The sequence below is a fragment of the Leeuwenhoekiella parthenopeia genome (assembly GCF_020782115.1).
GTDB classification, from domain to species: domain Bacteria; phylum Bacteroidota; class Bacteroidia; order Flavobacteriales; family Flavobacteriaceae; genus Leeuwenhoekiella; species Leeuwenhoekiella parthenopeia.
In genome coordinates, this window is the sequence record NZ_JAJGMW010000012.1 from 1 (window position 1) to 115,343 (window position 115,343).

At 42.6% G+C, this 115,343-nt stretch carries 90 protein-coding genes and 1 riboswitch (1 of these 91 running past the window's edge); of the genes, 44 read left to right on the forward strand and 46 right to left on the reverse strand.

The genetic code is table 11. From position 1 onward, the window contains the following. Positions 1 to 175 precede the first annotated feature (175 nt). The 12 genes from LLW17_RS10250 to LLW17_RS10305 all read right to left on the reverse strand — a co-directional run bounded on the left by LLW17_RS10250 (position 176) and on the right by LLW17_RS10305 (position 8,453). Complete coding sequence (locus tag LLW17_RS10250) at positions 176 to 712, reverse strand: hypothetical protein (RefSeq protein WP_228230168.1); 537 nt, start codon at positions 710 to 712, stop codon at positions 176 to 178. Positions 713 to 846: 134 nt separating this feature from the next. Beyond that, positions 847 to 1,155 (reverse strand): hypothetical protein, encoded by a 309-nt coding sequence (locus tag LLW17_RS10255; RefSeq protein WP_228230169.1) that lies wholly within the window; start codon positions 1,153 to 1,155, stop codon positions 847 to 849. Beyond that, positions 1,145 to 1,525, reverse strand: coding sequence for a DUF8617 domain-containing protein (locus tag LLW17_RS10260; RefSeq protein ID WP_228230170.1), 381 nt, complete (start codon positions 1,523 to 1,525; stop codon positions 1,145 to 1,147). The genes LLW17_RS10255 and LLW17_RS10260 overlap by 11 nt, the downstream gene beginning before the upstream one ends. Positions 1,526 to 1,699: 174 nt before the next feature. Continuing rightward, positions 1,700 to 2,341, reverse strand: a complete 642-nt coding sequence (locus LLW17_RS10265; RefSeq protein WP_228230171.1) for a hypothetical protein — start codon at positions 2,339 to 2,341, stop codon at positions 1,700 to 1,702. Between the two features lie 155 nt (positions 2,342 to 2,496). Then, entirely contained in the window at positions 2,497 to 2,991 is a 495-nt protein-coding gene (locus LLW17_RS10270) for an acyl-CoA thioesterase (protein WP_228230266.1), read from the reverse strand. 118 nt (positions 2,992 to 3,109) lie between these two features. After that, entirely contained in the window at positions 3,110 to 3,478 is a 369-nt protein-coding gene (locus LLW17_RS10275; RefSeq protein WP_228230172.1) for a 6-phosphogluconate dehydrogenase, read from the reverse strand. Between the two features lie 49 nt (positions 3,479 to 3,527). Then, positions 3,528 to 3,830 carry a type II toxin-antitoxin system RelE/ParE family toxin gene (locus LLW17_RS10280; protein WP_228230173.1) on the reverse strand — a complete coding sequence of 101 codons (303 nt, stop codon included), beginning with the start codon at positions 3,828 to 3,830 and terminating at the stop codon, positions 3,528 to 3,530. Continuing rightward, complete coding sequence (locus LLW17_RS10285; RefSeq protein ID WP_228230174.1) at positions 3,823 to 4,074, reverse strand: type II toxin-antitoxin system ParD family antitoxin; 252 nt, start codon at positions 4,072 to 4,074, stop codon at positions 3,823 to 3,825. The genes LLW17_RS10280 and LLW17_RS10285 overlap by 8 nt, the downstream gene beginning before the upstream one ends. 54 nt (positions 4,075 to 4,128) lie before the next feature. After that, positions 4,129 to 5,454: a DNA recombination protein RmuC gene (locus tag LLW17_RS10290; RefSeq protein WP_228230175.1), complete on the reverse strand. Its 1,326-nt coding sequence runs from the start codon at positions 5,452 to 5,454 to the stop codon at positions 4,129 to 4,131. A gap of 40 nt (positions 5,455 to 5,494) precedes the next feature. After that, positions 5,495 to 6,283 (reverse strand): ABC transporter ATP-binding protein, encoded by a 789-nt coding sequence (locus LLW17_RS10295; RefSeq protein WP_228230176.1) that lies wholly within the window; start codon positions 6,281 to 6,283, stop codon positions 5,495 to 5,497. A 3-nt stretch (positions 6,284 to 6,286) separates the two neighbouring features. Continuing rightward, the gene (locus tag LLW17_RS10300) at positions 6,287 to 7,315 is read right to left on the reverse strand and encodes an iron ABC transporter permease (RefSeq protein ID WP_228230177.1); all 1,029 of its coding nucleotides are present in this window, start codon (positions 7,313 to 7,315) and stop codon (positions 6,287 to 6,289) included. Continuing rightward, a complete protein-coding gene (locus LLW17_RS10305; protein WP_228230178.1) occupies positions 7,305 to 8,453 on the reverse strand; it encodes an ABC transporter substrate-binding protein in 1,149 nt (382 codons plus the stop codon). Before LLW17_RS10305 ends, LLW17_RS10300 begins: the two co-directional genes overlap by 11 nt. A gap of 85 nt (positions 8,454 to 8,538) precedes the next feature. Further along, positions 8,539 to 8,787: riboswitch (cobalamin riboswitch) on the forward strand. Positions 8,788 to 8,852: 65 nt separating this feature from the next. Here LLW17_RS10305 and LLW17_RS10310 point away from each other — a divergent pair. Beyond that, positions 8,853 to 10,721 (forward strand): TonB-dependent receptor plug domain-containing protein, encoded by a 1,869-nt coding sequence (locus LLW17_RS10310; RefSeq protein ID WP_228230179.1) that lies wholly within the window; start codon positions 8,853 to 8,855, stop codon positions 10,719 to 10,721. Between the two features lie 72 nt (positions 10,722 to 10,793). Here the strand turns inward: LLW17_RS10310 and LLW17_RS10315 are convergent, their stop codons facing one another. Continuing rightward, positions 10,794 to 12,302: a GFO_1087 family putative carboxy terminal peptidase gene (locus LLW17_RS10315; RefSeq protein ID WP_228230180.1), complete on the reverse strand. Its 1,509-nt coding sequence runs from the start codon at positions 12,300 to 12,302 to the stop codon at positions 10,794 to 10,796. A gap of 20 nt (positions 12,303 to 12,322) precedes the next feature. Then, entirely contained in the window at positions 12,323 to 13,810 is a 1,488-nt protein-coding gene (locus LLW17_RS10320) for a GFO_1087 family putative carboxy terminal peptidase (protein ID WP_228230181.1), read from the reverse strand. Positions 13,811 to 13,922: 112 nt separating this feature from the next. Here LLW17_RS10320 and LLW17_RS10325 point away from each other — a divergent pair, with 112 nt between their 5' ends. The 6 genes from LLW17_RS10325 to LLW17_RS10350 all read left to right on the forward strand — a co-directional run bounded on the left by LLW17_RS10325 (position 13,923) and on the right by LLW17_RS10350 (position 19,399). Continuing rightward, positions 13,923 to 14,432 (forward strand): GFO_1088 family ECF-type sigma factor, encoded by a 510-nt coding sequence (locus tag LLW17_RS10325; RefSeq protein WP_228230182.1) that lies wholly within the window; start codon positions 13,923 to 13,925, stop codon positions 14,430 to 14,432. Further along, entirely contained in the window at positions 14,419 to 14,856 is a 438-nt protein-coding gene (locus LLW17_RS10330; protein ID WP_228230183.1) for a PG0215 family putative anti-sigma factor, read from the forward strand. Before LLW17_RS10325 ends, LLW17_RS10330 begins: the two co-directional genes overlap by 14 nt. A 16-nt stretch (positions 14,857 to 14,872) precedes the next feature. Beyond that, positions 14,873 to 15,391 carry a GFO_1090 family protein gene (locus LLW17_RS10335; protein WP_228230184.1) on the forward strand — a complete coding sequence of 173 codons (519 nt, stop codon included), beginning with the start codon at positions 14,873 to 14,875 and terminating at the stop codon, positions 15,389 to 15,391. A gap of 1 nt (position 15,392) precedes the next feature. Beyond that, entirely contained in the window at positions 15,393 to 15,929 is a 537-nt protein-coding gene (locus LLW17_RS10340) for a GFO_1091 family lipoprotein (protein WP_228230185.1), read from the forward strand. A gap of 124 nt (positions 15,930 to 16,053) precedes the next feature. Further along, positions 16,054 to 18,147, forward strand: a complete 2,094-nt coding sequence (gene pta, locus LLW17_RS10345; protein WP_228230186.1) for a phosphate acetyltransferase — start codon at positions 16,054 to 16,056, stop codon at positions 18,145 to 18,147. A gap of 64 nt (positions 18,148 to 18,211) precedes the next feature. Further along, positions 18,212 to 19,399 (forward strand): acetate/propionate family kinase, encoded by a 1,188-nt coding sequence (locus tag LLW17_RS10350; RefSeq protein ID WP_228230187.1) that lies wholly within the window; start codon positions 18,212 to 18,214, stop codon positions 19,397 to 19,399. A 1-nt stretch (position 19,400) separates the two neighbouring features. Here LLW17_RS10350 and LLW17_RS10355 read toward each other — a convergent pair whose 3' ends face one another. The 3 genes from LLW17_RS10355 to LLW17_RS10365 all read right to left on the reverse strand — a co-directional run bounded on the left by LLW17_RS10355 (position 19,401) and on the right by LLW17_RS10365 (position 21,544). Next, positions 19,401 to 19,577, reverse strand: a complete 177-nt coding sequence (locus tag LLW17_RS10355; RefSeq protein WP_228230188.1) for a hypothetical protein — start codon at positions 19,575 to 19,577, stop codon at positions 19,401 to 19,403. Continuing rightward, entirely contained in the window at positions 19,577 to 20,920 is a 1,344-nt protein-coding gene (gene purB / locus LLW17_RS10360; protein ID WP_228230189.1) for an adenylosuccinate lyase, read from the reverse strand. The genes LLW17_RS10355 and purB overlap by 1 nt, the downstream gene beginning before the upstream one ends. 72 nt (positions 20,921 to 20,992) lie before the next feature. Beyond that, the gene (locus LLW17_RS10365) at positions 20,993 to 21,544 is read right to left on the reverse strand and encodes a hypothetical protein (protein ID WP_228230190.1); all 552 of its coding nucleotides are present in this window, start codon (positions 21,542 to 21,544) and stop codon (positions 20,993 to 20,995) included. 39 nt (positions 21,545 to 21,583) lie between these two features. Between LLW17_RS10365 and LLW17_RS10370 the strand changes: the two genes are divergently transcribed. After that, the gene (locus LLW17_RS10370; protein ID WP_228230191.1) at positions 21,584 to 22,057 is read left to right on the forward strand and encodes a heme-binding domain-containing protein; all 474 of its coding nucleotides are present in this window, start codon (positions 21,584 to 21,586) and stop codon (positions 22,055 to 22,057) included. Here LLW17_RS10370 and LLW17_RS10375 read toward each other — a convergent pair. Continuing rightward, complete coding sequence (locus LLW17_RS10375) at positions 22,026 to 22,706, reverse strand: SIR2 family NAD-dependent protein deacylase (RefSeq protein WP_228230192.1); 681 nt, start codon at positions 22,704 to 22,706, stop codon at positions 22,026 to 22,028. The genes LLW17_RS10370 and LLW17_RS10375 overlap by 32 nt on opposite strands. 108 nt (positions 22,707 to 22,814) lie before the next feature. Between LLW17_RS10375 and LLW17_RS10380 the strand changes: the two genes are divergently transcribed. From LLW17_RS10380 to LLW17_RS10395, 4 genes are all read left to right on the forward strand, one after another. Beyond that, positions 22,815 to 25,511, forward strand: coding sequence for a CHRD domain-containing protein (locus LLW17_RS10380; RefSeq protein ID WP_228230193.1), 2,697 nt, complete (start codon positions 22,815 to 22,817; stop codon positions 25,509 to 25,511). Positions 25,512 to 25,860: 349 nt separating this feature from the next. Further along, a complete protein-coding gene (locus LLW17_RS10385; protein WP_228230194.1) occupies positions 25,861 to 27,843 on the forward strand; it encodes a CHRD domain-containing protein in 1,983 nt (660 codons plus the stop codon). A gap of 65 nt (positions 27,844 to 27,908) precedes the next feature. Then, on the forward strand, positions 27,909 to 28,565 hold the full coding sequence (locus LLW17_RS10390) for a TrmH family RNA methyltransferase (RefSeq protein WP_434084777.1): 657 nt from the start codon (positions 27,909 to 27,911) through the stop codon (positions 28,563 to 28,565). Further along, entirely contained in the window at positions 28,562 to 28,819 is a 258-nt protein-coding gene (locus tag LLW17_RS10395) for a CBU_0592 family membrane protein (RefSeq protein WP_228230196.1), read from the forward strand. Before LLW17_RS10390 ends, LLW17_RS10395 begins: the two co-directional genes overlap by 4 nt. A 45-nt stretch (positions 28,820 to 28,864) precedes the next feature. On the opposite strand, the gene LLW17_RS10400 is transcribed toward LLW17_RS10395, so the two are convergent. The 3 genes from LLW17_RS10400 to LLW17_RS10410 form a co-directional block, all read right to left on the reverse strand. After that, positions 28,865 to 29,656 carry a carboxypeptidase-like regulatory domain-containing protein gene (locus LLW17_RS10400; RefSeq protein WP_228230197.1) on the reverse strand — a complete coding sequence of 264 codons (792 nt, stop codon included), beginning with the start codon at positions 29,654 to 29,656 and terminating at the stop codon, positions 28,865 to 28,867. A gap of 74 nt (positions 29,657 to 29,730) precedes the next feature. After that, a complete protein-coding gene (locus LLW17_RS10405) occupies positions 29,731 to 31,551 on the reverse strand; it encodes a DEAD/DEAH box helicase (RefSeq protein ID WP_228230198.1) in 1,821 nt (606 codons plus the stop codon). Between the two features lie 225 nt (positions 31,552 to 31,776). After that, on the reverse strand, positions 31,777 to 32,355 hold the full coding sequence (locus LLW17_RS10410) for a non-canonical purine NTP diphosphatase (protein WP_228230199.1): 579 nt from the start codon (positions 32,353 to 32,355) through the stop codon (positions 31,777 to 31,779). Between the two features lie 124 nt (positions 32,356 to 32,479). Here LLW17_RS10410 and LLW17_RS10415 point away from each other — a divergent pair, with 124 nt between their 5' ends. From LLW17_RS10415 to rpiA, 4 genes are all read left to right on the forward strand, one after another. Beyond that, a complete protein-coding gene (locus LLW17_RS10415; RefSeq protein WP_228230200.1) occupies positions 32,480 to 33,169 on the forward strand; it encodes a VIT1/CCC1 transporter family protein in 690 nt (229 codons plus the stop codon). Between the two features lie 89 nt (positions 33,170 to 33,258). Next, entirely contained in the window at positions 33,259 to 34,287 is a 1,029-nt protein-coding gene (locus tag LLW17_RS10420) for an XdhC family protein (protein ID WP_228230201.1), read from the forward strand. Continuing rightward, positions 34,287 to 34,868, forward strand: coding sequence for a nucleotidyltransferase family protein (locus LLW17_RS10425; RefSeq protein ID WP_228230202.1), 582 nt, complete (start codon positions 34,287 to 34,289; stop codon positions 34,866 to 34,868). The genes LLW17_RS10420 and LLW17_RS10425 overlap by 1 nt, the downstream gene beginning before the upstream one ends. Before the next feature lie 37 nt (positions 34,869 to 34,905). Continuing rightward, positions 34,906 to 35,583, forward strand: a complete 678-nt coding sequence (rpiA, locus tag LLW17_RS10430) for a ribose-5-phosphate isomerase RpiA (RefSeq protein ID WP_228230203.1) — start codon at positions 34,906 to 34,908, stop codon at positions 35,581 to 35,583. Between the two features lie 115 nt (positions 35,584 to 35,698). On the opposite strand, the gene LLW17_RS10435 is transcribed toward rpiA, so the two are convergent. Next, positions 35,699 to 36,586 carry an SDR family oxidoreductase gene (locus LLW17_RS10435; RefSeq protein ID WP_228230204.1) on the reverse strand — a complete coding sequence of 296 codons (888 nt, stop codon included), beginning with the start codon at positions 36,584 to 36,586 and terminating at the stop codon, positions 35,699 to 35,701. A 132-nt stretch (positions 36,587 to 36,718) separates the two neighbouring features. Between LLW17_RS10435 and LLW17_RS10440 the strand changes: the two genes are divergently transcribed. After that, on the forward strand, positions 36,719 to 37,084 hold the full coding sequence (locus tag LLW17_RS10440) for a winged helix-turn-helix transcriptional regulator (RefSeq protein ID WP_228230205.1): 366 nt from the start codon (positions 36,719 to 36,721) through the stop codon (positions 37,082 to 37,084). Between the two features lie 50 nt (positions 37,085 to 37,134). Here LLW17_RS10440 and LLW17_RS10445 read toward each other — a convergent pair whose 3' ends face one another. The 3 genes from LLW17_RS10445 to LLW17_RS10455 form a co-directional block, all read right to left on the reverse strand. Further along, complete coding sequence (locus tag LLW17_RS10445; RefSeq protein WP_228230206.1) at positions 37,135 to 37,527, reverse strand: rhodanese-like domain-containing protein; 393 nt, start codon at positions 37,525 to 37,527, stop codon at positions 37,135 to 37,137. Between the two features lie 5 nt (positions 37,528 to 37,532). Then, positions 37,533 to 38,951, reverse strand: coding sequence for an MBL fold metallo-hydrolase (locus tag LLW17_RS10450; RefSeq protein WP_228230207.1), 1,419 nt, complete (start codon positions 38,949 to 38,951; stop codon positions 37,533 to 37,535). A gap of 80 nt (positions 38,952 to 39,031) precedes the next feature. After that, positions 39,032 to 42,700, reverse strand: coding sequence for a metallophosphoesterase (locus tag LLW17_RS10455; RefSeq protein WP_228230208.1), 3,669 nt, complete (start codon positions 42,698 to 42,700; stop codon positions 39,032 to 39,034). 192 nt (positions 42,701 to 42,892) lie between these two features. Between LLW17_RS10455 and LLW17_RS10460 the strand changes: the two genes are divergently transcribed. From LLW17_RS10460 to LLW17_RS10475, 4 genes are all read left to right on the forward strand, one after another. Then, positions 42,893 to 43,075: a hypothetical protein gene (locus LLW17_RS10460; RefSeq protein ID WP_228230209.1), complete on the forward strand. Its 183-nt coding sequence runs from the start codon at positions 42,893 to 42,895 to the stop codon at positions 43,073 to 43,075. Beyond that, positions 43,072 to 44,412 (forward strand): histidine kinase, encoded by a 1,341-nt coding sequence (locus LLW17_RS10465; RefSeq protein WP_228230210.1) that lies wholly within the window; start codon positions 43,072 to 43,074, stop codon positions 44,410 to 44,412. Before LLW17_RS10460 ends, LLW17_RS10465 begins: the two co-directional genes overlap by 4 nt. Before the next feature lie 94 nt (positions 44,413 to 44,506). Further along, positions 44,507 to 44,821 carry a 2TM domain-containing protein gene (locus tag LLW17_RS10470; RefSeq protein ID WP_228230211.1) on the forward strand — a complete coding sequence of 105 codons (315 nt, stop codon included), beginning with the start codon at positions 44,507 to 44,509 and terminating at the stop codon, positions 44,819 to 44,821. Positions 44,822 to 44,857: 36 nt separating this feature from the next. Then, positions 44,858 to 45,616, forward strand: coding sequence for a LytR/AlgR family response regulator transcription factor (locus tag LLW17_RS10475; RefSeq protein WP_228230212.1), 759 nt, complete (start codon positions 44,858 to 44,860; stop codon positions 45,614 to 45,616). Here the strand turns inward: LLW17_RS10475 and LLW17_RS10480 are convergent. From LLW17_RS10480 to LLW17_RS10505, 6 genes are all read right to left on the reverse strand, one after another. Then, entirely contained in the window at positions 45,613 to 46,941 is a 1,329-nt protein-coding gene (locus tag LLW17_RS10480) for a DUF2254 domain-containing protein (RefSeq protein ID WP_228230213.1), read from the reverse strand. The two genes, LLW17_RS10475 and LLW17_RS10480, sit on opposite strands and share 4 nt — an antisense overlap. A gap of 84 nt (positions 46,942 to 47,025) precedes the next feature. Further along, positions 47,026 to 48,228, reverse strand: coding sequence for an LETM1-related biofilm-associated protein (locus LLW17_RS10485; protein WP_228230214.1), 1,203 nt, complete (start codon positions 48,226 to 48,228; stop codon positions 47,026 to 47,028). Positions 48,229 to 48,586: 358 nt separating this feature from the next. Next, the gene (locus LLW17_RS10490) at positions 48,587 to 49,396 is read right to left on the reverse strand and encodes an anti-sigma factor (RefSeq protein WP_228230215.1); all 810 of its coding nucleotides are present in this window, start codon (positions 49,394 to 49,396) and stop codon (positions 48,587 to 48,589) included. A gap of 3 nt (positions 49,397 to 49,399) precedes the next feature. After that, on the reverse strand, positions 49,400 to 49,930 hold the full coding sequence (locus LLW17_RS10495) for an RNA polymerase sigma factor (RefSeq protein WP_228230216.1): 531 nt from the start codon (positions 49,928 to 49,930) through the stop codon (positions 49,400 to 49,402). 86 nt (positions 49,931 to 50,016) lie between these two features. Further along, entirely contained in the window at positions 50,017 to 50,604 is a 588-nt protein-coding gene (locus LLW17_RS10500) for a superoxide dismutase family protein (RefSeq protein WP_228230217.1), read from the reverse strand. Positions 50,605 to 50,689: 85 nt separating this feature from the next. Then, a complete protein-coding gene (locus LLW17_RS10505; RefSeq protein WP_228230218.1) occupies positions 50,690 to 51,580 on the reverse strand; it encodes a diacylglycerol/lipid kinase family protein in 891 nt (296 codons plus the stop codon). Positions 51,581 to 51,645: 65 nt separating this feature from the next. Between LLW17_RS10505 and LLW17_RS10510 the strand changes: the two genes are divergently transcribed. After that, positions 51,646 to 52,626, forward strand: a complete 981-nt coding sequence (locus tag LLW17_RS10510; RefSeq protein ID WP_228230219.1) for an App1 family protein phosphatidate phosphatase — start codon at positions 51,646 to 51,648, stop codon at positions 52,624 to 52,626. A 154-nt stretch (positions 52,627 to 52,780) separates the two neighbouring features. On the opposite strand, the gene LLW17_RS10515 is transcribed toward LLW17_RS10510, so the two are convergent. Further along, positions 52,781 to 55,999: a VPS10 domain-containing protein gene (locus LLW17_RS10515; RefSeq protein ID WP_228230220.1), complete on the reverse strand. Its 3,219-nt coding sequence runs from the start codon at positions 55,997 to 55,999 to the stop codon at positions 52,781 to 52,783. Between the two features lie 171 nt (positions 56,000 to 56,170). On the opposite strand from LLW17_RS10515, the gene LLW17_RS10520 reads away from it, so the two are divergent. From LLW17_RS10520 to LLW17_RS10535, 4 genes are all read left to right on the forward strand, one after another. After that, positions 56,171 to 56,761 carry a fasciclin domain-containing protein gene (locus LLW17_RS10520; RefSeq protein ID WP_228230221.1) on the forward strand — a complete coding sequence of 197 codons (591 nt, stop codon included), beginning with the start codon at positions 56,171 to 56,173 and terminating at the stop codon, positions 56,759 to 56,761. A gap of 170 nt (positions 56,762 to 56,931) precedes the next feature. Then, positions 56,932 to 58,053 carry a vWA domain-containing protein gene (locus LLW17_RS10525; RefSeq protein WP_228230222.1) on the forward strand — a complete coding sequence of 374 codons (1,122 nt, stop codon included), beginning with the start codon at positions 56,932 to 56,934 and terminating at the stop codon, positions 58,051 to 58,053. Continuing rightward, the gene (locus LLW17_RS10530; protein ID WP_228230223.1) at positions 58,053 to 58,880 is read left to right on the forward strand and encodes a sulfurtransferase; all 828 of its coding nucleotides are present in this window, start codon (positions 58,053 to 58,055) and stop codon (positions 58,878 to 58,880) included. The genes LLW17_RS10525 and LLW17_RS10530 overlap by 1 nt, the downstream gene beginning before the upstream one ends. A 15-nt stretch (positions 58,881 to 58,895) precedes the next feature. Then, a complete protein-coding gene (locus LLW17_RS10535; protein WP_228230224.1) occupies positions 58,896 to 60,359 on the forward strand; it encodes a magnesium chelatase in 1,464 nt (487 codons plus the stop codon). Positions 60,360 to 60,435: 76 nt separating this feature from the next. On the opposite strand, the gene LLW17_RS10540 is transcribed toward LLW17_RS10535, so the two are convergent. From LLW17_RS10540 to LLW17_RS10555, 4 genes are all read right to left on the reverse strand, one after another. Next, positions 60,436 to 62,316 (reverse strand): OmpA family protein, encoded by a 1,881-nt coding sequence (locus LLW17_RS10540; RefSeq protein ID WP_228230225.1) that lies wholly within the window; start codon positions 62,314 to 62,316, stop codon positions 60,436 to 60,438. Positions 62,317 to 62,333: 17 nt separating this feature from the next. After that, positions 62,334 to 63,278, reverse strand: coding sequence for a PorP/SprF family type IX secretion system membrane protein (locus tag LLW17_RS10545; RefSeq protein ID WP_228230226.1), 945 nt, complete (start codon positions 63,276 to 63,278; stop codon positions 62,334 to 62,336). A 15-nt stretch (positions 63,279 to 63,293) separates the two neighbouring features. Next, a complete protein-coding gene (locus LLW17_RS10550) occupies positions 63,294 to 67,991 on the reverse strand; it encodes a T9SS type B sorting domain-containing protein (RefSeq protein WP_228230227.1) in 4,698 nt (1,565 codons plus the stop codon). A gap of 108 nt (positions 67,992 to 68,099) precedes the next feature. Beyond that, complete coding sequence (locus tag LLW17_RS10555) at positions 68,100 to 69,110, reverse strand: pirin family protein (protein WP_228230228.1); 1,011 nt, start codon at positions 69,108 to 69,110, stop codon at positions 68,100 to 68,102. Positions 69,111 to 69,245: 135 nt separating this feature from the next. On the opposite strand from LLW17_RS10555, the gene LLW17_RS10560 reads away from it, so the two are divergent. Beyond that, positions 69,246 to 69,668, forward strand: a complete 423-nt coding sequence (locus LLW17_RS10560; RefSeq protein ID WP_228230229.1) for a secondary thiamine-phosphate synthase enzyme YjbQ — start codon at positions 69,246 to 69,248, stop codon at positions 69,666 to 69,668. Here the strand turns inward: LLW17_RS10560 and LLW17_RS10565 are convergent. The 4 genes from LLW17_RS10565 to gnd form a co-directional block, all read right to left on the reverse strand. After that, a complete protein-coding gene (locus LLW17_RS10565; RefSeq protein ID WP_228230230.1) occupies positions 69,654 to 70,475 on the reverse strand; it encodes an HAD family hydrolase in 822 nt (273 codons plus the stop codon). The genes LLW17_RS10560 and LLW17_RS10565 overlap by 15 nt on opposite strands. A gap of 70 nt (positions 70,476 to 70,545) precedes the next feature. After that, complete coding sequence (locus tag LLW17_RS10570) at positions 70,546 to 72,033, reverse strand: S10 family peptidase (protein ID WP_228230231.1); 1,488 nt, start codon at positions 72,031 to 72,033, stop codon at positions 70,546 to 70,548. Positions 72,034 to 72,122: 89 nt separating this feature from the next. Then, positions 72,123 to 73,529, reverse strand: a complete 1,407-nt coding sequence (locus tag LLW17_RS10575) for an amidohydrolase family protein (RefSeq protein WP_228230232.1) — start codon at positions 73,527 to 73,529, stop codon at positions 72,123 to 72,125. 138 nt (positions 73,530 to 73,667) lie between these two features. Next, on the reverse strand, positions 73,668 to 75,080 hold the full coding sequence (gnd, locus tag LLW17_RS10580) for an NADP-dependent phosphogluconate dehydrogenase (RefSeq protein WP_228230233.1): 1,413 nt from the start codon (positions 75,078 to 75,080) through the stop codon (positions 73,668 to 73,670). A 200-nt stretch (positions 75,081 to 75,280) separates the two neighbouring features. Between gnd and zwf the strand changes: the two genes are divergently transcribed. Continuing rightward, positions 75,281 to 76,819: a glucose-6-phosphate dehydrogenase gene (gene zwf, locus LLW17_RS10585; protein WP_228230234.1), complete on the forward strand. Its 1,539-nt coding sequence runs from the start codon at positions 75,281 to 75,283 to the stop codon at positions 76,817 to 76,819. A gap of 171 nt (positions 76,820 to 76,990) precedes the next feature. After that, positions 76,991 to 77,704 carry a 6-phosphogluconolactonase gene (gene pgl / locus LLW17_RS10590; RefSeq protein ID WP_228230235.1) on the forward strand — a complete coding sequence of 238 codons (714 nt, stop codon included), beginning with the start codon at positions 76,991 to 76,993 and terminating at the stop codon, positions 77,702 to 77,704. 111 nt (positions 77,705 to 77,815) lie between these two features. Here the strand turns inward: pgl and LLW17_RS10595 are convergent, their stop codons facing one another. The 5 genes from LLW17_RS10595 to LLW17_RS10615 all read right to left on the reverse strand — a co-directional run bounded on the left by LLW17_RS10595 (position 77,816) and on the right by LLW17_RS10615 (position 82,392). Next, positions 77,816 to 78,886 (reverse strand): SDR family oxidoreductase, encoded by a 1,071-nt coding sequence (locus tag LLW17_RS10595; protein WP_228230236.1) that lies wholly within the window; start codon positions 78,884 to 78,886, stop codon positions 77,816 to 77,818. 100 nt (positions 78,887 to 78,986) lie between these two features. Further along, complete coding sequence (locus tag LLW17_RS10600) at positions 78,987 to 79,583, reverse strand: Crp/Fnr family transcriptional regulator (protein ID WP_228230237.1); 597 nt, start codon at positions 79,581 to 79,583, stop codon at positions 78,987 to 78,989. A 49-nt stretch (positions 79,584 to 79,632) separates the two neighbouring features. After that, complete coding sequence (locus LLW17_RS10605; RefSeq protein WP_228230238.1) at positions 79,633 to 80,517, reverse strand: alpha/beta hydrolase; 885 nt, start codon at positions 80,515 to 80,517, stop codon at positions 79,633 to 79,635. A gap of 260 nt (positions 80,518 to 80,777) precedes the next feature. Continuing rightward, positions 80,778 to 81,257: a glycosyl-4,4'-diaponeurosporenoate acyltransferase CrtO family protein gene (locus LLW17_RS10610; protein ID WP_228230239.1), complete on the reverse strand. Its 480-nt coding sequence runs from the start codon at positions 81,255 to 81,257 to the stop codon at positions 80,778 to 80,780. Positions 81,258 to 81,282: 25 nt separating this feature from the next. Next, a complete protein-coding gene (locus LLW17_RS10615; RefSeq protein WP_228230240.1) occupies positions 81,283 to 82,392 on the reverse strand; it encodes a mechanosensitive ion channel family protein in 1,110 nt (369 codons plus the stop codon). Positions 82,393 to 82,633: 241 nt separating this feature from the next. Here LLW17_RS10615 and LLW17_RS10620 point away from each other — a divergent pair, with 241 nt between their 5' ends. Next, positions 82,634 to 84,820 carry a glycoside hydrolase family 43 protein gene (locus LLW17_RS10620; RefSeq protein WP_228230241.1) on the forward strand — a complete coding sequence of 729 codons (2,187 nt, stop codon included), beginning with the start codon at positions 82,634 to 82,636 and terminating at the stop codon, positions 84,818 to 84,820. Positions 84,821 to 84,912: 92 nt separating this feature from the next. Here LLW17_RS10620 and LLW17_RS10625 read toward each other — a convergent pair whose 3' ends face one another. After that, a complete protein-coding gene (locus LLW17_RS10625; RefSeq protein ID WP_228230242.1) occupies positions 84,913 to 89,013 on the reverse strand; it encodes a hybrid sensor histidine kinase/response regulator transcription factor in 4,101 nt (1,366 codons plus the stop codon). 228 nt (positions 89,014 to 89,241) lie between these two features. Here LLW17_RS10625 and LLW17_RS10630 point away from each other — a divergent pair, with 228 nt between their 5' ends. From LLW17_RS10630 to lacZ, 14 genes are all read left to right on the forward strand, one after another. After that, a complete protein-coding gene (locus LLW17_RS10630) occupies positions 89,242 to 90,405 on the forward strand; it encodes a glycoside hydrolase family 43 protein (RefSeq protein ID WP_228230243.1) in 1,164 nt (387 codons plus the stop codon). A gap of 158 nt (positions 90,406 to 90,563) precedes the next feature. Continuing rightward, a complete protein-coding gene (locus LLW17_RS10635) occupies positions 90,564 to 93,776 on the forward strand; it encodes a SusC/RagA family TonB-linked outer membrane protein (protein WP_228230244.1) in 3,213 nt (1,070 codons plus the stop codon). Positions 93,777 to 93,788: 12 nt separating this feature from the next. Then, positions 93,789 to 95,756, forward strand: coding sequence for a RagB/SusD family nutrient uptake outer membrane protein (locus LLW17_RS10640; protein ID WP_228230245.1), 1,968 nt, complete (start codon positions 93,789 to 93,791; stop codon positions 95,754 to 95,756). Between the two features lie 16 nt (positions 95,757 to 95,772). Then, positions 95,773 to 96,990, forward strand: coding sequence for a DUF5000 domain-containing lipoprotein (locus tag LLW17_RS10645; protein ID WP_228230246.1), 1,218 nt, complete (start codon positions 95,773 to 95,775; stop codon positions 96,988 to 96,990). Positions 96,991 to 97,009: 19 nt separating this feature from the next. Further along, complete coding sequence (locus tag LLW17_RS10650) at positions 97,010 to 98,224, forward strand: DUF4998 domain-containing protein (protein WP_228230247.1); 1,215 nt, start codon at positions 97,010 to 97,012, stop codon at positions 98,222 to 98,224. A gap of 127 nt (positions 98,225 to 98,351) precedes the next feature. Next, positions 98,352 to 99,557 carry a hypothetical protein gene (locus LLW17_RS10655; protein WP_228230248.1) on the forward strand — a complete coding sequence of 402 codons (1,206 nt, stop codon included), beginning with the start codon at positions 98,352 to 98,354 and terminating at the stop codon, positions 99,555 to 99,557. A gap of 261 nt (positions 99,558 to 99,818) precedes the next feature. Continuing rightward, positions 99,819 to 101,135 carry a BNR repeat-containing protein gene (locus tag LLW17_RS10660; RefSeq protein WP_228230249.1) on the forward strand — a complete coding sequence of 439 codons (1,317 nt, stop codon included), beginning with the start codon at positions 99,819 to 99,821 and terminating at the stop codon, positions 101,133 to 101,135. 6 nt (positions 101,136 to 101,141) lie between these two features. Further along, positions 101,142 to 104,267 (forward strand): glycoside hydrolase family 2 TIM barrel-domain containing protein, encoded by a 3,126-nt coding sequence (locus LLW17_RS10665; RefSeq protein WP_228230250.1) that lies wholly within the window; start codon positions 101,142 to 101,144, stop codon positions 104,265 to 104,267. 8 nt (positions 104,268 to 104,275) lie between these two features. After that, positions 104,276 to 106,234: a glycoside hydrolase family 97 protein gene (locus tag LLW17_RS10670; RefSeq protein WP_228230251.1), complete on the forward strand. Its 1,959-nt coding sequence runs from the start codon at positions 104,276 to 104,278 to the stop codon at positions 106,232 to 106,234. 54 nt (positions 106,235 to 106,288) lie between these two features. Then, complete coding sequence (locus LLW17_RS10675; RefSeq protein WP_228230252.1) at positions 106,289 to 109,681, forward strand: VCBS repeat-containing protein; 3,393 nt, start codon at positions 106,289 to 106,291, stop codon at positions 109,679 to 109,681. A gap of 9 nt (positions 109,682 to 109,690) precedes the next feature. Further along, complete coding sequence (locus LLW17_RS10680; RefSeq protein WP_228230253.1) at positions 109,691 to 110,566, forward strand: glycoside hydrolase family 16 protein; 876 nt, start codon at positions 109,691 to 109,693, stop codon at positions 110,564 to 110,566. Then, a complete protein-coding gene (locus LLW17_RS10685) occupies positions 110,563 to 111,744 on the forward strand; it encodes a glycoside hydrolase family 88/105 protein (RefSeq protein WP_228230254.1) in 1,182 nt (393 codons plus the stop codon). The genes LLW17_RS10680 and LLW17_RS10685 overlap by 4 nt, the downstream gene beginning before the upstream one ends. Before the next feature lie 14 nt (positions 111,745 to 111,758). After that, positions 111,759 to 113,789 (forward strand): DUF2264 domain-containing protein, encoded by a 2,031-nt coding sequence (locus LLW17_RS10690; protein WP_228230255.1) that lies wholly within the window; start codon positions 111,759 to 111,761, stop codon positions 113,787 to 113,789. A 63-nt stretch (positions 113,790 to 113,852) separates the two neighbouring features. Next, positions 113,853 to 115,343, forward strand: the 5' portion of a protein-coding gene (gene lacZ, locus LLW17_RS10695) for a beta-galactosidase, LacZ type (RefSeq protein ID WP_228230256.1). Its footprint extends 1,638 nt past the window's final position; 1,491 of the gene's 3,129 nt are visible here — the first part of the coding sequence; it begins with the start codon at positions 113,853 to 113,855; its stop codon lies off the right edge, out of view.

Consider the following 115,343-nt stretch of genomic DNA (forward strand, 5'->3'; position numbering starts at 1 on the left):
ATCTATACCAACAATTAAAAACGTATTTTAGTTATTACAATACAAAAAGAAGGCATCAGGGAATAGAAAACGAAATACCGCTGGTAAAGTATTTAAACAAACAACAAAAAGCAGCTTAGTCAATATAGCCGGAACTTAATTTAAGCTGAAAACTGCCCTACAAATGGGGGGATGCTCAATCTTCATTATAACTTAAAATGGAATTTATTTCGGGTTTAGTTTTTATCCAATTTTCGACTCTTTCTTTTAAATGAGTAAAGTCAAATTCACTGAAGTTTATTTGGTCGTTTTTAAATTTCACGAATAATGCTTTATCGCTTTCAATCTCTGATAACAAATCAAATATTTTATCAATAAATTGTATAGCAAAATCGTCTTTTTGACTGCTACCTAATCTATAAATCTCTCCGATTACCTTATTACCTCGAAGATCAATAGTTAAATCAGGAGTTTTTTCTTGGTCTCCTCTTTTGTAGCTTTTCTCGTATTCGATCACAAAATTTAAATCATCAAAAAGATGTATGAACTTAAGTTCTGAAAGAGTGGAAATGAAGTTATTTCTGTCTCTTTCTCTATTAAATCTTTTTAAAATTTTCCGAGACAGATTCTTGTCAATTGGTTTTAATTTTTCAATTATGTAATCTGGATCTTTACCAAACGCAATACATTTTTCCCTGTTTAAGTTCATTTTTTGCTTAAAATTTGCTTGCATACAACTGTCTCGGCTAGGACTAGTTGCGTGTTTTAGCAACCAATTTAGCAAATACGGTCCAAATACAAAATCCGCAGGGATTTTCAGAAGTAGGCAAGAACAAGTAATTACTTAGCCATTGTTCTAGTGCGTTTTTATTCAGTTATAATTCTTTTGTTACCACAAGCAGCACATAATTTTGCTTTTGGTGTTCTGTATGGTTTTCCACAATTTTCGCAGTCAGATCCAAACATTCCTATGGCGTGATGCATAATTGCATTAGGTTCAGTTTCTCCAAATCCTGTCAAATCATTATAGTAATCTAATAATTCTTTGAAACGTTCTTGTGTGTCTTTTTTTAAAACTTTAAATCCTTTTGCATAAAGTTTAGATGCAATTGCGTGTTCTTCTTTATCAAGTAAAGGAACTTCCATTTTACATCTCCAACAATATTTAATTTCCATTTAAGATTCCTTTATTATGATCAGATTCTGGGCGAAAGAATTTAAATTTATTTGTCTTTCCGATTTCGATTGCAATTCTTCCACAATTTTCACACTCAAAAATGTCTTGAGTTTTATCTGACAATTTGATTAAATCGTGAATCATTGAGGATTCTTTTAAATCAGTTGGGTAAGGAGGAACGTTAAAATGCTTTTTAATCCATTCACTTTTCTTTCCACTTTTCAGAGCCTCAATTAAAGAATCAATATTGTCGGTCAATTTTAGAGAAACTTCATTAACAAAAACGTCAGGAAGAATGTAACCTTTGTATTCCAAATTGTCAGTTTGGTCAACTATTATGTACCCACATTTACATTTCAATTTCCCCATTCGTTTTTTTTTCAAATACACTACAACTTGTTATATCAACCCAATAATAACCGTTTATAAAAGGATTTATGGGATATTGATACTTTTTCCAGCTGGTTTAGCACTCTGATGAATACTCCAACAGCACCTAATGCGAATTTTTAAGAACCTTAAATTTTCGTTGTCGATCCCTGTTTATTTAAAATCAAATTCTTCCTGAAGTCCGTTTTTGGCAGTTTCTGTATTTTCAACAAGCATTTTTGCAAGTGAAATGATGCGATCTAGCCGATTCTGTATGATTTTTATTTTTTCCTTTGGCTCATTAGAATCGGGTTTATAAAAATAATCCATCCCTTTTTCGTAATCGGCTGTAACGTAGTTTTCATATTTCGTATTGAAGCCCTCAATTTCATGCAGAAACATTTGATGAGAAGTATTGAAATTGGCCAATCCTTTAAATAACTCCGCATTTATATTTGCTAACTTATCGCTGTTCGATAAGGAATTGATGATCTCGAGATGCCAATAATCACCGTAAAGAAACTTGTTAGCGGGTATCTTTTTTATAGAAATAAGGCTGTCTAAATCCTTTTTATAATTCTGAAATAAATTAATAAAGCCTCTTTCATTTTCTTCCCGGCCTGACACATAGAAGGCATTCAAATCTTCGTAAACGGCACGATAAATCTGAACCTCTTCTTCTTTCTTATCCTGGGTTTCTTTTCGGGCATTTAACCAAAACGCTAAGAAGACGCCAATAAACACCACAAAAAAGTCGAAAAAGTATTTTGTGGTTTTTGGAATCAATAACCTGATTTTTTTTAAAAATTTCTTCATTTGGTTTTTTAGATTAAATGAGAGCCACTAAAGTGCTGGTACAACCGGTTGAATCACTTGAATTTAACTTGGTGTAAATATAGACTTACACCTCACAAATATTTTACTGAATCCCGTAAAAACATTAAAAAAGGGGACAATTGCCCCCTTTTTGATTAATATTTCAACTGCACCTTATGCGAATTTTTAAGAATCTCGAGATCTTCGTTGTTGATCTCGTGTTTGGCTGAGGATTCTTTTCGGTGTTTTTTCTTGAGTTCCTGGCGGTTCAGGCTTTTTAAGAAGCGGCGCATCTGCTTTTCGTTTTGCAAAATAAGCCCGGGCACGGGTACCGAGTCGCCGTTTTTATCTTTGGCCACCATCGTAAAATAGCTGGAGTTGCAGTGTTTGATTGTGCCGCTGTGAATGTCTTCCGCCTCTACACGTATGCCTACCACCATCGAGGTGCGGCCCACAAAATTGACCGAGGCTTTCATCACCACGAGTTCGCCCACCTCAATAGGTCTTAAAAAATCTACGGTGTCTACACTGGCGGTTACGCAATAATTGCCGCTGTGTTTAGACGCACAGGCAAAGGCGATCTGGTCCATCAGCGAGAGGATGTAGCCGCCGTGTATTTTTCCGCTAAAATTGGTATGTGAAGGCAGCATCAGTTCGCTGATGGTTACCTGTGATTGTTCTATGGTTTTAAATGAATCCAAAGTTTTTGGTTTTAAGGATTAGGCGATGGTTGGCATAACAAAGCTGAGAAGTTCTTAATGTATCGCGTTACTCACGGTTAAAATGCGGGGATTGTTCTCTACTGATGTCGGTGATAAAATACTTGGTGTCGCCCCAAAAGAAAAAGGTGGCATAGCGCTCCTCGTAAGTGAGTTTTACATAACTGCCCTGATATTCCTTGAGCTTATCAATCACGTCCTGCTTGCTGCCCATTACCGAAAAGTCAAAGATCTGCGCACCGCTAATGCCCTGACTGATCTGGCCTTCCCAGGTTTTAACCAGCACGCCCTTTTTACTGAATTTAATGAGTTCGCCGGCTCGTGTACCTTCACTGTAAGGCACAAAATAGACGAAAGCATAGAAGAGCACCGCAAAGGCGATTATTCCGGTTAAGACAAGGGCTAAGAGTTTTTTCATGGGTTTTCGGTTTATGCGAAATCTAATTCGTAGTCTAGTTAAGGTGTGATTATTTTTCAAAGATTTGTTTTGTCAAATCCATTCGTCCGTGTAAAATTCGAGTAATCTCAATGGGTTTGTTAATTCGATTTCGGTAAAAGATAATGTGTCGGCCGGTTTTTAGTCCGAACAATTCATGGATTATTCCTTTATAATTTTTGCCCAATTTAGGGTTATTGGCAATTTCCTGACAGCTTTGAATGAGCAAATTATAATATTGGTCAGCCGGTTTTTCAGACCATTTTTCAACCGTGTATTCCCAAATTTCAGTCAAATCCTGAACGGCCTTATTGGTCAATTCATAACTAGCCATTTACTTTAGGTCTTGCTTTAAGCGCTTGCAGGTGTTTTTCAGGATCAAAATCTGAAGCAATACCGCTATCTATTCCTTCCTGAATCGCTTTTCGTAAAGCCAGGGTTTTAGTTTCCTCATCTTCCAAAAGCCGAAGTCCGGCCCTGATCACTTCACTAACGTTTCTATACCGCCCTGCCGAAATCTGATTGTTTACAAAATCGTCAAAATAGGTTCCTAATGAAACCGATGTGTTTTTACTCATGACTTTAAAATTTGCTTAAAAATACCAAAAATTGGTATGATTCGGAATAACTTTTTAGTTTTCTAACGTATCATCACTGGCGCTGTTAAGCAACTTTTGATCGAGTTGTTTCCCGGTTTTGGCACCCAGTTTGCGTAGTTTTTCAACCCGGCTTACAAGGTTGCCCTTGCCGGTGAGTTTGGTCATCGTACGCTCCCAGGTGTTTTGTACCGTTCCTAGCTGACTGCCTATTTTCGCCAGTTCTTCGGTAAGCAGGGTAAACGAGTCGTACAACCTGCCGGCCTGGGTAGCGATCTCTATGGCGTTGCGTTTTTGCCGGTCATTTTGCCAGAGGTTTTCGACCAACTTAAGTGCCGCTAGCAGGGTAGAAGGGGTAACGATGATAACATTTTTAGAAAAAGCCTCTTCGTACAATCGCGGTTCGTGTGCCGAAGCCAGTGCAAATGCAGGCTCAATGGGTACAAATAGAAAAACCGTATCAGGGCTTTGGGCAACCAACTGCTCGTATTTTTTGGAAGCCAAATTGTTGATGTGATTCTTTACCGACTGGATATGTTGCTTTAAATACGTAGCTCGCAGCGCCTCATCGGTTTCTGAAACGTAACGTTCAAAAGCCACCAGCGAGACCTTGCTGTCAATGATCATCTTTTTGCCGTCGGGCAAATGAATGAGCACATCGGTGACGAGTCGTTTGCCGTTTTCATCGGTATGCGCGTCCTGTAAGGTGTACTCGCGGCCGTTCTCGAGACCCGATTTTTCCAGAATTCGGGTTAGGATGAGTTCGCCCCAATTCCCCTGCATCTTGGCATCGCCCTTCAGCGCTTTGGTAAGGTTGTCTGCATCCTTACTCATTTGCAGGTTTAAAGCCGCCAGACCTTTAATTTGCTCGCGCAGTTCGCTGTGGCGCCCCAGACTTTCCTTATTGGTTTCTTCGACTTTTTTCTCAAAACTGTTGATCTTTTCCTGCAGGGGTTTTAAGATGGTATCCAGATTCTCTTTGTTTTGCAGGGTAAACTTGCTCGATTTTTCGTCCAGCAATTTGTTGGCAACCAGTTCAAAGTCTTTTGTAAACTTTTCCTGAAGCTGCTCCAGCTCGCCGGTTTTTTCGCGGATGCGTTCTTCTAAATGTTCAAAGGCGGTATTGCGGGCGGTGAGTTCGTTTTGATAAAACTCCTTGTCTTCCTGCAATTGCTCGATTTTTTGCTGCAACACAGCCTCCTGTTTTAGCAATTGCCCGCGTTGTATTTCGGCATTGCTCAGGCGTTCAGAAACCTGTGCGTAACGTGCATTTTTACGCAGGGAAGTAATCAGATAGGCGATCACGGCACCTGTTAAAAGGCCGGCAAGCAGAGCAAGAATGAGCAACAGCGTTTGATCCATTTGGGGGAGAATTTTCTCAAAGATAGCTAACGCCGGGGTCTTAACAAATTAAAAAGCGGCGGGAGGTTTTGTCAAAATACACATTGGTCCCGGGGAAGAGGTTTTCAAAAATCCCCTGTTCAATCAGGGCTTCGGGCGTGTTTTGAATAGCGGTGTTGTTGTGCAGTACGATGAGTTCATCGCAAAGCGAAAGCACCAATTCAATATCGTGTGTGGTACACAAAATGGTTTTTTGCTGCTGCCGCGCGATCTTTTTAAGCAGGGAGAAGATCGAAGCTTTATGGTGTAAATCGAGATGGGTGGTGGGCTCGTCGAGCAGAATGACTTCGGTGTTTTGTGCCAAAGCCCGTGCGATCAGCGCCCGCTGCAACTGCCCGTCACTCAGGGCATAGCAGGCTTTGTGTTTGAGGTTTTCGAGCTCGGTCGCTGCAAGGGCAGCCTGTATTTCGGCTTTATCTTCTTCGGTGAGTTTGCCCAGCCAGTTGGTATAGGGCTGGCGTCCCAAAGAAACGAGTTCGAGTACGGTAAGGTTTTTTGAAATCACCTGACTCGTAAGCACCACGCTGATATTTAGGGATTTGGTTGCGGCATCCAGTTTATTCAGGGGTTTTCCTTCCAGAAAAATTTCCCCTTCAAGCGGTTCCTGTAAGCCTGCGAGGGTACGCAACAGGGTAGATTTACCCGAACCGTTGATGCCCACCATGGTCACAAAGCTTCCGGCCTTTAACTCGAGGTTGATGGTATTCACCACAGTTTCCTTTTCGGCTTTGCCGTAACCTACTGCGAGATTTTTGGTAGCTAAAACGCTATGTTTTTGAGTAGAGGACATCGCTTAAAACAGGAGTTTTTTCTTTCGTATTAATAACCAAATCACAATGGGCGCGCCTATAAGCGAAGTGATCGCGTTGATGGGCAGGGTGATGGGCAAGCCCGGTAATTGGGCCAGAATATCGCAGAGCAGCATCAGCACCGCACCGCCCAAAATACAGGCGGGGATTAGCGTCCAATGATTAGAGGCGGTAAACCATTGCCTGATGAGGTGCGGTACAGCAAGGCCAACAAAAGCGATAGGGCCTACAAAAGCGGTAAGGCTGCCGGCCAGAATACTGGTTGAAATCAGAATTACAAAACGGCTGCGCTGCAGGGAAACTCCCAGTGTTTGCGCGTAGTGATCGCCCAAAAGCAAACTGTTGAGGTTTTTGGTAATGCTAAAGGCTAAACCGATTCCAATACAATAGCAAAGCGAAAGGATTCCCAGCGCGGCCCACGAAATATCGCCCAGACTACCGAAAGACCAGAACATATAGCGCTGCAGTTCTTCCGCCGGACTGAAATAGGCGAGAATACTCACCACCGCCGAAGTGAGGCTGCCAAACATTAAGCCAATGATAAGCAGGGCCATCGCATCCCGCACCCGTGAAGCAACGGCAATCACCACACTAAGCACCGTAAAACTGCCCAGACTGGCGGCGATGATGGTGCCCCAACCGTGTACCTGAAGTATTGCGGTAAGGCCCAGAGCGCTTCCGCCCAAAATAAAGAAAGCCACGCCCAGACTGGCGCCACTGCTTATTCCCAAAACAAAAGGCCCCGCCAGCGGATTCTTAAAAAGCGTTTGCATCATAAGCCCCGCGACGGCTAGTCCGCTACCGGTCATCACAGCCGCCAGCGCTTTGGGAATGCGGTAATCGAGTATAATATACGTCCAGGCTTCCCGAATGCTGTCGTCGCCTGCAATCACTTTAAAAATTGCAGACAACGGGATGTACACCGATCCCAATGCGATATTGAGCAGCAACAGGAGCAGTACGCCTACGCCCAGCAGTGTAAATTTGGTGCTATGACCTGATCTAGTCTTCAAGGCGGGAGTAAAAATGAAATTGATGATCGGTTAGGAGTTGCGGGTGTAAAATCGCTACAAGATCTTCCAGCACCCAATCGGGTCGTGACGAGGCGAGTTCATAATACAACATCCCGCCGGTTTCGCCTTTTGCGGCGGCAAAACTGTAGATGTTTTGTTCGTTGAAAGCTTTAAAACGGGTATAGGCTTCGTTGGCCTCTGCCAGATCGCTGAAGCGTTCAAAGGCATTGGGTGCGATCCAGAAATCGGCATTCTGGGCGGTGTTGAGCACCTCTTCGATACTCAGGGCGGCGCTGCCGGTTCCTTCGGTGTCTTTGTACAGGTAATCTCCGTGTGCGTCTGCAACTAAAGTTGCGGCCCAGCTGTCGCCTTTAGGCAAATACCAAACGTCTTTAAACATCGCACCGCTGATTACCGTGGGTTCTTGCGGAGCGGTCGCAGCTTTTTGTTTGAGATCGAGATAGCGTTTTTCGATACCGTTAAATATCGAGTCGGCCATATCCTGCTTGTCATATAGCGCTGCAAAGAATTTGATCCATTCGGCCTGGCCTAAGGGTGTGGTTTCGGTCCAGTCGCCATTATACAAAACCGGAATCCCGGCCCGTTGCAGGGAATTGATGGTTTTGTTTTCACCTTCCACACCAAAGGTTATGACCGCATCCGGGTTGAGGTTGATGGCGCTTTCGGTGTTGATCGATTCGTTTTGACCCAATTCCTGTACTTCGCCGTTTTTGATGCGGGCGCGGGTTTTAGGAGACGAAATGTAATCGAGATTCGGGAAACCTTTCAGGCTGGCTTCCACACGCAACAATTCCAAAGCGGGAATGTGTGTGGTAGAGGTGACCACAATGCTTTGTACCGGAATGTTGATCACGGCATCGGTCTTTACACTGTCCGGAAGTTTTTGACCTTGTTTGAGTAAGGCATAACGAAAGGTTTTATCGCTTCCGGGCCAGGCCTGAGTGACTGTGAGCAGCGTATACGCTTCATAATCCAGAATGTTGAAGCCTTTAGCATACTTCATCTTTTGCTCCTGTGATGCTTTCGCGGAAGCGGGATCGTTTGCTTTTTCATTTTTACAGCCGCTAAAAACGAGCAGGAACAGGACTAAAAGGGAGGCTAAGTTTTTTGCTTTCAAAATAATACGGGATTTGGAATTCTTAAACACCGCCTCAAAAGTAAGATTAATTAAAAAAAGGCGTGCAGGCTTATGGATTTGATTAACTTCGTGCCCGAATTTTGGTGGCAATTTTCAGTCTGAAAAATGCCTTAAAAGGGAATCAGGTGACCAAAATTCAGAATTCATAATTCAGAATTCTGAATTGACGAAGTCCTGAGCTGTTCCCGCAACTGTAAGCTTGTTCCGCATCAGCGGAAGGTAAAGATTGCTCTTTAATACCACTGCCTGTATTAGGCGGGAAGGTTGATCTTTATACGCGAGCCAGGAGACCTGCCTTTATTCACTTTTGTCAAACCTTCGGGATAAAGGTTTGTATGAAGGTGACTTCATACCTTTTCTCGTACAATTTTATTTTAAATGATTACCAAAAAGTATGTTTTGGGCGGCGCATTATTGGCGTCCCTGTCGGTTTTTGCTCAACAGGAAGAACCACAAAAACTGGAAGAGGTCGTGGTGACCGACTCCAAATTTGAATTGAAACGCGAAAACAGCGGTAAAGTAGTGACCCGCATCACCCGCGACGAACTCGAAAAACAGGAAGGGAAATCGGTTGCCGAGATCCTGAGTACCGTAAGCGGCATCAGCATTAACGGTGCACAGAGCAATGCGGGGCAAAACATCAGTATTTTTGCACGCGGGGGTAACAACCGGCAGGTGCTCGTACTTATTGACGGGGTGCAGCTTAATGATCCTTCAAACATCGCTTCCGATTACGATTTGCGTTTACTTGATGTAAATAGCATTGAGCGTATTGAGATTATCAAAGGCGCGGCCAGTACCCTTTACGGAAGCGGCGCGGCTACAGCGGTGATCAACATCATTACGCGCAAGGCTTCCAAAGACAAAATCGCTTTTGAAGCCACTTCTGTTGCCGGGACCAATGAGTCTCAAAATGACCGGGATTTTAGTTTTAATGATTTCCAAAACCGGGTTTCGGTAAACGGTACACTCGATAAATTTACCTATCTGGTAGGTTTTGCACAGCAGTATACAGACGGACTTTCGGCTGTGATTGACGCAGACAGCAACGAGAAAGACCCGTTTTCGCGCTACAGCACGCAGGTGAAGTTTGGGTATGACTTTGGTGAACGTTTCAGTCTTACCGCTTATGGAAACTACGATAAGATGGATGTGGATTACGACAATTCGTTCCCTCTGGAAGATGCAGCTTACCGCTCGTTCAGCAAGCAGTATCGTGGTGGGGTCAATTCCGAATTCAACTATAATAAGGGAAGCATTACCTTAAATGCTGCCTATAACAGCATTGAGCGCGAGTTTCAATCGGCTTTTCCCAATGCGTATGATTCAGACAGCTATATTTTGGATGTCTTTAACCGCTATACGTTTAATGAGAAATTTTATACGGTTTTGGGACTGAACCACATCAACAGCCGCACCTATTTTGGGGAGCAGGAAACCTCTCAAATCACCGATCCGTATGCCAATGTGGTGTATGTGTCTGATTTTGGACTGAATGTAAACGCCGGTGCACGTCTTAATAATCACAGCGAGTACGGAAGCCACCTGACCTATAGTCTCAACCCCTCGTTTTCTTTAGAGCAGCAGGAAGGCTATTTGAAGTTTTTTGGAAGCTATGCAACTTCATTTATCGCGCCTTCGCTTTCGCAATTGTATGGAGATTTTGGCGCCAACCCCGATTTGCAGCCTGAAGAAGACCGAACTCTGGAAGGCGGGATAGAGTGGAAGGCAGGTACTTTTCGCGTAAGCGGAACCTATTTTAACCGTCTGGAGGAAAACTTTATTGATTATGTGACCATAGATCCGGTAACTTTTGAAGGGGAATACCAGAATGTGAATGAAGATTTTACGGTACAGGGTGCTGAATTTGAACTGGAAGGTAAACTTTTTAAACTTATTGATTTGCGTGCCAATTATACGTTTACCGAGCCAAAAGACCGACAATTGCTGCGTTTACCAAAGCATACGGCTTTTGGTCAGCTGGGTCTCAATCTGAATAGCGGAACCTTTTTCTCGGCCAGTTATCAATACCGGGGCGAGCGAAGTGACAGTGATTTTACTACCGGAGAGCAGGTAAGTCTTGATGCTTATGGGTTGTTTGACCTGTATTTGAGCCAAAAGATTCTGAAGAATCAGGTCAATCTTTTTGTGGGCCTCAACAATGTATTCAATACCGATTACGTAGAGTTGGTAGGCTATACCACGCGTGGAAGAAACATTCGATTTGGATTGAATCTTTCGCTGTAACTTAACCAAAGCACATAAAAAAACCCGGCTTTTGAATCTTCAAAAGCCGGGTTTTTAGTTTATCACAACATCTTACTTTTTGATAAGAGGTAAATTATCAATATACATTTTTTGGTAAATAGGTGATTGATCTTTCAAACCTTGTATTTCAAGTAGGTTACTTTTCTGACTAGAACTTTTTCCACTATAAGATCGTCCTATAATTTGATCTAAAGCTATTTTCAATAAAGGTTCTTCCGGATCTCCTAAAATCCCCAGATTGTCAAGCGATTCAGTCGCATTAAAATCAGGTGTCAGTCCGGAGGGAGGTCCAACAACATCATTTGCGTTTGCATAGGTAAATATCAGAGGCTGTACTGCATAGGTATGATTGGGATTCGCATTTTCTCTTCCAAAATTTTGGCTATCATATAGGGTTGCAGAGGCTTCAAATTTACCAACAGTACCATTCCCAATAAGCTGCACATCGATGTAAGGCTCAAGACCTATAGCCGTAAGTTCGCTTGCTGAGGCTGTATAGGATTTCAAACCAATAACATAAATGCGTGAAAGGTTTAAACTGTTTATAGGTTCTTGTTGGGGTGTACCTGTAAAAATTGTAGCGTTAAATCTGTTTAATAGACTTTCCGGACCCTGAGATTCAAAGAATGCCTGATATTCATCGTTCCAGCGTTGTTTGATGAGGATTTCGCCATTAAACTGACCGGTAATCATAGAACATAAATCGATTGCTGAAGCAACTGAGCCTCCACCATTATATCTGAGATCAAGTACAAGTTCTTGTATTCCATCTGCTTCAAAATCTGCGAAAGCAGCATTTAATTCATCATCAAATTGAGAGACAAATGAGTTATACATTAAATACCCAATTTTAGTACCATTTACATCAAGGGTTTTGCTAACTAAAATAGGGTTTTCAGTAAGCTGTATTTTTGAAATACTTACATCTGAAGTTGCAATTGATAAGGTTTGAGAATTCTCAAATCCTGGAGAAATACCTAATGTATAATTATCTAAGTTTAACAGGTCGATTGCCTGAGAGCTAAGAGAACTACCTGCAATAGTAAGTCTATTACCGTTTATGGTTATAAGAGCCTGACCTCTAGATAAGCCCGCGTTTGCACCCGGAGAGTTAGGAACTACATAGCGAATTATCCCTGCAGCGTATCGTACACCATCAAGTGTGTAGGCTACAAATGAAAGCTCTAAACCATCAGACTTTGAAATGCCTGAAAAGGCATTTTCCAATGCGACATAATTTTCTGTTGCAAAGCTGAAACGGTCTATGTCTGCTTCAAGTTTTTCGAAAAAATCGAGAGGGTCATCTTCACTTGCTAAAAAATCAACGTATGCTGCTTCAGAATTAAATCTATTATTTGCAAGAACGGGAACTCTTGATTTGTATAAATAAACTTCATTCATCGCCTGGTACATAAAATCCTGAACCGGGAAATCGGCACGAGTAAGTGCCGGGGTTTCTTCTTCGGGGGTTTCTTCTACAACAGGTGGCGTGTCATCATCCTTAGAACAGCCTGAGAATACAAGCAATCCCAGTAGCAGTATTAAAAAATTCTTTTTCATAGTCATCTTTAAGGGGTTATTTATCTTTTGTTGTGCAAGGCTTCCGGCAGGTTGTCAATATACATACGCTGAAAGTCAGGGCTTTGGTTTTCAACCGCTGTGAAATGTTCAAATTTCATACCACTTCTGGACTTTCCGGAAGGGCTTCTTCCCAGGATCTGATCTAAAGCCAGGCTGAGCAGGGGTTCGTTTTCATCGCCCAGCACACCAAGATTGGTCAAATTTTCCCGAAGTTCAAAATCCGGGATAATTCCGGTAGGTGGACCTACCGTGCCTGCTGAATTTTCATAGGTGTAAACCAAAGGCTGAATGGCATAAAAATGCCGTGGATTTAAGCTGTCGTCGTTTCTGCTAAAATTATCCGAATCGTATAGGGTAATAGAGGCCTCAAATTTACCAACCGTAGTGGTGCCTATTGTTTTAACCTCAATGTAGGGCTTAAGACCGATAATGGTGAGTTCACTCGCCGAGGCGGTGCTGCCGGTAGTTATTACAAAAAGGCGGGTCAGATTGAGGCTATTTATTGCATCTTTGTTTGAAATACTATTGTCAAAACGGTCGAGCAGATTTTCGGGATTCCCAGCTTCAAAAACTGCCTGTACCTCCGGGTTCCAACGTTGTTTGGTAATTACCTGACCGTTAAATTGCCCGGTGATCATCGAAGTTAGGTCAATAGCTGTTTCTACAGAGCCACCACCGTTATAACGCAGGTCAAGCACGAGGTCTTCGATGCCATCTGCCTTAAACTGCGCAAAAGCATTATTGAGTTGCACGTCAAAATTCCGCCGGTAGGCGTTATACATCAAATAGCCTATTTTCCGGTTATTGATGGTGAGTGTTTTGGCGATATAAACCGGGTTCTCGGTATATTCTACCTGAGTGAGGTCAATGCTTGCTCCCGTGGGTTGTAAATCGTCATTGGTATCAAATTCGGCCAGGTCAATACTAAACACATCCAGATTGAGCAATTCACGGGAACCTGCGCTAAGCGAATAGGTGCCATCAGCATTAGCCGTGGTGGTCAATCGCTCTCCATTAACGCTGTTGAATAACATTCCGCGTTCAACACCGGCTGCAGATGCAGGCGTGTCGGGCAACACATAGCGCACCCAGGCAAAAGCAAAATTGGGATCGTTACGGTCCAGCGATAAACCGTATTCAATCCCAGAAGTTTTTGAAATCCCGGCAAAACTGCGCTCAAGTTCACGATAATCGTCTGTTATAAAGCTAAAACGGTCTCCGGGAGTCACTAAACCATTGTAAAAGAAATTTTCCGGAGTGTCAAAGCTGTTTAAAAAGTCATTGCGATCTTCACGCGATTCAAAAAAGTCATTGGCGAGTTCCGGTACTTCGGGCTTGTACAGGTAGTAAAGCTGCATCCCGTCGTAAATAAAATTTTTAATTTCGAGAAACGAAACCGGGCCTAGTTCGTCATCCCTATCGGTACTGCAAGAGAGACTAAAAAGCGCAAAAAACAGGATGAGAAGACTTGAGGCTATCTTTTTCATTAACAACGTATTTTTTTTGAACGTTAAATTTAAAGGTTTATTACCTTAAAAAAGGTTTGCTGTAACAAAATTTATACTGAGTCGTCATCCTGATAACTAACCACAAGAAGAAATGAACCAAAAGGAATTTTTAGCTCACGTGACTCCCGTACAGGACCGGCTGTACCGCCTTGCAAAGCGGTTGCTGGTTTCTGAAGACGAGGCTCAGGACGCTACACAAGAGGTTCTTATAAAATTATGGTCGTATCGCAAAAAGTTTAAAAAGCTCAAAAGTGTGGAAGCCTTTGCAGTAACCATAACCAAGAATCATTGTTACGATAAGCTGAAGCTGAAAAGCAGCAGCAATTTGCAACTGGTACACACCAATTATGAAGATGAGCATTATAATACGGTAAAACATACCGAAAATCAGGACAGCGTAAATTGGGTATTAAAATTGATGAATGACCTACCCGAACAGCAACGAGTGGTTTTGCATATGCGTGACATAGAGCAGTACAGTAACAGTGAGATTGCCGAAGAATTAAATTTAAATGAAACAGCGGTGCGTGTGACGCTTTCGAGAGCCCGAAAAACCATACGCGAACAATTGCTAAAAAAACACAACTATGGAATTAGATAAAATCGAAAACCTGCTCCAGCTTTATTTTGAAGGGGAGACTTCTTTGGAGCAGGAAGCCCAGTTGCAGAACTACTTTACTAGTGACAAGGTAGCCGCGCATCTGGAAGAATACAAGCCTTTGTTTGCAGCCTTTGCCGTTGCCCGGGAAGGTAGTTTTAACCGAACCTTAGAACTGCCCGAGGATAAACCCAGACGCTATTGGATACCCATTGCAGCGAGTATTTTGCTTTGTGTAGGCCTGTTTTTGACCTTCAATAAGCAATCTGCATCAGAGCAGGATCTGGGTACTTATAAAGACCCGGAGGTAGCAGCTTTAAAAACCAAGCAGGCCCTGTTTATGATGGGCAACTTTGTAAACAAAAGTACCGGTAACCTCAATAAGCTTGATGCTTTTGAAGAAACCACCAATCAAATTTTAAAATAATCAAAATCAAAAAACGATGAGAAAATTAGTAATTACAATCCTTTTGGTAAGCGTGAGTCTTACCGGTTTTTCACAAAGCTTCGAGAAGTTTGAAGATATGAAAGATGTAACCGCAATGGTTATGAATCAAAAAATGTTCAAGCTCCTCGGCAAGATGGATCTCGACTCTAAAGATCCGGAGATGAAAAATTACATCAATATGGTTAACAGCCTTAAGGAAATTCAGGTATATGCAACAAAGAATCCCTCTGCCGCGGGTATGATGAAGAGTGAGTTTAATGCGTACAGGTCATCCCAAAAGTTAGAGCAGTTGATGCGCGTTAAGGACGATGGTAAAAACGTGAATTTTTACTACAAGCCCGGTAAAAGCGAAGATTTCGTAAGCGAGTTTCTGATGTTTTTAAACGGCACAGGTGATGAAGATACCGTTATCATCAAAATAACCGGAGACATTGACCTTAAAGAAATAGGTAAGATCGCGAGCAGCATCAATTTTGAAGGCAGCGAAGAACTTAAGAACGTAAAAGTAAACTAAGATGAACTTTCTAAAATCAGGCGTACTTGCTCTGGCTATTTTCAGCCTAATAGGCTGTAATAATGAGCAATCGCTACAGGAATACTATATCGACAGCAAGGAGAATGATGCGTTTATCTCGCTCGATGTGCCCACAAGCCTTCTTGCCCCGGCAAGCGAAAAGCTTTCGGCAGATCAACAAAAAGTGGTGAATTCAGTTAAAAAAATCAATCTGCTGGCTTATTCTCTGAAGGATACGGGTTTTTACAATACCGAAACGACTAAGCTTAAAGACATCCTTAAAAACGATGATTACGATGAGTTGATGAAAGTAGGCAATAGCGGGCAACGTATGCGTATTTTTATCAAAGGCGATGAAGATGCCATTGATGAGGTGGTGCTCTTTGCTCAGGACGAAAATAAAGGCTTTCTGGTAGCTCGTGTTCTGGGTGAGGATATGAACGTTGCCGATATGGTGCGCTTCGCCGAAACGATGGATACCAGCAGCGCTACACTCAATACCGGTGGCTTTGAAGGGATTATGGATGTCTTCAAATAATAGGGAATCCTAAAAATTAAAGAGAGCTTCGGCTCTCTTTTTTGTTTTAAAAGGCTTCATACCGGTTGCGCGAAAGCTCGGGTTTCAGGTCTTAATGTCGTATTTTTGCACCAAACAATTGGTTATGAATAAAGGCATATATATTGCGACTTTAGAGCCTAACAGTGGTAAGTCTATCGTATCCCTTGGGCTTATGCGAACGCTGCTGGGAAAAACGGCAAAAGTGGGTTATTTCAGGCCCGTGATAGACGATAGTAAAGGGGATACTAAAGACAACCACATCAGCACCGTGCTGTCTTTCTTCGACATACCGCTCGACTATGAGGACGCCTATGCTTTTACAACCAGCCAACTCATTAAAAAACGCAACAAAGGGAAGTCCGGCGAAATTCTGGATACCATCATAACCAAATATAAAAATCTGGAAGATCAGTTTGATTTTGTACTGGTTGAAGGCTCCGATTTTACGGGCGAGGGCAGTGTGTTTGAATTTGATACCAATGTGCTTATTGCTAAAAACCTGGGGCTTCCGGTTATTTTGGTTGGCAGCGGAGTAGGGAAGACCGAAGACGAACTGCTGGGAAGTTTGCAAATTGCCTATACCTCCTTTACCGAACGCGATGTTTCGGTGATGGGTGTGGTGGCCAACAAGGTGCAGCCCGAAAATTTACAGATAGCCAAGAAGGGACTTAGGAATTTCCTCCCTGATCATGTCGAGGTTTTTGCGATCCCCTTTACCGAAAAACTCGCGCATCCTACCATTAAAGAAATCGTACAGGAACTGGACGGGAAAGTGCTTTTCGGAAACGAATTTTTAGACAACCAGACCGGTAATTTTGGCGTGGGTGCGATGCAGTTGCGCAACTACCTCACCCATTTAAAGCAGGACAGCCTGGTGATCACGCCCGGTGACCGTGCAGATATTATTCTGGGTGCTTTGCAGGCCAATATTTCGACTAATTACCCACGTATTTCGGGTATAATTTTAACCGGCGGACTGGTTCCGGAAGAACCCATTTTAAAATTGATAGAAGGTTTGTCACAGATCGTTCCTATTGTTTCGGTTGACGACGGTACGTTTTCGGTAACTAACCGTGTAGGAAATATCAAGTCTAAAATATACGCCACCAGTAAGTCGAAGATTGAAACTTCGCTGACCGTTTTTGAGAAGGAAGTTTCTTTCGATCAGCTTATTGAGCGCCTCATCAATCTGGAACCCAAAGGCATTACCCCGCGCATGTTTCAGTATGGTTTGATGAAGCGTGCCGCAACGGCTAAGAAGCACATCGTACTGCCCGAAGGTACAGATCCGCGGATTCTAAACGCTGCCGTACAGCTGGTGGAACTCGATATTGTACAGATAAGTCTTTTAGGCGAGCTGGATAAAATTAAAGAAGTAGCGGTACAGCACAGTATTCCGCTGAATCTCGAAAAAGTTCGGGTGATCAATCCCATAACTTCAGAGCATTTTGAAGATTACGTCAACACCTTTTACGAGTTGCGTAAACACAAAAATGTGAATATGGACATCGCCCGCGACTGGATGGCCGATGTTTCCTATTACGGGACGATGATGATCTACAAAGGTCATGCAGATGGGATGGTAAGCGGTGCTGCGCATACCACCGCGCATACCATAAAACCGGCGCTTCAGTTTATCAAGACCAAACCGGGTGTTTCGGTGGTTTCTTCCGTATTTTTTATGTGTCTGGAAGACCGGGTCTCGGTTTTTGGAGATTGTGCCATTAACCCGAATCCTTCGGCAGGCGAACTGGCAGAAATCGCTATTTCTTCCGCAGAAAGCAGTCTGGCATTTGGTATTGAACCTAAAATAGCCATGCTCTCCTATTCCTCAGGGACCAGCGGTAAAGGAGAAGATGTAGACAGAGTACGTGAGGCTACCGAAATAGTGAAATCTAAACGCCCCGATCTCAAGATTGAAGGTCCTATACAATACGATGCTGCTGTTGATGCAGCCATTGGGAAAAGCAAATTGCCAGACTCAGAGGTTGCCGGTCAGGCCAGTGTTTTGATTTTTCCAGATTTAAATACCGGGAATAATACCTATAAGGCCGTACAGCGGGAGACCGGAGCATTGGCAATAGGCCCGATGCTACAGGGGCTGAACAAGCCGGTTAATGATTTAAGCCGCGGTTGCACGGTAGAAGATATTTTTAATACCGTAATTATCACGGCTATTCAGGCGCAGGGTATTTAATACGCAAAGCGAAAAGTCAAAAGATGCATTCAAAAATTTAGTCAACCTAATACGATTTAGACAGATGAACATACTTGTGATCAACAGCGGAAGCTCTTCGATAAAGTTTCAATTGATAGAAATGCCCATAGCCCGGGTTTTAGCCTCCGGAATGGTTGAGCGTATCGGTATTGAGGGCGGAGGCATTCAGTATAAATCAGAACGCGGTACCCTTAAGCTTGAGGAAGATTTTGAAAATCACAATGCCGGTCTTAAAAAAATCGCAACGGTGCTGATGAATCCCAACTCAGGAGTGATTGACAGTGCAGACGAGGTGGCGGCCGTAGGGCATCGCGTGGTACACGGCGGACAGAAGTTTACCGAGACCATTCGCGTAAATGAGGAAGTAAAAGCAAATATTAAACGGCTGTTTTCGCTTGCACCATTGCATAATCCTGCAAATTTAACCGGGATTGAGGTTGCGGAGGAGCTTTTTCCGAATGCTGAACAGGTGTGTGTTTTTGATACGGCGTTTTTTAGCAGCATCCCACAAAAGGCTTTTCAGTATGCCATACCCAAAAAGTTTTTAGATCAGGATCATATTCGATTATACGGTTTTCATGGAACCAGTCACAAATACGTGAGTGCAAAAGCTAATGAATATTTAAATACCGAAAACCTAAAATTGATCACCATTCACCTGGGAAATGGCTGTAGTATAACCGCTCTTAAAAATGGAAAACCCATTGATACCTCACTGGGATTTGGTCCCGCTAACGGACTCATAATGGGCACCCGGGCAGGGGATATTGATCAGAGCGTTGTGTTTTATCTTCAGGAAAAACTGGGTTATACGGTTGAAGAAGTCAATACCTTATTAAACAAAGAAAGCGGAATGCTGGGGCTAACAGGTCACAGCGATCTGCGCGATATTGAAGCAAAAGCGGAAGCCGGCGATCCCGTTTGCAAGCTCGCTTTAGAAATGAATGCATATCGCATACGTAAATACATCGGCGCTTATGCCGCAGCCCTAAACGGAGTGGATGCCATCGTTTTTACAGCCGGGATAGGCGAAAACAGCAGCACTATCAGAGAATTGGTTTGTGAGGATATGGACTTTTTGGGAATCAGGATCGACAGGGATGAAAATCTGCAACGCAAAAAGGGCATTCGTGAAATTCAGTCGCCTGATGCAGCAGTAAAAATTCTGGTCATTCCTACCAACGAGGAGTTAGAAATTGCAAATCAGGTCTATAATCTGGTTGAAGACTAAATTAGTTGATCGACCGTTGTCTTTGCCCACGAATCAAATTGACTAGTAAAAGTGTAAAAATAAGCGCTAAACCTGTTAATACTTCGGCACGTGCCAAAATATTAAGTAGTCCGCAAACCAGTATGCTACTGTAAAGCAGGATTACCAGAAACAGATTTAGCGAAACTTTGGTATTCATTAGATTCCGGTATAGTTAGCCGGAGTTACCGCTTTTAACTCGGTTTTTATTGCACTGCTTACGTCGAGGGTGTCTATAAAACTATGCATCGACTTTTCGGTAATGGCTTCATTGGTTCGGGTAAGACCTTTAAGTGCTTCGTATGGGTTTGCGTAGCCTTCACGTCTTAAGATGGTCTGAATAGCTTCGGCCACAACCGCCCAGTTATTCTCGAGATCCTGATTGAATTTACCTTCGTTAAGCAATAATTTATTTAAACCTTTCTGAGTGCTTTGCAAGCCGATAAGCGTATGGCCAAAAGGTACGCCTATGTTACGCAGTACGGTACTGTCAGTAAGATCCCGCTGCAGTCTGGAAACCGGTAATTTTGCCGAAAGATGTTCAAAAAGCGCATTGGCAATACCCAGATTTCCTTCACTGTTTTCAAAATCAATTGGGTTCACTTTATGCGGCATAGCCGATGAGCCCACTTCACCTTCCTTGATTTTTTGCTTGAAATAATCCATAGAGATATAGCTCCAGAAATCACGGTTTAAATCCAGCAAAATGGTATTGATACGCTTCATATTGTCAAAAAGCGCGGCCATATGATCGTAATGCTCAATTTGTGTGGTAGGGAAGGAATGGTGTAATTTTAAAGTACCGGTTACAAAAGACTTCCCAAACTTTTTCCAGTCGATATTAGGGTATGCAACGTGGTGCGCGTTAAAATTTCCGGTTGCGCCACCAAATTTTGCAGCGTTTGGTATGGCCTTAAGGAGTTTTATCTGCTCCTCAATACGCACAACAAATACTTCAATTTCTTTGCCTAAACGGGTAGGAGAAGCCGGTTGTCCGTGGGTGCGGGCAAGCATAGAAACACTTTCCCACTCATCAGCCAATTGTTTAAGATGATCTACAACCTCTAAAAGTTCGGTGAGATATACCTGGTTTACAGCATCTTTTAGACTTAAAGGAATTGCGGTGTTATTAATGTCCTGAGAAGTCAGACCAAAATGGATGAACTCTTTGGACTGCTTGAGGTTGAGGGCGTCAAATTTTTCTTTGATAAAATATTCAACCGCCTTAACATCGTGATTGGTAACTTTTTCAATTTCTTTTACTTTTTTTGCGTCTTCGAGGGAAAAGTCCTCGTAAATGGCGCGAAGCTTAGAGTATTTTTCTTTAGGAAAGTCTGTTAATTGAGGTAACGGGATTTCACAAAGCGCGATAAAATATTCTATTTCTACTTTAACACGGTATTTTATAAGTGCTTTTTCAGAAAAAAATGCAGCGAGTGCTGCGGTTTTAGCTGCGTAGCGGCCATCAATAGGGGAAACAGCTTCTAATGAAGTTAAAGACATAATTGCTTTTGGTTTAAAGCTGCAAAGATACACAGCCAGAAGCGGGTAACAAGCATTAACCCGATATAAAACTCAGTTTTTTAGCTTTTTCAAAATGTGACGTGCCCGTGATTGAAAAGCCGGCCCGGCTTCGGAAAAGTGCTGTTCCAGTTGAGCGGTCAGCTCGGGTATGATCCAGTTTTGGGCATTCCTAAGGTTGTAGAGGCATTGCATCGCAAAAACTTTTACCGCTACTTTTTCAGGTGCAATAAGCCAGTCAAAACAGGTCGACACCATTAGTTCCTGTTCCGGTTTGTGTAGGGGAAAGGAGCCTTTTAGAAAAGAAAAAGAGATAAGCTCTAAAGTTTTGGCGAAGATTCGTTTTACGGGGTCTGTTTCAATTACACAAAGCGCTTTAAAGAAACGTGTCTTATGAGGTTTGAGGATGTCAAGATCACTGCGAACAGCCTGATCAAGCGCAAATGCAGATTTAGTTACCCGTTCTTTATTTGTAGCCTCAAAAATAAAATGAAGGCAATAGATCACCCCATCCGGAAATTTGAGCAGTTCGTATCCCATTGCCCTGCGATCTGCGAGACTGGAGGAAATCTTCAAAATTTTGGCAGTCCAGACCGCTTCAGTCATTTGTATTTAGTATTTTTCGCCCATTAAAATTAGAAAATTATGGTTTGGGTAAAGCGTATTTTAATGTTGGCATTGGTTGCTCTTATAGTTATTCAATTTATTCCTGTTGAGAAAAATGAGGGAGGCTATGCATCTTTAGACAATTTTTTACAGGAAACCAGGCCTTCTGAAGAAGTGGCCGGCATTTTAAAATCTTCCTGCTACGATTGCCACAGTAACCAAACCCAATATCCCTGGTATTCCAATTTGGCGCCGGCAAGTTTTTTTCTGGCAGATCATATAGAAGAGGGGAAGGAGCATCTTAATTTCGCCAATTGGGAAAGTTATTCCGCAAAGCGAAAGGATCACAAACTTGACGAACTTATCGAAGAAGTAGAGCACGGCGAAATGCCTTTGGAGTCTTACACCTTGATCCACGCAGACGCAGAGCTTTCCGCAGAGCAAACCGAGGCCTTAATCAACTGGGCAAAAGCGGCTCGGCTTATTTACTCAGAAGATCTTCAACCACAATAGGGATACCTTTAGAAGCCTTTTCGGAAATTACTTTCAGATTCTTTTGGGAAGTAATATTTGGGTGGGGATCTATAAAATAAATTGCTGCTTCCGGTTTTGCATAATTAATAAGACCGGCTGCAGGGTACACCTGCATAGAAGTTCCTACTATTATAATGTAATCAGCTTTTGCTGTAAGCTCGATAGCCGGTTCTAATAGTGGAACCAGCTCGCCAAACCACACGATATGCGGTCTCAACTGGCTGCCTTTAGCACACAAATCTCCCTCGCAAATATCTTCGTGCCAATCAAGCACTAACTCCTCGTCTGAAGTACTACGTGCTTTTAAGAGTTCGCCGTGAAGATGCAAAACTTTTGTGCTGCCTGCCCGTTCGTGTAAATCGTCAACATTTTGCGTAATAATATGGACGTCAAATTGTTTTTCAAGATCTACAAGGGCTTGATGAGCTGCATTGGGTTTTACGGTTTTTAATTGGCGTCGCCGCTGATTGTAAAAATCGAGGACTAGCGCCCTGTTTTTAAACCAACCTTCGGGGCTTGCGACCTCCATAACATCGTGTCCTTCCCAAAGTCCATTAGAATCTCTAAAGGTTTTTAAACCACTTTCAGCGCTTATTCCTGCACCTGATAAGACTATTATTTTTTTCATTAACATTTATTTAACTATCTATGCAAAACCAAGGCGGTAAATTACGCGTAATTATAAACAAAAGAATATCCCTATAGTTCGTAATTAAACTCAAACAAACAAATTATTATGAAAAAAATCTATTTTTTAGCATTGTCCTTATTTATGCTTTTTTCGTGTAGTGAAGATGATTCACCATCTGAGGTTGTTAATGAATTAGGACTAAGAACTTCATTTGATTTAAATGCAGTTAACGCATCTACTAGTGGGATGGTGCAATTTACTGAAAATGCTGATGGCTCAGTGAATATAGCTTTAGTGCTTGATAGTCCGCTTGCAGGAGTAAATCCTGCGCACATTCACTATAATTCAGCTGCTGAAGGAGGTGAAATAGCTCTTACACTTGAATCTATAGGCGATGGGGAAAAGCTAAGTGTTACGAGAAATGTGACAGCCCTTGATGATGGCACTCCAATTTCTTATGAAGAATTAATTGCATTTGACGGTTATATTAATATTCATCAAAGTGCAGATGATTTGGGTACTTTGTTATTGCAGGGTGATATAGGGCCAAATGTTCTTACGTCTAATAGCAAGACTTATAATTTAGTGACAAAAGATGTTGAGGGGATAAGTGGTACAGCTACTTTTACTGAACGTGAAAGTGGAGATGTTCTTTTAGAGGTTATTCTCGAGGGAACACCAAATGGTGGTGTACACCCCGGTCATATTCATAATAATTCTGCTGCTGAAACAGGAGGTATAGCACTTACCCTGACCCCATTAGATGGAACGACTGGAATAAGTAGAACTAATATTACTGCATTAGATGACAATACTCCAATTGATTTTGAAGGTCTACTTAATTTTGATGGTTACATTAACTTCCATTTAAGCGCAGACCAATTAGGAACATTGGTTGCTCAAGGAGATATAGGCGAGAACGAACTAACAGGAGAGACGAAAGAATATGATCTGGTAACCAAGGATGTCGAAGGCATAAGTGGAACCGCAACTTTTGCAAAACGTAAGAGCGGCGCTGCGCTTGTTACCGTAATGTTAGAGGGTACTCCAGAAGGTGGAATGCATCCTGGTCACATTCATAACAACTCTGCTGCTGAAACCGGAGGAATTGCCAAGACTCTTACTACTTTGAACGGAACAACCGGTATGAGTGTTACTCATATTGAAGCTTTAGATGACGATACAGCCATAGGTTATGATGCTTTATTAAACTTTGACGGTTATATCAATTTTCATTTGAGTGCAGAAGAGTTGGGAACTTTAGTTGCCCAGGGAGATATTGGAGAAAATGAACTTACTGGAGAGACAAAAGTCTATGATTTGGATACTAAAGATGTTGCCGGTATTAGTGGAACAGCAACTTTTGCAAAACGTAAGAGTGGCGCTGCACTTGTTACTGTAATGTTAGAAGGTACACCTGACGGTGGAATGCATCCGGGTCATATTCACAATAATTCTGCAGCTGAAACCGGAGGAATTGCCAAGACTCTTACTACTTTAAACGGAACAACCGGAATGAGTGTTACTCACATTGAATCTTTAAATGACGACACTGAAATAGGTTATGATGATCTACTTGATTTTGATGGATACATAAATTTCCATTTAAGTGCATCTGATTTAGCTACACTTGTAGCTCAGGGTGATATAGGTGAAAATGAACTTACTGGCGAGACCAAGGTTTATGATTTGGATACTAAAGATGTTCCTGGTATTAGTGGTACTGCTACTTTTGCTGAACGTAAGAGTGGTGCTGCATTGGTAACCGTAATGTTAGAAGGTACCCCTGCCGGCGGAATGCATCCCGGTCACATACACAATAATTCTGCTGTCGAAACCGGAGGAATTGCCAAGACTCTTACTACTTTGAACGGAACAACCGGAATGAGTGTTACTCATATTGAAGCTTTAAATGATGGTACCGAAATAGGTTATGCTGGCCTTTTAAATTTTGATGGCTATATCAATTTTCATTTAAGCGCTTCAGACTTAGGAACCCTGGTAGCACAAGGAGATATAGGTGCAAATGAGTTAACCGGTAATACCAAAACCTATCTTTTAGGTAGTAAAGACGTTGCTTCAATTAGCGGTTCAGCGCTGTTTTCAGAGCGTAAGGACGGCACCACATTAATTGAATTGAATATTAATGGAACACCAGCAGGCGGAATGCATCCAGCACATATTCATAATAATACTGCTGTTGAGGGAGGTTCAATTGCCATTACTCTTGGAACTGTAAACGGAACAACCGGAATGAGTGCTGTACAGGTTGAAACTTTAGATGATGGCGAAACTGCTGTTTCGTACTCTGATTTACTAGACTTTGATGGTTATATAAATGTACATTTAAGTGCCGCAAATTTAGGTACTATCGTAGCTCAGGGGGATATAGGTCAAAATGAATTGACCGGAGCCAGTAAAACCTATGCTCTCAATACTAAAGACGTAGCAGGTATAAATGGTACTGCGAAGTTTGAGAAACGTAAGAACAACGAGACCTTGGTGACACTTGATATTCAGGGTACGCCTGCAGGAGGTGAGCACCCTGCACACATTCACGCAGGTTCTGTTGCTGAAGCCCCGGGTGATATCTTGATTACGTTGATGTCTGTTGATGGTGATACTGGAATGAGCCAGACCAATGTGACGGCTTACAATGCTGAAGACGGTACTGCTAATGGCGGTGCAGCAATCACTTACGATCAGATGGTTGCAATAGATGGTTATATTAATGTGCATCTAAGCGCAACTCAACTGGGTACTATTGTTGCTCAGGGGAATGTAGGTGCAAATGCAAACTAATTAAACAGTATTTGAATATTCAGAAAACCCGGCCAGTTGGCCGGGTTTTTTAATTTCAAAAATGATATTTACTTAATGATTTTTCAAATGATCCGTTAGTAAAAAGATTTATCGGGATTTAGTGGATCCTTATAATCGAATGGGTTAGGATTTTAACGATTAAATACGTTTAGGTTTTTATATATTTTCATTAATTATATCCTCTAGCGCTGACTTTCAGTTTTTTAGCCTAAACTTTTAGTTGAACAAGTCCGGTATTTTTCAAAATTTTAGGTTAATTGCAATAAAATCCTTTAAAAGCCCTATTTAATTTTATATTATTGCGATAATTCTAATCAAAATTAAATTTATGAAAAAGATTTATTTCTTTGCATTATCATTATTGGTACTGATTTTTGCAGGATGCTCTAATGATGATGACGGAGTAGCGATCATTCCAGGTGAGGCTACCGGAAACATTACAACTTACGATTTAAGCTCAGTTTCTGACCCTGATATTAGCGGTACAGTAACTTTTACAGAAAAAACAGATGGTTCTACAGACATCAGCATTTTGATGGACGGAACAACCGGTGGTTCTCATCCGGCCCACATCCACGCAGGGACTGCTCTTGAAGGAGGTGATATTGTTATCGATCTTACTCCTGTTGATGGTGCTACCCGAAGAAGTCTTACCAATGTTACAGCTACAAATGATGGTACTGACGTTAGTTATGAAGATTTAATCAATTTTGACGGTTACATCAATGTTCACGCTAGTGCCAGTGATTTAGGAACATTATTAGCGCAGGGAGATATAGGAGAAAATGCACTTACAGGAGAGTCTAAAGAATACACGCTATTTACTAAAGATGTAGAAGGTATTGAAGGTACTGCTTTATTTGAAGAGCGTGTTAGCGGCGAGACTTTGATAACTCTTGACATACAAGGTACACCCGAAGGTGGAATGCACCCTGCACATATTCACGCAGGTACTACTCTTGATAATGGAGCTATTGTCGTAAGTCTTACAACCGTTGATGGTGATACCGGTATGAGTATGACTGATGTATCTGCGCTTAACGACGGTTCACCAGTGACTTATGAAGAACTTTTAGAATTTGACGGTTATATTAATGTTCACGCTAGTGCCAATGATTTAGGAACTATTGTTGCTCAGGGAGATATAGGTCAAAATGAGATATTAGACTCTAAGGAGTATGAATTAATGGCTAAAACGGATGCTAATGTGATGGGTACTGCTACAATCGCTATGCGTGCAGACAGTACTTCAGTTGTAACCTTAAACGTTGAGAATACAATTGCAGGTACAATGCATCCTGCACATATTCACGAAAATAGTGCTGTAGAAACCGGAGCTATTGTTGTAGATCTTATGGCGGTTAATGGTGATACAGGAATTAGTATGACTAATGTTTCTGCTTTAAACGACGATACCGAAGTTAGCTATGAAGATCTTTTAGAATTTGACGGGTATATCAATATTCATCTTAATGGAACTGACTTAACCGTAGTTTCTCAAACAGACATAGGAGCTAATGAGTTAACCGGAAATACGAAATCCTATGTTCTTGCAACAAAAGATGTAGCCGGAATTAATGGTACTGCATTGTTTTCTGAGCGTATGGACGGGACGACATTAGTTGAATTGACGCTAAACGGAACACCGGCAGGTGGAATGCATCCAGCACATATTCACGCAAACACAGCCGTTGAAGGTGGAGATATCGAAATCACTTTAGGAACTGTTAATGGAACTACCGGAATGAGTGCTGTACAGGTTGAAGCTCTTAACGGTGAAGATGGAACTCCTAATGCCGGAGAAGCTATTACCTACGCAGAATTACTAGACTTTGATGGATACATCAATGTACATTTAAGCGCGACTGAACTGGGTACTATTGTAGCTCAGGGCGATATAGGTCAAAATGAATTAACCGGAACTTCTAAAACCTACGTTTTAAATACTAAAGACGTACCTGGAATCAATGGTACGGCTAAATTTGAAGAGCGTGTTAACGGAGAGACTTTGGTTACTTTAGATCTTGACGGTACTCCTGCAGGAGGTGAGCACCCTGCACACATTCACGCAGGTTCTGTTGCTGAAGCTCCGGGAGATATCTTGATTACGTTGATGTCTGTTGATGGTGATACCGGAATGAGCCAGACCAATGTGACGGCTTACAACGCTGAAGATGGTACTGCTAATGGTGGTGCAGCAATCACTTACGATGATATGGTTGCGATAGATGGTTATATTAATGTGCATCTAAGCGCAACTCAACTGGGTACTATCGTTGCTCAGGGGAATGTAGGTGCAAATGCAAACTAATTAATTAGCATTTTAATATTCAGAAAACCCGGCCAATTGGCCGGGTTTTTTTATTTTCGATGCCTATGAATTCAGAATTGATTAATTACCTCGAGGGTTTTCTCACCCCGCGCAGACAGGAACTTTTTAAACAGGTGATTGCACAGCGCACACGCTTTCTAACGGTCGCTATTGAAGATGTGGGACACTTACACAACACGAGCGCAGTAATGCGCAGCTGCGATGCCTTTGGCGTTCAGGACGTGCATGTGATTGAAGAACTCAAGGGAAAACGTATAGACCGGGAGATTGCTATGGGGGCTCAAAAGTGGACTTCGGTACACCGCTATGACTCCACTAAAAATGCACTGGCCGGTTTGAAGGCTAAGGGCTATCAAATTGTTGCCACAACGCCCCATCATACCGCTCATAAACTCGAAAATTTTAAACTGGACAGACCAACTGCTTTGTTCTTTGGTAGCGAAAAGGATGGATTAACAGACACTGTTATTGAGGCCGCTGACTCGTACATCTATATTCCAACCTATGGTTTTACTCTAAGTCTTAATATTTCGGTCTGTGCGGCGATTTTGCTTCAGGAACTTACTCAGGGTTTACGCAATTCACAATTAGACTGGAAGCTCAAACCTGAAGATATTTTAGAAATTAAAACGCTTTGGTTAAAACGCAACCTGAAGGATTATGATGCTTTGGTTAATACCTTTAATACTTCAGCTCAATGAATTTAACAGACTGGATAGGAGCGCTGGGTACTTTTCAAATTTTGTTAGCCTACATCCTGCAGGTTACTAATGTGCTTAAGAAGAACAGCCTTATTTTTATCTTATTGAATACCATTGGCGCCGGTATGGCGTGCACGGCGAGTGTACTTCTCAATTATGTGCCTTTTATTGTCCTCGAAGCGGTTTGGACTCTGGTTTCACTCGGAGCTCTGGTGGTTTACTTTCGCGACAGGAAAACAAAGCAGGAGCAATAAAAAAAGCTTCCGGTTTGGGAAGCTTTTTCTAATGTTTTTTATTTTCTAACGATCCCGGTTCAAAACCCGGTATTCTTCGTAACAACTGCTCAGGGCATCTAGTATTTGAAGATCATTGGCAGTTTTTACAAAACTTTCCGAATAATCACAGCGACTTAAAATGGCTTCGATATCTTCTTTGGGTACCTGAAGCAAAGCTGTAAGAGTTTCTCTGTCAAATTTAGTAATCAACAGGTTTCTGATGTTATCGTCTTCTTTCATCTTGCGAAGCTTTCGCATTTGCGAACTCTTATTAGAAAAGACTTTGTTGAGAAAATCTGCTGGATTAAAAATAGCACTCAATACCTTATCTATGGCACCGGGTTGTGAATGACCTGCCTCGTAAGCAGAGCTTAGGCCCGAAATACTATAACGTACGTTTTTATAAACCGGAACATTCTTCGCATCAATCTCCAGATAGCCGGTAAGCTCGACATCTTTAACCACCACTTCTTCAAGTGCGATACCGCTTTCGGTCATTTTTACCTTTACGTCACCAAAACGTTTCCAGTCATTGGTCACACGTACCTGAAGGCTTTTAAACCCAAGAAAAGAGAAAAATAAGGTATCGTTTACCTGAGCTCTAAGGCGGAATGTACCTTCAGCATTGGTAGTGGTACCCCGTACCGAATTCAGGTTGATGATATTTACACCTTCTAAAGGTTCGTCTGTAGAGGAATTGAGTACCGTACCTATTATAAAATCCTCGCTTTCCTGATCGGTTTCAGAAAGAACAGTATCCTGAGCCGAAAGCATAAACGGGGCAATAAAAAGTACCAGTAGTAAGAGCTTTTTCATAGTGGAAGCCAATTTATAGAAAGAGACGGAAAAATCATACCAAAAGTGACAATTCCGTCTCATTAAATAAAAATTTATCGGTCCCGGCGTCTGCGTTTACCTGAAAACGGACTCTTATTTTCTTTTGGTCCGTCTGGTTTGCGCTTTCCTTTGCGTTCACCACCGCCACTTCGGCGTTCTTTACCTCCGGCGGATGCGCCTTTTTTGCGGAAACCTCCGTCTCCAAAGTCGTCACGGCGTTTTCCGCCACCACCGCCTTTGCGATCATTGCGTTTGCGTTTTCCGCCACCGCCACCACCGCCACCGCGGGTGTCTTTGGTAACTTCAACGTGTACCTGTCTTCCCTGAAGTTTAAAGTCTTCAAAAAGAGCCAGAATGGTGTCTTTGTTTTCGGTGTCGGTATTGAAAAATGAGAACGAATCTTTACAATCTACCTTGTAAATACCTTCACCTAATCCCGTAGCATCCTTTAAAAAGTCTTTCAGACTCATCCAGTCAAAACCGTCTTTTGAACCAATATTGATGAAATAACGGGTAGATTCACCAGACTCCTCCTTCATATCGGCTTTTACAGCGACATTGAGATCTTTGGTTTTTTGATAATAATTGAAGAAACGCGTAAACTCAACCGAAAATACTTTTTTGATCAAATCTTCACGGCTAATACCTTCGAGCACTTCATTGATGCTGAATAAATACGGATTGATTTCCTCATTTATCTTAGTTCCCTGAATGTCGTTAGCCAGGTGCATCAACTGTACCTCGCAGATTTCCATTCCGGTAGGAATATCTTTTTGTACAAATTGCTTATTGATGATTTTTTCGAGGGTGCGTATTTTGCGCAGTTCACTCTTCGAAACGATCACCATCGAAATACCGGTTTTACCGGCACGTCCTGTACGTCCGCTTCGGTGGGTGTAGGTTTCAATTTCATCAGGTAACTGGTAGTTGATCACGTGTGTGATATCATCTACATCAATACCCCGTGCAGCCACATCAGTTGCTACAAGCATCTGAATTTGTCGCGCCCGGAAGCTTTTCATCACCAGATCACGTTGATTTTGACTCAAATCCCCGTGTAAAGCCGATGCATTGTAACCATCTTCAATCAATTGCTCAGCCACTTTTTGCGTATCGCGTTTGGTACGGCAAAAAACCACAGAGAAAATCTCAGGATTGGCATCTGCAAGACGCTTAAGTGCCTGATAGCGGTCGCGGGCGTTCACCATATAGTATTCGTGTGAAACGCTGTCTGCACCTTCGTTTTTAGTCCCTACCGTAATCTCGATCGGGCTGTTCATAAACTGCTTGGCAATACGGGCAACCTCTTTCGGCATAGTCGCCGAAAATAACCAGGTCTGTTTACCTTTTGGGGTGTCAGCAAGAATGGTGGTGATGTCTTCATAAAAGCCCATGTTGAGCATTTCATCGGCTTCATCAAGCACACAAAAATCAATTCCTGAAATGTCAACCAGATTACGGCGCATCATATCCTGCATACGTCCCGGAGTGGCAACAATAATCTGAGCCCCACGGGAAATCTGGCGTGCCTGCTCCTGGATGTTTGCACCTCCATAAACAGCCACTGTGTTTAAACCTTTAACGTATTTTGAGTAATTCTTAAGTTCATTAGTAATCTGCAAACACAATTCGCGGGTAGGGGATATGATTAGACCCTGAGTCTTGCGATTGTTAGCATCAACTTTTTGAATAAGCGGAAAACCAAATGCTGCTGTTTTACCTGTACCCGTCTGTGCGAGCGCAACTACGTCTGTTGCCTCTTTTAGTAGGACCGGGATGGCTTTCTCCTGTACTTCTGAAGGTTCTGTAAATCCCATGTCGGATACAGCCTGCAAAATAGCCTCATTAAGTCCTAACGCTTTAAATGTATTCATATAAAATAATTATCTTAAATCAACGTCGATTTAAGAGGGCGCAAAGATACAGTTAATTAGCTTAGCAATTCACTTGTTTGGGCAAGCATTTAAATTCCTTTAAATGAGAGTTTTAAATGCGGAAATGCGCGCTTTTATAAATACATCGTTATAGAAGCCCGAATAAGACGTCTTTTTCCAAACATATTCGGCATGTACTTTTAGGATTTGGATAACCGAAGCAAATCAGGTCAGTTCCTGCAGGTATTCCAGTAATTTTTGAGTTGCGCGCCCGCGGTGACTGATTTTATTTTTTTCAGACAATGGCATTTCGGCAAAGGTAAGTGCATGACCTTCAGGCATAAAAACAGGATCGTAACCAAAGCCGCCATCTCCCGAAACTGAAGTTGTAATCACGCCCTTGCAGATTCCTTCAAAAACCAATTCTTTTTCACCCAAACACAGTGCGATTACGGTTTTGAAACGCGCGTTACGGTTATCTTTTTCCTTTAAATTGTTCAGCAATTTAGCGGTATTATCTGCCGCATTCTTGTGTTCACCGGCATAGCGCGCGCTGTAGACTCCCGGCTCGCCATTTAGCGCTTCCACCTCAAGCCCGGTGTCATCACCAAAGCAATCATAGCCGTATTTTTGCTTTACATATCGGGCTTTAATGAGCGCATTGCCTTCAATCGTGTCTGCATCTTCCACAATTTCTTCGGTACACCCAATATCGGTGAGGCTTTTCAGCTGAATGTGTTTCGGCATCAAAGCCTGAATTTCTTTGAGTTTATTGGCGTTATGGGTTGCAAAAACCAGCGTCATAGGAACGATTTAAGGAGGCAAGTTATTAATTATTACAGAATGGCTAAAATACGTATTCATTAAAAGTAACCTAAATAACCGGGCAAGTCTTGAATGCAAAACTTTTTAAGGGTACTTTAGACCTATGCAAGACGAAAAACATTACGCACAGCGCAGTGGCTGGCTTCGGGCCGCTGTTTTAGGGGCAAACGACGGGATTCTTTCAACTGCGAGCCTCGTAATCGGGGTGGCAGCTGCCAGTTCAACCCGCGAACCCATTATCCTTGCCGGAGTGGCCGGTATTGTTGCCGGGGCTTTATCTATGGCCGCAGGCGAATACGTGTCGGTGAGTTCGCAGAGCGATATCGAAAAAGCCGATCTCAAACGCGAAGAAGAAGAACTCGCCAACATGCCCGAATCGGAATTGCACGAACTCAAGGATATCTACATCAAACGGGGCCTCAGAGCAGATACGGCTCTTGAAGTGGCCAAACAGCTCACGGCTCATAACGCGCTGGAGGCTCACGTCCGTGACGAACTCGGGATGCACGAGATTACGCAGGCCATACCCTTGCAGGCTGCATTAAGCAGTGGGGCTGCATTTACGGTGGGCGGCGCTTTGCCGGTTTTGGTTGCATTTTTAGCGCCTGTGAACTCAATGGAGTACGTGCAATATGCGGCGGCCATTCTGTTTTTGATTGTTTTGGGGGCTACTGCGGCACGTACCGGAGGTTCAAAAATGAGCACCGCAGTAATGCGTATCACCATTTGGGGTACACTCGCCATGGTTGCCAGCGCGCTAATAGGTCATCTTTTTGGAGTGAATGTGGCCTAAAAGCTGGCCAGCTTTCGATTTCTGGTTTTAAAACCCGAAAGCTTTAACTGCAAAGTTTTATCTTTAATGCTTCCGCAAGCAAAATTCACATGACACACGAATTTTTAGAAATTTTAAATCAGGCGAAAGTCTACAAATCACAGGGCGTTTCCTGTGTTTTAGCAACCGTGGTCGCGCTTGATGGTTCGTCTTATCGAAAACCCGGTGTACGTATGTTAATCGCCGAAAACGGCGCGATGACCGGGGCTGTAAGTGGCGGCTGTGTAGAGAAAGAAGTGGTGCGCCGCGCGGAATCGGTTTTTAAGACCGGCGTATCTAAAATCATGACCTATGATGGGCGTTACCGCCTGGGTTGTGAGGGCGTTCTCTATATTTTGCTGGAACGTTTTGAAGCTTCAGACCAACTGGTACATACTTTTGAAAATCTGCTTTCGCAGCGCGAAAGCTTTGAGATTATGAGTTTTTATAAAAAGGAAGATGAGGCTACCGGGAATTTTGGTTCTTTTTTGCGTGTGGGCGAAAAGAATCCAGTCTACTTTCAAAATACAAGCACGCTTGAAGCTCCCTCCGAAGCGCTTCGGTTTAAACAAAGCCTAAATCCAAGATTTAAGTTACTTCTGGTTGGCGGTGAACACGATACTGTAAAACTGTGTACGATGGCTGCGATGCTGGGATGGGAGGTAGATGTAATCACCTCGCTGAAAGATCCCAAAGAGTTAAAGGATTTTCCGGGAGCGGCCCGGGTAATTGGTGGCAACGCCGATACCTTCGACGCTGCCACTCTCGATGCACAGACGGCCGTTGTGCTGATGACGCACAATTACGCGCAGGATTTGCAGTACTTGGTAAAACTCAAAGACTTGAAACTTCCCTATCTGGGAATCCTGGGATCGGTGAAGCGCCGCGAGAAAATACAACACGAACTTCTGGACTATGCACCTGATGTGGATCTTGATTTTTTGGAACAAATCTACAGTCCCGCAGGTTTAAATATTGGGTCTATTACACCTGAGGAAATTGCGCTTTCTATTTTAGCTGAAATTCTTGCAGTGACCCGTAATCGCAATTCGCTTTCACTTAAAACACTTACCGGTAAAATTAATTCGGCTATCAGCTAATGGATAAAATTGCAATTCTCATTCTGGCCGCCGGAAGCGCCTCACGAATGGGCAAAGTAAAACAGCTGCTCTCCTACAAACATACCACCTTACTGGGTTACACGATTGAGCAGGCCTTAAAAACTCCGGCTGACGCGATTTATTGCGTCCTGGGTGCGGGCGCAGCGAACATCAAAAACGAGATTCGGCAACCGGTAAAGACGATCTTTAACCCAAACTGGGAGCAGGGGATGGGCAGCAGCATCTCGGTAGGTATCCAGGAGATTGAAAAAGCAGGCTTTGATTATGCCTTAATCATGCTCGCCGATCAACCCCGTATTGATGCCGTATTTCTGACCCAACTTATGGGAATGGCCGCTGTACATAAAAATACCCTCATCGCTTCCGATTACGGTTCAAAAAACGGAGTACCGGCGTTATTTCCGAAATCTTTTTTTGACCAGTTAAAGACTCTTGACGGTGATCAGGGTGCCCGGCAATTGCTGAATTCGGGAAATCCAAAACCACTAACACTTATAGCAGAAGACCGCGTTCAGGACATAGATACGCCTGACGATTATAGTCGTTTGCTTAAAAATTGAATTAATTTAGCATTCTAACCAGCATAAACCATTCTTCATGACTGCAGATCAGGAAAAGAAGCAAGCCGCATTGGAAGCGGTTAAATACATTAAAAACAATATGGTTGTAGGTCTGGGCACCGGCTCAACCGCAAAACATATGATCGAAGCTGTGGGGCAGATGGTAGCAGAGGGGATGAACCTTACCTGCGTACCTTCATCTGATGCAACCGAAAAGCTCGCTAAAGAATTGGGCATTAAAATCGTGGAGCTTCACGAGGTAGACCATATCGATGTCACCATTGACGGCGCCGATGAGTTTGACGGCGATTTCCAATTGATCAAAGGCGGTGGCGGTGCTTTGCTACGCGAAAAGATTCTGGCGTGGAATACCAAATTCAACATCATAATTGCCGATAGCAGCAAGGATGTTAAGAAACTGGGCGCTTTTAAACTTCCTGTGGAAGTGATTCCGTTTGCGACCAAACAAATCAAGACCTATCTCGAAGCTGAAGGTTTAAAGCCTGTACAGCGAATGAAGGAAGGAAACGAATACCGTACCGACGAAAATAACAACATTCTGGATATTGATATATTTGAAGTAGAAGACCTTCAGGAACTTGAGATCAAATTGCTTAAAATTCCCGGGGTTGTTGAAACCGGACTTTTCCTTGATAGCACCAGCCTTATCATTGTTGGGAAAGAAGGCGGACCGGAGGTTAAGGAGCGCTCTTAGAGAATACAAAAATTGTCTGTCTGAGCCTGTCGAAGACTATTTGAAAATCAATAGTTCAAAACTTTGACAAGCTCAGTTTGACAATAAGACTAATTTTTCAAGCAGTCTCGTTTTACTATCCATAAATCTGTTCCAGCAAAGTTGCCACAGCTTTAGGCTTTCTGCCTAATAGATTCTCCAGATCTTTAGATTCAGAATTGAATTCGCCCTGCGCAATCCCCAGAGAGAATCCCAGCATCATATTTACGGCATCTTCCGGTACGCCATAGGAAGCCATAGTCGATTTAAACGTTTCTACATCGGGAGATACATAGTTGATTTCTTCTTCCGTGATATCGCTCAGGATTTCAGCTACCGCTTTAAAATCAATCGCTTTTGGTCCGTCTAACGTATAGATTTTGTTTTGGTGCTGTGCTGCATTTTTCAAAATAAGCGCTCCGGCTTCAGCTAAATCGTCGCGTAAAGCAAAAGCGGTCTTGCCATCACCCGTAGGTAGAAAGACGGTTTTTGATTGAAGCAAGGCTTCTTTTTCGCCTAAAAAGAGCGCAATCACTTCCGCATACAGATTATGTCTCAAAATGGTATATGCCATTCCCGATTCTTTAAGCCAGTTTTCGGTTTTGATGTGGGCGTCCATTACAACAGCGACCGGAGAGTTTTCGCTTTCGTCTTTTCTCCCGGCACTGGTGTACACGACGTGTTGTATTCCCGCCTGAGTTGCTGCATCCACCACATTTTTATGCTGTACGCTTCTTGAACCAATATCACTCCCGGAAACAAAATAGAGAATTTCAATATTCTTAAAGGCTTCCGTGAGTTTTTCTGTGTTATCGTAATCGGCAATGCGTAGTTCAAAACCTTTGCTTTTGTATACTTTAGCCTGATCGCTTGCTGCATCGCGCACTAATACTGCGATTTCAGATGGATTTATAGTAGTAGAAAGGTGTTCAACCACGCTGCTACCTAAACCTCCGGTTGCTCCTGTAATTAAATAAGTACTCATGTTTTTTATTTTAAGTTATTAACTTACTTTTGGTAAGTCAAAGATAAGAAGTAATTGACTCCTGTGGAAGAACTTACGAGGCTGTAGGTCACTTTCCCGGAAGTTAGTTTTGTTGAAATTCAATGCGTTATAATGGAAAATTCTGAAAAAAAATTTGCAGATTCTGAAAATTGCCCGGTGCGTAATGTCTTGGATCGCTTTGGAGACAAATGGTCTACGCTGGTTTTACTCGTGCTTGACGATACCAAAGTCCTGCGTTTTAACGAGATTCATAAAATGATTGATACCATTTCTCAAAAAATGCTTGCCGTTACGTTGAAATCTTTGGAAGCAGACGGTCTGGTTCTGCGAACCCAATATCCCGAGATACCGCCACGGGTAGAATATACTTTAAGTGAACGCGGAGCATCGCTGATTCCACATATAAAAAGTCTGGTTCAATGGGCCAACGCCAATTTTGAAGTGATTACCCAATCGCGGGCGGCGTATAAAAAGTAAAAAGGCTGCTTAAAATTTTAAACAGCCTTTTTCGATTAATGGAATAGCGTCTACTCGTTTTTAGTTGCTGTGCTTTCTTCTTCAGTCCAACCCAGATACCCGCCTTTGAGATCATATAGGGTTTGAAAACCCATTTCCTGCATAATTACCGCTGCTTTGCCGCTTCGGTTACCCGATCTGCAATAGAGATAGACCGGAGTTGCAGGGTCTAGCTGTTCAACCTGAGCTCTGAAGCTCAGCGAATCGAGCACATTAAAATTGAGTGCCTGCTCGATATGACCGGCTTCAAACTCTTCCGCTCTGCGCACATCAAGAAGCAATACCTTTTTAGCATTGATGCTGTCACGAAAAGCATTTTTGTCTAAAATGAGGTGATTGCTTTCCTGAGCTTTTGCACCAAAAGTGAACAGACTTAAAAGCAGTAAACTAAATATGGCTTTCATCTTTCCTATTTTTTTAAGGTGGAAGGGCAGACGTAATTGGTGGTTTTTAGATCCGTTTCCTTTAAAGCGGCATAACCTCCCTGTACGTCGATGAGGTTGTGAATGCCCCGGCTTTTTAAGATGCTGGCGGCAATCATACTGCGGTAACCCCCGGCACAGTGAATGAAAAATTCTTTAGTATCGGGAAACGCACTCAAATGCTTGTTGATGTAATCGAGCGGCGTACTTTCGGCCACTTCCAGATGCTCTGCTTCAAATTCTCCGGGTTTGCGTACATCAAAAACCGGCGTATTGGCATCGGCTTTTACCGCAGTTTCCACTTCGCTTGCAGGTACTGAATTCACCGAGTCGGTTTCTTTACCGGCTGCTTCCCAGGCTTTAAATCCGCCTTTGAGATAGCCTATCGTACCGTCAAAGCCCACCCGTGAAAGTCGGGTAATGGTTTCTTCTTCGCGACCTTCATCGGCGACTAATAAAATAGCCTGCTCGGTGTCGGCAATAAGAGCGCCCACCCAGGGAGCAAAACCGCCGTCAATACCAATAAATATAGATCTTGGGATGTGACCTTTAGCAAAATCATTTTGGTGTCTTACATCAAGGATCACCGCTCCGGTTTCGTTAGCCGCGGTTTCAAAGGCATCGGGCGAAAGCGCACGTGTTCCGCGTTCTAAAACCTCGTCAATGTCGTCGTAACCTTCCTTGTTCATTTTCACATTCAACGGAAAATAGGAGGGAGGAGGCAAGAGACCATCAGTCACTTCCTGAATAAATTCTTCTTTGGTCATATCTGCCCGCAAGGCATAGTTGGTCTTTTTCTGGTTGCCCAGGGTATCAACCGTTTCCTTGCTCATATTTTTTCCACAGGCCGAACCTGCACCGTGTGCCGGATATACGATAACGTCATCAGCCAATGGCATAATTTTTTCGCGTAAGCTGTCAAATAAATAGCCTGCGAGATCTTCCTGAGTAAGTTCTTTGGCTTTTTGTGCCAAATCGGGTCTTCCCACATCGCCCAGAAATAAGGTGTCTCCGCTAAAAATCGCGTGATTTTTTCCGTGCTCATCAATCAGGAGGTAAGTCGTACTTTCCATCGTATGGCCGGGCGTATGCAACACCCTGATGGTAATTTTGCCTATTTTAAATTCCTGTTGGTCTTTTGCGATAATGGCCTCAAATGAAGGATTGGCTTTAGGACCGTAAACGATTTCCGCCCCGGTTTCTTTAGCCAGGGTAACGTGACCGCTCACAAAGTCGGCGTGAAAATGGGTTTCAAAAATATATTTGATTTTGGCGTTATCTGCTTCTGCACGCTCTATATAAGGCTTTACCTCACGCAAAGGATCGATTACGGCGGCCTCGCCGTTACTTTCAATATAATAGGCTCCCTGAGCCAAACAACCGGTGTAAATCTGTTCTATAGTCATGATGATACTGTATTTATAGGGCAAAGATAAGGCACCTTTACGGGTGTCGCGGTAACACGGGTTACATTCGTCAAAGCTAATTACAGACCGAAGTTAAATCCAAAGCTTAACCGACCGCCTTCATCACCGGTAAAATAAGCGAGATTTCCGCTGATAAAACCGCCCATTGCAAAATGAATACCACCACCATAACTGTCATGCCAGCGTTCTGAGTTTTCGCCATCGTACCAAACCCTACCTAAATCGTAGCCGCCAAAGATGTGTGTGCGTACCGGGAATAAAGCTGTTTTTAAAGGCGTAAATTGATACAAAACATCGGCAGAACCACGCAGGGCTTTGTCTCCTGCAAAACGGTCCAAGCGATAACTGCGCAGACCCGAAGAAGCGCCCAATCGTGCCGATTGAAAAAATACCGCAGGATCGCCAAATCGCAACTGACCTGCTACTTCGGTTTTAAGAACCAGATCGCGGGAACTGTCTATCGCATTCCAAAATGTAATTGAGGGGTCTGCAGCATAAACGGTTGTGGCGTCATTCAGATTGTCATAGATTGAACCGGCTGCTTTAAAATGCATACCTCGTGTGGGGTAAGCCGCGTCATCAACACTGCGGTAGTTGTATTCGGTTTTTAGGGTAGCGTATTTGTTTTGAGATGTTGCATTACCAGGTTCACGCAAAGCGGAAGGGTCAAATGCATAGTGTTGATAAGCCAAAGCAGCTTTAAACGAACTGCCGTATTCCCCGTTGTAATAAACCCCGGCAGCGTACTCAAATTGCTGATTCAGCAGGCGGTTTGCATCAAAGTTTGAGGCGTTGTTAACCGATTCATTACCAAAGCCAAAGAAGTTTTCGGTGTAATTATTGGTCGTAACCCGGGTGCTAATGAGAAAATTCCATTCCGAGAAAATATTGCTGAAATGCAACTCGCCTTCAAAAGCGGCAGCCTGAGTTAATGAAAAATACTGCGCGTCTACAACAAACTGGGAGGTAAAGGGATTTCTCTCGAAGCCCATTTTCTGCCGTGCGATCCTGATATGTGGAGCCACGCCCCAATCTGGATTGTACGGTAATTTAAGCGCAACTTTCTTGGCTTCATCCGGTCTGCGCTCTGAGTCGTAGATGTGATTTTCATAAATACTGTTGAAGCGCAGTCGAGCCCCTTTATTTTCCTTAACGATGTTGCCTTCAGGCTGGTCGTAAACGGTGAGATTGCTTCCGTTTTCGATCTCATAGGTATCATCGTCCTGGCCTCCTGCTATGACCATTTTAATTTTAGAGCCTTTTTTTCCCGTAACGGTAAAGACATCTTCATCATCCAGACCATAAACCCAGATTTCCTGAGTTTCTTTGGGGGCAAAAACGCGGTCAAAAAGCAAGCTTCCGTCTTCACCGTCTTTGATGCGGTAGGCACTAATGCGCGTTGTTCCGTCGTCGTTTCGGTCGATGTAAAAATGATCGTCTTTATCGGTTCCTTTTAAGGTTTGAAAGTCGATGTAGTAATCATAATAGCGTTCAACTATACTTATCAGGTTTTCTTTTCGCGCCAGCACATCACTTTGCAGTTGCTTCCAATTTTCATCCTGAATTTCTTTGGGCATTTCGCTAAAGGCTTTTGCAACCACTTCGGGAGTAATATTTTTCTGTATGAAATCTACAGCATCCAGCCAGTCCTTTTTATTGGTATGCTGAAGCAGGGCACGGTCCAGATTTATAGCACTTTCGCTAAAGTGTTTTACATATTCAATATCGGGCCCATAATTGCCCAACTCGCGGGTTCCGGCCATAAATTTCTGGAGTTTTTTGATGATTTTCCCATCAAATTTTGAAAACACCTGATCGCGGTCACGTGGGATTGCGATATAGGAATAGGTGCTGTCGTCATTTTTACGCTCAGCCCAGCGCCACTGGTCTTCGTGGCGGTCCCAGTCACCAACCAGCATATCAAAAACGCGGGCTTTGATATAGGCCTGCTCATCTACCTGGTTTTTTTCATCTTCACGAATGGCTTCAAACAAATCTGCCGTGCTTTCTACATCTTCATTAAAACCAAACATATGACTGCCGTTAAAATCATCATCGGGTTTTTCGACAATCATATACAGGCGGTCGCCGTGCGTATCATTAAAATCTCCCAGAGCTTCCTGCTTTGGAACATAATAGACTTTAGGGTGCGTGTGATTGAGATCTGCGGCCCCTGCAAGGCGTGGGATCGCAAAAGCACCGTAGGGATGCGAGGCGGTATAGAAATCTTCGATTAACCTTGCCGGAAGCGTACCTTTAAAATACTGCTGAGCGTCAAGATCGTTATAACCCTTAGCCTGTAAAAACGCAAACGGATCTTTAGCCAAAGCCCTCATATTATACTCGCGGTCATCTGCATCGACCAGTCTTAAAGACTGGGTTTGATGCCCGCCTCCTGCACGCTCCACTTTAAGACCCCCGTAAAGCGTGTCCAGAATGGCTACCGGAGCTTCAATTTCCAAGCCATAAAGGTCGCGGTAATGCTTGCCCCATTTCTCTTCATAGGCTTCAGATACTTCCACAAGATCTTTTGGGTAGATGCTGGCGGTTTCTGTTTTGGGAAAAGTATTGGGAAGCGAATTTACCGGATACGGTTCAGGCGCTGCAAAACTTTCTTTTGAAAAGCGCTCCACAAGCTTACTGGTTTGATTCAGTTCATAAAAATGAACGCTTGAAGCACCGTCTTTATACAATCTCAGTTCGGCAAGTCCCGGTTGCACGGAAGCGAAAATCCCGTCTTTACCCAATCGTGCATACTCGCTTTTTGCGGCTGTGCCGGAGATGATTTGCCTGATGTCTTCGTTTTCGATGTACTGTAAAGACTGCTCGTGAGCCGAAAGAACGAACAGCCGTGGCAGGCCTATAGACATTTGTTTGATCTCCTGCATCAAGTCATTCATAAGCGGGTTGAACTGATCCTGCTTGGAGATACCGCCCTGTGTACGTGCAAAAGCCCATAAAAAGCCCACTCCCGGAATAAAAGCATTCTCAGCCGACGGTCTGTAGAGTGCGCGGGTGCTCATTTCACCGCCGTAAATTCCGTTAGAATATAACGGATGATGCATCACCAAAATCACATTTTTATGACGGGCTTTACGCGCTTCGTCTTTGAGTAGTGTTAGAAATTGCACGCGGGTTTTAATGGCACATTTATCGTTAAATCCGGGATGTTTACTCCAGTCCTCTATGTACCACTGGGAATCTGCAATGATGATTTCGGTCTCGTCGTCAACATCAATAACCTCGATAGGGCAACCGTTTTCGGGTTGAAAGTGATTGTCTTTGCCCATCTTTTCTTCAATAAGGTCTTCTATATTTTCGAGACCATTTACTCCGCGGTCGTTCCACTCGTGCTCGCCGGGAATAATCAGGGTTTTACCTTTAAACTCTCTGATAAGTTTTACCAGCGGATCTAATTGCTCTTTAGTATCCTCCTTTTTGCCTACGTCAGGGTAGATGTTATCTCCGGCAAGAACCAGGTAGTCACTTTGGGAGGCATTGCTGTTTTGCAGTTCATAAAATGCTTTCAGGAGTTCATTGTTTGGTCCTTTTTTATGAGCTCCCAGATTGCCTAAAACAAAAAAGCTACGGTAAGCAGAAGTGTCTGCCGTTGTCTTTAAAATCTTTTGGTCCCGGTCTCTAAACTGGGTTAGCTCGCTGGCGCATGAAACGAATAAGCCTGTTACGATGAGAACGATTAGGCTTTTATAGGGTAGGTGTGATCGCATTAATAATTAGGTTGTTATCGCAAAATTAGTAAACGATTTGAGGGCTAAAAGTTTTTATGTGATTGTTAACGTTCTTGAGTTTAAGACGAGACTTTACAATTCAACCCTCTTATTTTACAACTGGGTATTTTAAATCTTTAAAGCCGCAACGTCTTTAGCATCTTTGACCTGTAATCAAAAAACGAGCACGTTATGGTCAAATTAATTCTCTATCTGCTTCAAGCCACACTTACTGTTTCAGGAATGAATCCTGAAGCGGTACGTTTTAAAACTGCTGAAGCTTTACTCATACAGGAAATGAGTTCTAAAGAATATAATACCTTTAAATGCGCGATTGAAAATCACACTTCAGAGTGTAAAGCCATTTTATTATGAATCTGATTTTTAAAGAATTTGCCAATGCCTGTATTGTAGGAGTTTCCATTTACGTGGTTTTCCTGTTGATTCACGTACTTGGAGGAAATACGCTCATTTTTAACAGCGACCTCGCCGAGGATTTTGCAACCAGTATGCTGTACTCCATTGTACTGTATATGTTTAATATGGGGGTGTTTCGGTATTATCATCAAACCTATAAGGCAGAGCTTTTCACTTTTAAACGTACCATTCCTGCTATTTTAAGCGGAATGCTGGCATCTGTACTAGGTGTTTTTTTAATACGCCTGTTTATCAAATGTTTTTTGAGGGGAAATTCGTTGGTTGAGTTTTTTGAGACCGAAGATTACCACGATTATTGGGTGCCCTTATTTGTGGCGATGGTAGTAAATACGATTTTCTATTCGTTTTATTATTACAGGCAGCAGAAAGAATACCAGTTAAAGGAGCAGAAAATCATTGCCGGAACGGCTTCGGCACAGTTTGATGCGCTTAAAAATCAGCTTGATCCCCATTTTTTATTCAATAGTCTGAATGTGCTTACCAGTCTTATTGATGAAAACCCCGATCAGGCCCAAAAGTTTACCACTTCCCTCTCTAAGGTTTACCGTTATGTTTTAGAACAGAAGAATAAAGAGCTGGTCACACTTGAAGAAGAACTGGCTTTTGCCAAAACCTATATGACGCTTTTAAAGATGCGTTACGAGGACAGTATCATTTTTACCATGCCCGATCAACTCGTAAATCCCGAAGCCAAAATGGTACCTCTGGCGCTTCAGCTGGTGCTTGAAAATGCAGTAAAGCACAATGTGGTGAGCAGCAATCGTCGGTTAGCAATACGCATCGATGAAGAGCCCGGTTATCTGGTGGTGCGCAATACACTTCAGCCTAAAAAAGTAATGGAGAAGGGCAGCGGGGTAGGGCTTTTCAACATCCGACAACGCTATGCACTGCTTACATCTCGCAGGGTTTTCGTAGAGAAAACCGAAAATGAATTCATCATCAAATTACCCACATTAACCCGTCAATTAAAAACGAATCTTATGAAAACCGAAAATTATCTGCTTGAAAAAAAATACGATCGTGCCAAAGAACACGTGGCTAAACTCAAAGGCTTTTACATAAATCTCACCTTGTATTGCCTTGCCATACCGGCGATGGTTATTCTCAATATCTGGTCCTCCGATTTTCCTTGGGCTATTTTCCCGGCTTTGGGCTGGGGACTTGGAGTCTTCTTTCACGGAGCTGAAGTGTTTGAGTGGAATCCAATCTTAGGTAAGGGATGGGAACAGCGCAAGATTCAGGAACTTATAGAAAAAGATAAACGCAACCCATAACAATTGATCCAGCCTATTTGACAGCTGGGTATGATTAAATGGGAAAGCATCACGTATATCTTCAACTTTACACAAGAACTAAAAATCAGTAATTATGGAAAATTTTGAACAACAAAACCGGTATTTAAAGGCTAAAGAACAGGTTGCCGAGATTAAGAAATTTTATGGAAGTCTGGTGAGTTACATTCTCGTGATCAGTGCTCTGGGAATATTTAATTATTATGTAGATGGCCTCGCACATCCCTGGTTTTTATGGGCTGCCGCCGGTTGGGGTATTGGCCTTATCTTTCAGGCAGGGAAAGCCTTTAACTGGAATCCTTTGGTAAGTAAAGAATGGGAAGAACGCAAGATTAAAGAATACATGGAGCGCGAGGAGCGTTCTCAGTCTGGTATGGGACGCTGGGAATAGTCAAAATCTGCAACTTAAACCTTTTAAAAACGACTTATGAACGTACTGGTCATAGAAGATGAAAAACCTGCGGCACGCCGCCTAACCCGCATGCTTGAAGTCATGGAGTTGACTGTAGTGGCGCAGTTGCACTCGGTAGAAGAGGCAGTAGCCTGGTTTGAAACTGAAGAGCATCCCGATCTGATTTTTTTAGATATACAACTTAGTGATGGTTTATCTTTTGAGATTTTTGATGCGGTGACCGTAAAAAGTGCCATCATATTTACAACTGCTTACGATGAGTACGCCCTACAGGCGTTTAAACTAAATAGTATTGATTACCTGTTGAAGCCCATAGATGAAGAGGAACTGGAAGCTGCGGTGGTCAAATTCAAAAAGCAACGGCCGGGCCTTAAGAATACCACCTTCAATTTTGAAGATATCCGCAAGCTGCTGGGGGTAAATCCGGTAGACCGGGAGTATAAAAAGCGATTTACCGTTAAAATAGGTCAGCATCTGAAGATGATCACAATCGATGAGGTTATGTGCGTGTACAGTGAGAATAAAGGAACCTATGTGCGTACGCGCGACAAGCGGGACTATTTGCTCGAAACCACCCTTGAAAACCTCGAGGAAGAGCTGGCTCCCGACAGGTTTTTTAGGGTTTCGCGCAAATATTATGTGAATATAGAAGCAATACAGGACATTATAAGCTATACCAACTCCCGCCTGCAGCTTAAACTCAAAGCCTGTGAAGATCACGAGATCATCGTAAGCCGGGAGCGGGTTAAGGATTTTAAACTATGGCTTTCCTAACCGAGATCAACAAGCGTCTTTCCGGTACGATTATGTGCTGCTATTTTTTTACTGATGGCAAAAATTCCTTCTAAATCTCTGGGGTTTGTAATGTTTTCTTTGGCATCTTCAAGAATAAGATTAATCTCATCAATAATTATTTCTTCAGAATCTTTGATTACACTCTCTACCTGGAGGAGGAAGTAGAGGGCTGTAAGCATTTTGTGCAACATGATCACATCGTGTTTACAGTAACTGCGCAGGGATACAAAAACAAAATAGATGAGTTCTCTAAAATCTATGGTGCGTAAACAAATTACGGCATCATCGTCTTCATTGTGTATGTAGCTGTAATCTTCTTTCTTCAGTCGAAGCGCAAAAAGCTCGGTAAGGTAATCAATACAGGTAATGGCTGTTCCGGGATCATTTATACCCGGGCTCATTGCCTTGAGTGCGATTTCGGTAAGCTGTTTGAATCCCAGGATATAATTGTGGGTGACAATTTCGCTACGCGAAAAAGCAAAACAGGAGAGCACATTTGTTGTGGTTTGCTCATCGAGTTCTTTGGAGCAGCGGGCGATAGGTATATTTTTGAGGATAAACGATCCCTTGGGCTGCATGATGCGCACCTTAAAATTATTTTCCTTGCAAATATTCATCAGCGTATCTATCGCTATTGTTTGCAAATAACCCGTCTCGTCAATGCGTATCTCATACCAGTCTTCCCCGTCAGGAAATTGCGTGCTGCGATCGTGATCTCCGGTGTTTTCGATAAGACGGTCAAGACGCGTTTTGGCTTTTGAAAAAATATTCTCTACAATGCGGTTGATTTGTATGGCTTCAGAAATGGAGTGAATGAAGTAGATAAACAAAGCCAGGACCAGCATACTCATCACAATCCCTACAATTACCGAAAATCCGGGTAACTGATATTTATTATCGGTGGGTTCTACGCTCAATAAAATAAGAATACAGTAAATAAGTACTGCGATGTAATAGCCTAAAACGTATTGATGTTTTTTATTGGAAATCAGTCCGGGTAGGATGCGTGGCGAGTAATTGCTGGATGCCTGATTGAGCAGGAGCATTACCATCGAAAAACTGAAAACCATCAGCGAAATGATCCCGCCTATAAAGGTGCTCAGCAACGTACGGGCTGTGTCTGCATCGTTAATGACCAGCTGTGGCACGTGCTCGATCAAAAAGCTCGAAATACCCCTACTTTCCGCATAAAGCATAGCAAAACCCATAAACAATCCGCCAAAGGCAAAAAGGGTAGGGTAAAACCCGATGTTTGCGGTAAGGTTGACCAGAATAAGCTTGAACTTGGTAAATAATTGTCGCATAAACGAATTTCAATAATAAATTTTACAACCGGGCTTAAATTGGTATTCTCTTAACAGCTTTTGGCGGGTTTAAGCGCAGCATGTTTAAATATCCTCTTCTTCGGTACGATTTTCATTAAAAGCGCTGGGTAATAATTCCGGTATGAATTTTATGAGCAGGGGCAGGAGTACCCCTCCTCCCGGAAGCATAAAAATTGCCAGCGACGGCACGCTTTTACAAATATCGAGCAACTGGGTTTTAACGCGTTTCTTTTCGGCTTTGCTCAAATCCCTCACGGTAGAATAACCCAGTAAAATTACCAGATCCTTGCTGCCGGAAAGCTCAAGCAGCAGGCGTTTTTTATTGCGTATAATGAGTGTGCGTACCGTTTTTGAAGTCTGATTGTAAAAGTGTTTTACGGGATTGCTGTAATTGAGATAGGAGATTTCATTGCGATTGCTCACAATAAACTCCTGTACGCAGCTGATGGCATTTTGAGTTACCTGAGTTTCAAAGTTAAGTTTACTACCCAGCTCCTCTAAGAACTCCAGTTCGTTCGAATCCATTTTTAGATCATCCCACACAGCCAGAGCAGCGAGATCTAAGATATATCGACGGGCAAATAAAGTGGTATAGGGGGTAAGTTCTAACTTATCAAGATCTGTAATGGTTTTATCCAGATTGCTGTTGTAACGCAGCGATTTTTCAAAAAGCTTAAGCAAAAGCTTATCGTAATTGTCCTTTTGCTGTTTTTGATTAAGAGCCATCCAGATGAGCTGCATCAGCAAAGCTTCAAATTGAGCCGCATAGGCTTTTACATCTTCGGTTTTATGGTCTAAATACCACTCAAACACCACCACATCTAGGAATAGCAGGGCATTGGTGATGAGGTTGCTAAAGTTACGCTGCAAAAGGGCTTCATTAGTTTGCAACCTGTTCTGTATGATTTTTTCGAGATCGGCTGCTGTTTGTTTAGCCTTTATAAAACCGGAGAAATAGGATTTTTCCTGACTGTTAAGTAAGGTGTAGAAGGTGTTTACTTCCTTAAAAAACAGGTTAGTGTTGTTATACTTGGAATGATAGGTGAAAAAGAGCGCGTCAAAGAGATTGATTTTTGCGCGTTCGGTTTCATCCCATTTTAAAGGTTCGTGATTCTTATAGACGCAGGTACTTACCGAAACACCATAAATAAAGCCGGTTTTGACGAGCTGGGTATAGAAGTCGTCAGCACCGGGCTGGTTTGCAAGCAGCCATTTGGTAATAAGAGGTTTATGTTTTAAAATCCATCCGGGAGCTGAAGGATTCATAAGGAATAATTTAAGTGAAGGTTGAATATTAAATATTTAAAAATCAATTAATTATAAATTTTAACAAATAAAACCGCATTTTTTAAAACCGCACTAATCTTTACTGCGTAAATATAGGCAGAAAGTTAAGTTGGGCATTTAACTTTTGAGAATTCAAAAATCCAAACCTTATTTTGGAGAATATGAAAAGGAGATTTATCAATTGGTTAGTTGATTAGTTTTTTTTGGATTTTTTGTTAGTTGGGAACCACCATGCTTTGGAGAGAGCGGGTGGTTCTTTTTTTTGCCCCGTACTAAAATGCATAAAAAAATCCCCTGACGATTGATTAGGGGATTTTTTAGATTCAAAAAGTTTCTTCTAGGCATTGCCTTGTACTACACCCAGCGTATAGAGTTGCTCCATCGTTGGGGTTTCGCTTCCGCCAGCAGGCTCAAGCGTGATACCAAATGCCTGTGAGTCGTTAGGATTATCCAGTTCAAAGACCTTGTTTTCATCCTGACTAAAGTTTTCAAGCAGACCCATGCTGGTAGGAGTAAGCGGGTCTAGTTTTAAGGACCAAACCTGATATACAAATCCTTCCGGAGGCTCGGGGAGACCTAAAGCATCAATATATGCTTTGTTTGAAGCTTTATCCCAAAATACATTTACATAAGCTTCCGGCGCAACCTGCTGTCCTGCAAGTGGTATTTTGGTCACCTGCGGATCGCGAATCACCGCCAGAATTTCTTTGGTTTCCTGAAGGGCCTCTTCAGAATAATTCAATTTGCTTTCGAGCTGTGTTTTTTCAACCTCCACGGTCTGAAGCTCTTCACGCAGTGTATTTGTTCGGTTTAGTAGAGCAAAAATACCTATGAGGAACAGGATCGAAGCGGCCATGCTTATGTACGAAAGCACACGCGCTCGTTTTTGAGAGACAGTAGGCTGAAGCTGAATCACGCCGTCTGCATTTCGCAATTTTGACTTGATTGCAGCCAGAAGGACTTCGGGATTGTACGGTGCCGCAGCCGATGACAGGTTTTGAAGCGCTGTTTCAATTTGCTCTACTTCCTGCTGTACCTCGGGGTATTGTGCGAGGATCGCAGAAACCTCTTCGCTTTCTTTCGGCGTAAGCGCACCGTAAACGTAGAGCTCGAGGATGCCAGATTCTATGTATTCTTGAATATCCATAATTTAATTTACCAAGATTTCGCGCAGCTTGTTAATGCAAAGTCGGTTACGGGTCTTTACGGTTCCCAGAGGCATATTGAGCTCCTCAGAAGTTTCTTTTTGAGTATATCCTTTAAAAAATAACAGGTCGATGACTTTCTTACATTCTTCACCCAGCGTTTTGATATACTTCTTAATTCCTATAGCGTCAACTTTACTTGTAAAACTGCTTTTGTGTTCGAGTATATCTACGAAATATTCCTGAGTTAGGTTTTTCTTTTGGTTTTTAAAAGCCTTAGACCGCGTCTTATCTATAGCGGCGTTGCGTGCGATATTGAGAAGCCAGGTAAAAAAACGTCCTTTTTCGGAAGTATAGGATTCTGAATTGTCCCACACCTTAACAAAAACGTCTTGCAGTACTTCTTCGGAAGCTTCGGTATCGTGAAGTACGCTGTTGATTACGCCAAAAATACTTTCAGAATAAAGGGAGTAAATCCGCTCAAATGCCTTTTCATCTTTTTGTTGTAATCGTAAAATCAGTTCGTCGGGTTGCATAGCGATTTTTTGGTTTGCTAAATGTATCAAATTCCATAAAAAAAAGCAGCCCTAAAGCTGCTTATATTCATTAATTTATTATAGTCTTATTCAATAATGCCACCACAACTTACGCGGGCACCGGCATCACCACTTGGCTGACTGGTAAAATCATCGGCTCCTGCGTGAACGATAAGGCCTTTACCTAAGATGTCTTTCATAGGATCTTCACAACCTATGCACCATTCATCGGTAGCGATTGTGATGGTACCATTACCGTTAGCATCGGCTTCAAAGTTGCCTATATCTCCTTTGTGATAACCTGCGGCATCGCCCCACTTACCATGTTGCTCTTTAGTAGGATTCCAGTGACCACCGGCAGAAGTACCATCATCTGCAGAGCAATCTGCATTTTCGTGAATGTGTATCGCGTGCATACCCGGCTCGAGACCTTCAAAAACGGCAGTCATAGTTACTGTGCCATCTTCTTCTTTAAATACTGCGCTTCCCTGTGCAGTACTTCCACTTTTTGATTCCAGTTTAACGGTTACTTTTTTTGGCTCTGCCATTTCTTCTTCCATCGCAGGAGCTTCAGTTACCGTATTTTCTTCGGCGTCTTTATCTTTCTTGTCATTCTTGCAGGAGGTAAAACCCAGTGCAAGGGCAAGTGTAAAAAACAATGCATAATTTTTCATAATAGTAGCGTATTAGTTAATTGTAGAACTAAATTAAGGGTTAGGCATTGGCTACACAAAGAATTAAGCATAGCTTAACATTGTACTAGAGCTTGTAGTCGGCCGGTACGGCAACGGCAATTTTATGAGGGTTCATGCTGGCTTTAACTGTGGTTTCTTCACCCAGATACTCCCCGTCAACCTGCAGGGCAATGGGCTTGCCGGTCTTGAGTTCGACTTCGGTACAGCAGATCACTTCTACAAAATCGGGATCAAGATTGGTACTGCCGTAGAAGGTTTTCAGGATTTCGGTAATGCTGAAATTTTTAAAGATTAGAACTTCAAATTTTCCGTCATTCATCTTCCCCTGTGGATTAATATTAGCACCGGTGCCAAATTTATTGGCATTGGCGATTGCCACCAGAATACCTTCTTTCTCCATGGTCTCACCGTTTACGGTTAAACTAACTTCAAACGGAAATTTACTGCTTACCAGAGTCGGAAATGCCTGAAGCAGATAGCCAAATTTCCCCCTGATTTCAGACTGCTCGTAATTTTTAATGAGTTGTGCATTCACACCGATATCTGCAATGTGCAGACAGGAAAGCCCGTTTACGTCTATGGTGTCAAGCTCCATAAAATGATCTGCAAGGCCAATGTTGAGTTGTTCATCAAGTTCTTCGGGTAAATTGAGATTTTCTGCCAGACCATTTGCAGATCCCGATGGGAGTAAGGCAATTTTGATATCCTTTTCTTTTAAAACATCGGCCACCTCACGTATGGTACCATCACCGCCCGAGATGAAAACACGATCGGGATTGATGCGGTCAACCAAATCTTTAATAGCTTTTTGATCCCCCTCTCCTGTGGTCTCGTACACTTCTGCGACGTAATTTTTTTCTGTAACAAAAGTTTTAAACCTATTTATAATGGGTTTCTTATCGGTCCCTCCCGCAATGGGATTGATCACCAGTAAAATGGTCTTTTGTGTTTTCATTAAGTAGTTTTCGTCATAAAATTAGGTATTTTGAGCACCACTCAACGTTAAGAGAATACCAATACGTGAAACTCGATTTACAATTATACAGGGGTTATGCCAATGATGAGGAGCTGGTTGTTTTTGGCCATGCTTTTAAGTCGTGGGCGCCCGATAAGTATCAGATAGACCGCAAGGGTTTTAAGCACGCTTTTGCGGTTTTGCATATGTTTCGCATTTCACCTTTAAAAAATGTGGAGGTCTTTCTGCACTTTAAAGATCTTAAAATACGTACCCGCACGATGGATGACGGGTATTTTAGATTCAACATTCCCCACAACCTGAATCTGGACAGCGGCTGGCATACCTATGAGGTGAGTTGTAAGCTGGGCGAAAAGGACTATGGTATTGTTGAAAAGGGCGAATTGCTGAAACCCTTTGAAAGCAATCTCAGCATCATTTCAGACATTGATGATACTTTTTTGATTTCGCATAGCGGAAATATTTTTAAAAAGCTTTTTGTGATGCTGGCGCGAAATGTCAACCGCCGCAAGACTTTTAAAGATGTGGTAAGGCATTATCAGGCGCTGAGTAGCAGCGGTCACGCAGGCAATGGTACCCGCAATTCCTTTTTTTACGTTTCAAGCAGTGAGTACAATCTTTACGATTTTATCATTCAGTTTTCGAAATTGCAGAAGTTGCCTAAAGCCGTATTGAAATTAAAAGACATCAAAACCGGAATTACCGATTTTCTGGGTACCGGAGGAGGCAACCATGATCATAAGTTTGTAAAAATCAAAGATCTCATCGCTTTTTACCCGAAGCAGCAATATGTATTGCTGGGTGACGACTCTCAAAAGGACGCTTATATTTATGAGCGCATCTGTAAAATGTTTCCGCTTAATGTAAAAGCGGTGTATTTACGGCAAACGGGGAGTTCCAAAAAATCAAAAATTGACCGGACTCTTACTAATATAGAGCGGCTGGATGTCGCGACCTGTTATTTTGAACAAAGTAGTGAGGCGATTAATCATTCCCGGAAAATAGGGATTATAGCCTCTGAATAAAAAAAGAAACTGTCTAAAAAGTCTTAAGCTGTCGAACTGAGCTTGTCGAAGTTATTTAGTTATTGATAACCAAATGGTCTTCGACAAGCTCAGACTGACAAGCCTGTATAAAATAACTTTTTAGACAGCCACTTGATATAAAATTTGTGATTGCTTAATCAATCTTAAAAACCTGAGTTTCCTTAAAGGGATCGAGTTCTACCTGTTGCATTTCGGTTTTGTAGGCAGGCCATTCTTGGGCATAGAACGTATTCACTTCTTCTAAAGCTTCACTCAATTCATCTTTAGCCTGCGAAATCAACGTACGCTCTGTACCGGTAAGTCCGCCGGGTCTGCTGCTTACATAACCATTGGCTAAATAAACGCGGTTAAGAACGGTAACCTCCGGGTTGCGGGTGATGCCCTGGCGATCATCTTCGGTTCCTAAAAACAACGCGATTTTAGCGTCAATTTTCTTGATAATCGCAGCCGAACTGTCAATCTGCGCTTTGTACTGTTCTTTGTCAGCGTCTTTTAAACGTTTCTGAAAATCCTCAGCCGTATTTTTACTTTCAACCAATTGTTTAACCGCATCTGCTGAAACCTGAATCATAGACTCTAAATTTTTCTGAGCCGTATAAATCTCATTGATCGCTGCCTGCGAAATGTCTAAACGCGGGTCACTTTCAACCTTGATAGTAGTTTGGTCTTCCAGATCGCCATAGCTCATAACAGCCTTATAAGTGCCTGGTTTTACGGTAACGCCACCCGGCTCGTAGTTGCGTTCGCGCAAGGAGCGTGAAGGTTTGTCGCTGCCTTTTTCATCCATATACCAGCGCATCGTAAATAGACCGGTGGTATCAGGGGTTTTGGTTTTCAAGGTGCGAATGAGGCGCTCGCCATCGTAAATTTTTAAAAACACCGTGTCCCAGGTTATAGCTGCCTCCGCCTTTTCCGAATCAGCCTCTTTGCTTTCTTCTGTTTTCTCTTCTTTTTCAGCCTTTTTCGGTTTGATGAAGTAATTAAAGGCAGCGCCACTGCTTCGGTTTTCCCCACTGTAGGTTGCATCGGCTCCAAAACGACTTCCGGTAGGTTGCTGAGATGCGTTCTGATAAGCCGTGGCAGGAGGAAATACCTCAAGTACCGTTGAGTTTTCGGCTGAAATAGTATTTAGTGTGGTCTTATTGGCGGCCAGTTCGCGCAGGGGTTTGATGTCATCGAGTACCCAGATCGAACGCCCAAAAGTACCAATTACCAAATCGTCTTCCCGTGGGTGAATGATCAGATCCTTCACGGGAACGGTAGGGAAGCCATTGGTCCACTTTTGCCAGTTTTTACCGGCATCTATAGAAACGTAGAGACCGTCATCGGTGCCTAAAAACATCAGGTTGGACTCTTCTTTGTCCTCAATGATAGAGAGCGAATAACTTTCTACATCGTCTTCATCAACCAGACTTTGCCAGGTTTTACCGTAATCTTTGGTGCGGAAAACATAAGGTTTGTAGTCAAATCTTCGGTAGTTGTTTGCTACCAGCAGTGCCTCACCCTTATTATTTGCCGAAGCTTTAATCTGGGCGACCCAGCTTCCTTCCGGCAGGCCTTTGATATTTTCAGAAACGTCATTCCAGTTCTTACCGCCATCGGTGGTATAAAAAACCTTTCCGTCATCAGAGCCGGTCCACATCATTCCGCGTTCTACGGGGGAGGGCTCGATTACCAAAATAGTGGTATGGTTTTCTGCCCCTGTAGCATCCATCGTAAGGCCGCCGCTTTCGCTTTGCTTTTGCTTTTCGGGATCGTTAGTGGTTAAATCGGGTGAAATGACTTCCCAGGTAAGACCCTTGTCGGTAGATTTATGTACGTACTGACTTCCAAAATACAGCGTGCTGCTGTCAAACGGATCAATGTTGATCGCGGCATTCCAGTTAAAGCGCAGCTCAACATCGGGGTCTGGATGTGTGGGTCTTACGGTATAGTTGTTACCGGTAATGTGATCGTACCGGCTCACATAACCCTGCTGACTCATCGACCAGCCAAACTGGGAATCATCAGGATCTGGCACCACATCAAAACCATCGCCAAAGGAGATTTCCTGCCAGTACGAGTTGCGTATTCCCTGAGCTTTCCATACGTAAGCAGGACCGCGCCAGCTTCCGTTATCCTGCATCCCTCCATACACATTATAAGGATACTCGTTATCTACAGCCACGTGATAAAACTGTCCCACCGGAATATTCTCAACAAACCTCCAGGTTTTGCCACCATCGCGGGTGATATTGAGTCCGCCGTCGTTTCCGTCAATCATAAAATCTGCATTCTCCGGGTGAATGTACCAGGCATGGTGGTCGGGATGCACACCGTTATCTGCGCCATACGCAGGCATGAGTTCGGTAAAACTTTTTCCGCCATCATCAGAAACATTTACGTAGGTAAAAATGCTGTAGACTCTATTTTCATTATTGGGAGCCACATAGATTTCGGCATAGTAAAACGGGCGGTTGCCTATTTCACTCATATCATCATTCACTTTTTTCCAGTTTTCACCCCCGTCATCAGAGCGGTATAGTGCATTCTTTTTGGCCTCTACATAGGCATAAACCACATTGGGTTTACCCGGAGCGATGGCCAGCCCCATTCGGCCTAAATCTCTGGGCAAGCCATTGTCTGAAGTAATTTCTTTCCAGGTGTCTCCACCATCGTAGGTAATGTATAAACCCGAGCCCGGTCCGCCACTGTTAAAAAACCAGGGATCGCGTTTGTGCTGCCACATCGCGGCAATGAGTTTATTGGGGTTGGTGGGGTCCATTACCAGTTCGCCGGCGCCGGTTTTTTGATCTACATAAAGGATTTTTTCCCAGGTTTTTCCGCCGTTTGTGGTGCGGTAAACGCCACGCTCTTCGTGCTCACCCCAGGGCGAACCGATAGCTGCGGCATAAACGATATCAGGATTTGACGGGTTGATGCGCACTCTATATATATGACGCGTTTTTTCGAGCCCCATGCATTTCCAGGTTTTTCCACCATCTAAAGATTTGTAAATCCCAAAACCCCCGTTAAGACTGTTGCGCGGGTTTCCTTCTCCGGTACCTACCCAAACTACTGAAGGATTAGATTGCTGAATGGCGACCGAACCTATTGATGCTGTAGCTTCGTGTTCAAATACCGGTTGCCAGGTAACGCCTCCTGAAGTTGATTTCCAGAGTCCGCCCGAAGCTGAACCTGCATAGATGATATCAGGATCGTCTGTTACCGCATCAATGGCCGTAATACGACCGCTCATACCTGCAGGACCTATATTTCGGGGCGTTTTGTTTTTAAGCAGCTGCAAATCAATTTTTTGACCATAGCTGAGACTGCCTATTAGGATTAAAAAAAGAAGAAAATGGTTTTTCATAAAGGGATAGATTAGTGTCTCAAGATTTTTAAAAATACTAAAAACTCCTTTCTTGAGCTTCTTTTAAATTCTTTAACATAATAAAACCTTAATTAACAAAAGCTTACGTCTAAATATTGTGCTGTTTGACTCCTTCACTATACATTTGGACAAAACTAAAAATCAAGTATTATGAAAAAGATTGTATTAAGTATGGCAGTGCTTGCCACTATAGCTTTTACTTCATGTAAAAACAGCGAAAAAGCAGAAACAGAAGAAACTACTGAAGAAGTAGCAATGGAAGGTGCAGAGACTGAAGAAGAAGCTCCAGCTCAACAAAACATCGCCGAAATTGCAATGGGAAATGATAATTTTTCAACTTTAGTAACTGCTGTTCAGGCTGCCGGTCTTGCTGAAACTTTAAGTAGTGAAGGCCCGTTCACCGTGTTTGCTCCTACAAATGATGCATTTGCAAAATTACCTGAAGGAACTGTAGCAACACTTGTTGAGCCTGCAAACAAAGAAAAATTAACCGGTATTTTAACGTATCACGTTGTTTCCGGAGAATATATGGCAGAGGATGTAATTAAAGCTATTAATGACAATGGTGGTAGTTTTACCATTCCTACTGTACAAGGAGGAACTTTAACTGCAACTTTGGTAGACGGTAGCGTAGTGCTTACCGATGCTAACGGTGCAAAATCAACAGTTGTAATGGCTGACGTAAATGCTTCAAACGGAGTAATCCACGCGATTGATGCAGTTGTTATGCCAAAAGGCTAATATTCTGAATTACATAAATTACGAAAACCCTTCAAATCGAAGGGTTTTTTTATGGAATTCAATTTCCTAAGCTTAAAATAAGGAAGCATTGGCCAAAGTGGTTTTCCTTAATTGGTTTTTAAGAAAAGTATTCAGGAAAAGCGCGTAAAATGCTTTAATTTTAAATTACTATGAAAAAGAAAATACAAGGTCGGGGATTTGTATTCAAAAGCTATGATGCACCCCGACAATCGCTTTTTGAACAATTGCTTGAAACTTTTAAAGAACTCATTACGCATACTTCGGGTGATTTTGATGAAGCGATGGACTGGCTTAAGGAACTTGATAAAGAGTATAATCTCACTAATGAAGATTATACCCTGGACGATTTTGTTCAGGAGCTTAAAGACAAAGGTTATATCAGAGAAGAGATTGAACCTGATGGAACGGGTGGTATTTCTATTACCGCAAAAACCGAGCAGGCCATTCGCAAACGGGCTTTAGAACAAATTTTTGGCAAGATGAAACGCAGCGGTGCCGGAAATCACCGCACCAATCACATTGGCCGGGGTGACGAGCATACCGGTGAGTACCGTGAGTACCGTTTTGGTGATGCGCTCGAACGTGTTTCTATGACCGAAAGTCTTAAAAATGCTCAGATAAACAATGGGTTAGGGGCTTTTGATTTAACCGAACGGGATTTGATCGTCGAAGAAACCCAGCACAAGGCTCAAATGAGTACCGTGTTGATGATAGACATCAGTCACAGTATGATTTTGTATGGCGAAGACCGTATAACGCCTGCTAAAAAAGTGGCGATGGCCCTTGCCGAACTCATTACCACCCGATATCCAAAAGATACTTTAGATATCATTGTATTTGGTAATGATTCGTGGCCGATCAAGATTAAAGATTTGCCTTATTTACAGGTAGGCCCGTATCATACCAATACGGTAGCGGGCTTGCAGTTGGCGATGGATATTTTGCGCCGCAAGCGTAACACCAACAAGCAGATTTTTATGATCACAGACGGTAAGCCAAGCTGCGTGCGGGAGCCAGACGGATTTTATTATAAAAACAGTGTGGGGCTTGACGAATACATTGTAAACAAGTGCTATAGTATGGCCAGCCAGGCTCGCAAGCTCAAAATCCCCATTACCACCTTTATGATTGCTCAGGATCCGTATTTGATGCGTTTTGTGCGTGAATTTACGCAGGCTAATCAGGGTAAGGCATTTTATACCGGCTTGCAGGGACTGGGCGAAATGATTTTTGAAGATTACGAGACTAACAGAAAAAAGCGAATACGTTAATGCAGCGTTTCACTCTAATCGAGGTTAAAGAGCTTTCCGCAATGCTTGATGATCCTGATCTGGTATTGCTTGATTGCAGTCTGAAAAAGACCGCATCCGGGAAGGAGTTTGATCTAAATGGTAAAACCATTCCCGGAGCGCGTTTTTTTGATCTTGAGAATACGTTTAGCGATGCTGAAAGTGACTTTCCCAACACCCTGCCTCAGACTCAGGATTTTGAGCGAAAGGCAAGAGCCTTAGGGATTAATACCGATTCAAAACTTGTTGTTTTTGATGCGGGAGGGATTTACTCGAGTCCAAGAGTCTGGTGGATTTTTCAGGTGATGGGGCACAAGCACGTTAGAGTATTGAATGGTGGTTTGCGGGCCTGGAACGAGGCAGGTTTCCCGCTTGCGGAAGGTTTTAAAAGTGATTTTAAAGCAGGAAATTTTAAAGCAGCATTTGATGCCGGCAGCGTCAAATCTTTTGAGGATATTGAGCTGAATACCGATGCTCCAAAGTTTACACTTGTAGACGCGCGTTCTTCCGGAAGGTTTCAGGGTATTGACCCGGAGCCCCGGCCGCATTTGCAGAGTGGGAGTATTCCACAATCGGTAAATCTTCCTTTTCAGGATGTTTTAGAAGGTGGAAAATTTAAACCCAAAACCGAATTGTATAAGCTGTTTGAAGAGCGTTCCCTGTTAACTGATAAACTGGTTTACAGTTGCGGATCGGGTCTTACAGCCTGTATCATTATGCTGGCAGGCGAAATTGCCGCTCAAAAAGGAATACAGCTGTACGACGGCTCGTGGACCGAATGGGCCGAATTAAAAAAATTGAAAAAGTAAAATAAAAATTGAAAAATGAGTAAACCGAACATTGCAACACTGGGCGAACTAAAAAAATCGGGCTATACCAGCCGAAGTATTAAAGATGAGTTACGCACCAATTTGCTGAAGAATATAAAGAACGGAGTTCGTTCATTTGAAGGGATTCACGGGTATGAGTACACCGTCATTCCCGAATTGGAACGCGCCATTCTCTCTAAACACAACATCAACTTACTGGGACTGCGCGGTCAGGCCAAGACCCGTCTTGCGCGTTTGATGGTACAGTTGCTTGATGAGTGGGTGCCGGTGGTCGAAGGCTCTGAATTAAATGACGATCCTTTAAAACCACTTTCGCGCTATGCGAAAGAGCTTATTGCCGAAAAAGGCGATGATACCCCCATTACCTGGCTGCATCGGGACGATCGTTTTGCCGAAAAACTGGCCACTCCAGATGTTACCGTAGCCGATTTAATAGGGGATGTAGATCCCATTAAAGCTGCAAATTTAAAACTGAGTTATGCTGACGATCGCGTAATTCATTTTGGGATGATCCCACGGGCCAACCGCTGCATTTTTGTAATTAATGAATTGCCCGATTTACAGGCGCGTATTCAGGTTGCCCTGTTTAATATTTTGCAGGAAGGAGATATTCAGATACGTGGATTTAAATTGAGACTTCCTTTGGATCTTCAGTTTGTATTTACTGCAAATCCGGAAGATTATACCAATCGTGGAAGTATTGTAACTCCACTAAAAGACCGTATCGGGTCGCAGATTCTTACACATTATCCCGAAAATATAGAAATTGCCCGAACGATCACCCAGCAGGAGGCTAAACGCGATGAGCGTTCAGAAGACAGCATTTATGTTCCTTCCTTAGCTAAGGATTTGCTGGAGCAAATAAGTTTTGAAGCGCGTAACAGCGAGTATATTGATGCTAAAAGCGGTGTTAGTGCCCGTATGAGTATAACCGCTTATGAAAATCTGTTGAGCACGGCAGAGCGCAGAGCTCTTATTGCCGGTGATGAACAGACGATGGTGCGTTTAGGAGACTTTATGGGAATGATACCTGCTATAACGGGTAAAGTAGAGCTGGTTTATGAAGGAGAGCAGGAGGGAGCCGCTAATGTCGCGCAAACCCTAATTGGTGATGCGATCAAGACCCTCTTTATTACCTATTTCCCTGAAATTAAGAAACTGGAGAAGCAAAGCGAAAAAAGTCCGTATGATGATATAGTTTCCTGGTTTTTTGATGAGACCGATTTTAGGTTACTCGATGATTTGAGCGAAACGGAGTACAAAAAGACTTTAGATTCAATCACTCCGCTGGAAGAATTGATCAATACTCAATTACCCGATCTGAATTTGAAAGACAAATACTTTATGAAGGAATTTGTGCTCTGGGCTTTGGTAGAATATAAGAAGCTGAGTAAGTACCGTCTTTCTGATGGTATTCGATTTAATGATGTTTACGGCAGCTACATCAAAGGATTGTAGCAGCTACAGATTTTAAATACAATAAAAAAATCCCGACAGTACAGACTGTCGGGATTTTTTATTGGAGTACTTTTTTTTAATTGATGATGGTAAACTCACTGCGACGGTTTTCGTCCTGTTGTGCATCGGTACAGTCCATTTCAGTACAGTTGTTGATGGGGTCAGACTCGCCGTAACCCTTTGCCGTAAGACGATCTGCATCTATACCCTTAGAAATAACATAATCCCGGGTAGACTGCGCACGACGCTCAGACAATTGCTGATTATAGGTATCTGAACCGCGCATATCGGTATGCGACGCGATTTCTACTTTCATTTCCGGATATTTAGTGAGTATAGCAACTAATTTGTCTAAAGTTGTCGCTGCATCGGGACGTATGTTTGATTTATCAAAGTCAAAGTAGATTTTCTCAAGATTGATCTGCGTAAGCTGGTTACGATCATTAACCACCACGATTTCTTCGGTATCTGCATAGGCTTCCATATATAACCTTAAAGCGGTCTTGGTATTGCGGGAATATTCGATACGCACATCTTTTTCAATAGGTACATAGAGTTCTTTGGAAGCCTTCACCTTATAAAAACTATTGGGACGTACATCAAACTTAAAGCTGCCTTCTTCATCTGTAACCTCGGTAATAAGTGTTCCGGTTTCCGGTCTGAAGAGGGTTACTTTAGCTCCGGGTATAGGCTCCAACGTTTTTTTGTTATCTACGTTACCAATGATCTGATAGTTAATATTTGGCAATGTTTCAAAACGGTATAATTTATCTTTTTCGGTTCGGTTTGATGAAAAATACCCGGTACCCTCATTTTCTTTCATAATCAATGCAAAATCATCTGCATTGGAGTTTATAGATGAACCTAAATTGTAAGCATCCGCAAAAGTTTCGCCCGAAACCTTACTGCGATACAGGTCAAGACCTCCAAGCCCTTCGGCACGATTAGAAGCAAAGTACAGATTGCCGGCATCAGAAATAAACGGAAACTGCTCTAGTTTATCGCTGTTGATACGATTGCCCAGGTTTACAGGAGTAGCGAAGGAGCCGTCCTCGTTCAGGTTTACTTTATAAATATCAAAGCTTCCAAAACCACCGGGCATATCACTGCTGAAGTACAGGGATTTCCCATCGGGGCTTAAAGCAGGATGCGCGACAGAGTATTGTTTAGAATTGATGGGAAGCAGGGTTATGTTGCCCCACTGACCGTTTACCAGCTCTGCACTGTAGATTTGCAATACGGCAATTTTAGCATCGTTAATACGGGTAAAGTCATCGCTGGTACGGGTAAAGTACATCTTCCTGCCGTCTGCACTAAATACCGCGTTGCTCTCGTGCGTATCGGTATTGATCATTCCGGGGAAAAGGCCGTCATCTGTAATTGCGCTTCCGTTTACATTGGCATAATAGAGATCAAGATAGGGTCTTCCTGTCCACGGATAGACAGGTCTTGCCGCGTTTCGGTCTGAAGCAAAAATGATTTGACGGTCGTAATAGGCAGCGCCAAAATCATTGTAAGCAGAAGCAGCATCCAGAATTTCCGGAAAGAAAAACTGCTCAACTTCTTCATCCAGATCTTCAATTCCCTGAAGGATATTTACTTCTTCACCGGTATAGCTGGTAAGCAATTCATTTGCCTTGGCATAATCTTTACTGCGCTTGGCAGCATCTGCATATCTAAAGATCACAGCCTTATCCTGATCGGGTTTAAGTTCCCATAACCGGGCATAGGTCTCTACAGCTTTGGCAGCATTTTGAGTATAGTAATACGACTCTGCCAGATTTTTTGTGGCCAGCGTGTCTAGCGGTGTTTGTTCGGCTTCTGCCGTATATGCCTCAATAGCTTCGGTATAGGCTTTATTTGCATAAAGCTTATGAGCCATTTTAAGGTCTTTACTTTGAGAATATCCTAACCGGCAGGCAGCTAGCAGAATAACGAAGAGGGTAATATTTTTCATAGTCCTAGTGCTGTAGTTTAAAAGAAACGGGGAGATTTGCGATAAGACGGGATGTCGCTGAAGATATCAAAATCAAAGAGCACCATCACTTCATGGCTTCCGTTGTTGTACTGTCCCAGATTAGAGGTGGTGTAGTCGTAAGCATAGCCCACGCGTATTCCGGGAGTGACTTCAAAGTTTACCATTCCGGTAACTGCATCATCAATGCGATAACCTATACCTGCCTCAAAACGCTGATAAAAGCGAACGTTAGTATTTACATCAATGCTAACCGGAGCTCCATTTACCCAGCGAGCCATAAATGACGGCTTGATCTGGAAATCTGCCGAAGGTTCAAAAACGTAACCTCCGGTAAGAAAGTAATGGGTGTTTTCGCTTCCCAGACGTTGCACGCCATCCTGATCTTCTATGTGTTTTGAAGCAACCAGGTTGGGAGCAGAGAGCCCTACATAGTATTTTTCAGAAAAATAATAGGCACCTATACCGATGGTAGGATAGGTCTGATTGATATTCTGCTGAAACGAAGGGTCTGTTGCCGGTCCGCCGGTTCCCAGCTGAATGTTGCTAAAATCGGTACTAAAAAACGATGCACCTGCCTTAAGACCTAAAGAGAGGGTTGCGTTTTCCTGTACTCTGAGCTTATAGGCAAAATCCGCATTAAGGTTGGTTTCCTGCACCACATTGCCTATTTCATCGTGAACCAGGTTAAGTCCCAGTTCGACGTTATCAGACATCGGTAAATGACCGAAAAAGCTGGCTGTTGTGGGAGCGCCATCTATTCCTACCCATTGTGAGCGGTAGAGCGCACCTACTTTGGCTTGGTTTACTGAGGCGTAAGCAGGGTTGATTACGCTCATATTGTACATATACTGTGTGTACTCAGGATCTTGCTGTCCATACATGCTACCGCAAAAAAGGACAAGACCTGCAAATACTGTAAATATTGAAGTTGAAATTTTCATCGAATTAATCCTTTTTTATCGGTTAAGATATACGTTACCTTGTTTTGGAGCGGTCTGGCCGTCGTTGAAGTTTATGATGTAGAAATAAACACCGTTGGGAAGGGTATTGCCTCCCAGGTTATTGGTATTGGCCTGGCCATTCCAAAAGCCTGTTGCTGTGTTGCCTTTAAACACGACACTACCATTACGGTTAAATATTTCAATGCTGTAATCGGGATAGATGATGTCTATATTTTTCATTTCAAAAACATCATTGATGCCATCTCCGTTAGGTGAGAATCCGTTAGGGATAAATACCGAATCACAACCACTTAGGTCAACCGTAATGGCAAGACGCTGCGAACTCTCGCAACCACTGGCGGAATTAACGATACCCAGGTAATACGTAGCATTGTCTGCAAGAGCCGTGTTTGCACTAAGAGCAGCACCACCGGTAGCCGCATTATACGTAACCACGGTAAGCGAACTGTTAACACGCGCTTCAAGATCAGCGATAGTAGGTGAGTCATTAATACAGAATACTTCAGCATTTGCAGCCAGAGTAGGAGCAGCAGGATCTTCTGCAACAAACGAGGCAGCAGGAGCACCTACATTTACAGAACTACAGGTTGTTGTGAAATTTTGTACATCAACAATCGTAAGGGTTGTACTGCCACTGTTAACAATTAATGCCGCATCCAGATCTATGGTAGCCGCTCCTGCGCTAAATGAGAGGGTCTCCGTGATTTCTCCGCTTGTGTTGGCTCCGCTTAATACGTAGGTTACAAAATAATCAGCATCAGCTAAAAGCGTTGCTCCAGATAAGCTTACGCTAACAGGCTCACCAAAACAAACATCTGCTATTGAAACCGAGAGTCCGGCAGCATCAGGTAATGTAAGCACCTCAAAATCATCAGAAACTACTAATGGGTCAGAATCACAACCAGCTGAACTGCTCACCAAAGTAAGGGTGAAGGTTGTAATGCCGGTTTCGGTAAGTGAAGTAGCCGGGATTTCGAAGCTTCCGGCACCAGAGGCAATACTTAAAGTTGCTATCACATCGGTTGCTTCATTAGCTCCGGAAAGATCGTAGGTTATAGTATAATCGCCATCGGCCAGGCCGGTAGCGTTTGTAAAGCTTACAAATCCGTTTTCGTTTAGGCAGATATCTGAAGCCTCCAGTTGTCCATCAGCCACATCAGGAATAGGATTTACAACAAATTCTACGCTTGCCGTAGTTGTACTTACACACGACGTAACAGGATTGATTACCTGAGTAATACTAAAAGAAGTTGTACCGGCATTCGCAAGAGTTGCAGCAGCTAAATCAATTGTAGCAGCCCCATCAGTGAACGTCAGGGTTTCGGTAGCCGAAGCAGTGTTGGCTCCGCTAAGCGAATAGGTCACTTCGTAATCGCCGTCAACCAGATCTGTACCGGTGATTTCAACACGGGTTCCTTCTTCCAGACAAATATCGGCTACTGCGAGGTCTTCGCTTTCGATTACAGGCAGCGGATTGATAACAAAATCAGTTGAAATATCCAGACTTTCTGTAAAGCAGCTGCTGTCGTCATTTGTAACGCTTGTAATACTTAAGGTCACCGCACCTGTGTTTGCCAGAAGTGCTGCATCAATTGCAAATACAGCCTCACCACCAACTACAGGAATATTAGCCGCAATGGCACTACTTGTTGATGCGCCACTGGCGTTGTAATTAAATGTATAACTTCCATCACTTAGGTTAGGTGCGTTTAATGTGGCATTAACAGGTGAATCATTTAAACAAACATCATCAACACTTAAAGTAGCGCCGGTTAAATCTGGAGGAGAAACAATGGTGAAATCTTCACTTACGGCGGTATTAGTACTTTCACAAAGAGTGGAAGTATTTACAAACGAAGTTAGATTTACCGTGGTGGTACCTGCATTTGAAATTAAAGCAGAGTCGATAACCAGAGTACCGGTTCCTGAAGCAATAGTTACCGTAGCAGTCTGAGTCGTTTGCGTGTTAGCACCACTAAGATCGTAAGTTACGGTATACGTGCCATCAGCTAGAGTACCGGTAGTATCTGATAAAACCAGTGATGCATCGTCTCCCTGACAGGTGCCGGTAATCTGATTGATGCTAAGGTTTGAAAAGTCAGGGTTTGGATTTATGATGAAATCAATACTCAGTCCGGTTACAGCGGCTTCACATTCATTAGCTGTATTGAGGTCTGTAATTTGAGTAATACTAAGTGTATTGTTGCCTGTGTTAACTAAATCTGCTGCTGCGATTGTAAAATCACTTTCGCCTGAAGCAAAAACCAGAGTGGCGGTTTGATCAGTTAGCGTGTTAGCGCCCGTAAGCTGATACACGATTTCATAGGTTCCGTCTACGACATTAGGGTTAGAAAGGCTAAAACTAACAGCATCACCTTCGCAGGATGCGTCAGTCGTTAAAACCGTATCAACCAAACCTGGAAGCGGATTTACCATAAGGTCAACTGAAGCCGGTATTCCTGCACTGGGGCAATCCTGATTTTCGGTTGTAACTGCTGTAATAGTGATGGTTGTAGTACCCGGATTTGCAACCGTAGCTGTATCAAGGCTAAAACTTGTCTCACCGTTAGTAAAGGTTACCGGGATTGTAGTTTCAGCAGCGGTATTGTCACCTGTTAGGGTATAGGTGAGGTTGTAGACACCATCTGCAACCAGTGCAGGATTGGCGCTTATCGCTACACTTGCGTTTTCTCCCTCGCAAATCGCTTCTGCGGTAATCAAGCTCTCCGCAAGGTTTGGAGTAGCAACGATGGTAAAGCTTGCGGTGGGATTGGTGAGGTTAGTAGCCGTACACGTAGTTGTAGTATTAACTACAGAGGTCAGGGTAAGCGTAGTTTCCCCGTTTTGCAATAAAGTTGAAGGAATACTGAATGTCCCTGTTCCATTGGTAATCGCAACGTTGGTAGCAGTCTCACCGGTCGCATTGATCGCACCACTGAGGTCATAGGTAAAATCATAGGAGCCATCTGCCAGGTTGGCCGGATTGGAAGTGTCTGTGATCGTAACGCGTACTTCTTCACTTTCGCAGGCGCTTGCAACACTTACACTAAGGGTTTGAGCATCCGGAAGCGGATCTATAGTAAATGTGCTAGAAATAGCTGTAGCCGTAACACAAGCAGCTTCATTGGCAACCGAATCTAAAGTAGCCGTGTAATCACCTGCTGCCGGCAATGCACTTGCCATTAAAGTTATAGATGCAGCGCCATTGGTTACGTTAGCGGTCTGGGTATATTGCTGAGAAGTAGTGCCGGTGGTCAGGGTGTACGTAAAGTTATAATCTCCGTTAATTAATTCAATAGCCGGAGTAGTACCGCTGTCTGCTATAGAAAGCGTAGCATTTTCACCAAAACAAAGGGGTTGGTTTACACTGATTTGAGTATCTGAAGCGTCAGGTAAAGCGACGATTGTAAGTGTATCAACGAGTTCGGCAATTAGCGCCTCACAGTTACCGTTTGTATTGGGATCTAGTATTTGTGTGATGCGCAATTCAGCCATGCCGGCAGCGGTAAAAAAGGCAGAGTTTACGGGAAAGCTACCTTCACCGTTAGTTATAGTAACGGTAAGGGTTTCGGTGCCGGTATTTGGTGCAGGACTTACGCTATACGTGACTTCGTAATCGCCGTCTGCAATGACAGCCGGGTCACCGGTTATGGTAGCAACAGGATTTACAGGTAATTCATTTTCACATATAATGTCTTCATCATCGGTTGGAAACGTAAGTTCCAGAGAAGCATTGGTGAAATCTGCAACATCCTCAATTACGATGGTGACGTTAATACGACTTTCATCACATATTTGGTTTATAGGCTCTACGATATAGGTAAAGATATATGTGCCGCCACCCAGGGTATTGCGTATACGCTCAATGTTAATAAAGCTGTCATTTACGCCACTTATTTCATTGGTTGTAATTTCTTCCCAATAGCCTCCGTCGTCTTCATTGATTATGGCGTCGCGTAAATTGTAATTGGTTTGACCCGATAGATCTTCAGTTTCACAAAAGGTGGTTTGTGCTGCAGGATTGGGATCTCCAGATTCCGGAGCAGGGGTCACTTCTAAAACGACGGTACTGCTCAGCTGGTCAGAGTTAGGAGGAAAGCAATCCAAAGCTACCTGATCGGTGATGGTATACGTAAAGGTGTAAGTACCGGTACCGGCCTGAGCAGCATTAAATCTACTTCTTTCAAGAGCTCCGCTTAGCGATGCAACACTATCTCCATTATCATTATCTACTGCGGTAAGAGACCAGTTTCCGGGTACAGTTGCAGAGGGGTTTCCTCCTGTAAATTGAAAAAGGTTTACACTTGGATTGTCATCGCAAGCCACCGCATTCATGTTGTCACCTCCGGGATAACCCGCCAGATTGAGCGTAATGGTAGCACTTTCTCCACAACTTGAATTGGTATAGGTATAAGTGAAAACACCACCGGTACTTATAACGTAGGTGTCTAAAATACCGGTATTGACATCAAGCCCGCCGGATAAATCGTTATCCGTCCAGGTTCCTCCGGGTTGTGGAGTTCCGTTAAGACGGGAAAACAGATCAATCTCTTGTTGCGAGCTTTTGTCACATAAATCGATTGTGTTGTCTTCCCCGGCACATTGCGCAAAGGTTTTAGTAGAAAAACCAACAGAAAAAAATAGGAAAAGCACGAAAATTGCTCTTCCAAGAAGCGTAGAGTTCCTAATCATAAGAGTTGGGTTAGTAAAGTTTTATGCAAGTCAAATCGATAAATTACACATATTGACGATCAAATGTAAAATAATAAATTGAATTTTTAGATTTTTTATCATTTACAATCATAAATTTTCCACTTTACCGTCCGGATATTTAGCGAAACGCTTCTTTTCGGGTTCATGGGTGTGTTCGTTTGAGGGCCAGGGCCATCCGCCGAAGGAATCCTGCTGGAAGCGCATAAAGGCATCTTCTATGTCTTTACGGGAATTGCCTACAAAGGGTCCGTGCTTAACCACCGGCTCCCCGATGGGTTTTCCCTGAAGGAGTAGTAGATGTGCTTTTGTTGAGCCGTTGTTAAGCGTAAGTTGCTCTGTAGCTTCTGCGCGAATGTGGTGCATAACGGGGATTTCAAAACCTTCGGCCTCCAGTTGCTCCCCTTCATAAAAGTAGAGGGAACGGTTAGAATCTTCGGCACCTTCAGGAAGAGTAAAACTTGCATTCGGGTCCAGGCTAATCAACCAGATTTGAATATCGTTTTCAGGATTTGCCGCCCAGGAATCCGGTGCTGGGTTTAAAGCAGACTGGTTTTTAAAGCTTCCGGCGATGAGTTTTATTTTTATGGAATTGCCCTCTGCATCGGTTTGTTCTATCACAGGGATTTTTGAATTCCACATCATTCCAAAATAGGGTTCTACTTTTTTGCTTTTCGCAGGAAGATTCAGCCATATTTGAAACAGTAAAAGCGGGTTCTCAGCTTCTTCATTCAATAAGGGAAACATTTCGCTGTGCTGAACTCCCTTTCCGGCAGTCATCCACTGCACATCACCATTGCCAAAACGTCCTGCAGCTCCCAACGAATCGGAGTGATCAACAAAGCCTTTTTCACAAACGGTAACCGTCTCAAAACCCACGTGCGGATGCGCAGGAAAACCGGGCACTTTAGAACCATGGTACATCGCCCAGCCGTCTTTTTGTACAAAATCCTGACCTATATAGCGACCGGCTAAAGAAGCATCGGGCCCCAGTTTGCCATTCCCCTTTGGGTAGTTGTCGTTGTGAAATGCACAAAATAGAAAGGGATCCTGAGTATCCCAGGGCATTTGAAGCCGGGTAATTTTTTGAATAGCTGCCATATCGTAGATTTTTTGGTTCTAACGAATATAGGCACCGGCCTTCAATTTCTAAAGGGGAGTTATAAACACTTATTCACAGACTGTTTACGCGGTGTAGTCTGCATTTTGTAATTTTCACTTCCAAAAAAAATATCGATGAAGTTTTTTCAAAAAGAAATAAGCCTGCAGTCCCGTCGTCGCGGGTTTCACCTGATTACATCAGAAATCACGGGTCAGTTAAACGAGTTGAGCCAGATTAGCACCGGTCAATTGCAGGTGTTTATCAAGCACACTTCGGCATCGCTTACCATAAATGAAAATGCAGATCCAACGGTACGGGAAGATTTTGAAAGCCATATCAATAAAATGGTGCCCGAAAATGCACCCTATTACAAACATACCTTTGAAGGTCCTGACGATATGCCTGCCCACATTAAAGCCAGTCTGATGGGAACTTCGGTAAACATACCGGTCACCAACGGCCGATTGAATCTGGGCACCTGGCAGGGGATTTACCTCTGTGAGCACCGCAATCACGGCGGCAGTCGCAAGGTGGTTCTTACCTTATTTGGTGTGTAACTGGTTTTTTATAGCGACCAGTTGCTCCAAAATGTGTTCTACACCATTTTCAATATTGCTTTTGGTGGAGTAATTAGCAGCTTTCGCAACATTGGGATGTGCGTTTTGCATAGCAAAGCTGAATGCTGCCTGCTCAATCATTTCCAGATCGTTGTTGTAATCGCCAAAAGCCATCGTTTGGTCTTTAGAAATATTCAGTTTTTGCTGAAGCAATTTTAAGGCGCGACCTTTGTCGGTATCCAGATGGCTGATATCCAGCCAGTTTTCGCCGCTTACCTTGACTTTTACTTCGTCTTCAATATCTCTTACCCGGGGATACGTGGTTTCCTCAGAACCGCCAAAGCTGTACACAGCAATTTTGAAGAAGGAGTCTTCGGTAATCGCGGTAAGGTCTTCGACGTTTTTGTATTTGGTATAATACTCTTTAAATATTTCGAGAAATTCATCGTGGTTAGACTCCACATAGGCCTGCTCTCTTCCGCAGAGCACAATATGCGCATCTTCAATGTCGCGCATACGCCTGATGAGTTTGTGAACGGTTTCGGTATCTATGGTGCAGGTGTCCAAAACTTCTTCACCTTTTACGGTAATCCCTCCATTTTCGGCAATGACAAAAATATCATCTTTTATAGGGGCGAGTTTTGAAACAATGCTGTAATACTGTCTGCCGCTGGCTGCCACAAACGGAATGTCGTGTGCCTGCAACTCTTTAAACAGTTCAAAAAAACGATCGCTTACCTGGTCTTTGTGATTAAGGAGCGTACCGTCCATATCTGAAATGACCAATTTTACCTGTGATAAATCCATAGCCGCAAAGATACTTTAAAGCTTCAGCCTTAAAACCGATTTTATATTAATTCAATCTTAAATCCCAGGTCTAGTATTTTGCGCCCTGATCAATTCCCTGTGAAGCTTTTTCGATAAACAAACGCAGATCTTCATTGGCGGCTTTGAGATCCTCGGCACGCAAATACATCATATGCCCGCTGCGATAGCCTTTAAAATCCATACGATTGTCAAACTTCCCATTGATATTGATCTGCCCCATGATGTATTTGGCATTAAAATAGGTGCAGGCGCCGTCGTAGTAACCCGATTGTACCAAAAGGTGCAGATTGGGATTGATCGCCATAGCTTCTCGCAGATCTGCACCGGCGTGGTTGTTGGAGCGGTCCCAGGGATGCACATCGCCAAAGAGATCGTAAGTAAGATCGGTCTTAAAGCCCAGTTCTTCACGCATATAATAATTGATCGCCGGGGTAAAGCTGTGCAGCCACGAGGTGAGTTCGCTGTTGTAATCGGGCGAAGTACCTGCATCGGCAATATCAAGCCCGCGATAGCGGCTGTCCAGGCGACCTACGGTAAAACCTTTGGAATCGCGAAGCAGATCTTTCCAGAAATAGTTGAAGGGTACGGCAAGGTTGTTTTGTTTTACAGTCCTGACGGAAAGCCCCGAGTAATACGCTATTTTTTCGGCTACGGCTTCTTTTTCGGCTGCGGAAGCATAACCCCCTTTAGCCAAAACCGGAAGCAGTTCGTTTACAGCATAGGCTTCAACTTCCGGAAGCATTTCAGTAAGGTCTTTATTCTGAAGGGCAGGAGGCAAGGCCTTGTGATACCAGGCAGTGGCAGCGAAATAAGGCAGGCGGTTTGCAATCTCAACCGGACCTTCAAACTCAAAACCAATTTCGGTAGGAGAGACCAGAATCACCCCGTTGAGATACATCCAGCGTTTTTGTTGCAAGGCATTGGCAAGCCCCGAAACCCGCGTGGTACCGTAACTTTCACCGATGAGAAATTTGGGAGAACGCCAGCGGTTATGCCGGGTAACGAAGGTATTTACCCAGTCTGCCAGATACGAAATGTCTGCATTAACACCGAAAAACTGTTCGCGTTCGGGCATTTTGCCTTCTGCATTAGGTATCATACGGCTGTAGCCTGTGTTTACCGGATTGACGAAAACCACATCGGCCACATCCAGTACCGAATTGGGATTGTCTTTAATGCCGTAGGGCTGTACCGGATAGCCTTCGTCTGTAATTTTAAGAATACGCGGCCCGGTGTAGGCAATGTGCATCCACACCGAAGCAGAGCCGGGGCCACCGTTAAAACTGATGAGCAAAGGCCGGGTCTGGTTATCTGCAACATCTGAGCGCGAGTAATAGGTGTAGTTGAGAGTGGCAACGGGATTTCCGCTTTTATCCCAAACCGGCTGAAAACCCAATTCTGCAGTATACGGAATCGTTTTTCCTTTTATACTTACCGAATGTTTAGAAATCATTGTCGTATCAACAGGAACCTGTACCTTCTGGGCGAAAGCAGTGGTTAAAAGCAAAGCGAAAAGAACGAATACTGAATATCTCATAGGAAGTTTTTAAATGTGGTTTTAAAAATACGATTTATAGGGAATTCGGTTTAAGACCTTAGCGAAACCAATTTCCAAAAGTGCAACATTTATTGATTGCTGCCTTTTTTGAGTAAATCCTCCAGATCTTGTTTGGAATATAAGTTGCCGCGTTTGATTACGGCAAACAAATCATTAGTATTCTCTATGTTTTCAAGCGGATTTGCATTGAGTAGCACCAAATCGGCTACGGCATCTGCCTGAATTACCGGTTTGTCTTTTTTGAGGAAATCTGCGCCGTTTAAAGCTGAAGTTTGAAGAGCTTCTAAGGGAGTTAATCCGGCATCCACGAGAGCCTGCAATTCCTGATGTAAGGACTTGCCGGGATAGACATAGGAGTTGAAGGCGCCACAGTCTGAACCCGCCAGTAATTTTACTCCGTTACGGTGCAGGTCACCCGCCAGTTTTACAAAGGCCGAATCCAGATTTTTACGCATCACGACAAACTCAGGTGAGGCGTTTTTAGCGCTGTTGATTCGCCCGGCATAGGTTTTTTGAATTCCGGGACCCATATACTTTAAATAGGAATCGTCAGTGTGATTCTCTTCATCCAGATAGCTTAAGGTATGACCTATATGCAACGTGGGCACTACAAAAACATCCTGATCCCTCAGCATTTTAAAGGTGTTTTGAGCGGTAGTGTCTGAGTAGGTTTGCATCACGCGATCTAAAGACGACCAGAAACCGGCTTCACCGGTTTTCACCGCTTCAGTGATAGACTTTTCTTCGGCTGAGCAGCCTTTTAACACGTAGTACAAATGCTCCATCGCATCGATACCGGATTTTACCGCATCCTCAACCGTGACGCTGTAGGGCATATGACCGCTGGTGATCATCCCGCGGGCTTCGGACTTAGCGATAGCCTCCAGGTAGTTTTCCGCAGAAATCGTGCTGTCGTAAATCTTTACAAAGTCTACATTGAGTTGTTGCAGCGAGTCGAGAGCGGCTTCTATTTCGGCTTCGCCGGAAACTTCAAGCGAACCCGTCCAGGTAGCGCCCGGACCATCAATCTTGGGTCCGGAGGTGTAGATTTCGGGGCCGGTAAGAGCACCGCTTTCAATTTGGTTTTGCCAATCCTGAACAGAATTTGTCAAATCACCGCCGGCGTCGCGAACGGTGGTGATTCCGTTTGCGATATACAGATTGAGCAGATTTTTATTTTCGGTAATCAAACTATCACCGCCCCTAAAATGCACATGATTGTCCCAAAGACCGGTCATCAGGTATTTTCCGGTGGCATCCAGGGTTTCTTTGGCGTCGAGTTGAGCAGCTTCAGCACTGTCTAACACCAAGGTAATGCGGTCTCCTGTGATGTAGATAAATTGATTGGGATAAACACTCCCGCTCTCGATATCAATTCGGTTTACGTGGGCGATCACCAGATCTGCTTCCGGTTCCCGGGTTTTACAGGAAATAAGGAGCAGCACACCCAAAACAGCGGAAAGTATGAATTTCATAGCTTGATTGATTAAGTCTTCAATTTAGCTGATAATCTTCAGGTTTTAAAACCTTCTTTAGGTATTCCATTTTTCGGCTTTGCCCAAAACAAAAAAAGAGCCTCGTTAAAGGCTCTTTTGTAAATGGATATCAAGAAATTACTTTCCCCATTCGGTATGGAAAACACCTTCGCGGTCTAGACGCTCGTAGGTGTGCGAACCGAAGTTGTCGCGCTGCGCCTGAATAAGGTTTAGCGGCAGATGACTTGAGGTATAGGCCTCAAAATAATTCAATGAGTTTGAAAGTCCGGGAACCGGGATTCCGCTGGTAGCCGCATAAGCAACCAGTTCTCTAACTGAAGCCATCGTTTCCTGAACTTTAGGCACAAACGAAGGCGCTAATAATAAGTTAGGTAAGTTTTTGTCTGCTAGATATGCTTCCGAAATGTTGTCTAACAAGCCTGAACGTATGATACAACCGGCTCTCCAGATTTTGGCAATTACAGACATATCGAGATCGTACTCGTATTCTTTAGAAGCTTCGGCAAGCTGGTGCAGGCCTTGCGCATAGGCGATGATAAACGAGAAGTATAAAGCTTCTTCGGCCATTGCGATGATTTTGTCTTTATCAATGGCTTTAGGCTCAGGACGGTCGTATAGTTTATCGGCAACGATGCGCTCGTCTTTTAAGGCTGAAATCTCGCGCATACTTACCGCGATATCTATAGTAGGAACCGGAATCCCAAGGTCCATCGCGTTTTGTGAGGTCCATTTACCGGTACCTTTTTGCTTGGCTTTATCGAGTATTTTATCGATCAATCTTCCGTCACCCAGGTCATCTTCCTGCTTGAATATTTCGGCAGTAATCTCCACTAAAAACGACTGCAGACGACCTTTATTCCACAGGTCATAAACCTGATGCAATTCGTCGTTGCTCAACGCAACCGACTTTCGCAGTAAATCGTAAATCTCAGAAGTAAGCTGCATCATGCCGTACTCGATGCCGTTGTGCACCATTTTCACGTAGTTTCCGGCAGACTTGGGCCCCAAATGCGCTACGCAGGGCTCGCCTTTAAAGTCGGCAGCTACAGCTTCAAAAATAGGTTTGATGTGTTCGTAGGCATCGGCGTCACCACCGGGCATAATGCTTGGGCCTTTACGGGCACCTTCGGCACCACCGCTAACACCGGCGCCAAAGAAATTGATTCCTTTTTCCTTTAAATAGGCTTCGCGTCGGTCTGTATCGGTAAAAAAGGAGTTTCCACCATCAATAATAATATCGCCCTTGTCGAGGTGAGGTAGCAGGCTTTCAATAACCTGATCTACAATTTTCCCGGCAGGAACCAGGAGCATGATTTTTCGCGGAGCGGCAAGCGCCTGTGTAAAGGTTTTGATATCTGTAGACGCGTCTACTTTATTGAGATCACCGCCTTCTTCTTTAAGGGCATCCACTTTTTCTGAGTCGAGGTCGTAGCCAAAGGCTTTAAAGTTGTTGTCTGCGACGTTTAAAATAAAATTGCGTCCCATTACTCCAAGACCAACCAGGCCAAAATCATAATTTTTATGCTCCATAATAATTTGTTATTGTTCTTTTAAATTTGCACGCTAATGTTTTTATAAAGCCTCTGCTTTACGGGCAGGATGCCTTATTTTTGTACGCGCGTAAGCCAAAATTAAACGATAATAGTGACATGGGGTAGTTATAAATTATAAACTCATGTTATTTTGATGCCTGAGCTTATCGCTAAAACTAAAAAAACCAAACTAGTTCTATGAATTCTACATCAAATCAGCTTCTGGTCATTTTTGGAGCTTCCGGAGATCTTACAGCGCGTAAACTAATTCCTGCGCTTTATAACTTATATTCAGACGGTCATTTTCCCGAAAACTTTGTGGTTTTGGGCGCCAGTCGAAGCAACCTGAGTGATGAAGATTTTAGAAAGCGCGTGGTGTATGAAAGCGAATTCTTAAAAGAAGAGGTTAAATCTAAAGACAAGGAGTTTATTAAGAAGTTCGCAGATACGATGTTCTACACCGATCTGGGAGACGATTACGACTCCGAATACAGCGGTCTTGCCAAGCGTATCAAAGAATTGAATACCGAATATAAGACAGATGACAACTTTACGTTTTACCTGTCTACACCGCCCAGTCTGTATGAGCCCATTGCCAAAAACCTTTACGATCAGGGTTTGACCAAGGGGAGTGGAGGTGCAAAAGGTTTTAGACGCATTGTGGTCGAAAAGCCTTTTGGTTACAGCCTGGAAACGGCTAAAGAGCTTAATGCCGGACTACAGAAATACTTCAAAGAGCGTCAGATTTACCGAATAGATCATTATTTAGGAAAAGAAACCGTGCAAAACCTGATGGTTACGCGTTTTTCAAACTCCATTTTTGAGCCGCTTTGGAACCGAAATTATATACATCACGTAGAAATCACCAATGCCGAAACGGTAGGGGTAGAAAAGCGCGGTGGCTATTATGATAAATCAGGAGCCTTGCGTGATATGTTTCAAAGTCACCTTTTGCAGATTGTATCGCTTATCGTGATGGAGCCACCCATTAATGCAACAGCCGAAGAGATTCACAACGAGAAGGTAAAAGCTCTTAAATCTTTGCGGATTATGCGCGAGGAGCAGGAACTTTTTGATCATACGATGAAAGGGCAGTATATCGCTTCAAGTATTAATGGCAAACGTGTAAAAGGTTACAGGGAAGAAGAAGGTGTTGATCCCGAATCTAAAACCGAAACCTATGCTGCGGTTAAGTTTTTTGTAGATAACTGGCGCTGGAAAGATGTTCCGTTTTACGTGCGCACCGCCAAGCGTATGCCAACCAAGGTAACCGAAGTGGTAATTCACTTCAAGACGCCACATCATCAGGTATTTAAAAATCAGGACATCAACAATAAAGACAATAAACTCATCATCCGTATTCAGCCCGATGAGGGTATTTTGATCAAGTTTGGGGTAAAAGTGCCGGGGCAGGGCTTTAAAGTGGAGCGCGCCAACCTGGACTTTTACTACAGCAGCCTGAGCGATAACAATATTATGGATGCCTACGAGCGTCTGTTGCTCGATGCGATGCAGGGTGACACCACGCTTTACGCACGTGCCGATGAGGTCGAGGCGGCCTGGGCATTTGTAGATCCTATTTTAGAATACTGGGCCAAAGATGTCAATGTAAACACCTACGGATATCCCGCAGGAACCTGGGGACCTAAAAACTCAGACGACCTTATTGAAGATGCCAACGGCTGGCGCAATCCCGGTGAGTTGTTAACTGATGAAACGGGATACTGCATCATTTAGATGTTAAGTGTTATTTGTTAATGGTGGTTTGTAGCGGGTAAAAAGTAAGTGGTTAGAGGTAAAAGGTGAAGAGTAAGGAGTAAGAAGTTTTATTAGGTTATTGAGTTATTTTAAAACCGAAAACTGAAAACCAACCTAAAACATTGAATTTTAAACTTTGAATTGAAAGAAATGGAATTACGTATAAAGGAAACAAAGGAGCAGGTAGCTGAGGATTTTTCAGCGTTTTTTAAGGAGTGTTGTGCTTCGGGAGAGCCGGTACATATCGCGCTTTCGGGAGGCAGTACGCCTAAAATTGTGTTTGATCAGCTTGCATCAGAATTTGGTAAGGATATAGACTGGTCTCAGGTGTATTTATACTGGGGGGATGAGCGTTGCGTACCGCCTGCTGATGCCGAGAGCAACTATAAAATGACCGTAGATCATTTGTTATCTAAAATCGAAATACCGAAGACCAATATTTACCGGGTGAAAGGTGAAAATGATCCTGAAGAAGAGGCTAAGCGTTATAGCGAGGTGTTGCAGGAAAACATCCCTGCTGCAAACGGAATCCCATGTTTTGATTTGGTTATTCTGGGAATGGGTGATGATGGCCATACGGCTTCAATCTTCCCGCACCAGATCGCCTTGTGGGATATGCCCGAAAACTGCCGGGTAGCCACCCATCCCGATAGCGGACAAAAGCGCGTGACCATCACCGGAAAAGTGATTAATAATGCTAAAACCGTAGCGTTTTTGGTTACCGGTGCTGGCAAAGCCGAAAAAGTAACCGCAATTATCAATAAGACCGAAGGTTATAAGCAATACCCGGCTAGCTTGGTGGCGCCAAAAAGCGACGAATTGATCTGGTTTTTAGATCAGGATGCCGCCGCGGGATTGGAGTAAGCATAGAAAACATGTACTAAAATTTAAAAAGGATGTCAGTTTTTAAACTGACATCCTTTTTTTATACATTTCTTTAGTGTTTACTAAATTAATAGGTTTTTATTCCTCCCATTAAGCCGGAATGATTTTTTGCTCCTTTAATTTGTCAAATAAATCGAAAAATGATTCTCTGGTATCCTGATATTCATTAAATCCCAGCTTACGGCTTTTCGCCATATTTGTCATGACTTCAATAGGCCTCCTTAGATCGAGGTCTGTATGCCAGGGTGAAGCCAACCGGTCTAATTGGGTTTCAGCCAATTGATGTTTATCTGCAATTTGTAGCCAAATAGCCTCATCATCGCTCATAAGCTCTTCTAAACTCCTGTTATTTTCAACGTAGCCCTGATAGTTTATACCAAAGTATTCTGCAATTTGTTGCCATAACCAACTCCAGCGAAATACGTCTCCATTTACAATGTTGAAAGCTTCGTTTCCGGCTTCGGGAGTAGTGGCTGCCCAAACGAATTGTTTGGCTAAAATTTTAGCATCTGTTACGTCTGATATTCCGTTCCATTGAGCTTCTGATCCGGGCCAAATAAAAGGCGTGCCTTTTTCTTTACAAATACTGGCGTAAACAGCTAAAGTTGTTCCCATATTCATAAGGTTACCCACGGCCTGCCCAATCATAGTATGAGCCCGGTGAATGCTCCAGGTAAAGCCATCCCGTTTTGCTGCTTCAAAAATCTCATCTTCCTGAGCGTAATAAAAATTGTTCAATTCGAGTCTTGGATGCTCTGTTCTTACTGGTGTTTCAGGTGTAAAACCCTCACTGGCATATTTTTCAAAAGGGCCTAAATAGTGTTTTAATCCGGTAACCAGAGCAACATGCTTAACCGATTTTTTGGGGGCTAGAACGTCCAGCAAATTGCTCACCATTTTACTGTTCACTTCAATATTTTCGGCTTCTGTAGCTTTACGCATCCAGGCAGTAAAAAACACGTGGGTAGGTTTTAGGTCAACCAGCGCTTTTTCTAAGGATTCTAGATCCAGTAAATCTGCTTTAATATTTTTGAGTCCGTCGAGTTTGACTTCAGAATTTCGGGTAATGCCATAGGTTGTCCAGCCATTTTTAAGTAATTCCTGGGCCAGGTTGTTACCTGAAATACCACTTGCGCCAACTATCAATGCTATGTTATCCATAATAATCTGTATTTGTTTTTAACTATAAAACAAAATTACAGGGAGCTTACCAGCTGTGCATTGATCTGAATCAAGAAAAAAGCCGCACTGTAAACAGGTGTTATTCTACCAGGTTTTTCTTTATTCGGCTAATGGTTTCGGGGGTAAGACCCAGGTATGAGGCAATTAGATTTTGTGGAATGCGCTGGGATATAAAGGGGTACATCTTTAACAAATGCAGGTATTTCTCTTCGGCGGTATAGGTGTTTGAACTTATCAATCTTCGGTCTTTTGTAACCAGACTATTTTGATATAAAATTCTAAAGTAACGCTCCATAGAAGGAATTTCCTCTAAAAGCGCTTCGTAGTTGGAGCGTGATATAAGAAGCACTTCACTATCCTCAATGGCATCAATAGCTAAAATAGCTTTTTCTTCAGCGATAAAACTTTTAAAGTCAGAAACCCACCATCCTTCCCAGGCCAGTAAACTAATGTGTTCCTGTCCCTTATCATCTAGCGTATACGACTTTAAAGCACCTTTTGCTACAAATGCCAGATTTTTACAATAGTCGCCCTGTCGTAATAAATATTGCTTTTTTTCGAGGTTTTTGCTTTCAAAGAATTGAGGAATACGGGCCTTTTCATCCTCAGTCAGTGCTGTTTTTTCTTCAAGTTGTCGAAAAAGTTCATCATACCCGCTTAGATTTTTGTTCTTCATGCTCGTTTTCCTGTGTCTTTCTTTGTGGTCAGGTTTAAGTGCTCCTAAACTAATTTTGTTGCTCCGGGGATTGGTTCTCCGGGTTCAAAAAGATGTTTTTTCGATACAAACCATCTTCTTCAAAAAGCGTGGTAATCCCATTATAAAATGCGATCACAGAGACTGAACTGTGGGTTTCGTTTTCAAAATATTCAAGTTTTGCGGGTAGGGGGGCTTCGCATTTTTGATTTAAGGATTCAAGCCATCTTACGTGCCGGTCGCGGTTTTTGATGTTGCGTTTGCCCCAGTTAGCCGTGGCGATGTAGATAAAACGTTGAAACGAGTTGGGCGTAACCTGTTCAATCTTAGCATCCATTGTTTCTGCGTCCCAGGTGCCAAAGCTGGGATCTACCGCGATAAAACCATTAAATGGGCTTTCTTCCTGCATATACGCGTGCGCGGCGAGCAGACCGCCCAGAGAGTGACCAAAAAGAATACGGTTAGTATTTGTTCTGAATTTTTGATCCAGTTCGGGGATGAGTTCGTTTTCCAAAAAACTTAAAAATGCAGCTCCGCCGCCGGTATCATTAGGTCTTGTGGTGATGACTTTATCGGGCGTAAAGTCTCTGCGGCGGTTTACATTTTCAATACCTATTACAATCATTTCAGGGATACGAAGATTGCGGGTAGAAGCTGCGCTTAGATACTGCACTATACCACTTAAAGGCCTAAAATGCGTGTTTCCGTCCATTATGATGAGCAGGGGATAGGTTTTGTTTTCGGCCTTACCCTCGTAATACGATTCCGGCAGACTTACCGAATAGATGCGGTCTTCGTTTAAGATTTCGGAATGTAAGGTATAAGAGGTGCCTAAATACAAATCCCGGTTTTCCTGTGCAGAAAAGTCTTGAAGACTGATGTAAGAAATTAATACGATAAACAGACTTGCTTTCATTTAAATCTGGTTTTACGATTGAGAAGGACTTTGACTATCTGTAAAAATGGGATTTCTGATTGGATGTCAGAGTAATTTTGAAGGGAAACTTTCTAAATGCGAGTGATCTCCTTTTAGTTTTAGATTTTTTTATCCAGCACTCCCTTTTAAAAGGGTTTCCCTATTTCCCTCAGGTACTCCTGTTTTTTTATTGAGGTGTTAATTGACTTTTTTCCCGTGAATGATTTTCAATAATTTTTAAAATTTTGCTGCAGCTCTATTCAACTTGTCATTGCCGATTTTTTATTTAATATGCTATCAATCCTTCTCTTGTTCTCCTGTTGCAATAAGGAAGGATAAAAATTGAGTAGAACGTTTGGAATCATCATTGCAAATGCGAAAAGTATTCCGGTGGTTACGCCTTTATAAATAGCAATAAGAGCCACAAATGTGAAGCCAATAAGATGACTTATTTCGGAAAGGGTCATTTCCTTTCGAATTTCGTTCAAATCTGTATTTCTATTTTGCAGTTTTAGTTTCTGGTTAAAAAATCTGAAGAAGGTATTTTTTACGATCCATTTGAAGTATTGAATTCCGATTTTTCTATTCAGCCTTTGACTCTTAATAAAATTGAGATTTGATAACTTTTCATAGTATTTCGTTTTCATCAGAATAGCATTAAGTGCCATCCCTACGATCCAGGAAATAAATGACATCGATATTCCAAAGGTAAACCCCAATACTAGATGTTCAAAAATCATATTATTTTGATTTAATCACAAGATCTTAATTTTCCTTCTTCAGTAAATCTGATTTTCCGGGGTCATTTTTCTGTTGAGATGGAATTTTTGATACCGGCTCTGCCTGCATTTCAATACGGGTGCGTGGCAGGCTTTGCGGATAATTTTCCTGAATAAAGACCACCAGTTTTTCGCGTACCAAAACCCTTAAATCCCAGGCAGTAGGGGAGTCTTTGGCACTCATCAGGGCTCGTGATTCTACCATCTCGTTATTGGTGTCTGTGACCTGTAAGACGTTGACCTCGCCATCCCAAAGTTCGGTGTTTTCCAGTATTCGGGTGAGTTCCTTGCGCAGGGCATCAAAAGGCACTGTATAATCGGTATAGATAAAAACCGTACCCAGGATGTCTGAAGAGTTGCGCGTCCAGTTCTGAAAAGGTTTTTCAATAAAATAGGTGGTAGGCAATACGAGCCTGCGCTTGTCCCAGATTTTTACCACGACGTAGGTAAGGTAAATCTCTTCGATACGGCCCCATTCCCCTTCGACCACCACCACATCATCCATACGTATAGGCTGGGTAAATGCGATTTGTATACCGGCCATAAGGGTTCCTAAAGCCTTCTGAGCTGCAAAACCAATGATGATCCCGGCAATACCCGCCGAGGTAAGCATACTTATGCCTATAGAGCGTATGCTGTCAAAACTCATCAAAGCAATGCTTACGGCAAACAACACGATCAGAAATATGATTACCCGCTCCAGTACATTAAACTGGGTATAAATTTTACGTGCGTGGATGTTATCTGTTGCGCTCATATCGTACTTGGTGAGTATATGTCTTTTAAAAGCCTTGATAATCACGATTAGCGCCCAGGTGATACTTAAAATAAACAGGAGTGTGCTCGAGTGGGAAAGTACACGTTCATCAACTATACTTAAAACTTCGTCATTAGTCTTTATAATGCGCAAAATCAAAGCGAGCATAAACAGGGCAAGTGGTATTCTGATTTTACCTGCAAAATTAAGCGGCAGCATGGTTTTAGGGCTTTTGCCCAATTTGCGAAGTACAAAAAAGAGAACGGTAAAGGCTACCAGTCCGCAAGCAAGGGTAATCAATAAAAAAACCGACGTCTGAGAGTCTATCGTGTTGATCATAATCTGGGTATTTCTTTAAAGCTAAAAGAAGTAACTTGAGTAATCGTTAATAAAACTTAAAACTCTTAAAATGAGCGAACTACAACGTTGGTAAATTTAAAATTGGGATTTTATTTTAAGCGTTGAACCTTAATTTTTTGGGCGTAATCAGGCGGAAAAGGCAAAATTTTATTTTAAAATGTAAAAAATACATTTATTTTTAGTTAATTTGTTTTTCAGCACATTATTCAAACGCTTTATTATGATTTTCAATTCTTTCAGATTATTTACGCTAAGTTTTCTTCTGGTTCTAACCGGCATTACTTCCTGCAAAACTTCCGGAATAAATGAGTCGGTCAATGACCAGGTTAAGTCGGCTTACCTTTTTGTTTACTTTACAGGTAATGGCCCCGGTGAAGAGGCTGTGCATTATGCCTTAAGTCGCAATGGCCTCGATTATTATGCGCTTAATGATGATAAACCCATTGTAGCTACTGATGCGATAAGCAATACCGGGGGGGTGCGCGATCCGCATATTTTGCGTGGTGAGGATGGTATGTTTTATATGGTACTTACCGATCTTAAAACCCAAAATGGATGGAGCAATACCGAAATCATTCTGGCAAAATCCAGTGATTTGGTTACCTGGGAATCGAGTAAAATCAATCTGGCAGAGGTCTTTCCTGAATTTTCAGACATCACCCGTGCCTGGGCTCCTCAAACTATTTATGATGAAAAGGCCGGAAAATATATGGTTTATTTTTCCATGCTACAGCCGGGTAGCTATGACAAGATTTACTATGCCTATGCCAATGCTGATTTTACGGCTTTGGAAAGCACTCCCAAACAGCTTTTTTACAGTCCCGACGAAAAATCCTGTATTGATGCTGATATCATCAAAAAAGACGGCCAATTTTATATGTTCTACAAAACTGAAGGCACAGCGACCAAAGGGATTCGGGTTGCAGTATCAGACAGTCTTACGGGCGGCTATGTGCCTGTTGAGGGCTACGTAGACCAAACCGAAAAGGCCGTTGAGGGTTCTTCCGTTTTTAAAATGATAGACAGCGATACGTACATTTTGCTTTATGATATGTACATAGACGGCGAGTACCAGTTTGCAGAGAGTACAGACCTCAAAAACTTTACGGCTTTGGGCGCAGCCGAAATTTCAATGAATTTTCACCCCCGTCACGGGACCATAATTCCGGTAACTGAAGCAGAAGCCGCTCGTTTACTCAAGGCTTTTCCGTGTAAAGACTTACCGCTTTTAGTAGGCGCAGCAAATTCAAACGTTCGCAACCAAAATGTTAAAGCCGGTGCAACGGATAAGACGATTTACCTTCCGGTGTATCCAGGTACAAGCCTGACTGATTTCGATCCTAAATTATTAGCATTTCCCGGGGTTCAGGTAGAACAGAAGGGCGGTCAGAATTTTGAAAACGCCCCGGTTTCCTATACGCTCAGCCTTCCCGATGGTACTACAACAACCTATGCAGTGGAAGCTGAAATAGCCGGAAACCCTGTTTTGGATGGATACTACGCAGATCCCGAAATCATTTATTCTAACAAAGACCAAAAATTTTACCTGTATCCTACCAGCGATGGGTTTGACGGCTGGTCTGGTAAATACTTCAAGACTTTTTCATCGACAGATTTAATAAACTGGAAGGATGAAGGCGTAATCCTCGATTTAACCAAAGATGTGAGCTGGGCGAATCGCAATGCCTGGGCGCCCTGTATCGCAGAGCGAAAGATTGACGGGAAGTATCAGTATCTCTACTATTTTTCTGCAGCTCAACAAATAGGTCTGGCTGTAGCTGATGACCCAGCAGGCCCCTATACCGATCTGGGAGAGGCTTTTGTTGGGGAGAAACCTGAAGCCATCAAAAGGGGAGGAGGTCAAATTATAGATCCTGATGTTTTTTACGATCCGCAAAGCGGAAAAAGCTATTTCTATTGGGGAAATGGGTATATGGCAGGAGCCGAACTGAATGACGATATGCGCTCTATGAAGGAAGAAACCATCACCGAAATGACTCCTGACGGCACCTATCGTGAGGGTACCGAAGTATTCTTTAGAAACGGAAAATACTATTTTATGTGGTCTGAAGACGACACCCGAAGCCCTAATTACCGGGTGCGGTATGCCACTGCCGATAGTCCGTTAGGACCTTTAAATATTCCCGATGACAATCTGGTCATTATGAAAGATGAAGAACAGGAAATTTACGGTACCGGGCATAATTCGGTAATCAATGTGCCGGGAACTGACGACTGGTATATTGTGTACCATCGTTTTACGCGTCCTAAGGGGATCGCGATGGGAAGTCCGGCAGGTTTTAACAGAGAAGTGTCTATTGACAAACTCACCTTTACGGAAGACGGGTCAATAGTTCCTGTAAAGCCAACTCTAAAGGGAATTGAGACGGTAAGTCTTCCGAGATAACAGAGCATCAAAAATACTTTACTTAAAAGCCCTCGTTACTTTGATAACGAGGGCTTTTTTATCCAGAAATTATACGTGCTATTAACAGCACTTTAAAGCGGATTCTGTTTAAAGGCGGAAGGTGTTCTGCCAAATTTCTCCTTGAAGATTTTCCGGAAGTATTTGGCATCGCCAAAACCAACTTCGTAAGCGGCCTGCGATACGGTAAAATTTTCCTTTTCGATGAGGTAAGCCGCTTTCTCAAGCCTGATGTCTCTGATGTACTCATTGATGCTTTGACCGGTAATGGCTTTGACCTTGCGGTATAGGGAAGATCTGCTCATCCCAATATGTTCTGCAATAGTCTCTACGCTCAGATCCCCTTCCTGGGTTTGCTCAAAAATGAGTTGTTTTAATTCAGCCAGGAATTTCTTTTCGTTTTCGAGAATCTTGGAATCCTCCTGATTATCTGGCACTTGAGATTGGGAGTCCTGAACCTTTTTAAGCAGAAATTCCCGACTTTCAATCAGGTTTTTAACCCGGGCTCGCAGCACCTGAACATTAAAAGGCTTTACGATGTAATCATCAGCTCCCTCGTCATAACCCGTTTCGATGGTTTCGTGGTTACTTTTCGCAGAGAGCAAAATAACCGGAATATGCGAGGTTTCCTTTTTGTTTTTGATGAAATGGCAAAGGTCGAGTCCGTTTTTGACGGGCATCATTACATCGCTGATGATTAAATCGGGGATATATTTAACCGCCAGGCTAATACCTTCCTCGCCATCTTCCGCCTGAATGAGGTCGTATTCTGAACCAAGCGCACTTTCTAAAAACTCAAGAATATCCGGGTTGTCGTCTACGAGCAAAACCAGTTTGCGGGAGCTTTCCGCTTTAAGGTAAACGCTGTTTGCCTTCGGTTCAAGATTAACAGGCTCTGAATCACTAATGCGTTTTTCAACCTCTTTTTTATTGATTTGAGGCCGCTCTTCGAGCTGAAGATAGGCATCAAGCAAGGTGTCGTCGTTCGGTATTTTTAGCGTAAAGGTGCTGCCCTGATTGGCTTTGCTTTCCACCTCAAGAAAGCCCTTATGCAGATGTGCAAATCTTCTGGAAAGCGCAAGGCCTATACCTGTCCCGTCTTTTTTAAACTTGTTCTCAGATTGATAGTACCATTCAAAAATGTGGTTGAGGTCACTGGTTTTGATTCCACTTCCGGTATCTGATACCACAATATTGACATACGACTCATCAACCTCCAGAATGACATTGATCTTACCACCATCGGGCGTGTATTTTATAGCATTTGAAATCAAATTGTTTACGATCACGTGTATTTTCTCAAGATCACAATATACCTTTATGGTTTTCTGAGGCATGGTGACCATCAGGTTGATGTTTTTCTTCTTTACAACCGGTTCGTATCCCGAGAGCCACTGAGATAGGTTTTTGCTCAGATTGTATTCATTGATTTCCAGTTTACTTAGGCCTTCTTCGCTTTTCCTGAATTCTAACAGTTTATTTATAAAACTGAGCAGATTATCTGCATTACGGCGTATGAGCTTCAAGCTTTTGCGGTGCCTTTTATGAACAATCTCATCCAGCAAGGTTTCGAGCGGAGCTAAAATAAGGGTAAGTGGGGTTTTGAGCTCGTGCGAAAACCCGGTGTAAAACCGAATGCGCTCTTCATTGAGTTCGTGCTCAAGTTTGCGTTGTTTTTGTTCAAAGAGCAGCGAGTTTTTAAGGTGGATGCGTTCGGAGTAGTATTTGAGCCCACTAATAACCAGTATAATAATCACAACTAAATAGAACAGATACGCGGGTAGTGTGCGCCAGAACGGAGGCAAAATATTAATATCTAGAGTTTTTAAATCTGTGGCATTAGGCAGATTATTCTGTTTAATTTTTAAAGTATATTTTCCTGGCGGGATATTACTAAAATTAATCCTATTAGCATTTTTAAGATCAATCCAATTATCGTTAAAGCCTTCAAGAATATAGGAGTAGGTGATATTTTCTGAAAAAGGAAAGCTAAGGCTTGTAAAATCAATCGAAAATATTGTCTTGTCATATGGAATATTTATTTGCTTTTTATACAGCATAGAACTGCTCAAAATTCCTTTGTCACCCTCTCCTGATATGGGTACAGACTCATTAAAAATTAATAGGTCTTCCAGAACAATTGCCCCTGCAGAACTAGTTTGATCTAAAGCTTCAGGATTAAACTCAAATATCCCTCTATTACTTCCCAGAAAGAGTTTGTTAGAGGATGATTTTAAAATTGCGCCGAGATTGAATTCCGTTATTTGAAAACTTTTGGGCAAGTTTATAGTTTCAATAGTATTGGTTTTAACATTGTATTTATTGATTCCCTTATCGGTAGCTAACCAGAGATAATTATCATCCCAATTAATTATGCTATTTATAGTATTGTTGCTCAATCCCTGTGTCTCTGTAATACTTATTGCTTTTGTCGAATTAGGACTGAAGCGAATTAGTCCTCCGTGTTTGGTTCCCGCTACGACTTCTCCGGTTTTTAAAACAGTAATACTGTAAACAACGTTACCACGTAAATTTTCAAGGTTATTGGTGTGATAGGAATAAGCACTTTGATCTTCCAGATCATAACTTAGAATACCATTACCATAAGTTGCTAACCATAAAGTTCCTTTTGAATCCTCTGTAATATCACGCACATCAATCTTTCCAAAGGCTTTCTCCAAAGCCTCTTCATTGATAAAGTCTTTTTTACTTTCGGAATATTTAAAAAAGCCATCGCGGTTTGTGCCAACCCAAAGTTGTCCCTCTTTGTTCTCAAATATTGATCTTATATCACTTCCCTTGCCTATACTTCCTTGCAAATAATAAGACCATTTTTGAGTTTTCAAATTAACACAGGTAATACCACCCTTATAAGTGCCGATCCATAATCTATCTTTGCTGTCTTTATAAATAGTATTTATATAGTTTGTAGAAAGTTTGTTGCTCGAGGAGTAAACTCCGTAGTCAAAATTTCCGCTTTTGAGATCATATAGGTCAATGCCTCCACCGTCAGTACCCAAAATAAGTTTGTTTTCAGATAATTCTTCAATTGCAAATACACGGTTATGCGCAATTCGTTCAGAGTTATACAAATCATTGCTTATTAAAGTCAATGCCTCACCGCTTGGATCAACAAAATTTAAACCGGCACTGGTTCCAATCCACATATTGCCCGAAGAATCCTTATAAAGCGCTGATATTGTTGCGTCAGAGACACTCGAGTTATTTTCTTTAGGTAGATACCATTTAATGGAGGGTTTTTCAGGATTATCAAAAAGACTTTCACGGTCTAAAATATTTAAGCCACCGTATTGAGTTCCAATCCAGATTTGACCAAAATCATCTTCTTCGAGAGATAGAACTACATCGTCACTCAACCCTCTTGTTGTCTTTTGTTGGCCTAAATGAAATTCTTTTCCAGTAGCCGTAAATACTTTAAGTCCCGAGTGCGTTCCTACCCATACATTATTCTTTTGATCAACTAAAACCGCATTTATAATGGCTTCATCTTTGTTTTTATAGGGATAGCGAATAACTTCTTTTCTTTTGATATTAAGTTTATTTAAACCGTTATCAAAAGTTCCTATCCAGACTATACTGTCATTTTGATTTGTTAAACATGATATTTTGTTTGATGAAAGCGAATTTAAATGCTCTGACTGATGGGAATAAAAACCAACACTTTTATTGTTTTTAAAGATATGTAATCCTTCATCATAGGCTCCAACAAGCAATTTGTGGTCCTTAAGTTGTAATACTGAATTAATGCTATTTGATATATAAGCGAGATCGGATTGGAAAAATGAAAATTCTTCGGTACGCGGATTAAAAATATTTAGCCCACCATCTGTTGCAACAAATAGCGAACCATTTTCACACCTCCTTATTTGTTGAATATAGTTGTTAGTTAGATTAGAAGTTTCCTGTCTGAATACTTTAAATTGATTCCCGTCATATCTGTTAATGCCGTCTGATGTCCCCACCCATATAAAACCAAGTTTGTCCTCTTCAATAGATTTGACCTGATTGTTTGATAGACCGAGGTCTGTATCAATAGTATAAAAGGTTAGCTTATTGGATAAACGTTCCTGTTTAGTTGTTTGATTTTGACCAAATAGGATCAAACCAAACAATTGAAATATAAATAATGTCTTAACAGAATTTTTAGTTAACATCTTAATGACTTCTAAATTGTGAATTGTTATTAAAAATAAGACATTAGTTTGATAAACCGTTGTTATGGTGGGTTTTTGAACGGTATACCCCCTAAGATTTCCCCAGCCACCCCCGTATCACTTCACATAATATTGGGAAACTTGTAAATGTAAAATTGCTAAAGATTTATTAAAAAAGCGAAAGTCTCATGCAAGTCTTAAACAATCATGTTAGAAATAATATCCTAAATGCGTCTTATTAATCTTTATTTCCTATTGGTAGCTTTTGCAATTAGCGCATTGACTAATGCCCAGCAAAATATTAGGAATACCTCTTTTCTTCCCGGAAAGGTATGGTATGATATGCAAGGAGATACTATAAATGCTCATGGGGCTGGTTTTTACTACGAGAAAGGGGTTTACTACTGGTATGGCGAGCACAAGAGTCGCAATAGTTTGGCTGAAGTAGGTGTTCACGTTTATAGCTCAAAAGATCTCCTCAATTGGAAAAATGAAGGTGTTGCCCTTGAAGTGAGTAAAGAGGCATCTTCTGAAATTACTAGAGGCTCGGTCATTGAGAGACCTAAAGTTGTTTATAATGAGAAAACCGGAAAATATGTGCTGTGGTTTCATCTTGAACTTAAAGGAAAAGGATACGAGGCAGCGAGAACAGGGGTGGCAGTCAGTGATTCACCCGTTGGACCTTTCAGGTATTTAAAATCGTACAGACCGAATGCAGGTGTGTGGCCACAAAATTTTAATTCTCACCAGAAAAAGACAAACTCTAAAGAATCTTCCTATAAGTGGTGGACAAAAAAATGGTCAGAAGCTCTTGTAGATGGTCTATACGTTCGCAGAGACTTTGAAGAAGGGCAAATGTCAAGAGATATGACTGTTTTTGTGGATGACGACGGGAAAGCGTATCACATACACTCTTCAGAAGAGAATCAAACGCTGCATATATCACTTTTGACAGAAGATTACCTAGACTTTACTGACACCTGGGTTCGGGTGCAGCCTGGTGGACAAAACGAGGCTCCTGCTGTCTTTAAAAATGGCGATTATTATTATATGATTACTTCGGGCTTGACTGGTTGGGATCCTAACTCTGCCCGTTCTTTCCGGGCAAGATCAATGCTTGGTCCCTGGCAAAGTCTTGGCAACCCGTCAAAAGGAAAAGGGGCTGAAGTTACATTTAATTCGCAAAGCACTTATGTGTTGCCTGTAGAAGATAGAAAAGATACTTTCATTTTTATGGCTGATCGCTGGAACCCCAAAAATCATCAGGATGGAAGGTATGTGTGGTTGCCAGTAATTATAAATAATGAAGGAAACCCTGAAATTAAATGGACTGATGAATGGAATTTTAACGAAAAAAGCTATTCAACTGAAAATGAATTAGGTGGAAAATAAAATGCGATACCTCAATCGATATCGTAAACCAGTAATCAATAATTAAAACTATTAAACTATGATCAAACCAGACGACTTAAGTCTTTGCCTTTTAAAGCAACCCAACTGTAAACTATGAAACTATTGATAAAAACTACCTTAAGATTAGAACAATAATTATGAAACATAATATTCTTAATATTAAAAGAGCCTATTCTTTGATGCTGCTGGTTTTGAGTTGCACATTGAGTCTAAATACATATGCCTTAAGACTTGATAATTCTGAAAACGTGGCGTTGCAGAAAGTGGTTACCGGTACTGTATATGACGACAGTGATAACAATCAACCTCTTATCGGGGTTACGGTTGTTGAAAAAGGAACTAATAATGGTACTGCTACAGATTTTGATGGAAATTATTCTATACGGGTCGCTCCGGGGGCTACCCTGGTTTTTTCATTCGTAGGTTTTGAAACGAAGGAAGTATTGGTTTCAGACCAGGAAAGTATTGATGTAACTCTGAGTCTTAGCTCAGAATCATTGGAAGAAACCGTTGTAATAGCCTTTGGAGGTAAGCAGCTTAAAGAAAGTCAGGTAAGTTCTATTGCAACTATCAACCCCGCAGAACTAAAAGGACCTACCAATAACCTTACTAATATGATCGCGGGTCGCGTACCGGGAATGATTTCTTTTCAGCGGTCTGGTGAGCCGGGGGCAGATAACTCTGACTTCTTTATTCGGGGTTTGAGTACTTTTGGGAGTGGTAAGCGTAATCCCCTAATATTAATTGATAATATTGAATCTACGCCCACTGATCTTGCTCGTTTGCAACCAGACGACATAGACACCTTTTCAGTCTTAAAAGATGCGGCAGCTGCTTCAGTTTATGGAGCGCGTGGTGCAAATGGCGTGATTCTCATTACCACAAAAAGTGGTAAAGCCGGTAAGGCAAAATTTAGTGCACGTGCAGCATCGCGAATTTCAACTAATACCGATAATTTTCAGTTTGCAGATAATATTACCTACATGAATCTGGCAAATGAGGCTGCGCTTACGCGTGATCCTCTGGCGGCATTGCCTTATTCGCAAATTAAAATTGATCGTACTGCAGCAGGAGATAATCCGTATTTGTACCCCAGCAATAATTGGATAGATCAAATCCTAAAAGACTATACCGTTAACCAAAGTTTTAATATTAGTGCCAGTGGAGGTTCAGAACGTGCGCGCTATTATGTTTCAGGAACTTACAATGTGGATAATGGAATTTTGGATGTTAATCCCATAAATAATTTTAACAGTAATATTAAACTCCAAAATTATTCGCTTAGAAGTAAATTGGATATAGACCTGACACCTACAACTTTTGCAACGGTTAACATCTATGGTCAGTTTGACGACTATAATGGTCCAATCGCTCAAGGTGGAGACATCATTGCTTCAACGGTAAATGCAAACCCGGTAGCATTTCCGGCAATCTTTCCTTCAGAATTTTATCCTATAGCAGAGCATCCTTTATTTGGTAATGCTCCCTTGTCATTGTCAAGTAATGCTTTATATAGAAATCCATATGCAGAGATGGTTAGAGGGTATCGTACTACCAAGAACTCAACGGTACAGGCACAACTTGCAATTGATCAAAAACTTGATTTTATTACTAAAGGGCTTAAACTAGGAACTATGAATTATATAAGACGTTATAATTCCTATTCAATAAGTAGAGCCTATAATCCTTTTTACTATCAGGCTTCCCGTAATCCGGTTGATAACAGTATAATGTTAAGAGTACTAAATGACGGTACTCAGGCCTCAATAGGCACCCCCGGAACTGAATTTTTAAATCTTGCCGGAGGCGGGAATGTTTCAAATTCCAGAATTTACAACCAGTTTACACTTAATTATGATAAAACATTTGCTGAAAAGCATGTGGTTTCGGGTTTTCTAATCAATGTTTTACAAAGTTATGAGACTACGGAATATGATAACCTTCAGCAATCGTTACAATATCGTAACCATACTTTTTCTGGAAGGTTTACCTATGCTTTTGATAGAAGGTATATTGCCGAATTTAGCTTTGGGTATAACGGTTCAGAGCGTTTTGATCGCAGCAACAGATATGGTTTTTTCCCTTCATTTGGTGTGAGCTATGTAGTTTCAAATGAAGCTTTTTTTGAAAAATTGAAAGAAACTGTGACCAATCTCAAATTGCGATTTACCTACGGTAAGGCCGGAAATGACGAAATTGGAAATGCAGATGAGGATAGATTCTTTTATTTATCAAGAGTAAATGCTAATAACGGAGGATTTGGAGCTCTGTTCGGTCAGGATTATAATTACTACCGCCCGGGTATATCGATAGATCGTTATGCAAATCCAAATATTGGTTGGGAGATTTCGGAGCAATACAATTTTGGTATAGACATTGGTTTATGGAGAGATTTAAATATTACTGCAGAGATTTATCAACAAAACCGTTCAAATATACTTCAAAGGCGTACAGAAATTGGGGATGTAATAGGTCTGACCGCGCAGCCTCAAGTAAATTTTGCAGAGCTTGAGTCAAAGGGTATTGATTTATCTTTAGATTATAACAGGCAAATAAATCAGGAGTGGTGGACACAGGCAAGAGCTACGTTAACTTTTGCGACTAATGAGGTTAAACAGACTAATGAGCTCAACTATCCCGATGATTTAAGTTACCTCTCTCAGGTAGGTAATAATGCATCTCAAATGTACGGGTATCTTGCCGAGCGTTTATTTACAGATCAGGAAGAAGTAAATAATTCACCAGCACAATTTGGTCAATATACCGGTGGAGATATTAAGTATCGTGATGTAAATGGCGATGGCGTGATTACACCTTTAGACCGCGTACCTATTGGTTTACCAACTACACCTGAATTAATCTATGGTTTTGGAGGCACTGTTGGATATAAAGATTTTGACTTAAGTATTTTCTTTCAGGGATCTGCCCGGTCCTCTTTTCAAATCGATCCCAGAGCTATTTCACCATTTGTTTTGGGTACGGGTGATAACACTGGTAGACAAAATGGCTTGCTTAAAATCATTGCAGACAGCTACTGGTCTGAAGACAACAGAGACCTATATGCTTTTTGGCCTCGCCTAAGCTCAACAGTAATTGAGAATAATGTGCAGAGTTCATCCTGGTGGCTGCAAAACAATGATTTCTTAAGACTTAAGAATCTTGAGTTTGGCTATCGTGCTTCAGAGCGCCTTACAGAATCCTTAGGCTTACGCTCTTTACGTGTTTATGCGAGTGGAATCAACCTTGCCGTTTGGAGCAGCTTTAAGCTTTGGGATCCTGAAATGGGAGGAAATGGTTTAGGATATCCTATTCAATCTACTTACAACTTAGGTGTTCAATTTGACTTTTAAAAAAACTTAAATATGAAAAATATACTATTTAAAAAATCTTTTAAGCGAAAGTTAGTGCTGGTACTGGCACTACCCTTTGTGATGATTTATAATGCCTGCCAGGATGATTATCTGGATGTAGTTCCTGATGGTCTGGCTACTGTTGATAAAATTTTTAATTTGAGACAGGAAGCTGAAAAGTATCTGTTTACGTGTTACTCATATATGCCAAGGTTAGGAGATTTGCGTAGAAACGCGGCCTTTCTTGCCGGCGATGAAATGTGGGTGCCAGACAACCGTGAAAACGGGGATTACTTTGCATTAGAGATTGCTTTAGGAAGGCAACGTGTTGCAAACCCATATTATAATGTATGGCAGGGAGAGTATCAGGGAGGTTTGCCATTTGACGGCTCTGAAATCTGGGATGGCATCAGACACTGTAATATTTTTATTGAGAATATGTCTGATCCTAACAACGTACCTGATATTACAGATACTGAGCGGGAACGCTGGATTGCAGAAGCTAAGTTTTTAAAGGCCTATTATCATTTTTATTTAATGCGCCATTACGGGGCAATACCTATTATTAAAGAAAACGTTTCTGTAGATGCTCCAACACCTGCATTTGATTTGCCGCGTGATCCTTATGATGAGGGAATTGATTATATAGTTGAACTTCTGGATGAGGCCGCTGCAGTATTACCACCGGTTATAGCAGATATCAATACAGAATATGGTCGCATTACTTCGGTTATTGCCAGATCATTAAAAGCACGGGTTTTAGTAACTGCCGCAAGTCCGTTATACAATGGTAACCCAGATCTTTCGGTAGTAATCAATAACGATGGTACACCATTATATAATACCACTTTTGAAGCCAATAAATGGCAAATTGCGGCTGATGCGGCAAAAGAGGCCATTGATGCAGCTGAAGCTGCAGGACTAAGATTGTATGAGTTCAATGAGGCTTTAACGGGATTTGATCTTACAGATACTACTGTTACCAAGTTGAGCATTCGTAATGCAATCACAGACCCTGAAAGCCTGGAAATTATTTGGCCTAATACCCAAAGTCTTACAAATGGAGCAGACGGTCTTCAGGCCAGTGCAATGGCACCTCTTGAGGTTGGTCATAATACCCGGGTGGCACGTAAAGTAATTTCACCTACAATTACGATGGCAAAATTATTTTATACTGATAATGGAGTGCCAATCACGGAAGATAAAGCTTACGATTTTAACGATATCCTTGAGTTGAGAGAAGCTCAACCTGATGAGCGTTATAATATAGAAGAAGGATATCGCACTTCAAGATTAAATTTTGACCGGGAACCTCGTTTTTACGCAGACCTTGGTTTTGATGGAAGTATGTGGTATAAGCGTGATGCTTTGGGAGATGAAACCAAATGGCACATAGAAGGTAAATTCGGGGACTATTCAGGAAGTGATCATCCATTCTTTTTTAACGAGACCGGGTATTACTGTAAAAAACTGGTGAATTGGAGAATGACATTTAGTAATGATGGTGGAACCTTTGAGACCTATGCCTGGCCCGAAATGCGTCTTGCAGATTTATATTTGCTCTATGCAGAAGCTCTTAATGAAGTGTCAGGACCTTCACAAGAGGTTTATTCCTACTTAGATCAGATACGAGAACGTGCTGGTTTAGATGGTGTTGTAGAGTCCTGGGCAGCACATTCCAACAATCCAAATAAGCCAACAACTAAAGAAGGCTTGAGAAGTATTATACAACAGGAGCGTATGATAGAATTGGCTTTTGAAGGACAGCGCTATTGGGATCTTCTTCGCTGGAAACGCGCGGTTCAGGAATTTAATGATAATGTGCAGGGTTGGAATGTTAAAGGTGATGATGAAGCATCTTACTATCAAATACGCACCATTCATCTACAAAATTTTATTTCACCTCGTGATTATTTCTGGCCACTCAGTGAAACGTCTTTAATCCGTAACACAAATCTGGTTCAAAACCCAGGTTGGTAATTTAAAAATTGAAACTATGAGAACACTAATTTTAAAACCAGTAGTCCTATTTATACTTTTATCTATAGGTCTAAGCTGCTCCGAAGAAGTCGAGCAGGTTCCTTTGGAATCTAATAGCACTGCACCGGCGCCCGTATCCAATGTTAATATTGAAAATCTACCAGGTGAAGTTAAATTGACTTTTACACTTCCCAAAGATCCGGATCTTTTGTACGTAAAAGCTAATTATACGCTTCCCACAGGAAGAGAAATGGAGGTAAAATCATCTTTGTATTCTAATTCTATGATTTTACAGGGGTTTAGCGGTAATGATGAAGTAGATGTAGAGGTCGTTGCTGTAAACCGTAGCGAGGTTGAATCAGAACCCGTATTGCTTAGCGTGAAGCCGTTACAGTCTCCAATATTCGACGTCTATGAAAGTTTAAGTGTAGGGAGTGCGTTTGGAGGTATTTTTGTGAACGCTGATAATCCGGTACGGGAGGATCTGGCAATTTTAATACTTACCAAAAATGAAGAAGGTGACTATGTAGCTGATCCTAATAGCATCTATACTTCTACTGATGATATTAGACGCGTAGTGAGAGGGTATGATACTATACCAAGAGAGTTTGCCTTTACCATTCGTGACAGATGGCTCAATTATACTGACACACTGGTAACCTCAATTACTCCATTATTTGAGCAGGCAATACCTAAGTCAAGCTATGGAGATTTACGTTTGCCCAATGATGCTCCCGGGCATAATTCCACTCCAAAGAGCGGAATGTGGGATAATGATTTTATTAACTGGCCTCGCTGTTATTTAACTCAGGGTAATTTTATTGCTGATACGCACATAACAAGTTTTGATATTGGCGTTCTAGCCAAGCTAAGTCGAATAGTTATATGGGACTACCCGGAATATTACAATAGCGGTAATGGTACTGGAAGGGCTTATTATTACAACGTTTGTATGAAAGAATTTAAAATTTACGGTTCTGCAGAATTAGAAACTACTGGGGATCTTGACAAGTGGACTCTTTTAGGTACATACAAACAAGTAAAACCATCAGGATTGCCCTATGGACAGAGTACAGGAGAAGATTTTGCAACGGCTAATGCCGGTTTTAGTTGGGATATTGACCCCAGTGCTGGTCCTATGCGTTACATCCGTATAGAGATGATTGATAACTGGGCAGGTACATACTCAATGGGTATATCTGAGCTTCAGGTATACGGTAACACAAAATTTTAATCTTAAATAGAATAGCAAGATGAAAAATTTACATTTATATATATACGTAGCGGTCGTAAGCTGTTTTATGATTCTTTGGTCGTGTTCAGATCAGGAATATGACGATTACAAGAAATTTGCTGATGGAGGTGAAATAAATTATACTGAAAAAGTAGATTCGTTAAAATCCTTTTCTGGGAAAAACAGAATTATGCTTCAGGGGATAATTAATGCTGACCCAAAAATCACTGAATTTCGTGTCTTTTGGAACGACGGAAGAGATTCTGTTTCAGTACCGATAACACGCAGTGGTGGTGTTGATACACTTGAGGTCACGATTGCTGATATTCCGGAGAACATCTACAACTTTCAGATCCGTACGTATGACGCAGCAGGTAATAAATCTTTAGTATCTAATGTAACTGGTGCGGTATATGGAGAACGGTATCAAAATACATTATACAACAGACCGGTGCTAGCAAACGATCTGGTTAATGGTACATTAACTATTTCTTACGCAAGTATGGATCTAACAACAGGCGTGATTGGAACAGAAGTTTTAATTGATGGGGCTTCGGAGTCAATTTTCATTCCAATAGATTCAGAGGAGTATAATATTTCAGATTATGTAGCTGGAGAAAGTTATAAATATCGAACACTCTTTTTACCTGAAGAGACGGCCATAGATACTTTTACAACAGATTATGTTTCCTACACTCCAATAGCCAAGCCTATACTTGTTAATGCCGCGATTCCTTTTAAAGCTTCTTCTCGTTCTGGTAGATGGGGTATTTTGGAAGATTGGACAACAACGCAACCTGTTTTGGTACATGGTGGTTATGGTGGCTGGGATGAATGGAATGGTAATATTTTTAATATAGAATCCGGTTGGGGTGCAGCAGCAGTTAATAACGGTAAAATCTACCAAACCTTAAACGAAGTACAGCCCGCTACTTATGTATTGAATGTCTTGATAAGAGATACAAACCATAAGTTGACAGACGCGGGTGGGTCGTATTTTGTAGTTGCCAAAGGAAATACGCTTCCAGACGTTTCAGATGTTACAAGTGCAGAGGAGGTCCTTGCTTACAAAAGGATAAATGTAGAATTGGGCTCAGAGTATACCTATAGATTAGAGTTTACAATTGAGGATGAATCTACAGATATCACTGTTGGTCAAATTACCACTCAGGCTTCTGGTGATCCAGGACGTTTTTGCAACGTAAGATCTTGGGATATTGTCGTACAGAACTAAAAACATTATTTAAAAGGGAAGAGGTCTTAATCTTCCCTTTTTATTTGATGAAATATTCAGTTTATAAAATCATATTTCCAAAGCACGAGATACCTTAAAACTGAGGATAAATACAATACATACTATAATGAAATATTTAAAATATATATTTTTTTCAACTAGCATTCTGTTGTGGAGTCTTAGTTGCTCACCGGAAGATGCTAAAGAAGAACCTAAAGAGGATCCTGTCGTTGAGCTAAATTTAGCTACAGTTAAAACTAATGAGGTTTCAGATGTAGATGCTTATAAGGCTACAATATCAGCCAGGGTTGAAGATGATGGAGGCAGTACAATTAAGGAGCGTGGAATATGTTATGCTCTGGCACCTAATCCAGATTATTCAGATAATAGGGCTACACCTAATTCATTTAAAGGATCTGGTGAGTATGAAATTAACCTTTCTGATCTTGAAGATAACACAACCTACTTTATCCGTGCATTTGCAACAAATTCTAAGGGAATAGCCTACGGTAATGAATTGTCATTTAAAACCCTTAATGCTGATGTACCTAAGTTTGCTATTAGTGAAACTAAGGTAAGCGGGGTTCATGATATTTGGGTAGAAACCACTCTGATTGAGACGGGTGACGCGAACATTAAAGAGATAGGTATAGTTTACGGTACGACAGCTGATTTAAATGTTGAAAGTAATCAGGTCGTTGTTCAGGAGGAGGTGAAGGCTAAATATTTAAGCAGAATGACCAAACTCGAAGAAAAAACAACGTATTATTTTAAAGCTTATGCTATTACAGAAAATAATGACGTTTTTTATAGTGAACCTGAATCGTTTGAGACAATTAATTCCGGTGATTTTACATTTACAATAAATGGATATGATGAAAATAGTCCTGTTTTTACCAGGTTAAAAAATGCTATCGAAAAGGTTCAGTATTATTACAATAATTTTACGTCCATTAAAAAACACGTTTGGGTAAATTATGTACCCGGAGTGCCTACTGCTGATGCTAATTTTGAAGGATGGATTCGTTTTGGTTCTAATCAATCCTATCAACAAACTGGAACGGCCCTGCACGAGGTGGCTCATACGGTAGGAGTAGGTACACATTCTAAATGGAATGAACTTCTAAAAGGCGGAATCTATCAGGGCTCAAGAGCAAATCAAATTTTAAAGCTTTTAACTCAGGATGAGGATACAGCAATAAAAGGAGACGGTTTACATTTTTGGCCGTTTGGAATAAACGGAGCGCACGAAGATGATGGTCAGGATATGACATATATTATAAATACTTTAATTATTCAAGGAATGCGTGCTGATGGTTTACCCATCAACTAAGGCTATTTATATAGCTGGGTTTACTTATAGCAAGCTTTAAGAGCAAATGGTTAGCTTGTATTGAATAATTGTAGGTTTTGACCACCCCGTCCCCCCTAATTTGTCAATTTATACCCTCTAAAAATACCTGTTTTTCAGGAAACTTGTAAACCAATTATAAATGCTATTACGTTTTCGAAAAACAAACTTGGTGTTATAATCAAAGATAGATATGTAGGTAACTCAAATTATAAATGTTTTATTTACATTTATAAAATTATTATGAATTTCAGATTACTCATTTCATCAATTCTTGTGCTTGCCATTTGTGGCAGCTGTGCTGGTCTTCGTTTAGCCCAAGCTGCTAAAGAAAGTGTTGTAGGTGAGGGCTGGTCTTCCAATTCGGTAAATACAGTAATCTTCAGGCAAAATGCGGTTACGACCTATGCCGATATGCAATTTACAGCCTATTATGATGCCGAAGCACGGGTAATTCTAGCCAAACGTAAACTGCCCCGTGGCGAATGGGAGGTTTATAAAACGCAATATACAGGCAATGCAAAAGATGCCCACAATGCTATTAGTATTGCTATTGATGGGAAAGGTTATTTGCATGTAAGCTGGGATCATCACGACAATGCCTTGCGTTATGCTAAGAGTTTAGAACCTTTTGGTCTTGAACTTGCTGAAATACAACCCATGACCGGTATCGATGAAAATAAAGTCTCTTATCCGCAATTCTACAATTTGCCCTCAGGAGATTTAATCTTTATGTACCGCTCCGGGCAATCGGGTAGAGGCAGTTTAGTTATCAACCACTATGATATCGCTGAGGCAAAGTGGTTTGCGTTGTACAGCAACCTTATAGATGGTGAAGAAAAGCGTAATGCCTATTGGCAGGCCTATGTAGATCAGGAGGGTACCATTCACCTTTCCTGGGTATGGCGCGAAAGCTGGGACGTGTCTACCAATCACGATATCGCTTACGCGCAGTCAAAAGATGGCGGTAAAACCTGGCAACAATCAGACGGGAGCTTTTATGAATTACCCATTACACAGCGTAGCGCGGAGTATGCAGCGATCATTCCGCAAAAGAGTTCGCTGATCAATCAGACGGCGATGACTACTGACAGCCAGGGCAATCCCTACATTGCTAATTATTGGAATGTGGGAGATGCAACCCAATTTCACGTTGTTTATCTCAAAGAAGGTCAATGGCAAACCGAAAATACCGCATTCAGAACAACGGGTTTTCAGTTGGGCGGTGGCGGAACAAAAAAAATACCCATCTCGCGACCTGAGATTTTTATCGATGAATCTCATGGCAAGAGGCTTTACCTGCTCTTTCGGGATGCAGAACGCGGATCAAAAATAGTCCTCGCTTCGCGGGATTTAAATAAAGAAGAATCCTGGAAGTTTACTGATATGACTACAGCATCTGTTGGCGATTGGGAACCCAATTTTGACAAAGAATTATTTAAAAAAACAGGAAAGCTTCACCTATTTGTGCAACAGGTGAATCAGGTGGATGGCGAAGGGCTTCAAAACAATGAGCCTACACCTGTTAAGATTTTAGAGTATAATACATTACCAGAATAAAAACCTATGAAAATTAACAACAAATCAAGACTAGTCATTTTTTTATCGGTGTGCTTAGTACAGGCATACACTAGTTTTTCGCAGGCAATCAATGAGTGGGAGAATCCTACGGTCATAGACCGAAATAAAGAAGAAGGGCGAGCGTCTTTCCATTTATATGAAAATCTGTCTCAGGCATTAACCTTAGACCATTCCCAGTCTGCTTTGCAAAAAAGTCTGGACGGGGAGTGGAAATTCAACATTGTTAAGAATCCGGGACTACGCCCGCAGGATTTCTACAAAACCGATTTTAACGATGCCGGTTGGGATCAGATCACGGTTCCTTCAAATTGGGAGACCGAAGGATTTGACATTCCTATTTACACTAACGTAGCCTATCCCTTCGAAAAAAATCCGCCTTTAATCAACGGCGACTACAATCCGGTGGGCACTTACCGTACTACGTTTGATATTCCTGAAAATTGGGAAGATAAAGAGGTGTTGTTGAGTTTTGGTTCCATCTCTGGTTATGCACGTATTTATATAAACGGAAAGGAAGCCGGGATGACCAAAGCTTCTAAAACTCCTGCAGAATTCGATATAACAACACTGATTAAGTCCGGTGAAAACCAACTTGCTGTGCAGGTTACGCGCTGGCACGATGGGAGCTATTTAGAAGATCAGGATTTCTGGCGTCTTAGCGGGATTGAGCGTTCGGTAGCTCTTAAAGCGATGCCTAAAACTACCATTTGGGATGTAAAGGTTTTGGGTGATCTCGATTCCAATTATAAAAACGGAAAATTTTCCGCAGCTGTTGACATTCGTAATTTCGGAAAATCAGATATCAAGAAAGCTCGTCTAGGTGTTTCGGTTTATGATGCAAAGGGCAATCTGGTTTATGCCGAAAAGAAACCCGTGCCTGCACAGGGGGGAAGCATTGATTTTTCACGGGAAGTTCCTCAGGTTAAGTTATGGAGTGCCGAAACACCGTATCTCTATACCTATGCCTTAAAGCTTGAAGACAAAAAAGGCAATGCCGTGGTTGCTACCTCCGGACGTGTTGGTTTCCGTAAAGTCGAAATCAAAAACGCACAGCTTTTGGTAAACGGAAAAGCCGTTACCGTACACGGGGTAAACCTGCACGAGCACCATCCCGATAAAGGTCACGTACCTGATCTTGCGATGACGCGTAAAGATTTTGAATTGATGGCGCGCAACAACATCAACGCGGTACGTATGAGTCATTATCCTCACGGACAGGAAGTTTACGATCTGGCCGATGAATTTGGTTTTTATATTGTAGATGAAGCCAATATTGAGACCCACGGTATGGGCGCAGAATGGCAGGGTAATTTTGATAAATCAAAGCACCCGGCGTATTTACCCGAATGGGCACCGGCGCATTTAGACCGCATCAAACGTATGTACGAGCTCAATAAAAACCACACTTCGGTAATCATCTGGTCTATGGGTAATGAGTGTGGTAACGGTCCTGTGTTTTATGATGCTTACGACTGGTTAAAAGAAACAGACCCCGCCCGCGTGGTTTCGTTTGAACAGGCCGGTCAAAACCGCAATACCGATATCGTGGCGCCTATGTATCCGGGAATGGATTATATGATAAAATATGCCGAAGATAATACGGTTACCCGCCCCTTTATTATGTGTGAATACTCGCACGCGATGGGAAACAGCAGTGGTAACTTCCGCGCGTATTGGGATGTTATAGACAGCAGTCCGCATATGCAGGGTGGTTTTATCTGGGACTGGGTAGATCAGGGCTTACGTGCAGAGACTGAAGACGGGCGCGAATTTTGGGCCTACGGTGGTGATTTGGGCGGAAAGAATCTGCAAAACGATGAAAATTTCAACGCAAACGGATTAGTTACCGCAGACCGTGTGCCGCATCCTTCGCTGGCGGAAGTCAAAAAAGTATACCAAAACATCGAGTTTGATTTTGACGGAAGCAACCTTACGGTTCAAAACAAATACAACTACACCAATCTGGATGCGTTCAACTTCAAGTGGAAGTTGCTAAAAAATGGTGAGCAAATTGATTCCGGAAGCTTTGAAGTTTCGGCTCTGCCAAATACGTCTCAGACTGTGGCCTTCAATCTTCCTGAGACTAATGACGCAGAGTATTTCTTGAGTGTTCACGCCTTCACAAAAGAAGGAAGCGCATTGGTTCCTGCGGGTTACGAACTTGCCTGCGAGCAGTTTCAGTTGGGTGAAAAAGACTTCTTTGCAGACAATACCGGTTCTTTGACCAAAGATAAACTTGTTTATGAGGTGCAGGGCGACTCGCTTTTGGTTTTCAGCACGGCTAAGACTCAGGGTGTTCTCAATTTAAAGGCCGGTAAATTGGAGCAGTATCAGCTTAAAGACGGAAGCAGTGTGCTTAACACCTTCCCCGAGCCTTATTTCTGGAGAGCTCCTACCGATAATGACTTTGGTAACGGAATGCCCAGAAAATTAGTGGCATGGAAAACAGCAACCCAAAACCCGCAGCTGCTCTCAGCAGAGGTAGGAACTCAGGAAGATAATGGCTTACCTGTGACATTCACCTACCAGCTTGCCGGGGTTGACTTGCCGTACACCGTGACGTATTTGATTGATGCAGTTAATGGAATTACCGTAAACGCAAGCCTGGACACTTCGGTTAAAGAAACACCCGAAATGCCCCGCTTTGGGATGCGTATGATCCTGGACGGGAAGTACGACAATCTGGAGTATTACGGTCGTGGCCCCTGGGAGAATTATTCAGACCGAAAAGAGTCTGCGTTTATGGGTACCTATGAAGATAAGGTAGCCAACCAGTTTACGTGGACGTACATACGCCCCCAGGAATCAGGTTATCACACTGATACGCGCTGGTTAACGCTTACTGACGATGCCGGTAACGGACTTAAAATTGTGGGCGAACAGCCGCTTGGTTTTAGCGCACTTAATATTTCTACCGAAGATCTGGATCCGGGTATGACCAAAGATCAAAGACATCCTACAGACCTTACGGTACAGGATAAGGTGTTTTTACACGTGGACTTAAAGCAACGCGGTCTTGGTGGACTCAACAGCTGGGGGCAGTATCCATTTAAGGAATACAGACTCGAAGACGGAAACTACAGCTACAGTTACACCATTTCATTATTATAAGAATTTCTATGAGGAAGGGTTTTTCATTTTTTTTACCAATCATTTTTGGTCTGTTTGCTGTAAATGCAGGCCTGGCGCAAACTCCTGTAAAGGTGAGTTCGCCGGACGGTCACATTTCGGTTACGGTCAGGTTAGAAAATGGAAAACCCTTTTACAGCGTTGCTCACGATTCTGATATTTTCCTGGAGGATTCGCCTTTAGGTCTAATAACTTCAATAGGTGATTTTAGCGAAGGACTCACCTTTGAGAGTTCAGCCTCAAAGACTATTGCGGAGTCCTACGAATTGAATCGAGCTAAAGTCAGTAAGGTTGAATACCGGGCAAATGAACTGGTCGCTGCGTTTACAAATTCAAATGAAGATACCCTCAAAGTAATTTTTAGGGTAAGCGATCGTGACGTAGCCTTTTCCTATCATTTAATTGGGAAAGATCTCAATACCAAGGTGAAAATTCTGAACGAAGTTACTGCGTTTAACCTGCCCGATCAGGCAACCGCATTTTTAAGCGCTCAGGCTTTGCCAATGACCGGTTGGGAGCAGACCAAGCCTTCCTACGAAGAGGGCTATACCTTTGATGCGCCTCTGGGAGAAGCTTCGCAGTATGGGGTGGGATATACGTTTCCAGCACTTTTTAAAAATGAAAAAAAAGGCTGGTTACTCATTTCAGAAACAGGCGTAGATGGTACCTATCCCGGTTCGCGATTGGGTGAATCAGCTACTGACGGGCTGTTTCCATTATTGTTTCCGCAGGAAGGAGAGAATAATAGCATTGGCGCTACGTATGCGGCGCTGGCGATGCCGGCTCAAACGCCCTGGCGTACCATTACCCTGGGTAAAACCTTGAAGCCTATCGTAGAATCGACCGTAGCTTTTGATTTGGTAAAACCAAAATACGAAGCCTCGACAGACTACCAAACCGGAAGGGCAACCTGGAGCTGGATTGTTTGGCAGGATGGCAGCATCAACTACGAAGATCAAATTAAGTTTATTGATCTTTCGGCTGCTTTGAATTTTGAATACGTGCTCATCGATAACTGGTGGGATGCCAATATTGGCCGGGATAAAATGAAAGAACTGGTAGATTATGCCCGCTCTAAAAATGTTTCAGTCTTGCTTTGGTACAATTCAAACGGCTACTGGAGCAATGCGCCCCAAACCCCGCAGGATTTTATGAACACCGCTTACAAGCGTCAGCGCGAGATGGCCTGGATGCAGGAAATAGGGGTTAAGGGAATTAAGGTTGATTTCTTTGGAGGTGATAAGCAAACCACCATGCAGCTGTATGAAGACATTCTTAACGATGCCAATAATTACGGTTTGGGTGTGGTTTTTCACGGCTGTACTTTACCGCGTGGCTGGGAGCGTATTTACCCCAATTATATGTCTTCAGAAGCGGTGCTGGCTTCCGAAAACCTCATTTTTACTCAGGAAGCTTCAGACCGGCACGCGTATAAAAGCACCCTGCATCCATTTATTCGGAATACCGTGGGAGCGATGGATTTTGGTCCCGTTTTTCTCAATAAACGTTTAACCAAAGATCAACAGGGCGGTTCCATTCGTAGAACCACTGAAGCTTTTGAACTGGCTACCGGTGTCCTGTATTTTTCACCCATTCAGCATTTTGGCCTCACGCCAAATAATCTGGACGAACAGCCAAAGTTTGTACTCGATTTTTTAAAAGGTGTTCCCGCAACCTGGGATGAGACGGTTTATATAGGCGGTGAACCCGGTGATTATGCAGCTATCGCACGACGAAACGGAGAGCAATGGTATGTGGCGGTAACAAACGGCAAAAAAGAAGAGCGAAGCCTCGAGCTCGACCTGCCCATGCTTAAAAATGCGGAAATCACACTTATTTATGATAAATTAGACAGAACAGCCGGTCTTAAACTAATGAAAATCAATAAAAATGGTAAATTGAAGCTCAAATTACTGGGAGAAGGCGGTGCTGTGATTAGTAGCAACTAAGCCTTTTTGCATGAAGCATCCCGGTAATAGATTGTATTCATTTAAAAGCATTTTATGAAATCTATCCCTACTCTGTTTTCTGTTTTAACTATTTTAATTTTGACCTCCTGCGGCAAAGAGGAGAAGACCGTTGCAGCAGATTCCAATACCATGTTCAGGCTTTTGGATGCTTCAAAAACCGGAATTGACTTTGAAAACACACTGGTTGAAACCGAAGAAAGTAACATCATCACCTACGAATACATTTACAACGGTGGCGGTGTTGCAGTGGGAGACGTTAATAATGACGGACTTTCAGACGTTTATCTTTCGGGCAATCAGGTTCAAAATAAACTCTACCTGAATAAAGGAGGTTTAAGCTTTGAAGATATCACCGCCAAATCGCAAATTCAGCAAAAAGAGGGCTGGAAAACCGGTACCGCAATGGCCGACGTTAATGGCGATGGCTTACTCGATATTTATGTTTGCTACTCGGGCAATGCCCCGCAGGAAGGGGTGACTGAACCGGTGGTGCGCGAGTATAAACCCCGCTCAAACCAGCTGTTTATCAATCAGGGGCTTGACGCTAATGGGGTTCCCACTTTTAAGGATGAGGCTAAAGAATATGGGGTTGATGCCATTGGCACCTTCACCACGCAGGTCTATTTCCTGGACTACGATCTCGATGGCGATCTTGATCTGTTTTTGCTCAATCACGCCAACAAGTTTTACAACATTTTCTACAACGTAACCCTGTTACGCAGCAAGCGGCATCCGTATTACGGGAATCAACTCTACGAAAACCGCGATAATCAATTTGTGGAAGTTTCAGAAGAAGCGGGTATTGACGGTACGGGTATCAATTTTGGGCTGAGTGCCGCAATCAGTGATTTTAATAAAGATGGGTATCCTGATATTTTTGTGACTAACGACTATTCCGAACAGGATTTTTGCTATCTCAATAACGGCGACGGCACCTTTACCGAAACCTCAAAAGCTTCGTTCGCCCATTTCTCAAAATACTCCATGGGTTCTGATGCTGCAGACATTAACAACGATATGAATCCTGATTTGTTTGTGGTTGATATGCTTCCGGAAGGTAATTACCGCCAAAAAGTGCTCAAAGGACCGGATGAATACAATAAGGTCAAACGACTTATTGATAGTGGTTACCACCCGCAGTATATGCACAACAATTTACAGTTGAGCAAGGGCTTAGATCCCAATGCAAATTTACGTTTTACGGAGGTGGCGCAGCTCGCCGGAATTTCAAATACCGACTGGAGTTGGGCGCCCTTACTTGCTGATTACGATAACGACGGGCTTAAAGACGTTTTTATCACAAATGGCTATCTGCGCGATTATAGCAATCTCGATTTTAATAACTACACGGTGCACGAGGCCAGAGATCGTGCTCAGGCAACGGGCGAAAGACTTGATCTGGGCTTACTCATCAGTAAAATTCCTTCTACAAAAGTTTCTAATTACATCTATAAAAATGTAGACGGATTACTTTTTGAAAACAAAACTCAGGCCTGGGGACTTGACCAAAAAACGGTATCTAATGCGGCCGCGTATGCCGATTTTGATAACGACGGAGATTTAGACCTGATCATCAACAACCTCAATGACCCGGTTTTGGTTTATGAAAACAGGGAAAATGAGCAGTTGGATAACAACTTTTTGTCTCTGACGCTTAATGGCGAAGGGAAAAACACTCAGGCACTGGGTGCCAAAGTAATGCTTCAGCTTGAAGATGGTAAGCAAATCTATCAGGAAGCCTATTACATTCGGGGGTATCAGTCTTCGGTCGAGCCCAAAATGACTATTGGTTTAGGCAAAGCCGAAACTATCCGGAGTCTTGAAATAATTTGGCCTTCTAAAAAATGGACCCGTCTTGAAAATGTTCAGGCCAATCAAGTTTTGGTTTTGAAGGAGGCTGAAGCGACTGAAACCTATGATTATAAGATCACAGCACCTGAAACCTTCTTCACCGATATCACTGCAAATTCGAATATCAATTTCATTCATCAGGAGAATGATTATGTAGACTATAATTACGAAAGTCTTATCCCGTATCAGGTCTCAAAAACCAGTGGAAAAGCCGCAGTTGGAGACCTTAACAACGATGGTAACGACGATATTTTCTTCCTCGGCGCTAGTGGTCAGGCTTCGCAATTGTATTTGGGAACTGATACCGGTAAGTTCAAATTAAACAATACAGGTCAACCCTGGACTTTAGCCGAAGAGGTGGTTCACGAAGACTACGACGCCCTGTTTTTTGACGCTGATGATGACGGCGATCTGGACCTCTATGTGGTAAGCGGCGGTAATGAAGAGTTTAATGGCGATGCCTATTATCAGGACCGTTTATATCTCAATACAGGTAACGGTAAATTCAGCAAAGCTGAAAACGCGCTGCCCGATATGAAATTCAGCGGGGGAGTGGTTAAAGCTGCAGATTACGACAAGGACGGCGATCTGGATTTATTCGTAGGCGGAAGGATTTCGGGAGGAAATTACCCGATGGCTCCCCGAAGCGTGTTACTTACCAATGAAACTTCCGGCTCTGATGTGAAGTTTAGCGTCACCCGAAATTACGATCTGGAGCAGGTGGGTATGGTAACCGATGCAGATTGGGTAGATATTGACAACGACTCCTGGCCTGATTTGGTTTTAGCAGGAGAGTGGATGCCCATTAGTCTGTTTAAAAACAATGCGGGTACTTTAAAAAATGAAACAGAAGCAGCAGGCCTTGCGAATACAAACGGCTGGTGGTTTAGCCTGCAGGCCGGGGACTTTGACGGCGACGGGGATGTTGATTTTCTGGCCGGTAATCTGGGCGAAAACAACCAGTTTAAAGCTTCGGTTGAAGAGCCTATGCGCTATTACATTCAGGATATTGATAACAACGGGCGTATAGATCCTATTTTGACGTACTATATTGACGGGGTTAGCTATCCGTGGCCTACTCGCGACGAACTCATGGGGCAGGTTTCCGCCTTAAAAAAACAGTATCAATCTTATGAGAGTTATGCTAAAACCAATACCGAAGAGTTTTTAAAAACCAATAAAATTGAGCCGCGTTTTACCCTGGAGATCAAAATGCTTGCTTCGGCTTTTATAGAGAATAAAGGTGATGGTACGTTTAGTATAAAGGCTTTGCCCAAAGCGGTTCAGGATGCACCCATTCAGGATTTTGTAGTTGCAGACTTTGATGATGACGGCAATTCAGATATTCTTACTGCCGGAAACCTGTATCCGTTTCGCGTGAGTCAGGGGCCGCTTGATGCTTCTTTCGGTTCGTTGCTTAGCTTTAATCAGGGTGATTTTCGCCTTATGCCTCAATCCGCTAATCTGTGGTTAGATGGTGATATAAAATCTCTAAACATTTTAAACACAAAATCCGGTCAAAAACACCTACTGGTCACCCGCAACAACGCAGGGCCCGGTCTGTACACCTATTAAATACAAATTATGAGAATCCTGTTCCTGCTGCTTAGTTATGCTTTTGTGATTTCGTGTAAATCTTCAAAATCCGGGCAGGTGGGGGATTCTGCTATTCAAACTCCAAAAGGCTACGAGCTTATCTGGCACGATGAGTTTGACACCGGTACTAAGCCCGATCGGGATTCATGGAACTATGAGTACGGTTTTGTACGCAACAACGAGCTGCAGTGGTATCAGGAAGACAATGCCACTATTGCTAACGGAAATCTGGTCATCACAGGTAAACGCGAAGAGCTTGTAAATCCCGGTTATGAACCGGGTAGTACCAATTGGAGTAAAAGCCGAGAAACAGCGCAGTATACGTCTTCAAGTATCAATACCCGGAATCGCTTTGAGTTTATGTACGGTATTGTAGAAGTACGGGCTAAAATTGATACCGCAAGCGGAATTTGGCCGGCAATCTGGACGCTGGGAGTGGAAAAAGGCTGGCCTTCTAACGGCGAGATCGATATGATGGAATACTATCAGATTGACGGAAAACCCCACATTCTGGCTAATGCCGCCTGGGGAGCAAACTGGCAGGATGTGTCTTGGGACAGTGCTAAAATTCCCTTTACTGAGTTCTTAAAGAAAGACCCGCAATGGCCTGAAAAATTCCACATCTGGAAAATGGAGTGGACTCCGCAGTTTATCAAACTTTATCTGGACGACGCGTTAATCAACGAGATTGATTTAGCCGAAACCAAAAATCCCGACGGGTTTAGCGGCTTTCACCAACTGCATTATATTTTACTCAATCTGGCGATTGGTTCCAACGGTGGTGATCCTTCAAATACGCAATTTCCTAAAGAATACCTGGTAGATTATGTACGGGTGTATCAGAAAACAGATCCTCAATTATGAAACAAAATTTAAAATACAAATCCTTGAAAACACAGCTCATTTACTTTTCAATTTTGGCAGGAATATTCACTTCCTGCGGAGGAGCAAAACCGACTGATTCGGCCTTAAACGAAGCTTCACTTCCCAAACCCGATCGGGTTTTGGCCATTATAGAAAACGTGAATACCCACTGGCAAGAGACGCATCCCGAGCCCGCATCGGCATTCTGGCATCCTGCGGCCTATCAGACCGGGAATATCGAAGCTTATAAAGTGACGGGAAATCAAGATTTTCTGAACTATGCCACGGCCTGGGCCGAGCATAATGAGTGGAAAGGTGCAAAATCTGATGATCAATCGGCATGGAAATACAATTATGGTGAGACTGACGATCATGTGCTTTTTGGCGACTGGCAGATTGCTTTTCAAACCTATATCGATTTGTATACGCTTGATGGATCAAAAGATCCTTCAAAAATTGCCCGCGCCCGTGAGGTGATGGAATACCAGATGAGCACGCCACAAAACGACCATTGGTGGTGGGCTGATGGCCTGTATATGGTGATGCCGGTGATGACCAAACTCTATCAGGTGACCGGCAACGAGCAGTATATAGATAAACTAAACGAATACCTGAAGTATTCAGATAGTATAATGCTTGATGAAGAGACGGGGCTTTATTATCGCGATGCGAAATACGTATATCCCAAACACAAAAGCCTAAACGGAAAAAAGGATTTCTGGGCACGCGGCGACGGCTGGGTTTTTGCCGGTTTGGCTAAAGTTTTACAGGATCTTCCCAAAGATTCCAAATACCGAAACGCATTTGAAGCCCGCTACAGGCGTATGGCCGAAGCTTTAAAAGGAGCCCAACAGCCCGAAGGCTACTGGACGCGTAGTATGCTTGATCCCGAGCACGCTCCCGGGCCTGAAACCAGCGGTACGGCTTTCTTTACCTACGGCTATCTATGGGGTATCAACAACGGTATTCTGGATGCAAAAATCTATTTGCCTGTGGTAGAAAAAAGCTGGAAGTACCTGACGGAAGTGGCTTTACAGGAAAACGGAGCCGTGGGTTATGTACAGCCTATCGGCGAAAGGGCCATTCCCGGGCAGGTAGTTGATGTCAATTCTACTGCCGACTTTGGAGTGGGAGCTTATTTACTTGCTGCTTCTGAAATGTACCGAATGGTCAAATAAACTAAACTCAAAAGATGATTTTTAGAAAACCTATTCTCTTTTCAATAGTATTAATTACTTCAGCGCTAACTGCTCAGGAAATCAAACCTGCAAAACAGGTGAATGGCGAAATGCCGTTGTTTGAGGTAGAAAATCCCGATTTTCAAACGAGTCCGTATACCGGAATGACCAAAAAACACTGGGAAGATGCCGCCAGGTATTTACTGGCAGGAGCTTTTAGTTATATCGACGATCTGGATGACCCGATGAAGTTTCCTAAGCTTCCCGGTAAAAGTTATCCGCAGGACATCAGCCGGGTACCTACCGAAAAACTGGAAGGTCTGGTACGTACCCTTTTCGTCGCTGCACCCCTTTTAAAAAAAGAACCCGATCTTACCTTAAACGGAATTAAAGTTGCTGAATACTATCAACATCAAATCCCAAAATTGACCGATCCCGATAGCCCCGCATACATCAAGCCTCGTGGCAACGGCGGTCCCAGTCAGAATTTGGTAGAGTACGGGGCATTGGCGATTTCCTTATTCATTTCGCCCGAAACGCTTTGGGATCCCTTAAGTCAGAAAGATAAAGACGCGCTGGCAGCCTCTATGCTGAGTTACGGTGATGGGCCTACCGTGCCTTCCAACTGGAAATTCTTCAACATTTTTGTACTTAGTTTTTTTGATGCTCAGGGTTATGAAGTCAACAAGCCTTTGCTTGAAGAATACCTGCAAAAATCCCTCGACCATTACCGCGGGCAGGGCTGGTATAATGACAACCCGGCTTATGATTATTACAGTATGTGGGCGTTTCAGGTCTACGGGCCTATGTGGGCGTCGGTCTATGGAGATACGCATTATCCCGATCTAGCCAAAGCCTTTAAAACCAATTTTCAGGATTTGGTGTATCATTATCCCTATATGTTTTCGGAAGATGGCGAGATGATTATGTGGGGTCGCAGCATCAGTTACCGCATCGGGTCTATCAGTCCGTTTCCCTTTACCGGAACGCTGCAGGATGACACGATTAATTTCGGCTGGTTGCGCCGCATCTCTTCAGGCACCTTACTTCAGTTTTTACAGAACCCAGACTTTTTACTGGACCGGATTCCCACTTTAGGTTTTTACGGACATTTTGAACCTGCCGTACAGGTGTACAGCGCCCGCGGTAGTGTATTCTGGATGGGAAAGGCTTTTTTAGGATTGTTGGTGCCTGATGATAATCCGTTTTGGACGGCGACTGAAAATTTGGGCCCGTGGGATACTACTTTTGAAAAGGATAAGGTGTACAATAAGTTTCAGGCTGCTTCCAATATTTTGATTACCGATTATCCAAATATTGGCGCTTCTGAAATACGGGCATGGTGCCACGAGAAAAAGGCAGACGACTGGCAGGGCTTTCGCAGCAGCGAAAACTACAACAAGCTGTCGTATAATTCCGCTTTTCCATGGCAGGCAGACGGAGAGCAGGGTGAAATCTCGATGAATTATGTCTTTAAAAATGCCAAAAACGAATGGGAACCCTGGCGGTTGTACACCTTCAAAAGCTATGAAAATGGCGTGTACCGCCGGGATGCGGTATTAGAAACCAACGAGCAGGTGACGATGCAACTGGCAGACATCCCGTTACCTAACGGAATTTTACGTGTTGATAAACAGACCAGTAAAGTTCCTGTTGAAATGCGCCTGGGACATTATGCGTTGCCAAAAATCGAAGGCAAGGAAGTCAAGCATTATATCCAGAAAAGTGGTAGTACTGCTGCTCTTGTTTTAGATAATGGAGAGTATCAACTGGCGATGCTCCCGCTTCAGGGTTGGGAAAATGCAGAGTTTGTATCTGCCAGCGGACTCAATCCGATTTCTGAAGAAAGTACAACCATCAATGTCTCAGCCACCTTTTCGCCGCAGGCTGAAACAAACATTTACGCCACCCTGATGCTCTGGAAAAAATCGGGCGAGGATTTTACTGAAGCCGAATTGATGCCGGTGACAAAGCTGAGTGCCAAAAATGGCAAAATAGAGGTTTTGATGAGCGATTCTGAGTTATATACTATCAATTTTGATTAATTCCTGTTCAGTTTAGTTTATAATTTTTAAATAGTTTAACGGCTCTCTTTAATTGATTACTTGATGATTAGTGTTAAAAAATATTGGAGCTACTTGTTTGTTCTTTTCGTATTAACCCGTGTTAACGCCCAGCAAAATCCACCGGAGTGGCAGGATCTGAGTGTTTTTGAAGTTAATACCCTGGCGCCACGTGCTACCTTTTACGTGTACGATACCGAAGAAGAGGCACTTGTAAATAAGTATCGCGATTCAGATAATTTTATATCATTAAATGGTATCTGGAAGTTTCATTTTGCTAGCAGACCCGAAGAGCGCCCTGAACAATTTTATCAAACCGGGTACAATGTTTCCGGTTGGGATGACATAGCAGTTCCGGGCGACTGGCAGGTGCAGGGTTATGACTTTCCACTTTATGTAAGTGAGGGATACACCCACGAGATCAATCCGCCACTTGTAGATACGCTTTACAATCCGGTAGGCTCGTACAAACGCAATTTTAACCTGCCCGAAAATTGGAAAGACCAGCGCGTCGTGTTGCACTTTGGAGCAGTAAACAGCGCCTTTTACGTTTGGGTAAACGGAAAGAAAGTGGGCTACGATGAGGACAGTAAAACCCCGTCTGAGTTTGATATTACGTCCTTTGTTAAGTCCGGCGAAAACGAACTCGCCGTTGAAGTATATCGCTGGAGCGACGGCACCTATCTTGAAGATCAGGATTTCTGGAGACTCAGCGGCATTGAGCGGGATGTCTATATTTATAAAGCCCCAAAGGCATACATCGCCGACGCGTTTCTTAAAGCGGGTCTCGATTCGACCTACACAGATGGAGTTCTGGATGCTTCGGTAAGCCTTGCTAATGAAAGTGCCAAAACCAGAACCCTTCAGCTTCAGTTAAAAATCTATGATGACTCCGGTGTTGTTCATAAAGTTCAACAGGAAGTTCGTTTAACAGCTTCCTCAAAAGACACACTCAGCTTTCAGCATCTGCTTGAAGAAGTAAAAACCTGGAGCGCAGAGCATCCTAATCTGTACACAGCCACCCTTAGTCTTGCTGAAGGCTCAAATACGCTGATGGCCACTTCGTTTAAAATCGGTTTCAGGTCTGTTGAAATTAAAGGCGGAAAGCTTCTGGTAAACGGAAAACCCATTTTACTCAAGGGCGTTAACCGCCACGAGCACGATCAATATACCGGTCACGTGATTACTGAAGAATCGATGATTCGGGATATTCAGCTTTTTAAGGAAAACAACATCAATGCCGTGCGCAACTCGCATTATCCCAACGATCCGTTGTGGTACGCACTCTGCGATGAATATGGCATTTATATGGTTGATGAAGCCAATCTGGAAACCCATGGTTTTGGATATGATGAAGATAAAACCCCGGCCAACAAGCCCGAATTTGCTGCCATGCATCAGGACCGGTTAGAGGCAATGGTCGAGACCAATAAGAACCACGCGTCAGTGATTATTTGGTCTATGGGTAATGAGGCAGGTGACGGCCCTGCTTTTGTAGACGGGTATCACTACATCAAAAACCGGGACACTTCACGT

Bases quoted from the DNA above. Each gene is read 5' to 3' on its own strand.
- LLW17_RS10265 (WP_228230171.1), bottom strand. From the start codon at position 2,341: ATGAAGAAATTTTTAAAAAAAATCAGGTTATTGATTCCAAAAACCACA.
- LLW17_RS10290 (WP_228230175.1), bottom strand. From the start codon at position 5,454: ATGGATCAAACGCTGTTGCTCATTCTTGCTCTGCTTGCCGGCCTTTTA.
- LLW17_RS10545 (WP_228230226.1), bottom strand. From the start codon at position 63,278: ATGAAAATTTCAACTTCAATATTTACAGTATTTGCAGGTCTTGTCCTT.
- LLW17_RS10670 (WP_228230251.1), top strand. From the start codon at position 104,276: ATGAGGAAGGGTTTTTCATTTTTTTTACCAATCATTTTTGGTCTGTTT.
- LLW17_RS10615 (WP_228230240.1), bottom strand. From the start codon at position 82,392: ATGATCAACACGATAGACTCTCAGACGTCGGTTTTTTTATTGATTACC.
- LLW17_RS10330 (WP_228230183.1), top strand. From the start codon at position 14,419: ATGGAATTAGATAAAATCGAAAACCTGCTCCAGCTTTATTTTGAAGGG.
- LLW17_RS10370 (WP_228230191.1), top strand. From the start codon at position 21,584: ATGGTTTGGGTAAAGCGTATTTTAATGTTGGCATTGGTTGCTCTTATA.
- LLW17_RS10315 (WP_228230180.1), bottom strand. From the start codon at position 12,302: ATGAAAAAGAATTTTTTAATACTGCTACTGGGATTGCTTGTATTCTCA.
- LLW17_RS10435 (WP_228230204.1), bottom strand. From the start codon at position 36,586: ATGAGTACTTATTTAATTACAGGAGCAACCGGAGGTTTAGGTAGCAGC.
- LLW17_RS10380 (WP_228230193.1), top strand. From the start codon at position 22,815: ATGAAAAAAATCTATTTTTTAGCATTGTCCTTATTTATGCTTTTTTCG.
- LLW17_RS10465 (WP_228230210.1), top strand. From the start codon at position 43,072: ATGAATCTGATTTTTAAAGAATTTGCCAATGCCTGTATTGTAGGAGTT.
- LLW17_RS10650 (WP_228230247.1), top strand. From the start codon at position 97,010: ATGAAAAATTTACATTTATATATATACGTAGCGGTCGTAAGCTGTTTT.
- LLW17_RS10270 (WP_228230266.1), bottom strand. From the start codon at position 2,991: ATGCTGCCTTCACATACCAATTTTAGCGGAAAAATACACGGCGGCTAC.
- LLW17_RS10285 (WP_228230174.1), bottom strand. From the start codon at position 4,074: ATGAGTAAAAACACATCGGTTTCATTAGGAACCTATTTTGACGATTTT.
- LLW17_RS10485 (WP_228230214.1), bottom strand. From the start codon at position 48,228: ATGAATCCTTCAGCTCCCGGATGGATTTTAAAACATAAACCTCTTATT.
- pgl (WP_228230235.1), top strand. From the start codon at position 76,991: ATGGAATTACGTATAAAGGAAACAAAGGAGCAGGTAGCTGAGGATTTT.
- LLW17_RS10520 (WP_228230221.1), top strand. From the start codon at position 56,171: ATGAAAAAGATTGTATTAAGTATGGCAGTGCTTGCCACTATAGCTTTT.
- LLW17_RS10395 (WP_228230196.1), top strand. From the start codon at position 28,562: ATGAATTTAACAGACTGGATAGGAGCGCTGGGTACTTTTCAAATTTTG.
- LLW17_RS10420 (WP_228230201.1), top strand. From the start codon at position 33,259: ATGACACACGAATTTTTAGAAATTTTAAATCAGGCGAAAGTCTACAAA.
- LLW17_RS10665 (WP_228230250.1), top strand. From the start codon at position 101,142: ATGAAAATTAACAACAAATCAAGACTAGTCATTTTTTTATCGGTGTGC.
- LLW17_RS10440 (WP_228230205.1), top strand. From the start codon at position 36,719: ATGGAAAATTCTGAAAAAAAATTTGCAGATTCTGAAAATTGCCCGGTG.
- LLW17_RS10685 (WP_228230254.1), top strand. From the start codon at position 110,563: ATGAAACAAAATTTAAAATACAAATCCTTGAAAACACAGCTCATTTAC.
- LLW17_RS10355 (WP_228230188.1), bottom strand. From the start codon at position 19,577: ATGAATACCAAAGTTTCGCTAAATCTGTTTCTGGTAATCCTGCTTTAC.
- LLW17_RS10555 (WP_228230228.1), bottom strand. From the start codon at position 69,110: ATGGCAGCTATTCAAAAAATTACCCGGCTTCAAATGCCCTGGGATACT.
- LLW17_RS10495 (WP_228230216.1), bottom strand. From the start codon at position 49,930: ATGCAACCCGACGAACTGATTTTACGATTACAACAAAAAGATGAAAAG.
- LLW17_RS10515 (WP_228230220.1), bottom strand. From the start codon at position 55,999: ATGAAAAACCATTTTCTTCTTTTTTTAATCCTAATAGGCAGTCTCAGC.
- LLW17_RS10525 (WP_228230222.1), top strand. From the start codon at position 56,932: ATGAAAAAGAAAATACAAGGTCGGGGATTTGTATTCAAAAGCTATGAT.
- gnd (WP_228230233.1), bottom strand. From the start codon at position 75,080: ATGGAGCATAAAAATTATGATTTTGGCCTGGTTGGTCTTGGAGTAATG.
- LLW17_RS10275 (WP_228230172.1), bottom strand. From the start codon at position 3,478: ATGAAAAAACTCTTAGCCCTTGTCTTAACCGGAATAATCGCCTTTGCG.
- LLW17_RS10260 (WP_228230170.1), bottom strand. From the start codon at position 1,525: ATGGGGAAATTGAAATGTAAATGTGGGTACATAATAGTTGACCAAACT.
- LLW17_RS10610 (WP_228230239.1), bottom strand. From the start codon at position 81,257: ATGATTTTTGAACATCTAGTATTGGGGTTTACCTTTGGAATATCGATG.
- LLW17_RS10405 (WP_228230198.1), bottom strand. From the start codon at position 31,551: ATGAATACATTTAAAGCGTTAGGACTTAATGAGGCTATTTTGCAGGCT.
- LLW17_RS10325 (WP_228230182.1), top strand. From the start codon at position 13,923: ATGAACCAAAAGGAATTTTTAGCTCACGTGACTCCCGTACAGGACCGG.
- LLW17_RS10375 (WP_228230192.1), bottom strand. From the start codon at position 22,706: ATGAAAAAAATAATAGTCTTATCAGGTGCAGGAATAAGCGCTGAAAGT.
- LLW17_RS10250 (WP_228230168.1), bottom strand. From the start codon at position 712: ATGCAAGCAAATTTTAAGCAAAAAATGAACTTAAACAGGGAAAAATGT.
- LLW17_RS10635 (WP_228230244.1), top strand. From the start codon at position 90,564: ATGAAACATAATATTCTTAATATTAAAAGAGCCTATTCTTTGATGCTG.
- LLW17_RS10575 (WP_228230232.1), bottom strand. From the start codon at position 73,529: ATGAAATTCATACTTTCCGCTGTTTTGGGTGTGCTGCTCCTTATTTCC.
- LLW17_RS10280 (WP_228230173.1), bottom strand. From the start codon at position 3,830: ATGGCTAGTTATGAATTGACCAATAAGGCCGTTCAGGATTTGACTGAA.
- LLW17_RS10335 (WP_228230184.1), top strand. From the start codon at position 14,873: ATGAGAAAATTAGTAATTACAATCCTTTTGGTAAGCGTGAGTCTTACC.
- LLW17_RS10350 (WP_228230187.1), top strand. From the start codon at position 18,212: ATGAACATACTTGTGATCAACAGCGGAAGCTCTTCGATAAAGTTTCAA.
- LLW17_RS10655 (WP_228230248.1), top strand. From the start codon at position 98,352: ATGAAATATTTAAAATATATATTTTTTTCAACTAGCATTCTGTTGTGG.
- LLW17_RS10540 (WP_228230225.1), bottom strand. From the start codon at position 62,316: ATGAAAAATATTACCCTCTTCGTTATTCTGCTAGCTGCCTGCCGGTTA.
- LLW17_RS10605 (WP_228230238.1), bottom strand. From the start codon at position 80,517: ATGAAAGCAAGTCTGTTTATCGTATTAATTTCTTACATCAGTCTTCAA.
- LLW17_RS10565 (WP_228230230.1), bottom strand. From the start codon at position 70,475: ATGGATTTATCACAGGTAAAATTGGTCATTTCAGATATGGACGGTACG.
- LLW17_RS10595 (WP_228230236.1), bottom strand. From the start codon at position 78,886: ATGGATAACATAGCATTGATAGTTGGCGCAAGTGGTATTTCAGGTAAC.
- LLW17_RS10550 (WP_228230227.1), bottom strand. From the start codon at position 67,991: ATGATTAGGAACTCTACGCTTCTTGGAAGAGCAATTTTCGTGCTTTTC.
- LLW17_RS10295 (WP_228230176.1), bottom strand. From the start codon at position 6,283: ATGTCCTCTACTCAAAAACATAGCGTTTTAGCTACCAAAAATCTCGCA.
- LLW17_RS10365 (WP_228230190.1), bottom strand. From the start codon at position 21,544: ATGACTGAAGCGGTCTGGACTGCCAAAATTTTGAAGATTTCCTCCAGT.
- zwf (WP_228230234.1), top strand. From the start codon at position 75,281: ATGAATTCTACATCAAATCAGCTTCTGGTCATTTTTGGAGCTTCCGGA.
- LLW17_RS10530 (WP_228230223.1), top strand. From the start codon at position 58,053: ATGCAGCGTTTCACTCTAATCGAGGTTAAAGAGCTTTCCGCAATGCTT.
- LLW17_RS10645 (WP_228230246.1), top strand. From the start codon at position 95,773: ATGAGAACACTAATTTTAAAACCAGTAGTCCTATTTATACTTTTATCT.
- LLW17_RS10340 (WP_228230185.1), top strand. From the start codon at position 15,393: ATGAACTTTCTAAAATCAGGCGTACTTGCTCTGGCTATTTTCAGCCTA.
- LLW17_RS10535 (WP_228230224.1), top strand. From the start codon at position 58,896: ATGAGTAAACCGAACATTGCAACACTGGGCGAACTAAAAAAATCGGGC.
- LLW17_RS10470 (WP_228230211.1), top strand. From the start codon at position 44,507: ATGGAAAATTTTGAACAACAAAACCGGTATTTAAAGGCTAAAGAACAG.
- LLW17_RS10400 (WP_228230197.1), bottom strand. From the start codon at position 29,656: ATGAAAAAGCTCTTACTACTGGTACTTTTTATTGCCCCGTTTATGCTT.
- LLW17_RS10640 (WP_228230245.1), top strand. From the start codon at position 93,789: ATGAAAAATATACTATTTAAAAAATCTTTTAAGCGAAAGTTAGTGCTG.
- LLW17_RS10630 (WP_228230243.1), top strand. From the start codon at position 89,242: ATGCGTCTTATTAATCTTTATTTCCTATTGGTAGCTTTTGCAATTAGC.
- LLW17_RS10425 (WP_228230202.1), top strand. From the start codon at position 34,287: ATGGATAAAATTGCAATTCTCATTCTGGCCGCCGGAAGCGCCTCACGA.
- LLW17_RS10505 (WP_228230218.1), bottom strand. From the start codon at position 51,580: ATGAAAACACAAAAGACCATTTTACTGGTGATCAATCCCATTGCGGGA.
- LLW17_RS10310 (WP_228230179.1), top strand. From the start codon at position 8,853: ATGATTACCAAAAAGTATGTTTTGGGCGGCGCATTATTGGCGTCCCTG.
- LLW17_RS10690 (WP_228230255.1), top strand. From the start codon at position 111,759: ATGATTTTTAGAAAACCTATTCTCTTTTCAATAGTATTAATTACTTCA.
- purB (WP_228230189.1), bottom strand. From the start codon at position 20,920: ATGTCTTTAACTTCATTAGAAGCTGTTTCCCCTATTGATGGCCGCTAC.
- LLW17_RS10255 (WP_228230169.1), bottom strand. From the start codon at position 1,155: ATGGAAATTAAATATTGTTGGAGATGTAAAATGGAAGTTCCTTTACTT.
- LLW17_RS10385 (WP_228230194.1), top strand. From the start codon at position 25,861: ATGAAAAAGATTTATTTCTTTGCATTATCATTATTGGTACTGATTTTT.
- LLW17_RS10675 (WP_228230252.1), top strand. From the start codon at position 106,289: ATGAAATCTATCCCTACTCTGTTTTCTGTTTTAACTATTTTAATTTTG.
- LLW17_RS10460 (WP_228230209.1), top strand. From the start codon at position 42,893: ATGGTCAAATTAATTCTCTATCTGCTTCAAGCCACACTTACTGTTTCA.
- LLW17_RS10560 (WP_228230229.1), top strand. From the start codon at position 69,246: ATGAAGTTTTTTCAAAAAGAAATAAGCCTGCAGTCCCGTCGTCGCGGG.
- LLW17_RS10570 (WP_228230231.1), bottom strand. From the start codon at position 72,033: ATGAGATATTCAGTATTCGTTCTTTTCGCTTTGCTTTTAACCACTGCT.
- LLW17_RS10410 (WP_228230199.1), bottom strand. From the start codon at position 32,355: ATGACGCTGGTTTTTGCAACCCATAACGCCAATAAACTCAAAGAAATT.
- LLW17_RS10625 (WP_228230242.1), bottom strand. From the start codon at position 89,013: ATGTTAACTAAAAATTCTGTTAAGACATTATTTATATTTCAATTGTTT.
- LLW17_RS10600 (WP_228230237.1), bottom strand. From the start codon at position 79,583: ATGAAGAACAAAAATCTAAGCGGGTATGATGAACTTTTTCGACAACTT.
- LLW17_RS10500 (WP_228230217.1), bottom strand. From the start codon at position 50,604: ATGAAAAATTATGCATTGTTTTTTACACTTGCCCTTGCACTGGGTTTT.
- LLW17_RS10445 (WP_228230206.1), bottom strand. From the start codon at position 37,527: ATGAAAGCCATATTTAGTTTACTGCTTTTAAGTCTGTTCACTTTTGGT.
- LLW17_RS10415 (WP_228230200.1), top strand. From the start codon at position 32,480: ATGCAAGACGAAAAACATTACGCACAGCGCAGTGGCTGGCTTCGGGCC.
- LLW17_RS10390 (WP_434084777.1), top strand. From the start codon at position 27,909: ATGAATTCAGAATTGATTAATTACCTCGAGGGTTTTCTCACCCCGCGC.
- LLW17_RS10480 (WP_228230213.1), bottom strand. From the start codon at position 46,941: ATGCGACAATTATTTACCAAGTTCAAGCTTATTCTGGTCAACCTTACC.
- LLW17_RS10450 (WP_228230207.1), bottom strand. From the start codon at position 38,951: ATGACTATAGAACAGATTTACACCGGTTGTTTGGCTCAGGGAGCCTAT.
- pta (WP_228230186.1), top strand. From the start codon at position 16,054: ATGAATAAAGGCATATATATTGCGACTTTAGAGCCTAACAGTGGTAAG.
- LLW17_RS10680 (WP_228230253.1), top strand. From the start codon at position 109,691: ATGAGAATCCTGTTCCTGCTGCTTAGTTATGCTTTTGTGATTTCGTGT.
- LLW17_RS10490 (WP_228230215.1), bottom strand. From the start codon at position 49,396: ATGGATATTCAAGAATACATAGAATCTGGCATCCTCGAGCTCTACGTT.
- LLW17_RS10320 (WP_228230181.1), bottom strand. From the start codon at position 13,810: ATGAAAAAGATAGCCTCAAGTCTTCTCATCCTGTTTTTTGCGCTTTTT.
- rpiA (WP_228230203.1), top strand. From the start codon at position 34,906: ATGACTGCAGATCAGGAAAAGAAGCAAGCCGCATTGGAAGCGGTTAAA.
- LLW17_RS10475 (WP_228230212.1), top strand. From the start codon at position 44,858: ATGAACGTACTGGTCATAGAAGATGAAAAACCTGCGGCACGCCGCCTA.
- LLW17_RS10620 (WP_228230241.1), top strand. From the start codon at position 82,634: ATGATTTTCAATTCTTTCAGATTATTTACGCTAAGTTTTCTTCTGGTT.
- LLW17_RS10660 (WP_228230249.1), top strand. From the start codon at position 99,819: ATGAATTTCAGATTACTCATTTCATCAATTCTTGTGCTTGCCATTTGT.
- LLW17_RS10455 (WP_228230208.1), bottom strand. From the start codon at position 42,700: ATGCGATCACACCTACCCTATAAAAGCCTAATCGTTCTCATCGTAACA.